Origin of the sequence: Collimonas sp. NPDC087041, assembly GCF_044745265.1 — a bacterium.
GTDB lineage: Bacteria > Pseudomonadota > Gammaproteobacteria > Burkholderiales > Burkholderiaceae_D > Collimonas.
This window is the reverse complement of the sequence record NZ_JBIUZX010000009.1, coordinates 1-115,343: the sequence shown is the minus strand read 5'-3', so window position 1 is coordinate 115,343 and position 115,343 is coordinate 1. Positions and strand designations below refer to the sequence as shown.

Here is a 115,343-nt window from a genome sequence, read left to right as displayed (position 1 = left end):
CCAGCCAGGCGCCCATGCCGCTACCGACTTCAGCGTCGATGCTGCAGACGCGGCGGATCGGGTCGCGCATGCGTGCCAGGTTGGTCACCGACCACGGCGTCTGCTGCTGGAACGCCTTGAAATATTCAGGTGTCTTGAATGCCGCCAGCGATGTTGTGCGGTACAAGCCCAGATACTGGCGCGGCCCTTTCATGCTTTGGTAGCGGGTGCCGGAAACGAAGCCCGGCAGGTTCACTCGCTCTTCGACATGTTCACGGTCGTACCAGCGGTTGAAGTCGTCGTCATGCGCTGGATCGACGTTGGTCCATACGAACAAGATGCCCGGTAATTCTTTTGCTTCTGGTGTTGTTGCTGGTGCTATTGCTGGTTTTGTTGCTGTTGCTATTGCTTGCGTACTCATCGTTTTCGCTTTTCAAGTTGGGCCGGAAGACTTGAGAATAGTTTTTCGGTCCATGCCTGGCAAACGGGTTATTTTTATGGTGACTGATAAGTTTTACTTGTGGCGTCGTTGGCCTGGTGAGGATCAAAGCCGTACTGCGGTTCCAGGTTGAGCGTGAAGCGCGCAGCCTCTTCGCATGCCAGCTTGGCAACCAGCTGGATCGCTTCCGTGGTCAGGTCGGCGCAATAGCTGACCACCAGCCTCTGCGGCGTCAGATTGGTGGTACAAGGAATGATGTTCAGCGTGCCGCTGCTGATCTGGTCGCGTGCAGGCGCCAGCGGCAGCACGGCGATGCCGAAACCGGATTGCACCAGCCGCACGATGGCGGAAATGGAACTGACGCAGTGGATGCGCGGCGCCGGCACCCCTTCGGCTTCGCACAATTCCATCAATGCGGAATGCGGTTGCGAACCGCGATTCATGGTCACGATCGGACGTTCCGCCAATTGCGCCAGGCTCACCGGCGCCATGCCGGCGGGCCAGTCGGCAGCGCGGCCGACCCAGCCCATCGCAATCGATCCGCTCGCGGTATTGCGAATTCCGTCGCCGATCACCGGATCGGTCTGCAGAGCCAGATCCAGTTCACCTTGCCGCAACTGCTCGTGCAAACGCCGTGTCGATTCCGACGTCAGTTGCAGTTCAATGCCGGGGTACATCTCCTGCACACGCCGCAGGAAATCGATCAGCCAGGTGTGGACGATGGTTTCGATCACGCCGATACGCACAATGCCGGCAATGCTGGAACCGGTGCGACCGATGGCGGACATTTCCCGGCTCAGTTCCAGCATCCGTTCGGCATAACCGAGCAAACGACGACCATCGAAGGTCAGGCGAATCTCGCGCGCATCGCGCTCAAACAGGCGTGTATCGAAATCCTGTTCGAGCGAGGCGATCCGGTTGGAAATCGCGGCCTGGGTGATATTCAATTTCTCCGCCGCGGCACGGAAACTGCCGAGCCGCGCCACCCATACAAACGCTTCCAGAAATCGCGTGTTCACAATGCCCTCCTTCGCACCCGGTGCGGCGTCAGATCAACCGTCCTGCAGTGCCGCTTCAACCGCACGGCCGATTTGCAGCACCCTCGCATCCTGCCCGCCCAAGCCGCAAATGCTGAAGCCGACCGGCAAACCGCTGCCGACCGGGCATGGCATGTTGAGCGCGCAACCGTCGAGGAAATTGATCACCGCAGGATTGCGCAACACCAGGCCATTGGTGGCAAAGAAGCTGTCGTCGCTTTGCTGTAACGGTTGCAATAACGGAGGCAACGTAGCGACCGTCGGCATCAACCAGGCGTCAAACTGCCGCAAGCGCTGTTGCGCGGCGGCGATCAGGTTGCGGCGCGCCGCCAGCAGGTCAATATAATCGGCGGCGCTTTGCTGGCCGCCGCGCCGGATGCGTGCCGCCACCCGTTGATCATAGCGCTCGGCCGCACTCTCAAACAACTCGCGGTGCCAGGCCCATGCTTCGGCCGCAGCAAAGCCGCCGCCGGCATTGATCGTGGGCAGCGTTTTCAGTTCAGGGAAGGCAAAACGTTCGATACGTGCGCCGGCACGCTCTAGCAGATTCAGTACGTTTTCGAAGGCATCACGCACTTCGGGTGCAATGCCTTCGCCGACAAAATCGTCGGTCACGCCAAAACGCAATCCTTGCAACGGCACTGCAGCACTATCCAGTGACTCGCCAGACAAGATGGCATCAACAATCGCGCAGCAATCGACGCTATGCGTCAACGGTCCGGCGGAATCGAGCGTGGTTGATAGCGGCACGGCGCCGCTCAAATCGACCCGGCGCGCGGTCGGCTTGAAGCCGGTCAGCCCGCAAAACGCCGACGGAATACGGATTGAACCGCCGGTATCAGTGCCAAGTGCCGCCACCGCCATACCGCCGGCAACCGACACCGCGCCGCCGGAGGTAGAGCCACCCGCTACGCGGGCGCTGTCAAACGGATTGGTCGGCGTGCCGTAATGCGGATTCAAACCCAGGCCGGAAAATGCGAATTCGCTCATGTTGGTGCGGCCGAGCAAAATCGCACCGGCATTGCGCAGACGAGCCACTGCAGCGGCGTCGGCGGCCGCCGGTTTGGCGTCCGACAGCGCGGTCGAGCCGGCGGCGGTTACCTGGCCCTTGACGTCGAACAAATCCTTGATCGATACCGGCAAACCAGCCAGCAGCGACGGTGCGTAACCGGCCGCACGAGCAGCATCGCTGGCGCGTGCCGCAGCCAGCGCCTGGGCGGCATCAACGTGGATGTATGCCGCGCCGCCGGCGCCACGATGGGCCTCGATCTGGGCCAGCGCCTGCTCCACCAATTTGACGCTGCTGTTTGTTCCGGCCTGCATTTCTGCGGCCAAGGTACGGATAGTTTTCATCGATTCAGCCTTCGATAGGTAAGGAGACAACGTTATAGCGATGCGTCAGGCTGCGCTGCAGGCGCGGATCAGAGAGTTCCATTTCGAAGCACTCGCCGAAGCCCATCTCGCCGATGATCGGCTGGGTTCCGCAAAACATGACTGTACCTACCGGCAGTTCCTTGCCGCCGGTATAGCGACCGATCAAGTCCTGCGGCGCCAGCATTTTCGTGACAGCGCCCTCTTGGTACAAGCGATGTTCGGCGCCGCGTCGACGCCAGGTGCGCATCTGCAATTCGTCCCAGTGCTCAACGAGTTCACTCATGCGCCACAAATCCGCACCGACCGGTTTCGCACACATCTGCTTGGAAACCGTGACGCCATAGCTTTCCACCTTGCGGTCGGTATGATCCGAGCCAATTCCGACCAGCAGCCCCTCGGTCGTTGAAAACAGCACGAACTCGGCCTCACCGGACGACTCATCGCCCGCTACCTGCAACGACGGCGAGATGGTCAGCAGATCGGCCGAGACACGGTAGAAACTCGGGATGCTGGCTGGCCGCTTGACGCCGATCGCTTCCAGCTCTTGAATATGATGCTCGACGCTGGCATGGTCGCGGCCGGTCCAGCCGGCGATCACCAGTTGCTGCACATCGATCGAAATCGGCCCGTGGCCGACCAGGTTGAATTGCAAATTCGCCATGAGACTACTCGCTTGGTTGTTGGGTTGATTAGATTGATTAAATGGAGCGGACAATATTGCTGCGGAATTCGTCGACGTGTTTCCGTATCGCCTCGCGCGCAGCGTCGGCATCGCGCCGTTCAAGCGCGTCGACGATCTGCAGATGCTCTTCATAGACATGTTGCAGATGCTGCGGATCGGAAAGCGACAGGAACCAGAAACGTGCCTGTTTTTCATGCAGGTTGCGCAACAGATCACCCAGCACCTTATTGCGCGAAGCCGCAGAAATCGCGATATGGAACTGCATGTCCAACCCCATCAGGGCCGGCACATCACGCCGTGCAATCAGCGCCGGTGAGCGATCGACAATATCGCGCATGCTCTTCAAGTCGGCCTCATCGGCACGCTCCGCCGCCAGCCCAACACAAAGGATTTCATTGGCCATGCGCACCTCGATCATGTCCATCACATCGTTGAGCGACAACGGCGTCACCATCACACCCTTGCGCGGCATGATCGACACCAGCCCTTCCACCTCCAGCCGATGCAAAGCTTGATGCACGGGCGTGCGGCCAATGCCCAGCAGGGTTTGCAAGTGGGCTTCGTTGATCGGTTCGCCCGGACGAAATTCCAGCGTCATGATGCGGCGCTTGATCTCTGCGTAAGCGAATTCGCGCAGCGCAGCCCCGGCTGGAATATTGGTCGGCTGAACCTGGCTTGCCTGCGCCGCCTTGGAAGGCGATGTTGCTCGCTGCGGGGTATTGGACATTGGGTTGTTGAAGCGCGTGAGCGCTCAATATCGAGTATCAATGGACACTGATATTAATGTGATATATCACAGAGGTCAACGAATGACGTGAAATTTCACAGTGAGATGTATTTTTGCCAATTTAGCGTTCCATACAATTAAAGTCGAAAGCAAACGAACAGCCAGAAACGTACGTTCTGCAGCCAGCTTGCGTTTGCAAAGGAGCTGAACTGTAAGTATTCTTTCCAGCATGATAAAAATTAGAAACTCACGCAGTACAGATGGTGAACGCGTGCTCGAGATTTGGCGTGATGCCGTGTTCACAACCCATGCATTCCTCAGCCACGAAGACCGCATTGCAATTGAAATGGAAGTACGCGATTTTCTTCCTGCTGCGCCATTGTGGTTGGCCGTGAATGAAGACGACCAGGCATTAGGGTTCATGTTATTGAACGGCGCCCATATGGAAGCCTTATTTATTGATCCCGTTTGCCATGGCAAAGGTATTGGACGTGCGTTGGTGAATCACGCTTTGACCTTACACGAATGTTTGACAACGGACGTCAATGAACAGAACGCTCAGGCCGCAGCTTTCTATTTCCGCATCGGCTTTAAGGCGACAGGTCATTCGGAACGCGACAGCCAAGGACGCGCTTATCCGTTGATACATTTAAAATTCCAACCGCAAAGCCAGAAAGACTGATTGCGGCCAGAAGCGGCCGGATGAGCACTTCCCACACAGCGTCCGTTGATTCATGATGGATATTTTCTGCATTGCTTTCATTGAGTACAGTAGTCAACCAGCGGCTGCAAAGAGGTTTCCAACCCCATGTAATTCAATCAGGAGGATGCGATGAGTCAATTGAATGACGTCAAAAAGGTGTTGTTCGTCGGTCAGCGGCCAGAAACTGTCGACTTCTCGGACCCAGCGTTACCACCAGGCTTCAATGCAGAGAAGATTCATGCCGGCATTGCCGTTGGCATGCAGCAGATGGCGGATCGTGGGTGGCATGCCGACCTCTGCTTGGTGCGCCCGGATGAATCCGCCACTGTGGAGCTCGAGCGTCAACTCGCCAGCGAGACCTATGACTGCGTTGTAATCGGCGGCGGAATCCGCATCCCTCCCAAGAGCCTGTTGCTCTTTGAAAGACTCTTGAACAGCGTCCACAAATCGGCTCCCAAGGCATCCATCGCTTTCAATACAGCACCGCAAGACACCGCGGACGCGGCCGGTCGATGGATCAAGAACTAAATAACGAATGCACGCCGCTTAGATATGTTCCTGGCTGCATGGGTCTTGGATGCGTTTCGCAACGACAGCGTTGAGACGAAATCAGCCAGTTGCAAGCGGCTCGAAACGGCCATTCGCTGGATGCAGCGTACAAACTGTCGCGCGAATTTGCCATAAGATTTTCTATGTAGCGACAAAAATTATTCTAGCTTGCCAGCACTCCGCCAAAAGTAGATATTGTCGTTTCACAAAATTGTTAGCTGAACTTCCGAGGTTGCGCTTCGTAATAACGCCTATTACAAAGATAGCCTCGGCTAACGACTCACTTCCTAAACAACGGTTTCTAGAATTCGGCGCTGTGGTTTGACTGAAAAGATCGTTGCCCTAGAAATATTAATTGCTCAAACATTCGTGAAATCATATTTTTCTATTCCTATCCTTGTCGCAATCATCGTCTCCACCCACTCCGTATTGGCCGCGGATAAGGCACCTGCGAGCAAGCCGACGCAGGTTTTCCAAAGAGTTGCGATTCAGGGGACAGATCGCGAAATGGGCCTGGGAATTTCCGAGTTCCCTCCCAATGCTGAAAAGCCACGACACATGGCAACGGGTCCCGAGGTCTGCTACGTGCTTGAGGGGGAAATAATTTTAAATGTGGATGGCAAGCCCACGCAACACATCCATGCAGGCGGGACCTTTCAAATAGCTGCGAACGCGGTCCACGTCACCAAAGCCGGACCGATGGGTGCGAAAGTCATTGCAACGTGGGCTTACGTACCTGGGAAACAATTTAACGTTCCCGTTCCAAATTGATCTTGCATCCCTTGACTTCACCCTGATGACCAGCATCGAGAAGCTTCTTGTGGCGTGAAATCAGCTCGGGTAACGGACAAGTTACCAAATCGTTATAAAAACTCTTCTTTCAAACCGGGCGTTATTGCTCAACGCCCCTCAAAACCATGAACACACTAAAACTACTTTCTTTTTCAGTATATTTACTTGCCGCAAGTAGCTTTGCAGCAGGCACCATCGATCAATCCAAGATCACGGATACGGTCGATGCGACTATCCATCCCCTGATGCAGAAATACAGCATTCCCGGCATGGCAATCGCAGTGACCATTAATGGCAAAAATTATTTCTACAATTATGGTGTGACGTCAAAAGAGACGCAGCAGCGCGTTACCAACAAGACGCTTTTTGAGATCGGGTCGTTCAGCAAAACATTTACGGCGACGCTGGCCTCTTATGCTCAAGTCGGTGGCAATCTTTCACTCTCCGACAGCCCAAGCAAATATTTCCCGTTCTTGCGCGGCAGTAGCTTTGACAATATCAGTCTGGTGAATCTAGGCACGCACACCGCGGGCGGCCTGCCTCTGCAGGTTCCGGACAATATAGATAATACCGATCAGTTAATGGATTATTTCAAACATTGGGAGCCTACTCATGCAGCTGGCACATTCAGGAAATACTCCAATCTAAGTATAGGGTTGCTAGGCATGATTGCGGCCAAATGCATGAACGTATCTTACGAGGACGCGCTTGAAAAGAAGATGTTCCCTGAACTTGGTATGACCCATAGTTACATCAATGTGCCAGCAGACCAGATGAAGGATTACGCGCAAGGTTACACAGCAAAGGATGTACCAGTCAGATTGAATCCAGGAATTCTGGCGACCGAAGCATATGGTGTGAAATCAGGCTCGGCAGACTTGATCCGATTTATTGACGATAACATCCAGGCCAGCAGGCTTAGTGAAAAACTTCAACGTGCGATCAAGGATACTCACACGGGATATTTCAAGTCAGGAGAATTTACGCAGGATTTGATATGGGAGCAATACCCTTACCCTGTAGAGTTGAAACAACTGCTGGCAGGTAACGATCCTGGCGTGATCTATCAAGGTTCGGTTGCAAGCAAGCTAAGTCCACCCTTGCCACCGCAAGCCGACGTGCTGATCAATAAAACTGGGTCAACGAACGGCTTTTCAACCTATGCCGCCTTTATCCCCTCTAAACAAATTGGCATTGTGATTCTTGCCAATAAATCCTATCCGATTGATCAAAGAGTCACTGCCGCGTATCAAATACTCACGCAACTGGATAGCCAGGGCGTATCAAAAAAATAGTCGCGGGACGCTACTGCGTTGATTGGGGTAGCTGCTCTAGCGATGCTGGTGTTCGCACTTTCCTGGGGTGCATGGATCGCGCACCAGCTTCGCCAAAGTTTGGGCGTGGCGCAGCACCTCACTAACGTCCAAAAGTCCAAAGGTCCACCGTGCCCCATATGGAAACGCTTGCCGCCGCTCTCCACCATCCGAATCAGTTCACGCGACACAGTGGCCGGATCATCTTCGAACGGCGGCCGAATTGCGCGCCCCTTGAGGATCACACCACCGATCAGGATGCCTGAGGCGATCAGATCTCCGACCATCATGTCCTGCGATGACAACTCCACCGCAATCGAGCCCGGCGTATGACCGCCCGTATGCCGCACGACACCATCGCCCCCGAAGTCGAGCAGGTTAACCGTGTGGCCGTTGGTCATCATGATGTCCGGGATAAAGCCATTGCATGGCTCATGCGGAAACGGCGTTTTGAGAAACAGCTTGCTGAGCCAACTCGTCGTGCAATAAGTCATCACGCTGCACATCGAGCCAGGCAGCCCGTGGAAGAACGGCTACCGCGAGTCCTTCAACGGAAAACTCCCTGATGAATTTCTGAACGGATAGGTCTTCTACAGCCTCAGGTATATTCCGGAATCTGCGAGGAAGTCGCGGCGGAGCTGTTGCGGTCGTTTTTCAAAGAGCGCCGCTAAGCGAGCTTACATCAGCTCAAGATCCAGCCCGATATCTGCCGCCGGGGCGCTTTGCATCAGCCGCCCGACCGAGACGTAATCCACGCCGCTCGCCGCGATCGCGGCGATCGTATCGAGCCGCACTCCCCCCGAAGCCTCCGTCGCCGCACGCCCGGCCACCAACGCCACCGCCTCGACCAGCATTGCCTGCGACATATTGTCGAGCAGGATTTGGGTGGCGCCGGCCACGATCGCCGGCTCGATCTGGTCGAGTCGATCGACTTCGCAGATGATCCGCTTCACGCCTGCCGCCTTCGCGCGCGCCACCGCCGGCCCGACGCCGCCCGCCACCGCGACATGGTTGTCCTTGATCAACACCGCATCCCACAATCCCATGCGGTAATTGGTCGCGCCGCCCATCCGCGCCGCGTATTTTTCAAGCACGCGCAGGCCGGGGATGGTCTTGCGCGTGTCGAGCAGGATGGCGTGGCCGTTCATGGCATCGACATAGGCGCGCGTCATTGTCGCGACGCCTGAGAGGTGCTGCACGGTGTTGAGCGCGCTGCGCTCGGCGGTGAGCAGAGCACGGGCGTTGCCGGCGATCCGCATCAACGCGGTGCCAGGCGCGATGCTCTGGCCATCCTGCACGAGCATTTCGATCGTACACGCCGGATCGAGATGACGGAAGAACGCGGCGGCCAGCGGCAGACCGGCGACGGTGATCGCCTCGCGGCTGTCCATCACCCCGGCAAAGCGCGCATCGGTAGGGATGACACTCTCGGCGGTGACGTCGTGGCCGCCGCCAGGGAAGCCTTCGCCGAGATCTTCAGCGAGCGTAGCGTGGACAAAGGCACTGAGGTTGAAGCCTTGGAGGGTGAATGCATTCATGCCGTGACCTTATAGAAAATGAAAAGATTATGTAGGGCCTTACAGGCCGCCAGCAACGCAAACCTACAGCCGAATGTCTAGAGTCGGTCAACAGGGCCTGGGTAGATGTTATTTATTTGCACTACGTAGCGCTGCGGCCCAACTCTCGACCCAGTCTCCCAAGGGATCGAACAGTTCCAATAGTTTTCTGCCGCGTTTAGTAAGTTGGTAACCAGTGTCGCAAGTTTCAACAATCAGAGCTTCACGCAATTCCGCTAGTCGGCCGTTGAGCACTGACGGCGACATATCGTCGCAGCGCGCCTGTAGCTCGCGAAACACCATTGGGCCCTCGCGCAATTCCCAGATCACGCGTAGCACCCAGCGGCGGCCGAGCAGGTCGAGCAAAGCCATGATTGGCTTGCCGGTTTTGGAACCACGAACGGGTTTGTCGATGAGCGCCATATTGTGCTACTAAATTAGAAGTATTATGCTTCGTTTATCGTAGCAACTGGAGTCCTGCATGTCAACACCCCGGATACAAGCCCTTAATCCGCCCTACGCTGATGGTGTGCAGCAGGATTTCGATCGCATCATGCCGCCCGGCATTCCGCCACTGAAGTTGTTCCGCACCGTGGCGCAAAATCCGCGTGTACTGTCGCGCATGATCGCAGGCAGCCTACTCGACAAGGGCAGCATTTCAGTACGCGCCAGAGAGATCATGATTCTACGAACCTGCGCGTTGTGTGGGGCTGAGTACGAATGGGGCGTACATGTTGCGGCCTTTAGCAGCAAGGCGGGATTCACTCCGACGCAGGTTGCTGCCACTGTGCATGAGGATAGCCAAGCGTGGCCGGCTCAAGATTCCGTGCTGATTCGGCTTGCGGATGCACTGCATGCGACCGGCAGCGTCGACGACACTCTGTGGTCCGAACTGCAAACGTTTTACACCGACGAGCAGCTTATCGAGCTAGTGATGCTTGCCGGTCTATATCACGCGGTGTCCTACATAGTGAACACGACAAAGCTGGAACTTGAGACCGCCGCGCCTCATTTTGATAGTTATGCCAACAACTAATCGCCGGACGCATGTTTATGCGTGCGTTGAGCGGCCGCCATGCGGAGCAGATTTCAATCTATCGACAGTCCGCATCGGGTCGAGAACCGCCTGTCACGCTTTGGAAAAGCGCCTTTTGCATAAATCTGACTGCCGCTCCATCAAGCCTACGGCGCAGCACCGGTATCTGGAGACGCGTTCCACCACCCTCCTCCCAATGCTTGCAACAGCGCCGCCGTATCGGCAAGGCGCGCCGACTGGGCGACGGTCCGGTCCAATCCGGTTTGCAGGCTTTGCCGCTGTGCATCCAGCAAGGCCAGATGACTGACGCCTCCGGCCTGATACTGCTGTCGCGTAATCGACAGACTGTCCTCTGCATTTTCCGCCGCCAACGTCCGCGCTTGCAAAGCCTGCGCGTCATTCTCCAGCGCGCGCAAACCGTCCGCCACTTGTTGCAGCGCCTGCAGCACAGTCTGCTGATACGCTGCTGCGGCCGCATCGTAGGCGGCAACTGCGGAACGCTTCTTGGCCCGCAATTCGCCGCCATGGAATAAAGGTTGCATCAAATTCAAACCGATACTCCATACATTGAGGCTGTTGGCGATATCCGAGATATGCGTCTGCTCGGCCCCTGCACTACCTGACAAGGTCAGTTGCGGATAGAGGCCGGCGGTTGCCACGCCGACCTGGGCGCTGGCCTGGTGCAAGGTCGCCTCGGCGGCGCGGATATCAGGACGTTGACGTGCCAGTGCTGATGGCAGGCTGAGCGGCAAGGTCTCGGGCAGTGTCAACTTGGCCAGGTCCAGCGGCTGGGAGTCAAGCTGTGCCGGAGCCTTGCCCAGATACACCGCCAACTGATGGCCGACCTGCTGCAATTGCTGTTGCAGCGATGGCAATGATGCCGCTGATTGCGCCACCAATGTGCGCTGGTTCTTGACATCGCGCTCGGCGATGCCGCCAGCGGCAAGGCGCTGTTCCATGATTGTCAGTTGCTGGCGCTGCAGATCGAGCATTTGCGCGGTCTGGGTGATCTGCGCCTGCAACGACGCTTGCCGGATCGCGGCGGTGACAACGTTGCCCGCCAGCGTCAGCTGCGCCGCCCGCAGTTCCTCGGCCTGCATATTCACTTGCGCCTGCAAACCTTCCAGCATGCGGCTGTTGGCGCCAAAGGCATCGACGGTGTAAGACACGTTCAGCGAAGCGTTAAAGAGTGAAAACGGCCCGACCTGCGGTACATTCGGGATGCCGATTGCGGCAGTGTCGATCTGCTGGCGGACCGCACCCAGCCGCAAATCGACCTGCGGATAACGCGTTGCGCCAGTCTGGCCGCTCAAGGTTTCGCTGGCTTGCAGCAACGTCGCCTTTGCCTGCGCGATCAGCGGGCTGTTAGCCAATGCCTGACGCACCAGCCCATCCAGTTGTGGCGAATGGAACAGCGTCCACCATTGGCCTGGAATATCCATGCCTGTATCGAAACGCTGGGCGGCGCCGGCCATCCCTGCACTCGACACGGTGGCTGCCGGTTGTACGCCAGCCGTATATTGCGCCACCGCAGGCGCCGTCGGCGCATGGAAATCCGGCCCGACTGCACAGCCACTCAGCAATCCACCGATACCAAGCCACAGCAGCGGCCGGGTCGTTTTTTGCACGCATTGACAAATCCATGTCGGTTTCATCGCCACTCCCTCAATCCAGCGTACGGCGATAGAACCGCACTGCAATGCCCATCACCACCAGGGTGAACACCATCAGCGGCCAGACGCTGGGCCACAGATCAACCCAGCCATTGCCCTTGAGCAGGATGCCGCGAATCAGCCGGTTGAAATACGTCAGCGGCAGCAGGTTGCCGATGAACTGCGCCCAGCGCGGCATGCCCTGGAACGGGAACATGAAACCCGACAACAGGATGTTCGGCAGGAAGTAGAACATCGTCAGTTGCATCGCCTGCAACTGGTTTTGTGCAATCGACGACAAGGTAATGCCGACCGTCAGGCTGGCAGCGATGAACAACAGCGCCGCCAGGTAAATCGCGACCACGCTGCCGGCAAACGGCACATGGAACATGAAGCGCGCGCCTAGCAGGATGATGCTGGCCTGGATCAGGCCGATGGCAATGTAAGGCATGATCTTGCCGGTCATGACTTCGATCGGCGACACCGGCGTCGCCAGCAGGTTTTCCATGGTGCCGCGCTCGCGTTCACGAGTCATCGACAAGCCGGTCATCATCACCATTGTCATCGACAGGATCACGCCCATCAATCCGGGCACGACGTTGTACTGGGTGACACCTTCCGGGTTGTACAGGCGCTGCACCTGGACGTTAAAGGCCGGCGTGCCGCCGCTGAACTTCGCCAGTGCGCCTTTCAAATCCTTGTCTGCCACCGATTGCACCAACTGCGGCAACGCCGCCAAGGCCATGCCGGTGGCGGTCGGATCGGTGGCATCGGCCTCCACCAGCAGCGCCGGCCGTTCGCCGCGCAGCAGGTTGCGGGTAAAATCCGCCGGGATATTCAGTACGAACAGCACCTTGCCCTGTGCCAGCGCAGTGCGCGCCGCCGCCTCGCTGGGCAGCTCAGCGACGATATCGAAATAGTCCGACGCCTTCATCGCGGCAATGAAGGTGCGTGTGAATTCGCTGTGGTCGGCAGTGATGACGGCAGTCGGCATGTGCTTGGGATCGCTGTTGATGGCAAAGCCGAACAGCACCATCTGCATTACCGGGATCACGGTGATCATGCGCACCGTGACACGGTCGCGCATCAGTTGCAGGAACTCCTTGAGCACGATGCTCCACCAGCGCTGGAAAGAAAATCCGCTGAGATATTTCATGCCTGGTCCTCGAAATTATCCGCCGAGCGGTTCATCATGTAGATGAACACATCTTCCAGGCTGGTGTCGATCGGCTCCATGCGCAGATTTTTCCCTTGCGTCATCTGACGCAGCGTCTGTTCCAGCAGCGCGGCATCCTTGCCGCATACGTGCAATGAGGTGCCAAATACCACCAGCTGATCGACGCCAGGCTGTCCGTGCAATTGCTGCGACAGGCCGACCAGCTGGTTGTCGTGGATATCGCTGTCGCGGCTGTTATAGATGGCCCAGGTCGTCAGGCCCTGCCCCGCTACCACCTCCGCCGCCGTGCCCTGCACCAGCAATTTTCCATAGGCCAGGTAAGCCAGCTTGTGGCAGCGTTCCGCTTCGTCCATGTAATGGGTGCTGACCAGCACGCTGATGCCCTCGGCAGCCAGTCGGTGCAGCTCTTCCCAAAAATCGCGGCGCGCAGCTGGGTCCACGCCGGCGGTCGGTTCATCCAGCAGCAACAGTTCAGGGTTGTGCAACATGCTGGCAGCCAGCGCCAGGCGCTGCTTCCAGCCGCCCGACAGCGATCCCGCCAATTGTTTCGCACGGGTCGCCAGGCCGAGCTTTTCCAGGCTCTGGTCGACTGCTTCCTTGCGATTCTTCATGCCATAGATGCGGGCGACGAAATCCAGGTTCTCGCGGATGCTGAGGTCATCCCAGTAGGAAAATTTCTGCGTCATGTAGCCGACCCGGCGCTTGATCTCCGCGCTTTGCTTGATGATGTCGAACCCCATGCAGGTGCCATGCCCGGAGTCTGGCGTCAGCAGGCCGCATATCATGCGGATCGACGTGGTCTTGCCGCTGCCGTTCGGCCCCAGGAAACCGAAAATCTCGCCGCGCCGCACCTGCAGCGACAAATCCTTCACCACATGCTTGCTGCCAAAGTGCTTGTTGATGCCGTCAACATCCACTACCAGCTCTCCGTTGCGGGCATCTTCGATGACGGCGCTCATGGCAGCTTCACTTCCACCGGTTGGCCGGGATGCAGCTTGAGCGCATCCGCCGGTGCCGGCCGCGCTTCGATCATGTAGACCAGTTTGGAACGCGATTGATTGCTGTAGATGATTGGCGGGTTGTATTCGGATTCGGTCGAGATGTAGGAAATGTGCGCCGCCACATTGGCCTGGCAACCGTCGCAACTGAGCGTCACAGCCTGGTTGACCTTGAGCCGACCGAGCACGGTTTCCGGCACGAAGAAACGCACTTTGACGTTCTCCGGCGGCAGCATGCGCAGCACCGGATTACCGGCCGCGACCCACTCGCCTTCTCGATACATGGTGTCGAACACCAGCCCGGCACGGGTAGCGGTGATGGTTTTTTGCCCGAGTTTCCAGTCCGCCTGGTCCAGCACCGCCTGGGCAGCGGCGACCTGGGCCTGTTGCGCCCGCACCTGGGCCGTGCGGTTAGGCAAGCGGTCAACCGCCAGTTGGCTTTGCCATTGCCGGACCTGGGCTGCGGCCGTCTCGGCGGCAGCGCGCGAATCGTCGAGTTGTTGTTTGGCGATGCCGCCGGCCTGGAACTGGATCTCATCGCGATGGAGTTGCACCGCAGCCTTGGACGCATTGGCCTGCGCCTGGACCAATTGAGCGCGCGTTACATCCTGCTCTTGCGGTCGCTTGCCGCTCTGGATATCAGCCAGTTGCGCCTCGGCGGCGTTCAGTTGGCGCAAAGCCTGGTTTCGGGCGGCGATTTCATCGCCCGCTTCCAGCATGAACAAGGGCGCGCCCAATGCTACCTGCTTGCCGCGCTCAACCGACAGCTTGTCCAGACGCCCGGGCTGGGACGACGCCACATACACATACTCGCCCTCGACATAACCTTGCCAGTCGTTGTCGCTGGCCGGTGAACACGCGGCCAGCCACAAGGAGGCCATCACCGCCACAACGATTACGGTTGATTGCCGGGAGCTGGTCGAAAGACGATATGGCATGGAAAATTCCTCGGTTATTCGTCAGAATGCGCGTCAGAGTGCGCGTTGGATTGCGCTGTCCCCGGTAACGCCAGGCCGGACAGCAGCAGCGCCTTGATATGGCGGGTCAGGACGGCTTTGTCGAGCAATGCGGCCTTGTGCACCACCGGTAGCAAAGGCCGATTTTTCAGGGTGCGTGCCATCGCCAGCGGCAGCATGGTCAGGCCCAGTACGGAGATGAAGATCAGGGTTGGCTCCAGTCCCGGGTTGATCGTGCCGGCCTGCTGGCTGCGCGCGACGTTTTCGGAAAACAGGGCAATCTTGGCCAATGGCACCCGCTGCACCATGCGTTCGCGCAGCTGGCCGCCATCGCTCAGCACCTCGCGTACCCACAAGGCCGGCATCCAGGGCATCTTTTCCGTGGTGGCGATCATGCGCTCGACGATGTCAAGAATCATGTCCTCGGGCGGCTCGTCGCCACGGATCGGGTCCCAGATACTGTTGACGAACAGGCATACCCGTTCATCGACCACAGCTTCGATCAACTGATCGCGATTCTTGAAGTAATAATGCACCATCGCCGGCGTCACGCCAGCCGAACGAGCCACCGCCGCCACCGTGGTAGCAGCAATACCCTGCGAGGAAAACAGCAAGGTAGCGGCATCGAGCAGCTTTTCACGCGAATCCTGGTCCGATGCCACGGGACGCCCGCGCAACGACGGTGGTTTGGTCATGCGATTGATATTAATCAACGCATTAATTAATTACAAGGTCGGAGATGTAACTCCGGGCTTGCGCGCCGCAATACGCATCGGCGCCGCGCACCGGCGTCCCTTATTGACGTCGATATTGGCGGCGATACGCGGTGGGGGAAATAGAAAAGGCTGAGGCAAAATGCTGACGCAGCGACACCGTCGAGCCGAATCCGACTGCTTCGGCGATCCGGTCAATCGGCTTATCGGTGGTTTCGAGCATGCGTTGTGCAGAAGCCAGGCGATGATTCAGCAGCCATTCCGATACCGTGGCGCCGGTTTTCAGCTTGAAGCGCCGCGTGAAGGTACGCCGGCCCATCGCTGCCTTGTCCGCCAGAATATCCAGCGACAAGGGCTGGTCCAGGTTTTCCATGGCCCAATCGAGGGTGGCAGTGAGGTGATCGCTGCCGTTATCCTTGGGCAGTACCTGTTCGATATATTGCGCCTGCCCGCCAGCCCGATGCGGCGCCACCACCATGCGGCGGGCAATCCGGTTCGCAATATCGGCGCCGTGATCGCGCCGCAACAGATGCAGGCAACAGTCGATTGCCGCCGCCGTGCCGGCGGAAGTGAGGATGTCGCCATCGTCGACATACAGCGATTTCTTGTCCAGCGTCACGTGCGGGTATTTCCGGCTGAAATCATCGCTCCACACCCAGTGCGTAGAAGCAACGCGCCCATCCAGCAGCCCCGCCTCGGCCAGCACAAAGGCCCCAAGGCATAAACCGACCATCCGCGAACCGCGCGCATGCGCCTGACGCAAGGCTTCCAGCAAAGCTTCCGGTGGCCGCTGGTCGGGATCGTGCCAGGCCGGAACAATCACCGTGTCGGCCTCAGCCAGGACCGACAGATCGTATGGCACATCAATGTTGAAGCCCGACATCGTTGGAATCAGGCCGGTATGCATCGCGCACACCAATAAGCGATAGCGCGGCACGCCCAGCCTGGCGAGATCGTCGCCAAACACCATGCACGGCACGGACAAGTGGAACGGGCTGATGCCGTCAAAGACGACAACTGCGACCGTATGCTCTTTCTCGTAGGAAATGGGTGAAATCGACATGGCCCAATTCTATCGCATATTGTCTTCCGGGACACTTTCGGGGCATTGCCACGAAACCTATACTTCACTCCGTTCCAACGTTAAAGCACTGCAAGCATCAGGAAAGCAGCGCTAACGCCCTTAACCGTGCTTCAATTTTAATCAGGAGTTTTACATGAACAACCCTACAATTCGCACCCTCGTCGGCGCGACTGCACCAACCACAGTAGAAGCTAAAAACACCGCCTTGCTGGTGATCGATTTCCAGAATGAATACTTCAACGGCAAGATGCCGATCCCTGACGGCCTGAAGGCCCTGAACAACGCCAAGCGCCTGGTCGCATTTGCCGACAAGGCAAACATGCAGGTCATCCACGTCCAGCACGTAACCCCTGCCGGCGCGCCGATTTTTGCCGAAGACGGCGACACCGTCAAATTCCATAGCGACTTGCAGCCTGCGGCCAACCATAAAGTGCAGCAAAAAGGCGACGTCAGCGTGTTCGTCAACACCGATATCGACGCCAAGCTGAAAGCTGACGGCATCAAGACACTGATCATCTCCGGCCTGATGACGCACGCTTGCGTAGCCGGTGCGGCACGCGATGGCGCAGCCAAAGGCTACGAAGTCATCGTCGCCGACGACGCTTGCGCCACCCGTGACCTGGATCTGGCCAGCGGCGGCGTAGTACCGCACGCAGCGCTGCATAGCGCCTCCCTGGCAGGCATCGCCGATACCTTTGGCGACATCATGAGCACTGAACAGGTTCTCAATTTGAAACTGGCATAAATAGCCCGCAATCTTTTTTTAACCCGATAACCATCGATAGGAAACCAATGAACATCAAATCCAAAGCCCTGCTGTTGCTGTCTACCGCTGTTTTCGCTGGTCATGCATTCGCCGCCAACGTCGCCGAAGGCGGCGTACAGGCAAAGAAAATCAACGAACTCATTTCGTTTCCGGCTGCGGACTTGAAATGGAACGAACTGCCAGGTTCCGGCGGCGTCAAGTATGCCAACGTACGCGGCAACCTGGCTGGCAAAGGCCCGTACGAAGCCTTCGTCATTTTCCCGGCAGGCAAAAACAATCCTTACCACCTGCACACGCAAAACCTGCCGACAGTGGTATTGAAAGGTACTTTCTACGCCATCATCGACGGCAAGCGTACTGAGTATCCGGCCGGCTCTTTCTATAACCTGCCAGCCAACCTGCATCATTTCAGTGGCTGCACACCGGCGGAAGACTGCCTGTTGTTCCAATACCAGGCTAACCATTTCGACCTGGTGCCGGTAGCAGAGAAGAAGTAAATATAGAAAATACGCATTGAGCTTCTGTTGAGCTTTAATTGAAACGGGGCGGCTGAATTAGCCGCCCCGTTTTTTTTGAATCACTAACTGGCAGTTTTATGCGTGCGGCGCCTCATCCCGCTTCAGCGATTGCGCCAGCTCACCCGCCTTCAGCGATCCCATCAGCGACAGCAAGGTATTGAACGCATTGGTATCACCGCCGCCACCCATCTGAATCTGCGGCACCAGCGGCACCCTTGATGTTTCGAAAGCTTCGGCCAGGCGCAGCATCACGGTCTGCATCAGTTGCTTGTCGGCGCCCTCGCCTTGCAAGGCTTCCGATTTGGCCTTGATGGCAGCCGCTTCCGCCTCACCCACCGACTTGATCGCCGAAGCACGGCCAGAACCTTCCAGCTCCTGCTTGAATTTCTCTGCGTGCGCCAGCGCTTCGATTTCCTGGCGTTTCTTTTCTGCCGCTTTCACATTGGCCGAACCCTGGTTTTCCTTGATCGAGATATCCACCAGCGAACCGGTCAACTCCTTCTGCTTGGAAGCGCGTTGTTCCGCTTCATTCAATTCGCGTTCCTTGTCCGCAGCAATCTGTTTCTGCGCAAAAGTCTCGACCTGTTCCCGCGCAATCTGGCGGTCACGCAACTGCGCCATGATGTTTTCGATCTTGGTGTCGCCCGGCTGCGGTTTCGGCGTACCGATCAGCACCTCCTGGAATTCCAGCGAATAGGCCTGGAAGCGTTCCTTCATGTCGGCTGAAGCATTGGTCTGCAACTCACTGCGCGACTGGATCAGCTCGATGAAGGTCTTAGTCTGCGAGACATTCTTGAAATACGACGACACCATCGGATCGAGCGTTTGCTCCACCAGTTGCGCCACATTACCGAAGCGCTGCACCACCATAGGCGCCTTGCGGTAATCGATGTGCACCACTACCGACAAAGGCAGTTGCGGCTCGAACGCATCCTTGGTGATCAGCGTGATTTCGCGCAAGTTGCTGTCAAAACTAGAACCGCTCTCGCCGGATTTCCACATCAGCACGAAATTGGTGGTCGGCACCAGCTCGATCTTGCCGGCGTAGGTGTTGAATGCATATTTGCCAGGCATCAGCGGATCGCGCCAGACACCGCGGCAACCGCTTTCAACCAGTTCGCCATGGCTGTATTCCTTGCCCGACAAATCCGAACCCTTGCGCCCGGTATAGGAAACCACCACGCCGACATAGCCGACCGGAATGATAGTCTTGCGGATCAGTTCGACTGTTGCAAACAGGCGGTTGATGTAATACGTACCCTCCACCAGCACCCGCTCCTGCCGGCCGCGCAAGCCGCCTGCCGCCAGGAATTTTTCCGGCTCCTGGAACGAGTTGTGGGTATCGCCGACGTCCGGCGCCAACAATTCGTCTTTCGACAATCCGGGACCATCCTGCACCGTGACAATGGCCAGCTGGTCCGAATCGTGGGCGCCGGCCACTTCCTTGAGCACCACCGGCGTAAAGCCGCTGCGTTCGTCCAGCACACCGCGCATCTGCTCGTAGTACGCCTTCTCTTGCGCATCCAGCGACAGCGAATACGTCGCTTCCTCAGTCATCACCACGAACAAGGCCGGGTTGATGATATGGGTGCCCTCACGCAGGATCTTGCGCTGCGGCCCTTTCTGGCCGCCACCTTCGAGGAAGGAGCGTACATCGCGGAAATCCTCCACCTTGGAATTGTCGGCCAGCGTTTGTCCGGCCGGCAGGTCGATACCGTCGCGCGCGAAGACATAGCCGATGCGGCCTTGGGTGACGGAAACCATCGGATGGATGTGGACGCGGAACTGGAATGGCGCAAAGAAATGGAAGCCGCCGCGCCGCAAATCAGGCTGCAACCCGGCCTCGCCATGCAAGGCCAGCAAGCCGGCCTTCACCGAACCACTTGAACTCCATAATTTTTCAACGACGCCGATGCGGTCGTTAGGAATGTAGCGGATGATCCCCGAAAGCGAGAAAAACACCGCAAGCACAATAATGACTGCAACCAGAATGATGATAACGGTTGGAAACCAACCCAAACTCGAAAATAGATTCAGCATATCTTTTCTTTCTTTTATTATGAAAGACAACTTTTCTTCCGAACGGATTTCTATAATTACGTTTGCTGCCGATGTCGCACCAGAAAGCCGGATCGTCCCTTGATGATCCGTTTGATCCATTTTCTGCGAGCGGCATGAATGCATCCATCAGCGATGGATCGATGTCTGCCCTACCTTTCTTTGTCAGTGAATTGATTGGACCAGGTCAACCGTTCCCATTGCGATCCAGGGAAAACCCGAAATCGCCATCGATCCAGGTGTCCTTGTCGCGAATGATTGCCTGCGCCGGCAGAGCGGGCGTCTTGACCGCAAAGCCCGGCATTTTCGTGACTGCAGTTCCGATTGCCATGAACTCGACCAGGCCATTGCCGATCTCGGCGATATACGTCTTCACGCCGACCACCTCTTCCGCATTGAGCGCATCCGCCTCGCTTTTCAAGCGCTCGATCGCAATCTCACGCGCATCATGAATGAGTGTGGTCAGGTCGCTGATTTCACCTTTGGTAAACGATTTGAACGCCGCCATGAAACCGCCCACCACACCCAGCGAATAAATGGAAGTCGACATCAGCAGCTTGACCGGCGCGTAGCCCAGGCTGGTCATCGCCCACAGCTCTTCACCGGTAAGATCGCTGGTGACCGGATTGCCGTCGGCGCCAGCCGGCAACGCAGCGTGCCGCGACGCAGTTCCCGTCATCAGCATTTCATGCGTGCCCATCCACGGCAAGATGGTGGTGCGAATTCCAACCACAGCATTTGCCTTGTCGGCCTTGGCCTGCGCCACCAGCCGGTCAAGCGCTTTGTGACGAGTCGTATTGAATATATTGCTGTATTCCGGAATCTCGCCCCGGACCAGGGTCTTGAGCGATCCCATCAGGCCACCGCCGACGCCCATCGAATAAGCGATATTGCCGAAGGCATGCTGGATCGGCTCATAGCCGGCATCCATGTGACAGTACAGTTCCTGCGCGTCGCCGGCGGTCGTGAAAAATCGCCCCGACATATCGCGCGCATGAACGCAGGAACCGACGAACAGAAATTCGGTGCTGCCGCTGAACGAACGCAACTCGCTGGTCACGCCCGCCACGCCCGAAGCGCCATGCTGCAAGGCTTCCTTGCTCATGCGCTCGAAGGCGTTGGCGCGCCCTTCGTGGATGGCGGCGGTGACCTGGGTTATTTCACCGCCCAACATGTTCTTCAAGCCGGCGCCGATGCCGCCGAGGAAACCCATGGAATTGACGCTATTGCCGACGACAATTTCGCCTGCCGAATAATTCTTTAGCGCCAAGCAGAAAATTTCATTTCCGGATAAACCCGTTACTTTTGCCATACGCTCTTCCTTTTTTTCGACGATAAATGTCCAGCGGACGATGCCGCATACCACGCGACAAATCCGCCGAAGACAAGATTATTCTGAACCTTAATTTGATTGCGCGCCACTTATTTTGCAGTGCAACATGACGCCTGAAAATTGGAGAATGGCTTGCCAGCAGGCGCGGCGAGGATCGACTATCGCGACACGTGAAAATAGAGCATTTCTTCCAAAGAAAAGCTGTGCGAGTTGGGCGAAAAACACCGCCGAATCTCCTTTTCCATTTGATGCTGCGCGCCGCATCATCTCCAATCGGATATAGAATCCATGTCACTCATATTGAACTCCTGTCGTGGCATCCCCGGCTACACCCCCGCACCATATGACCAACACTATTAACCTCGAATTAAGCGACAAATACAGCGATCTCGAAGGTATCGTTGCGTTACAACGCCTGAACCATTCCAACGCCGTCGCCAGCGAGCTATGGGAGACGGAAGGCTTTGTGACCATGGAATATACGGTCGAGGAATTGCAGCAGATGTGCCGCGGCTACCGGCACGTGATCGCCAAGTCCGATGGCGTCGTCGTCGGCTATGCGCTGGTCATGCTGAAGGAATCCCGCACTGCGTTTCCTTTTCTGGACGACATGTTCCAGCAAGCCGAGGCCGGCGCTCTTGACGGGAATTCAATCCGTGAAAAGCGCTATTTCGTCATGGGCCAAGTGTGCGTGGACCAGGCGTTTCGCGGCCAGGGAGTTTTCAGAAAGCTTTATCAAACTCTGCGGGAACAGATGCGCGCCGATTTTGATCTGGTGGTGACCGAAGTTTCGATAAAGAATACGCGCTCCATGCGTGCGCATCGGCAAGTCGGGTTCAGGGATATCAAGGAAGAACATGAGCAATCCTCGGAATGGCGGGTCATTGCCTGGGATTGGAATTGAGAAAATTGTCGCGCCCGCGGACGTCACGCATCGTCCGCGGCGGCAGCTACTCAATCATGCGGTCAAATTCACGCAGCGGTGTCGTTACAATAACGTCAGGGCGAGCACCGCAAGCGCATTATTCGCGCCATGCAGCAAAATCGGCGCGACAAGCCCGCGTGTACGTCTTGCCATCCAGCCTGCAGTAAGGCCCAGCACCAGGTAAAACACGAAACGCGGCGGGTCCGAGTGTATACACGCGAAAATAACCGCCTGGCATAAATTCGCCCAGCCAAAACTCAAGTGGCGTGACAAGCCGCCAAGTATGCATCCGCGAAACACGAACTCCTCATATATCGGCACCAGCACTGCAACCAGAAGCAAGGCGAACGGGATGCCGCCAATCGCTTGCGCTCCCGTGATGACGGCTGCAACGGCCTGTGTTTGTGCCGTTGGGTGCAGCGGCATCAGTTGCAGTGATCCTACCCAGAAGATCAAGCCCGCCACGGCACTCCAGCTCAGAATCCAGGGAGCGACCCGCCACAAACCGGTGCCGGTCCATTCCAGGCGCGTCAGGCGCGAAGCAGGATACAACAGGAACAGCGAGCCCAAAAGAAGCATCCATAATTCCGTAAGCGCAAGCTGGCGCTGCGCCGTCACGGTGGACGCCAGGTACTCGGTGAGCGAATCCACAGCCATACCGGATCGCACCACCGGCACAAGAAATCCCGCCAGCAGGAAAACGCCAAGTGCCAACCACATATGGCGCAAACCCAAGCCGGAAAATAGCGGCACGATTGCCTTGCCCAGCCGGGCCCGAACCGTGCCGCGGTAATGGGCTGGAAAGGCGAGCAAGCCCGGTAACAGGGCAAAGCCCAATGCTGCGCTCAGCAACCAGGTCGCCAACTGGCCCAAGCCGCCGTTCAGCGCGGCAGCCGGATGTCGGTTCAACAAATTCGCATATGCATACGCGAGCTGCGTCGTGACGCCGGTCTTGCGTACCCAATCGTGAAGCACTTTCGCTGCGCCGGCGCCATCATCGGTAAGCAGAGCCAGATCAAAGCGCAAGCGTCGCTGCTCCGGCGTTTCGTAGTCAGTCGCGGCTGGCCCTGAGCGCAATGCGGCGGCGGCCTGTACGTTATCGCCAGCGCGGCGATAAGCACGCGCACGAGTCCAGGCGTCGATTTTCAAACCGGCATGTTCGGCGCGCTGTAGTTCGGTCAGCGCCAGCGCACCAGGGAATAATTCGGCGGCGGCATTGATGCGCGCCGATTCCATCCACATCATTTTTTCCACCGGCGCGTTGACCAGTAATTGCTCAGCTTCCTGCGCTTTATTAATGCTGACCAGATAACGCAGCGCAGTTACCAGGCGTTCATGTCCCGGATCAAGCTGCACGGTTAGCCACGCTTGTTCGCCGGCCTGCGCAACCTGTTTATTGGCCGCGTAGGCGCGCGACAACGCAGCGTGCAGACGAATCCGCTGTGCAACCGGCCAACCTGCCGAGCGCACGAGCAGCGGCTCACCAAAGCTGATTGCCTCTTTGCCGTAGCGATGTTCGAGGATATAGAGCGTGCTCTGCGGCTGGAGCGGAAATTTGCGCTGCAATTCGCCCTGGCAAGCCTGTAAATCTTGCGCTGCGGCGTCGGCCCAGCTCAGCTCTTCGGAATAGGCAAAATTCCCGATGAAAACACATTTTGCGACGGCCAGTTCAACGTCGTCCGGTCGAGCCTGGCGAGCTTCGTCGAAAGCGCGAAGCATCTCTGCATAGGCGGATTGATGACGGGTCGAGACGTAATCAACGGAGTGCTCGGGCGTATCAATCGCATCGAGCGACGAGTTTCGGATATCGGCGGCACAAACTACACTAGCGACACCCGACATGAAGACGACTGACAGCAAGGCAACACGCAATCTCATTTTCATTACTACCGGCCCCTGTTATGTTTGGCGGGTTGTTCGTTCCCGGTACGCGTGAACGACGCCCATTCCTGTTGTACTTTTATGCAGGTAAACGACGCCCTCTCCGCAACGTATTACCTTTCCGATATGATTCGACTCGGAATACTACACGGCAACATGACAGTCCGATAATTAAACATGTCGGATTGGCAGGATTTTTCAGGAATAGATAATTGCGTTGCTCGATCGCAACAACTAATTATCCTAAAGACAATAATTCGTAATCATCAGTCGACCAAAAACAAGAACACAAAACAGGAGCAACCAAGCGTGACGAATACCCCATCTCCGACGCAAACCCAGCGTCGCGCAGCCGCCATGCCCTTCATCATGTTGACCGTACTGATCGACATGATTTCAATCGGCCTGATCATCCCGGTACTGCCGGTGCTGGTCGGAAAATTCACCGGCTCGCAAGCCGATCAAGCGTTCTGGTATGGCGCCGTCGCCTTTGCCTTCGGCCTGGCCAACTTCTTCGGCTCGCCGATCCTTGGTGCGTTATCCGATAAGTACGGCCGGCGGCCAGTCTTGCTGCTGGGATTTTGTGGGCTGGCGCTGAATTTCTTCGCCACCGCTTTTTCAACTGCGCTATGGATGCTGATCGTGGTGCGCCTGATCGGTGGCGCGATGCAGTCGAATGCGGCGGTGTGCAATGCCTATGTCGCCGACATCACCGCGCCTGAGCAGCGCGCCAAGCGCTTCGGCATGCTGGGTGCAATGTTCGGCGTCGGTTTTATCGTCGGACCGGTGATGGGTGGCTTGCTGGGCGCCATCAACCTGCGCTTGCCATTCATTGTTGCCGGCAGCCTGGCATTGATCAACCTGATGTACGGTTACTTCGTGTTGCCCGAATCGTTGCCGCTGGAACGGCGCCGCGCCTTCAGTTGGAAAGCCGCCAATCCGTTGGCATCGCTGCGCGCGTTGTCGCGTCTGAAATCAATCGGACCGTTGATCGCCGTGATTGCCTGCAGCGGCCTGGCGCAGTTCATGTTGTTTACCACCTGGGTGCTGTACACCACATTCAAATTTGGCTGGGGACCGCAACAGAACGGCCAGTCGCTGGCGGCGGTCGGCATCATGTCAGTGCTGGTGCAAGGAGTGTTGCTGGGGCCATTGCTGAAGCGCTTCAGCCCGCAACGACTGGCCGTAATCGGCCTGGTTTCTTCTACCGCTGCGTATCTTTTATGGGGAGTCGCCAATCAGGGTTGGATGATGTATGCGATCATTTTTGCGAACATTTTCGGCTCAACCGTCAATGCTTCGATCCAGAGCATCATTTCCGGCGCAGTCGACTCGCACAATCAGGGTCAGGCGCTGGGCGCTGTCAGCTCGCTCAACAGCCTGATGGCGGTAATCGCTCCAATCATTGGCGCGCCGCTGCTGGGCATGGTGTCGCATTTGCCAGCCGGCGACTGGCGTATCGGCGCACCGTTTTATTTCTGCGCGTTGCTGCAGTTTGCTGCGCTGATACTGGCCTTCCTGCATTTCCGCCGTCAGCGCCGGCAACCCGCAATGACAACACCGGCAGCCAAGGCCCTGGGAACGGAAAACGTATCCTGACCGTTCGCCGCTATCACGCAGCGGCAGGGACTTGTAACGCCAGCCCCTGCCCTGACGCGCGGGTCGAGAGGCGACTCAGCGGTATCTCTACAAAACGATAGAAGATTGCCCCGGCGAGCAGGCTTGCAGCCCACGCCAACACCATGCCGCCGGCTTGCAACAGTGGGCGAGCCGGTACAAAGCGGACGAAAGCGGCATTGACCACCAGGCAAACCGGAAAATGCACCAGGAATATCGAGTATGAGATGCGTCCGAAACTGCGGATCCACGCAAAACGCTGGCGCGACAGCAGCATGCCGTGTCGGCTCACCAACACCAACGCGCAAGCGACAACCAGGGCGACGGCGATCCGACTACGAAAATCGATCGTCAACGCATACACGGTCGGCACCAGTAGCGCCGCGATCAGCAACGCTACAACGCCCGGTCGGCGACTCAGGTCGCGTGCCCACCAGGCGATCACGCCGAGCCCGTAACTGCCGAAGAAATATGGCGCCCAGGCATCCCATGCGGCATTGCGATTGAAATACAGCAGCGATGCACTGACCCCAACCACTACCAGCAACGGCGCCAGCCAAGGCATGGCGCCACGACGGGCGATGCCGCCTGTCAGCCAGAGCAGCATAGTCAGCAATGCGTACAACTGGAAATCGATGGCGACGTACCAGGCGCCGGCCGAGATCGATTCATAACCCAATATCGAATGCAGCAACAGCGCGTGGGCAGCAAGTTGCAATGCGGTCGGCATCGCCGATATCGAATAATGCGTCATCCACAAGGAAGCCCAGGCGGAGGCGCCAACTGCCAGCACGGTCGCCACCAGGAACGGCGGCACCAATTTCATGTAGCGCCGCCACATGACCCGCAACGGATCGGCGACGGTCGATGTGCCCTGGGGCGACAAGGACTTCGCGGCCAGGAAGCCACCAATCACCAGGAACACCTGGACGGCGATGCGTGCATAGGAATCGAGCCAGTCGATCAGCGTCGGCGCGATCAGCCGCACGTGGTCGGACATCGGGCCATAGAAAGCCAGGTGATGCAGGACGATTAATTGTGCAGCGATCAGTTTGAGCAGATCGATGAAGCCGAATTGAAAATTGCGATGATGATCCGGGGAGTGAGATGAGCTATGCAGCGCTGGTGAACCGCTCATTGTTACATCCATGTTCGAAAAAGATGCCAATGATAATGATTCGAACGTTGTTGTCCAGCGGAATTTCTTTTTGTAACAACTCAGAAATAGAGTGGAGCTTCTTATAGTTATCCGAACGACACGAACGCAGCAGTTCGGCTTGTCGCATTACCAACGCAGCCATTCGGGCCGTCCACGCTATCACTCTATTATTGTTGCTCGTAGGCCTGTTGCAAAAGTTTGATGTCGATCTTGACCATTTGCAGCATGGCCTGCATCACACGCTGCGACCGGGCGGCATCCTTGTCTTGCAACAGGCGTCCCAAGATCGAGGGAATGATCTGCCACGACAAACCGTATTTATCTTTCATCCAGCCACAACCCTGTGCTTCACCGCCTTGGGAAAGCTTATCCCACAACTCATCGACTTCTTCCTGCGTTTCGCAATTTACAAAAAAAGAAATCGCCGGCGTAAAGCTGAATTGCGGTCCTCCGTTCAACGCAATGAATTCCTGGCCTTCGAGCTCGAAAGTTGCTGACATGACCGCTCCCTTCGGCCCAGGGCCGGCATCGCCATAGCGCATGACATTGCCAACCTTGGATTTCTTGAAAATGGCAGTATAAAAATTCATCGCCTCCTCTGCCTTGCCGTCGAACCACAGGAATGGTGTAATTTTTTGCATCTTGCTCTCCTCTCGACACTTAACTTCGTATACGAGCGGCGACGTTCACAATGAGCGGCCGTCGTAATGCGTGACAGGGACCGCAGCCAGGTCGACACCCTCCAGGCAGCGGATATTGATGGCGGCGACCCGGTTGCCTTTCGGGTCGACACCCTCGCCATACGGATGGATGCCGCAAGTACGGCAGAAACGATGTTTGATGACGTGCTTGTTGAAGGTGTATTCGGCGACATCGCCTGCTTCGGTCAACAGGTGCAGGTTGTCGCGCGGCACAAACCATAGCAACGAGCCCTTGCGCGAGCAAATCGAGCAATTGCACGCCAATGCGCTGTCCAGTTCGCCTTCCACTTCAAATGCAATCTTGCCGCAATGGCAGCTGCCTTTGTATTTCATTTCGATCTCCTTTTCAGGTCTCTTTGGCATTGGATGTCACATCGGCAATATCCAGCTGCCGCACCGGACGCACTTCTATGCTGCCAAAACGTGCCGGCGGAATCTTCGAAGCCCAGTGGATCGCTTCGTTCAAGTCCTTGGCTTCGATCATGTAAAAGCCCGCAAGTTGCTCCTTGGTCTCGGCAAACGGGCCGTCCGTCAGTGTCATTTGACCATTGCGAATCCGCACCGTCGTGGCGGTGTCGATCGGTTGTAATGCCTGGCTGGCGACATGATGGCCGCTTGCGCGCAATTCCTCGCCGTAGGCATGGCAGACGTTGTCGGGACAGGCATTGAGTTTGTCTTGCGCGAGATAGACTAGGCACAGATAGTTCATGGTGGTCTCCTGTTGGCAGTAAATACAAGCGATAAATTTCAGCGGCACGCGGGATGCCCGGGTCGGTTTGAATGCACTTTCATGAGCTAGTCGAACGGCGAATGCAGAGATCGACATGAATGCAGAATATTTTTTTGACTTGAGCTTCTAATTTGGCAATTCAGACAGGCGGCGCTGCAAAAAGCGACGTTCCGGCTCCTGCTGAGTCAGTTCCAGCGCTTTTGCATAGGCGACACGCGCTTCGGCAAAATGGCCGAGGCGGCGATGCAGGTCTGCCCGGGCGGCGTGGGCAAGATGATAATTCTGCATTTGACCATCGACGAGCAAGGCATCGACCAGAATCAATCCGGCTTGCGGACCTTGATGCATCGCGACGGCAACCGCACGGTTCAATTCGATCACCGATGACGGTTGCAAGCGCAATAGCGCGTCATATAGCCCGACGATTTGCCCCCAGTCGGTGGCATCAATATTTGGCGCAGCAGCATGTACAGCGGAAATCGCCGCTTGTAACGAGTACAGGCCGAAGCGGCCGGACGACAAGGCCTGCCCGATCAACTCCGAGCCTTCGGCAATCTGCTCATGCCCCCATAAGCTGCGGTCTTGCTCATCGAGCGGAATCAGGTCGCCGTTGACGGATGTGCGCGCCTGGCGCCGCGACTCGTGCAGCAGCATCAGCGCCAGCAAGCCCATTACTTCCGGTTCCGGCAGCAATTGCAGCAACAGGCGCGTAACGCGAATCGCTTCCTGCGACAAGTCGTGGCGCGTCAATGATGCCCCTGATGATGCGGAATAGCCCTCATTGAACACCAGATAGATGACGCGCAGTACGCTTTCCAGGCGTGCTGGCAATTCGTCGCGTCCGGGAACTTGATATGGAATACGCGCATCGCGAATCTTCGCCTTGGCGCGCACGATGCGTTGCGCCAGCGTTGGTGCGGGGGTGAGGAAAGCGTGTGCGATTTCTTCGGTGGTGAGGCCGCAGACCTCGCGTAGCGTCAGCGCCACTTGCGCATCGGGCGCCAGCGACGGATGGCAACAGGTGAAGATCAGGCGCAGTCGGTCATCTTCGACATGCTCGACCTCTTCATCCAGCGCGGCTGCCCCGTCCGGGATTGACTCGATCGCGTCGGCCACATCGTCATACGGGGTAAACCTGGCACGCCGGCGGATGCCGTCGATCGCCTTGAAACGCCCTGCCGACACCAGCCAGGCGACGGGATTGGCAGGAATGCCATCGCGCGGCCATTGTTCGACTGCCGCCTTGAAGGCATCCTGCAGCGCCTCTTCAGCGAGATCGAAGTCACCAAGCAGGCGAATCAAGGTCGCGAAGACGCGGCGCGATTCGCTACGGTAAATGCTTTCAATGCTGGCGGTCAATGACATCGTAGTGGGTGCGATCCGGTTTGATGGCAATCCTGGCGACAGATAAGCAAAGGACAAATGCGAAGGACAAATGCGAAGGACAAATATTATAGGCAGTCTTTACGCCTTGCCGACCGCCAGCTGGTATTTCTTGATCTTGTCATACAGGGTCTTCCTGGGCACGCCCAGAAGCTCAGCGGCGGCAGCGACATTACCGTGGCTGGCCGTGAGCGTTTCTGCAATCAGCATGCGTTCGTAGGCGTCGATTTGCTGCGGCAGCGACATCTCGCCCGCCAGCGCATTGACACCGCCCTTGCCCGGATCGCTCACACCTTCCGCGACGCCGAGCACCAGCCGGTCGGCAAAATTGCGCAGTTCGCGCACGTTGCCCGGCCAGTCGCGAGTTTGCCACTGCGCCATTTGCGCCATCGTCCATTGCGGCAGGGGCCGCTGGTAACGAATCGCCGCGCCCTGGATGAAGTGCGCCAGCAACAGCGGGATGTCTTCGCGCCGGTCAACCAGGCGCGGCAGGTCGATGCTGACCACGCCGATGCGGTAATACAAATCTTCGCGGAAACTGCCCTGCGCGCTCATTTGCAACAGATCGGCCTTGCTGGCGGCGATGATGCGGCAATCGATGGCGATCGGCTCATTGCCGCCGAGCCGTTCCAGCTTGCGTTCCTGCAGCACGCGCAGCAGCTTGACCTGCAGCGTCAGTGGCATGCTTTCGATTTCGTCGAGGAACACGGTGCCACCCTTGGCATACTCCAGCTTGCCGATGCGCCGCTTCTGGGCGCTGGTGAATGCGCCCGCTTCGTGTCCGAAAATCTCGCTCTCGAACACGGTCTCCGGCAACGCGCCGCAATTGATCGCCACAAACGGTCCCTTGCGGCCGCTGGCGACATGTAATTGACGTGCCACCACTTCCTTGCCGCTGCCGGTCTGGCCGTTGATCAGGATATCGACCATGGTTGGGCCGACGCTGCGGATCATGGTGCGCACGCGCTCAATGGCGGCCGACTGGCCAATCAGGCTCGGCATGTCAGGATGCGCGGCCCAGCTCGCCTTCAGGTTACGGTTCTCAAGAATCAGGCTGCGCTTTTCCTGGGCCCGGTTGGCGGTTTCCATCAAGCGTTCGGCGGCGAACGGTTTCTCGATGAAATCGTAAGCACCGGCGCGCATCGCATCCACCGCCATGCTAACGTCGCCATGTCCGGTCACCACGATCACCGGCAAATCCGGATCCAGCGCCACCACCTGGCCCAACAGATCCAGGCCGGAGCGGCCGGGCAAGCGCACATCGGTGACAATCACGCCGGCAAATCCCGCATGCAGCCACGGCTGTGCCTGCTCGACACTTTCGCAGGCGCGTACGGTGAAGCCGCCGAGCTCCAGGGTCTGGGTAACCGCTTCGCGCACCGCATGTTCATCTTCAATCAGCAAAGCTTCGAGCACTGCCACCCCGTTCTCCTTCAAGATTGCACCAGCAATGGCAGGCGCAACACGAATTCGGCGCCGCCATCGCTATGATTATTTGCCTGCAGCCGGCCGTTCATGGCTTGCACGATCGACGAAGAAATCGCCAATCCCAAGCCCAGTCCCTTGCCGGACGGCTTGGTGGTGAAGAACGGCTCGAACAGATGTAATGCCACCTGGGCCGGGATGCCAGCGCCGGAATCGTGTATCCGAATGACCGCCTCGCTGTCCTCTTTTTCCAGTGTCAGCCAGACATTTTTTTGCTGCGCATTATCCACCGCGTCCAGCGCATTGCGCAACAGGTTGATCAGCACCTGTTCGGTGCGCACCGCATCGCCAACCACATGTGCCGCCTGGCGGATGTCGATATGGAGGCTGGCGCCATGCGTCTGGAATTCGTTGCGCATCAACAGCGCTGCCGCTTCTATCGATTTTTGCAAATCGATCACGGCGACCGTATCGTAACTATTGCGGGAGAAGCTGTTGAGCTGACCGATGATCTTGCCCATGCGGGCGCTGGCGTTGCTGATGTGCGTCAGGTTTTCCGCAGTCTTGTCGGCCTGTTGACGGCCCAGGAAAGTAATCGCGTTATCGGCAAATGCCCGGATCGCCGCCAGCGGCTGGGCCAACTCATGCGCCACACCGGCCGCCATCTGTCCGAGCATGGTCAGCTTGCCGGCCTGGATCAATTCGTTCTGGGTTGAGCGCAGCAAGTGTTCGGTTTCTTTCAGTTTCGCGTACTTGGCTTCCAGTGTATGGTTCGCCACCATCAGTTCTTGCGTGCGCTGGGCAATGGTGCGGTCCAGGTATTCGGCGGAACTCAACCGTTCCTCCAGGCGCCGCCGGCGCTGGTACAGCGCCCACAGAGAAATTCCGGCGATTGCCAGCAGCAATGCGGCCGCCAGCGCCCACAGCGCGGCAACGCGGGCAATCCTGGCCTGCGACGGAAACAGCATCAATTGCCAGCCGAGCCGGCCGATGGTGCGTGTGACATGATCGCCAAATCCGGCGCGCAAATTTTTCGGCAGCGAAGTTACCGGCGTGATAGCCTGGTCGGCATACTGATGGGTGCCGGCCAGATCCAGTTGGGTCTCGCCCTTGATCGGATACAGGCTGTGATACTTCCACGCCGGACGATTGCTGAGGAAAACCACGCCGCTATGGTCGGACAACGTAATTGGATCTTCGCTGCTGCTCCAGGTGTGTTCGAATTCGGTCAGGTCGATCTTGACTACCATGACGCCCAGCGGCGTATCGTTGTCGCGCGCTGCGGCGCTTGCATAGATTGGTTGGGCAATGAAATACCCGGGGATGTTGGTAGCATTGCCGATGCCGTAGAAACGGCCGGCGTTGCCTTTGATCGCTTCGCTGAAATACGGCCGGAAACCAAAATCACGGCCGACGAAACTGGTTGGCGTATCCCAGTTGCTGGAGGCGAGCGTGGTGCCTTTGCGATCCAGCATATAGATCGCCACCACTTTCGACTGGCGCTGGATCAGTTGCAGGGTCTGGTTCAGGCGCTGGATGATGACCTGGTCGTCGGGCCGCGCCAGCGCTTGCACGACATCCGATTGGAAACCGAGCGCATACGGCAGCGTCTCGAATTTATCCAATACCGAACCCAGATCGAGCGCGATGATCTGCAATTGCCGATCGCTGGCTTCGCGAATGTCGTTGGTGGCCTTCTGCGCCGCAAAGATATAGGTCGCTACCACCACCGCGACAGAAAAGGCGATGGCAAGCGCAACTAATGCGAGGGTTTTTCTCACCTTCATGACATCTCCGCCACTCATCTGCCACTAACAAGGTTCGCCCGGAGGCGAAAAAGCATCGGTAACCTGGTTCCTGCGAGAGGCCGTCACTGACAAGTGACAGCCCGGGAGCGCCAGATCACCAAGCAGGATACTGCACTATCGTGACGTGACAGCAGAACCTTCAGCGGCGAACGGCTTGGTTTCAAGCGGCACATCCTTGAGGTAGCCTTCCTTGCTTGGATCGCGCATTCTGTAAGTCACGATGAGTGCAATCGCACACATGGCCGACACGTACCAGTAGAAACTGGATTCCATGCCGATCGATTTCAGCTTCAGCGCAACAAACTCGGCCGAACCGCCAAACACCGCATTACCGACCGCATACGACAATCCCACTCCCAGTGCCCGCACTTCCGGTGGGAACATTTCCGCCTTGATCAGGCCGCTGATCGATGTGTAGAAACTGACGATGGCCAGGGCCAGGATCACCAGGCCGAACGCTGCATACGGGCTGGTAACGTCTTTCAACGCGTGCAGGATAGGCACCGTCGCCAATGTTGCCAGCGCGCCGAAATACAGCATCGAGGTGCGGCGGCCGATCTTGTCGGACAGCGCGCCAAACAGCGGTTGCATCAGCATGTAGACCAGCAGCGCTACAGTCATGACATTGCTGGCGGTCTTGGCGTTCATGCCGGCGGTGTTCACCAGGTACTTCTGCATGTAGGTTGTGAAGGTATAGAAAATCAGCGAGCCGCCAGCGGTGAAGCCGACCACTGTGAGGAACGCGCCCTTGTGCTTCATCAAGCCGGCCAAGGTGCCTGCATCCTTGTTCTTGCGGGTTTCGGCAGTCGATGTTTCGCTCAGGGATTTACGCAAATACAGCGCAATGACGGCAGCGGCTGCGCCCAGTACGAACGGAATGCGCCAGCCCCAGGCATGCAACTGCTCGGTGGTCAGCAATTGCTGCAGGATCACCAACACCAGCACAGCCAGCAATTGGCCACCGATCAAGGTCACGTATTGGAACGAAGCGAAAAACCCGCGCCGTCCTTGCACCGCGACTTCACTCATGTAAGTGGCGCTGGTGCCGTATTCGCCGCCTACCGACAAGCCTTGGAACAGGCGTGCCACCAACAGCAATGCCGGCGCCAGGGCGCCAATCGTAGCGTAGGTCGGCAGGAAAGCGATCATCAGCGAACCGCCGCACATCATCAGCACCGAGATCATCATGGCGCGACGACGGCCATGCTTGTCGGCGATGCGGCCAAACAGCCAGCCGCCGATCGGGCGCATCAGGAAGCCGGCGGCGAACACGCCGGCGGTATTCAGCAATTGCGTGGTCGGATTGTCGCTGGGGAAAAATGCTGGTGCAAAATAAATCGCACAAAATGAATAGACGTAGAAATCGAACCATTCGACCAGATTGCCGGAGGAGGCGCCGACAATCGCGAAAATGCGTTTCCGATTTTCCGCCACAGTCGCGGCGTGGTCGGAAGGATGAAGCTGGGACATGTTTATCTCCTGTTATGGGTGTTTTGGTGCAGCATGATCGATAACTGGCAAGCGTGCGGGACAGCAGAAAGTCACTTTGGCGGTATTGCAGGACGGCACGGGAAAACCACCGCGACGCACCTGATCGCCCAGGCGACACTGTACGTTGCTGGTTGCCATTAAATCAAGATTGAAGCAACAATGAAGAAAAATGAGGATGGGTGCAAAGCTGTCTCCTGTGGATTAGATTTTTTTCTAAATCATCGCAGACTTCGTGCCAGCTCAATCGAAAAAGCTAAGTTTTTGATTTATTGGAAATAATTGCACCAGATTGGAAATCCGTCCATCGATTTTTGTGCGGAAATCCAGAATTACTGATTTTTACTGTGCGAATATCCGCCACGAAAACACGCTATTCCGGCCATTAAACTGGCGGCTATGCGCGCATATCCAGCCGTGACTGGCCCTATTGCGCTACCATCTCGCACCGCAAAGAATCAAGGAAGCACGAAAATGACCCCTGAAGACCGCATCGTCGATATCGAGATCAAGATATTGCGCCAGGAAGACATGCTGGACGATTTGAACAAGCTGGTCTATCGGCAGCAGTTGCAGATAGACCAGTTGGAGGCGCTATGCACGACACTGGCGCGCCGCCTCAAGGATGCCGAAGACAGCCGCAATGCCGGGCAAGGCGCGCATGAGCGGCCGCCGCATTACTGACCGGCAGCGTTTCTGGCAGTTATAGCGGTTGAGTCCGCAGCTCCAGCCATACCTTTGCATCGCCCCGTACATGCGGCGACAGGCGTTGCCGAACCTCCGCGTGGTAGGCATTGAGCCAATCGATTTCATCGCTACGCAATAAACTCGCATCCAGGCAACGGGTATCGATCGGGCACAAGGTCAGCGTTTCGAAGCGCAGATATTCGCCGAACTCGGTTGTCTCCGCTTCCCGGTTCAGCACCAGGTTTTCAATCCGCACACCCCAACGGCCAGGACGATAGGTGCCTGGCTCGATCGAGGTGATCATGCCCGGCTCCATCGCTGTATGGGCATCCGGTGCGGCGCTGCCGGAAATCACTTGCGGGCCTTCGTGCACGTTCAGGAAGTAGCCGACGCCATGACCGGTGCCATGGCCATAATCAACGCCGCCGGCCCAGATCGGCGCGCGGGCGATGGCGTCGAGCAACGGCGATTTGATGGAGCGTGGGAACTGCGCCGACGACAGCGCAATCACGCCTTTCAGCACCAGCGTGCAATCGCGCTTCTGCGCCGCAGACGGCTGGCCGATCGGCACCATGCGGGTGATATCGGTGGTGCCGCCGACATACTGGCCGCCCGAATCGATCAGCAGCAAACCGTCGCCGCTGATCGTGGCGTGCGACTCCGGAGTTGCCCGATAGTGCGGCATGGCGCCGTTGGCGTTGAAACCGGCAATGGTGCCAAAACTCGGGCTGACAAAGCCGGGGCGACGCGCCCGCGCGGCGGTGATCTGGGTATCGATCATCAGCTCACTGACGGTTTCCTTGGCTTCCTTGCTCAGAGCCTGATCCAGCCAGGAAAAGAATTCGCACAACGCCGCGCCGTCTTGTTCCATCGTCGCGCGCACATGAGCAATCTCGTCGGCAGTCTTGCGCGACTTGGCGAAAGTGGTCGGATTGATCGCTTCCAGCACCTTGACGCCCGCTGGCACAGCTTGTCGCAAGCCCAGCGTGACGCGGCGCGGATCGAGCAGCAGCACGGCATCTGCAGGCAAGCTGGCCAATGATTCGGCCGCCTGCGCATACGACGCCAGGTCGACGCCATCGGCAACCAACGCTTCGCGCACGGCTTCCGGCACCTTGCCGTCGGCGACGAACAATGTGGTCCGCTGCGGCCCGATCAGTGCATGGGCGACAAATACCGGGTTGTAATTAACATCGGTGCCGCGCAAATTGAACAGGTAGGCGATATCGTCCAGCGTGGAAATGAAATGCCATTGCGCGCCCTGCTCCTGCATGGCCTGACGCAAACTGGCCAGCTTGGCGCTGCGCGCCAAAGGCGCATGCGGCGCCTGGTGCTGATAAACATCGGCCATCGGCAGGCCTGGACGATCGCTCCAGATTTCTCCCAACAGATCGATATCGGTACGCAGCTTGCTGCCGCCTTTGGCCAACGCTTGCTCCAATGCGCGCGCTGTCGCCAGGCCGAGCACGGCGCCGTCGACTGCCAGCGTCTTGCCGGCCGGCAGATTGGCTGCCAGCCAGTCAAGATGCAGCAGGCTGTTGCCGGACGGAGTTTTCATCAGGACGATCTCGCTGCCAGCCAATTCCGCTTCCGCTTGCGACCAGTAGCGGCTATCGGCCCACAGGCCGGCAAAATCGGCAGTAATGATCAGGTTGGCGACTGAACCGGTAAAACCAGACATCCACTCCCGCCCTTTCCAGCGCCCCGGCAAGTATTCGGATAAATGCGGATCGGCCGAAGGGATCAGGCAAGCATCGATATGGTGGCGTTTCATTGCATCGCGCAATAGCTGGATGCGGGGACCGGCTGTAGTTTGGGAGAAGGTTCTGGAATTCATCGCGGTGTGGAAAATGGGTCGAAATATATGATTCGGCGGGATTCGGAGCAACTCAGACGCCAGCAAATCGACTTGCCAGCCAAATATCTAGGATACCACCGCGACGCCAAAAACGGGGTGCTGCGTCACGCACAACCCCGAACCGAAAAAACAGGTAAGCTCATACGTCAAATCGGCTGTCAATCAACCAAGATCATCATTATTTGCTCCAAGAGGAAATCGTCATGACTCGCAAGACTCCCATCGAGCGTTACCGGAACATCGGCATCAGCGCCCATATCGATGCCGGCAAGACCACCACTACCGAACGCATCCTGTTCTACTCCGGCGTCAGCCACAAGATCGGCGAAGTGCACGACGGCACCGCCACCATGGACTGGATGGAGCAGGAACAGGAGCGCGGCATCACGATCACGTCGGCCGCCACCACCTGTTTCTGGCAGGGCATGGCAGGTAACTATCCGATCCACCGCATCAATATCATCGACACCCCGGGGCACGTCGATTTCACCATCGAAGTCGAGCGTTCCATGCGGGTGCTGGATGGCGCCTGCATGGTCTACGATGCAGTCGGCGGCGTCCAGCCGCAATCCGAAACAGTTTGGCGCCAGGCCAACAAATACGGCGTGCCGCGGCTGGCGTTCGTCAACAAGATGGACCGGGTCGGCGCCGATTTCTTCCGCGTGCACCAGCAGATCCAGGATCGCCTCAAGGGCAATCCGGTGCTGGTGCAGATTCCGGTCGGCGCCGAGGAAAATTTCCACGGCGTGGTTGACCTGATCAAGATGAAGGCGATCATGTGGGATGACGCCACCCAGGGCGTCAAGTTTGAGTACATCGACATTCCAGCTGCCCTGCAGGCCAGCGCCCAGGAATGGCGCGGCCGCATGATCGAAGCGGCGGCCGACGCCAGCGACACCATGATGCAGAAATACCTGGATGGCGAAACCCTGAGCGAAGAAGAGATCAAGGCAGCGCTGCGCAAGCGCACGATTGCCGGCGAAATCGTACCGATGCTGTGTGGCAGCGCCTTCAAGAATCGCGGCGTACAAGCGCTGCTGGATGCCGTCATCGATTTCCTGCCGGCGCCGACCGATATCCCACCGGTCAAGGGACACGCGCAGGACGATTCGATCATCGAGCGGCGCGCCAGCGACGACGAGAAATTCTCCGCCCTCACCTTCAAGATCATGACCGATCCGTTTGTCGGCCACCTGAGCTACTTCCGTGTGTATTCCGGCGTGCTGGTGTCCGGCGATTCGGTATTCATTCCGAATAAAGGCAAGAAGGAAAGAATCGGCCGCGTGCTGCAGATGCACGCCAATCACCGCACTGAAATCAGCGAGGTGTACGCCGGCGATATCGCCGCCGCGGTCGGCCTAAAGGAAGCCAGCACCGGCGATACGCTGTGCGATCCGAGCAGCATCATCACGCTCGAAAAAATGATTTTCCCGGATACCGTAATCTCGCAGGCGGTTGAACCGAAGACCAAGGTCGACCAGGAAAAAATGGGGATTGCGCTCAGCCGACTGGCCGAGGAAGATCCATCGTTCCGCGTCAAGACCGACGAAGAATCGGGCCAGACCATCATCTCCGGCATGGGTGAGCTGCACCTGGAAGTGTTGGTGGAACGGATGCGGCGCGAGTTCGGCGTCGATGCATCAGTCGGCAAGCCGCAGGTAGCATTCCGCGAAACCATCCGCAAGACATGTGAATCGAGCGAAGGCAAGTTCATCAAGCAGTCCGGCGGTCGCGGTCAATATGGCCACGTGGTGCTGAAGATCGAACCGCAGCCGCCCGGCAAGGGCTTCGAATTCATCGACGCGATCAAGGGTGGCACCGTGCCGCGTGAATATATTCCAGCGGTCGAGAAAGGCGTGCGCGAAACCTTGCCGACCGGCGTGTTGGCTGGCTATCCAGTGGTCGACGTCAAGGTCACGCTGTTCTTCGGCTCCTCGCACGATGTCGATTCCAACGAAAACGCCTATCGCATGGCCGCTTCGATGGCATTCAAGGATGGTTGCCGCAAGGCCAGCCCGGCCTTGCTGGAACCGATGATGGCGGTCGAAGTGGAAACGCCAGAGGAAAAAATGGGCGACGTGATTGGCGACCTGTCGTCGCGGCGCGGCATGATACAAAGCATGGACGACATTCCAGGCGGCGTCGGCAAGATCATTCGCGCCGAAGTGCCGCTAGCCGAGATGTTCGGCTATTCGACCACGCTGCGTTCACTGACCCAGGGACGGGCCACTTATACGATGGAATTCAAGCACTATGCTGAAGCGCCGGCCAATGTGACCGACGCCGTGGTGAATGCCAAGCATGTCGGCGGCGGCAAACACTGAACGCAACCAGGGAAGCGGCCATGGCCGCTTCAATCCAACTGCTTCAATTCAATTACTAATTACCGTCGGCGTCGCGTTCCATGCCGTCCATCGGCAACAAATGACCCAGCTTGGAAGCTTTGGTATCGAGATAACGCGTGTTGAACGGATTCCTGTTCAAAATCAACGGGATACGCTCGACAACGGTGATGCCGATCTTTTGCAATGCGGCTACTTTGCGAGGATTATTGGTCATCAGGCGCAACGCTGTGATGTCCAGGTGCTCCAGCATTGATTCGCACAGGCTGTAATCGCGCAGGTCGGCGGCGAAGCCAAGTTGCTGGTTGGCCTCGACCGTATCGGCGCCGCCATCCTGGATCCGGTAAGCCCGAATCTTGTTGATCAGTCCAATTCCGCGCCCTTCCTGGCGCAAATACAGTACCGCGCCACGCCCCTCGGCCGCGATTTTTTGCAGTGCGCCTTCCAATTGGGCGCCGCAATCGCAGCGCTGGCTGAACAGGGCGTCGCCTGTCAGGCATTCAGAGTGCACGCGCGCCAGCACCGGCTCGCCATCATTGACGGCGCCCAGAGTGAGTGCAAGGTGCTCCTTGCCGGAAGCATGGTCGACGAAGGCGTGCAGTTGGAATGTTGCCCATGGCATGGGCAGTTCGCAGGAGGTGACGTACTCCAGCTTGTGATCGGTTGCGGCAGCAGCAGACGGTGCGCCTTGCATAATAGTGGTGCTCATTAGGTAACTTTATTATCAATAAACAGCATGGCGTTGCATCAATTTCCCTCACAAGCCACACTTTAACTCTGGCAACAATTAGTCCATCCAGCATTTTACGAGTATTCAGCAAAATGCGTACGGCCGTGGCCAGTTAACACGTTCAAGGACTGTTACGCCCCGTCTTTTGGCGTTTGCCATCTTAAATGTAATTTTTTGTTATTTTACGACGTCAAATGGCGTTAGTCTGTTTTACCGGATATACCATTGCCCTCGTTTGCAGTTCACTGTAGATGCCAATGTGCTTGCATCGTGATCTTTTTCTCAGTAATGGCGTATGTAAGATCAATGTTCAACAAATTTGTTGTTAGAATTCCATCCATCCAAATTCAAGACGAATAATGCGCGAAGTCCCCGACCTGATTGCTTGCGAAGGATGCGATGCCGTGTATCGCAAGGTGGCGCTGCGCCCGCAGGAAATCGCCCATTGTCCGCGCTGCGGCACCGAACTGGATCGCGATACCGGGCGTCAGCGCGAGCGCATCCTGCCGCTCACGGTAGCCAGCCTGATCATGTTCGTCATTGCCAACACCTTCCCCATCGTCGAAATTGAGCTGCAAGGCTTGAGCAGCCGCACCACGCTGTTCGGCGCGGTGCTGTCGCTGACCACCGAAGGCATGTCGCTGGTGGCGTTGCTGGTGCTGGCCACCACGATCCTGTTCCCGTTGCTGCAACTGCTGTTCCTGTTCTACCTGCTGGTATCGCTGGCTGGTCGGCGCCGCCCGCTTGGTTTCAGCTGGCTGGTGCGCGCCATGCAAAGCTTGCGACCATGGGGAATGATTGAGGTTTTCCTGCTTGGTGTGCTGGTGGCGGTGGTCAAGCTATCCAATATGGCCACCGTGATACCCGGCGTGGCCTTGTGGGCCTTCGGCGTGCTGACGGTCCTGCTGACGGCGGTGGTCTCTTTCAATCCGCGACATTTCTGGCAGATGGCATATGCAGAACAAGTCCAGGAAGGTTCCTGATGACGAGCGCCAATTCAGCCAATTCAAGCACAATCGTCGGTGATCGCAAGCACAGCGACGCCAGCGCAGCCGGCCTGGAAGAAAACGAAGATTTGCCGGTACACACCGCGGCCGGCCTGGGCATGATGTCCTGTCATCACTGCGGCACCGTGTGGCAGGAAGTACGTGAACATGAGCACTGCCAGCGCTGCGGCACCGCACTGCACTGGCGCAAACCGGATAGCATCCGGCGCAGCTGGGCCTTCCTGATTGCCGCCTGCATCATGTACATCCCGGCCAACCTGATGCCTGTAATGATTACCAAGACCTTGCTTGGCGTCCAGGAAGACACCATCATGAGCGGCGTGATCTATTTCTGGGTGTCCGGCGCCTGGGAACTGGCGGCGATCATTTTCATCGCCAGCTTCCTGGTGCCGCTATTCAAGCTGGCCTCGCTGATCCTGCTGACGCTGACCGCGCAGCGGCACAGCCGCTGGCGCCGCCTGGAGCGCGCCAAGCTGTATCGGCTGGTGGAAATCATCGGCCGCTGGTCGATGCTGGATGTATTCGTGGTGTCGCTGTTGGCCGGACTGGTGCAGATCGAAGGCTTTGCCAAGATCACTGCCGGCTTCGGCGTGCTGGCGTTTGCCTCGGTAGTGGTGCTGACAATGCTTGCCGCGCTCAGTTTCGATCCGCGCCTGACCTGGGACAGCAGCGATCAAGAGTTAGATGAAACGAAAGAAAGTACAAGATGAGTGATGAAAACACCGTGCCGCCGATTCCGTCCTTGCCGGAGCCGAAACTGAGCCGCAAACGCGACTGGCTGCCGTCTCTTATATGGTTGATCCCGATTGTTGCCGCGGTGGTTGGCCTGACGCTGGTGGTCAAGATCCTGGTCGAACGCGGCCCATCCATCACCATCACCTTCCGCACCGCCGAAGGCTTGGAGGCCGGCAAGACCAAGGTCAAATACCGTGATGTCGACATTGGCGTGGTGCAGACCATCACGCTGAGCAAGGACCGCAAGCACGTGCTGGCCAATGTCCAGCTGTCGAAAGAAGCCGAGAGTTTCACCGCCGCCGATACCCGTTTCTGGGTGGTGCGTCCGCGCGTGGCGGCATCCGGCATCTCAGGCCTGGGCACCTTGCTGTCGGGCGCTTACATCGGCGCCGACGCCGGTGTTTCCAAAGACACGAAAGACAATTTCACCGGACTGGAAGTGCAGCCGATCGTTTCGCTCGATTCCCCCGGCAAGCAATTCATGCTGCATGCAACCGATATCGGCTCGCTGGATATCGGCTCGCCTATCTACTTCCGCCGCATCAAGGTAGGCCAGTTAGCTGCCTACGATCTGGATGAAGACGGCAAAGGCGTCACGCTGCGCATTTTCGTCGACAAGCCTTATGAAAAATTCATCGGCGTCAATACCCGTTTCTGGCATGCCAGCGGCTTTGACATGCAGATCAATGCCAGCGGTTTCAAGCTGCGCACCCAATCGTTGGCCACCGTGGTACTGGGCGGCATTGCATTCCAGGCGCCGGAAGACAACCTCGGCCCGCTGGCCAAGGAGAACACCACCTTCACACTGGCGGATGACCAGGAAACCGCGATGAAGGAACCGGACGGTCCGTCGGAAACAGTCCTGCTTTACTTCAACCAATCGCTGCGCGGCCTGACTCCGGGCACTACTATCGATTTCCGTGGCGTGGTACTGGGTGAAGTCAAGTCGATCGGCCTCGAATACGATGCCAAGAAACGTGAATTCCAGATGCCGGTTGCGGTGCAGATATACCCGGAGCGACTCGGACGCAAATATGCCGAGGATGAACGTCACTCCGAGTACACCGCCAAGCAGCGCCTGGAATACATGGTCAGCCGCGGTCTGCGTGCGCAACTGCGCACCGGCAATCTGCTGACAGGTCAGTTGTACATCGCGCTCGACTTCTTCCCGAAAGCGCCGCCGGTCAAGATTGACACCTCTTCCTCCGTCATCGTATTGCCGACAATCCCGAACAGCCTGGATGAAATCCAGTCGCAGATCGCAGAAATCGCCAAGAACCTGAGCAAGGTGCCGTTCGACCAGATCGCCACCGATCTGCGGACGACGCTGGGCACAATGAACCGTACGCTGCTCAACGCCGAACAACTGACCAAGAGCCTGAACAATGACGTCGCGCCGGAAATCACTTCGGCCATGAAGGATGTGCGCAAGACGCTGGACAACGCCAACCGCACCCTGTCCGACAATTCGCCGTTGCAACAGGACATTCGTCAAACCCTGCAGGAATTGACGCGCTCGGCGGCATCGCTGCGGGTATTGACCGATTATCTGGAACGCCATCCCGAATCGCTGATTCGCGGCAAGCAGGAGGAAAACAAATAATGAGATTGACCATGCCAAGATCGACACTCCTGAGTGCACTGGCGACAGCCCTGCTGCTCGCTGGCTGCGCCTCGGCGCCTACCCATTTCTATACGCTGGCAACGCCCGCGAACACTGCGAGCGCAGCACCAACCGGCACGGCATCGAATGCGCGCACCTTCATCGAAATATCGCCGATCGCCTTGCCGGAACGGCTAGCCCGCCCGCAACTGGTGGTGCGCAGCGCCGGCGCGACATCCGCGACCCGGGTCGACATCCTGGAACAGGAGCGCTGGTCCTCGCCATTCAACAATGAATTGCGCGACGCCTTCGCCAGCGGCCTGGCCAATCGCCTCAACGCCACCGACGTCAGCCGCAACGGCCGACCAACCGACCAACCGGTATACCGCATCGCCATCGAACTGCGCGAATTCGACGCCATCCCCGGCCAGCAAGTACAAGCCACTTACGGCTGGACCATCACCCGCTCCGACAACAGCCGCACCACCGCCTGCCAACTCACGCTAACAGAACCGGTAGGCAGCGGCATCGACGCACTGGTGCTAGGCGTGCAACGCACGGTAACCGGCGCGGTAGATGGGATTGCGGCGAATGTTGAAGGTTTCAAGGCGAATGCAGTGACCGTTTGCAAAAGCTGATGTTTGATGAGTGAGGCTTGAGCTAACGCCACCGCATGCGCTCCGTGGTCCGTTAAATGGGGTCAGAGTAATTTTCGCAAAAGGCCGCGAAAAAAAACTCTGACCCCATTTAACTTCTCGGGGGCTGGTTTTGACGTTGCAGTTGAAGTTGTTTTTGACGTGGCCGTTGCTTTTGACTTTTCGCATGCTGACGTTGCCAAATGAGCCGGGTGACAGTCGGGAATTATGGGACACATGTTTGAGCGCAGCGAGTTTGTGTCCCATCCGACTGGCGCACGGCGCATTTGGGGACCCGCCGAAGGCGGGCAACGGCTGTGCGATCGCCTTTCTTTGCTTACTTTCTTTGGCGAAGCAAAGAAAGTGAGTAGCTGCCGGGCTACCCCCGGCTAGTCTCCACGGAGTAGCAACCGCTTTAAGTAACGTCAGACTGACCTGCTCCCCGAAATTAGCAACATAGCTCAGTAGAGTCGGTGGTTGCAAATTGATGTTTGGCCGCAAATTCGATTGGCGTGGCGTAACCAAGCGAACTATGCGGTCGGGTTGAATTGTAATCCTGACGCCACATTTCAATGAGAATGCGTGCCTCATATAGCGTCGAGAACCATTGATCATTGAGACATTCATCACGAAACCGTCCATTAAAACTTTCGATATACGCGTTCTGGGTTGGCTTGCCGGGTTGCGTGAATGCGAGCCTGACGCCGCGTGCGCTGGCCCAGGCATCCAACGCCAGACTGGTAAATTCAGGGCCATGATCGACGCGAATCATGTTTGGCAAAGGCCGATGTTCAGCGATGCGGTCCAACACCCGCGCCACTCGCAGCCCCGAGATCGAAGTGTCGACTTCGATGACAACGCTCTCCTTGGTGAAGTCGTCAACGACGTTCAAACAACGTATACGCCGGCCATCTGCCAAGGCGTCATGGATGAAGTCCATCGACCAAGCATGATTCGGTCGGTCGGGAAGTAGCAAAGGCACTCGTTCGGTCAGAGCGATCCGTTTGCGGCGACGTTTTCTCACCGCTAAGCCAGCTTTACAATAGAGCCTGTAGACGCGTTTGACATTGATGACCCAGCCTTCTCGTTGCAGCAAGATATGAATCCGTCGGTAACCGAAACGCCGTCTCTCCCGGGCAAGCGTGCTAATACGCACACTCAGGGCACCATTGGCGTCGGCTCTCGCTTGATAGCGCACCACCGAAGTCGATATATTCATCAGCCCGCAGGCACGGCGCTCAGAGAGCTGCCATTCCATTTTCAGAACGGCAACCGCTTCGCGACGTGCTTGCGGGCTTACCACTTTCGAGAAACGACATCCTTCAAGGCCGCATTGTCGAGCAGAGAATCAGCTAGCAAGCGCTTGAGCTTACTGTTCTCTTCTTCGAGCGCTTTGAGGCGTTTGGCATCGGAGACCTCCATGCCGCCAAATTTAGCCTTCCACTTGTAATACGATGCCTCCGAGAAGCCGTGCTTGCGGCACAGCTCCTTTACCGGCAGACCGGCATCGGCTTCCTTCAAAAATCCAATGATCTGTTCTTCAGTAAATCGCTTCTTCATCGTCCGTTCCTTTGAGAATCGGACTCTACTACGTTATGAAGCTAATGTTGGGGGCAGGTCAACACCACCACACTCACTCCGTGGCCCGTTAAAAGGGGTCAGAGTAATTTTCGCAAAGAACCGCGAAAAAAAACTCCGACCCCATTTAACTTCTCGGGGGCTGATTTTGACGTTGCAGTTGAAGTTGTTTTTGACGTGGCCGTTGCTTTTGACTTTTCGCATGCTGACGTTGCCAAATGGGACGGGCGACAGTCGGGAATTATGGGACACATGTTTGAGCGCAGCGAGTTTGTGTCCCATCCGACTGGCGCACGGCGCATTTGGGGACCCGCCGCAGGCGGGCAACGGCTGTGCGATCGCCTTCTTTTGGTTACTTTTCTTGGCGAAGCAAGAAAAGTGACTAGCTGCCGGGCTACCCCCGGCAAGCTTCCACGGAGCAGAAACCGTTTTAAGTAACGTCAGACGAAAAAGGCTGATGCATCACCACACTCACTCCGTAGCCCGTTAAAAGGGGTCAGAGTAATTTTCGCAAAGAACCGCGAAAAAAAACTCTGACCCCATTTAACTACTGATCCGAGCTACGCGCTGCCGTAGCTACCTGGCCGCAAAGCGTCCTCAGAGACGCTTCAAAACCGCTCGTAACCCAGCAAATAGCGCCACTCGCCAACAGCCAAGCCCGCCATCGGCACGCGCCCGATGCGAATCCGCTTGATTGCCACCACCTGCAAGCCAACCTGCTCACACATATGCACGATCAAGCCCCGCGGCGGTGCTTTCATCGCAAAGCGCAAACGCGTCTCGTTCTGCCAGCTCACCTTGATCGGCGGCAGCGGCTTACGATTGAAGCTCAAGCCGTGATTCAGCAATTTCAGGCCATCCTCAACGATGGCACCGGCAACTTCCACGATATATTCATGCTCGATCTTCGCCGCATCGTCCACCAGCTTGCGCGTGACACGCCAATCCTGGCTAAAGATCAGCAGGCCGCTGGCCAAGGTTTCAAGCGGCTCAATCAGCGTCAGATTCGACAAATGACGTTTCAGGAAGCGCAGTTCGGCGCGATCATCGGCAGCCCGCTTGTCGGCCAGGATCAAGCTCGAAGCGAGCTCAGCCACCGGCAATTGCGGATCTGCAAACAGATCGAGGCCGGCCGGTTTGTGAAACAGGATGGTGACCGGATCCTGGGATTCAAGCGTGGCCTCCGGCGCCAACTCGATTTTTTGCCGGGCGCTGATACGAAATCCCGGCTCCTCCACCACGACACCATCGACCTTGACCCAACCGCCCTCGATATATTGTTCGGCTTCACGGCGCGAACAGGTTTGCTGTTCGGCCAGGTATTTGGCAAGGCGGATGGATTCTGTCATAGGTAAGGTATCGGATAAGGTCGGTATAGCGGGCGGCTATTGTAACCGCCGCACGTTTATTTGCGATACAGCTCGGGACGCGACTTGTTGCGCTGCTCGTAGATGGTCTTGGCATCCACGCGGGCGTTCTCCAGCGTGCGCAAGGCTGGCTCATCATCGTGCAAGGTGAAGAAATCGGCCGCCTGCGCGCGCATCACATATTTGATGGCGGCAGCATCGGACAAATCATAAATTTCTACCATCAAGGTAGTGACTTCATCCAGGTATTCTTCGTAGGTCATGTTCAACTCCAGTTGTTTCCGGCGGGGCGTTTCGCACACGGAAACGCAACTCGCCGGCTCCGCTCACCTTCATCCACTGCGTTACAGGAAAAGCTCGGCGGGCGTATTTTGCATCAAATGCTACGCCAAACCAAATGAATGCGTTGCACGGCAGCGATACGCAACTCAAAAACGTTACCGTTTTTTCTTCATCGGCGCCTTCAATGCCTTGAACTTGCGCCACAAACGAACAATTTCCAATTGCCGATCCTTGTTCATCGTCGCCAGCGAAGCCACCGCCAGGTCGCATTGGGACCCCAGCTCGGGCTGATCCAATGCGATCTGCGCCAACAGCCTGCCTGCGACGCTGACGTCGTTGGCCCTGCCCATCGCGTCCTGCAGTCCGCCCAGCGCGCCGACGAAGGCGTGCTGTCGCTTGGCCGGCAGATAAGATTCAAAGAATTCCACCGCATAGCGCAGCTTCTTGGCTGCAATCCTCGCTCGATGACGACGCGCCGCGCTGCAATGCGCGAGATGCTTACCGCGTTTGAGTAACTTTTCCTGCAAGGCTGACAGTTTTTTCGCTGCGAACTTCTGCAATGGCGCCGCCAACGCGTCCTGCTGGGATGCGCCTAGCGCATCGCGCCAGCGCTGTGCACTAAGCCAGGCGCCGAGCTGTAACAGCAACCGAGAATAGGCCGGCGACTCAATCGCAGCCGCCGCAATATGACGTTGGCGGACGGCTTCCTTAAACGCCCGTTGACGCAGCTGATCGAGTTCGCTGCTGTCAGGGCATTCTGCGATCGCATCTGACAATGTCGCTGTCGCCAGAACTTCCCAGTCGCGTGCCGGACCCAGCGCGTCTCCCAGCCAATCGATCTGCTCCAATATCTCAGGCGGCACCGGCAAGCGTTTCTTGAACAATTCCAGGGTGGCGCGCAAACGCCGCAGGCCGACACGCATCTGATGCAGATGTTCAGGATCGACACCTTGCGCCACGCCTTCTTCATTGCCCTGCACCTGTGTCAGGCAGCTAGCAACCAGTTGCAGGAATCCCTGCTCCAGCGTCAATTCCGACGCCAACCAGAGCGTCGGCGCCCGCACCACCGCGGGCGGTTGCGGCGCATGCAACGCATAACCGCGCTCAGCCTTGCTGACATTGGCGACACGCAACGGCAAATCCCGCTGCAACTCCAGCGCAAATTCGAACAAGGCCGATGGCGCACCGGATTTCAACTCCAGTTCGATCTCACTGATCGGCTGGCTGTTTGCATCGCGCCGCACTTCACCCTGATCCAGCGCCAGTTCCACCTCGGCGCCACCGGCCAGCCGTAGCATCCAGATGGTGCGACGGAAGGTCGTAGTAAAAATCGGCTGCAAGCGTTGCGCCAGATTAGGCGGTGATAGCAAACCCGCGAGCGGCGAATCGCCGTCGATCAGCGTGCGCAAGGCATCCAGATCCGGCACCGCGGACGCCACTTGCGATTCCCACTCGGGCCTCTGATGCAAGCCGGCGTCAACCCGCCCTCCGCTCTTGCAAGTCTGGATCCAGCGCGTCCCGACCTTGCGCACTCGCAGCGCAGTACGGTTCTGCTTCAGATACAAGTCGGGGGTGTCAAAGTAAATGCTGGTCAACTGCTGCGGGCGCGGCTTGCCGCTCGCGTACTTCTTCAGCAAAGGATGGCGCCGGAAGCGCGCAACATCGGCCGGGCTCAGCAGCAACTTTAATTCGATTTCCATAATTTTCCATGCCATACAGACAACAACAGGAGGCAAGCGGCAATCCGCTTCCTGGCCTGAACGCCATTGCCACAGTATACGCAGCCAATTACACCACGTCCCGTTAATTTAGCGGCAAGTAAAACCTATGTTATCCAAGCAGGTGCCTGACGGGTGATCACCGGCGACAAATCAATCTGCGAATTGCCTCCAAGTCGGCGTAACATGAACCTGGCACAGACAACATGAAACCATAGATAATGCCCATTCCCTACCTGAGAAAACTGACGGGTAAAGACCGCAGCCAGGAAGCGAACCGCCATCTGGCCATGTTCCTGTGCTTTATCGCCGGCGCCATCAACGCTGGCGGCTTTCTCGCTGTCGGGCAATATACGTCGCACATGTCCGGCATCATTTCCGCGATGGCAGATAATTTGGCGCTGGGGTCGGTCGGCCTGATGCTGGCTGGCCTGGCCGCCCTGCTCTCATTCCTGCTGGGCGCGGTTTCGTCGGCCGTGCTCATCAACTGGGGTCGTCGCCAGGAACTGCATGCGGAATATGCGCTGCCATTGATGCTGGAAGCCGGGTTGCTATTGCTGTTTGGTCTGCTGGGAGGCAATCTGGAAGGGCACAAATGGCTGTTCGTGCCGCTGACGGTGCTGCTGCTGTGCTACATCATGGGGCTGCAAAACGCCATCATCACCAAAATTTCGAAAGCCGAAATCCGCACCACGCACATGACCGGCATGGTCACTGATATCGGCATTGAAATCGGCAAGCTGGTCTATTGGAACAAATTCAAGGCAAGCGACAACCGGCTGCATGTGGTCGCCGACCGCGGCAAATTGCGCTTGCTGAGCACGCTGGTAACGCTGTTTTTCTGTGGCGGCCTGGTCGGCGCGATTGGCTTCAAGCAGATCGGCTTCATCGCCACAGCCCCGCTAGCCGCGCTGCTGATGTGCCTGGCGATCGTGCCGATCTTCGACGATTTCCTGAGTTTCCGACGCCGGACGTGAAATACGCCACTCCAGCCCGACGAAAACCTATGGCAGACGCACTTCACTGACTTCGTGGATCGCCGGCAAGGCGCGCAGTTTACCGAGAAGCGCATCGAATTCGGCCGGCATCACGCGCAGTAGCGCTACCGTCACCTCCTCGATCGTCGCGTCGTTGGCATTTTGCTCAACCACGAATTGTTCGATTTGCGCGGTGCCCTTGTCCAGCAACTGGCCGAACATCTGGAACGTCATCGCCCCGCGCGTAATCACCAGGCGCAGCTCGCGGCGTTGGCGAGCGACGAAGAAGCGCTTTTCCAGCGGCTTCAAACCGGCCAGAATGATCAGGATAATGGCAGTCGCGGCCGCCGCTGCAATGTACAAGCCGCCGCCGACCGCCAGGCCCACCGCAGCCACCGACCACAAGCTGGCAGCTGTAGTCAGTCCACGGATAACTTCACCACGCAGCAGAATCGAACCGGCGCCGAGAAAACCGATGCCGGACACCACTTGCGCCGCCATCCGCGATGGATCGAGTTCATAGCCCGGGCGCCCTACAACATCAGCAAAGCCGTAGGCCGAGACGATCATCACCAATGCCGAGCCGACGCACACCAGCATATGGGTACGCAGACCGGCGGCCCAGGACAGGCGCTCGCGGTCGAAACCGATGACACTACCCAATGCAGCCGCGATCAGCAGCCGGATAATCATTTCAAATTGATCCAATCTTGTATTCCTCCTGAAAATCTTAAAAACTGCGCAATACGTCTTAGCCCAGGTTCAACGTATTCGTCAGGTCGCCCAAAGGCGCCAGTCCATTGGCACGGAAAGCCGCGTCACGCGCGACCAGCGCGTCGAGCTTACGCAAACCGTGCAGGCGGGTGATGAAACGCATGATCGAGGTCGTATCGTAGACCGTATGGTCGACGAAACCTCTTTTGGCGTAAGGCGAAATGATTGTTGCCGGAATCCGCGAACCCGGCCCCCAGCGGTCGCCCTTCGGCGGCGCCACATGGTCCCACCAGCCGCCGTTTTCATCGTGCGTGACGATCACCACCATGTTTTCCCACTGCGGCCCGCGCTGCAGATGGGCGATCACATTGGCGATGTGGCGGTCGCCCGATTCGACATCGGCATAACCAGCGTGCAAGTTGAGGTTGCCCTGAGGCTTGTAGAACGTGACTGGCGGCAGTCGGCCGGCATCGATGTCGGCCAGGAATTTGTTGGTCGCTGGCTCATCACCCAGGCCGGCGTCTTTCAGATGGGCCTCACGCATGGAAGTTCCCGGCGCAAAACTCTTGAAGTAATTGAACGGCTGGTGATGAAACTGAAAATTCGGTACTGCGTCGTCGTTGGCTTTGCCAGCCAGCGCCACTTGCCAGGCGCCAGCATACCAGGCCCAGTTGACGCCCTTTTCCGACAAGCGGTCACCAATGGTTGGATAGGTTTGCGGCGGCAGCACCATCGGATCGCTGGCGTCGGCATAAGCAGTATCGCCACCTGGCGCCGGCTTGACGAAGCTCGGCTGGTACGGCGGCGCCATGGTGTTGACCGCATAGCCGTCCGGCGTGATGGCCCGATCGCGCTCGAATTTGGGCGGGCCATCCAGCGCCGAAGCCGGGTTATGTTCAGCCAGCTGCAAACGGGCGCCGGTCGGATCGTCTCCTTCCACCTTCGACACGTTATGACGCGCCGGGCTGTTATGCACGTCGGGGTAGAACGGGGTCTGGCCGGACACCAGGAAAATGTGGTTGAGATAAGAGCCGCCAAACGCCGACATGAAAAAATTGTCGCACAGCGTGTACTGCTCGGCCAACTTCCACAAACGCAGTTTGCTGGCGGTCTCGCCGTAGTGGCCCATGGTCAGCGCGCCGGAATCGGCCCAGGCGACGAACTGATCGTTCTTGCCGCCGTTGATCTGCATCTGGTTCTGGTAAAACTTGTGCCACAGGTCGCGCGTGATCACGCCTTGCGGCAAAGGTTTGCCGTGCTGGTCGGAGAGTTTGAACGGCGCATTCGGCAAACCGGTGATCTGGTCTTCCGCAATCACATAGCGCTGACCGTCTACCTGCTGCGCCTGCGGCACCAGGCCGCCCCAGATTTTCGGGAACTGCGGCAAGGCTGTCTTGCCATCGCGATCCAGTTGCGTGAAGCGCGCCTGGGCCACTTGCGCCAGCGGCTTTTGCACACCGGGGAAATTGCCATACAAATTATTGAAGCTGCGGTTTTCGGCATAGATCACCACCACATGCTTGACGGCGGCTTGCAGCTTCTGGTCCAGTTGGCGGTCCTGCGAGGCGTCGGCAATCTGTTGGCTGGCGTCGCTTGCGCAATCGGACAAGGCCAGTGTGGCGCCCACTGCAACGACGCTGCCGAGGAAGCGGCGACGGGTGAAACCCGTGGCTTCATCTTCAATAGGTGATTCCGGTTTTTTATGATCAGTCATGGATGTTGTTCTTGACGTTTGATTTCTACGGAAAGCATTGTGGCCCAAGCAAAAGCCATTGTCGACATGCCGGACTCGTCGTCAGGCCGGCAGCGGCGTTCTCAGCGTGACGAATTCTTCAGCCGAAGTCGGGTGGATGCCGATGGTCTCGTCAAACACGCGCTTGGTGGCGCCGGCGCGCAGGGCGACGGCGATGCCCTGGATGATCTCACCGGCATCCGGCCCAACCATATGGCAACCCAGCACCTTGTCGCTGACAGCATCGACCACCAACTTCATGAAGGTCTTCTCGTGGAAATCGCCAAGGCTCAACTTCATCGGCCGGAAACGGGTTTCAAATATTTTCAGCTGATGGCCGGCGCTACGCGCCTGTTCTTCGCTCAGGCCCACCGTGCCGATGTTCGGCAAGCTGAATACTGCGGTCGGAATCAGTTGATAGTCGACAGGATGATATTCGTCAGGCCGGAACAGGCGGCGCGCCACCGCCATGCCCTCGGCCAGCGCCACTGGCGTCAGTTGCACGCGACCGATGACGTCGCCCAGCGCCAGGATCGATGGCTCTGAGCTGCGATATTCCTGGTCGACCTTGACGAAACCTTTGTCGGTAAGCGCAACGTTGACATTTTCCAGGCCGAGATCATCCAGCATCGGCCGCCGGCCGGTGGCATAGAACACGCAGTCGGTCTCGAGCACGCGGCCATCCCGCAAGGTTGCGGCCAGGCTGCCGTCGGCCTGTTTGTCGATGCGGGCGATGTCGGCCTTGAATTGCAGGTCGACGCCCTTCTTGGTGAATTCGTCTTTCAGGTGCTCGCGCACGCCCTGGTCGAAGCCGCGCAGGAACAGGTCGCCGCGATACAGCAAGCTGGTCTGGGCGCCAAGGCCATGGAAGATCGAAGCAAATTCAACGGCAATATAGCCACCGCCGATCACCAGCACACGGCGCGGCATTTCCTTCAGGAAGAAGGCCTCGTTGGACGTGGTCGCGTATTCGCGGCCCGGAATATCCGGCACCTGCGGCCAGCCGCCGGTGGCGATCAGGATGTTGGCTGCGCTGATGCGCTGTCCGTTGATCTCGACCGTGTGCGGATCTAGCAATCTGGCATGACCTTCGTGCAGCGCGACGCCGCTGTTTTCCAGCAGGCCGCGATAGACATTGTTAAGGCGATGGATTTCGCGATTCTTGTTGGCGATCAGCGTCGGCCAATCGAACTGCGGCTTGCTGCTGGTCCAGCCGAAGCTCGACGCGATGGCGTAATCCTCACTGTAGTGGGCGCCGTAGACCAGGAATTTCTTCGGCACGCAGCCGACATTGACGCAGGTGCCGCCCAGATAGCGGCTTTCCGCCACCGCAACACGGGCGCCGAACCCAGCCGAAAAGCGCGCGGCGCGCACACCGCCGGAGCCGGCTCCAATTACAAACAGATCGACATCGAAAGACATTGGCACACTCCACAGTACTGGTGAACAATGGCCAAATCTTACGCTATTTGCCTCGCACGCGATGGTCGGGGAAAGCCTTGCCTCGGTCGATAGACTGAGGCGATTGGAATCCTAGTGCGACTGTTCGTAAGTAAAACTCGAGGACTTCAGCGCCGTAATCACAATGTGTTTGGCGCCGTGCATTTCGATATCCTTGTTTTCGTTCAGGAAGATATCGCCCTTGAAGTTTTCAGCGGTGATCCATAACAGGCCGCTCAGGCATTTGATGCGTTCGCCTTCTTTCAGGGATCTCTGGATCGAAATGGTCTGATCCTCGGCAAGATAGATCGGATCTAGCGCGTGCTGCCTGGTCTGCAGGTGGTGAATGTTTTCGGATTTCATCGCAATCGCCTTGTCTGTTGGACGTCATCGGACGTGAAAGCGCATTGCACGGCGTTATTCTGCCGTGTTGCAATTCATTATTATTTATTCCGATAGCCCACACAATCCAGTGAATCAGAACAACACTTGTGCCATGGCGGCACAAATCAAAACCATTGGGCGATTTTGTCGATAGCGATTTCGTTTGGTACAAGCAGTGATTGGGCTTCAGGCCGAGCTTGCGTCGGCCTCCAGCGGTTGCCAGCAACGGCGCCTGCAAATCGGTCATGCAGACGCCGGCGACGTTACTTAATCAAGCAATTCCGCATTCCATGCATGCACCGTTTGCCGCTGTTCGCCCAAGCCATCGATGCCGAGCCGCACCACATCGCCGTTCTTGAGGAAGACCTGCGGGTTCTGCCCCATACCGACGCCAGGCGGCGTGCCGGTGGAGATGATATCGCCGGGATACAGCGTGGCGAACTGGCTGATGTAATGCACCAGGAACGCCACATTGAAAATCATGGTCTTGGTATTGCCGTTCTGGAAGCGCTTGCCGTTGACTTCCAGCCACAATGACAGGTTCTGCGGATCAGCGATTTCATCAGCGGTGACCAGCCACGGACCAACCGGACCGAAGGTATCGCAACCTTTGCCCTTGTCCCAGGTACCGCTGCGCTCGATTTGATACTCGCGCTCGGAAACGTCATTGATCACGCAATAGCCGGCGACATGCTGCAATGCCTGGTCAAGCTCGACGTAGCGCGCCTTGCTGCCGATGACCACGCCCAGTTCGACTTCCCAATCGGTCTTGACCGAGTTCTTCGGCATCACGATCGGATCGTTAGGACCGCTCAGGCAGCTATCCCACTTATTGAACAAAATCGGTTCTTGCGGCACCGCCAGGCCGGATTCGGCAGCATGGTCGCTATAGTTCAGACCGACGCACATGAACTTGCCCACGCCGCTGAACGGCGTGCCGATGCGGCCCGGGGCGACGATCTCCGGCAGATCGGCAACATTGACTGCACGCAGCGCGGCCAACCCGGCTGGCGTCAATTGCTGCGGAGTGATGTCCTTGATAACGCCAGACAAGTCACGGACCTTGCCATGGGCGTCAAGAATCGCCGGTTTTTCCTGACCCTTGGGGCCGACGCGTAACAGCTTCATCTATTGTTTCTCCTTCAAATATCCATCGATGGCCAGTTTTGGCTGCCTGTCTGACAACAGGATTTTAAAATTGATTCAAACATTCTGCATTCTGCGCCAGAAAATCACTGCGATATCTCAACAGAATATCCGTCATCGGCTACTTTGAAGAAAATCGACAAATAGTTATCTGCATCAATAGTTTTTCCCTCAAAATATCGCCATCGATCCAATTCAACCTACCTGTCGTTTACCTGGAGCCGTCTATGCCGAATATCAATTTACTACTGGGATTTGCGCTAGTCGCGCTGGGCATGGTGCTGACACCCGGCCCCAACATGATCTACCTGATTTCGCGTTCGATCTGCCAAGGCCCGAAAGCCGGGTTCGTCTCGCTGGCAGGCATCGCCACCGGATTTCTTTTCTATATGCTGTGCGCGGCGTTGGGTATCACCGCGCTGCTGTTTGCCGTGCCGTTCGCCTACGATCTGCTGCGTTTCGGCGGCGCTGCCTACCTGCTGTACCTGGCCTGGCAAGCAGTAAAACCAGGTGGCCGCTCGCCGTTTGCAGTGCGCGACCTGCCCGCCGACAGCAACCGCAAGCTGTTCCTGATGGGCTTGTTCACCAATCTGCTCAACCCAAAGGTGGCGTTACTGTATCTGGCGCTGCTGCCGCAATTCATCGATCCGAACGGCGCCAGCGTCCTGGTGCAATCGGTGGTGTTGGGGGCGATCCAGATCTTCATCAGTATTGCCGTCAATTCCGCAGTCACGCTGGCCGCTGGCTCGATTGCCGGAATGCTGGCAAGCCGGCCGAGCTGGTTGCTGGTGCAGCGCTGGCTGATGGGCACCGTGCTGGCCGGCCTGGCCGTGAAGATCGCGCTGCAGGCAAAGAAATAACTTCTCCCGGGCGTGCACGACAGGCGCCGGCGGCGGCAAAACAATCCAGCGTGATGCCGTCCGCCCACTCGGCAAATGGACAACACGTTCACCCGTGAGTCGATTTATTGGCTAACATGCAAGCTTCCACGCAACCCGGAGTCGCCTGAATGCCGCATTTGCCGTTTGCCCTGATTTCCACCGTTGTCCTGCTGCTGCACATCGCCGGCATCTTTGCTGCCGCGCATGCACTGATGCACACACGCACCCCGCAGGGTTCCGTGGCCTGGGTATTCGGGCTGGTGCTGCTGCCCTATTTCACGCTGCTGCCTTACCTGTTCCTCGGCAGCAAACGCTTTTCCGGTTATGTCGAGCTGCACCATTCGCGCCTGGCGCGCCTGCGCAAGCTGGATGATCCTGAGCAACTGGCGCTGGCGGCGCGCCATCCTGCCGATCCCGGCGCACAGCGTTTCAAAGCCATCAGCGCCATGCTGGGCGTTCCCTTTCTCAGCGGCCACCACCTGCGCCTATTGGTCAACGGCGCGGCCGCCTTCGACGCGATCTTCGCAGCCATCGCCAGCGCAGAACATTATGTGTTGGTGCAATTCTTCATCATTCACGATGACGAACTTGGTCGGCGTCTGCAATCGGCCTTACTGGAGCGCGCCGCCGCTGGCGTACGCGTCTACGTGCTGTACGACGGCGTCGGCAGCCATGATCTGCCGAACAGCTACAGCGATATCCTGCGCGCTGGTGGCGTGCAGGTGCATCCATTTGCGACACGGCGCTGGCGCAATCGCTTCCAGCTCAACTTCCGCAATCACCGCAAGATCGTCGTGGTGGACGGCTGGCGCGGCTTTGTCGGAGGCTTGAATGTCGGCGAAGAATATCTGGGCCGCAAACCGCCGCTGGCGCCTTGGCGCGATACCCATATGGAATTGCAAGGGCCGGCGGTGGCCGACCTGCAACTGGCTTTCGATGAAAACTGGCACTGGATCACCGGCGACCTGCTCAGTTTGCTGCCGCCGCGCGCCAGCGCCGAAGGCGCCAATGCCACCAGCCTGATCGCCGCCACCGGGCCGGCCGACGCCCAGGAGACCTGCTCGCTGTTCTTCGTCGAAGCGATTCACGCCGCCCAGCGACGCCTGTGGCTGACCTCGCCTTACCTGGTGCCCGATTCGGCAGTGATGGCGGCCTTGCAGCTGGCGGTATTCCGCGGCGTTGATGTGCGCATCCTGATCCCGTCACGCCCCGATCACCGCACGGTCTACATGGCTTCGACACTGTATGCCCACGAATCGGTGCGCGCCGGCATCCGCGTATTTCGCTACCTGCCCGGCTTCACCCATCAGAAAGTGATGCTGATCGACGACGACACCACGGCAGTCGGCAGCATGAACCTGGATAACCGTTCGCTGCGCCTCAACTTTGAAATCAGTTCTTTGAATATCGATCCGACCTTCGCCGCCGAAGTCGAGACGATGCTACTGGCCGATTTTGAGCAAGCCCATGAAATCGATAGCGGCGAATACGCCCAATTCCATTATTTGTACCGGGTGGCGATACATGTCGCCAGGCTGATGAGTCCGGTGCTATAAATAGCGGCACGGCAGCGACTAAAGATTTGCTTTATTGCCATGTAAAAATTCAATGGCAAGCGCATTTTTATTACTGTGTTTTTATACAGTGATGTTATGCTGTCGCCGTATCGAATCTCTTACATCATTGACTTCATGGTTTCGCACATCCGTCGTATCGCACATCTGGATATGGACGCTTTCTACGCCTCGGTCGAGCTGCTGCGCTACCCCGACTTGCGCGGCCAGGCCGTAGTCATAGGAGGCGGCTCCAGGCACACCCCGGAAGTCGGCGAAGATGGCCAGCGGCGCTACGCCAAGCTGCGCGATTATGTCGGCCGCGGCGTCGTCACCACCTCCACTTATGAAGCACGGGCATTGGGCGTGTTTTCCGCGATGGGCATGATGAAAGCTGCCAAGCTGGCGCCCGATGCGGTCCTGCTGCCGACCGATTTCGAATCCTACCGTCATTACTCGCGGCTGTTCAAGGCTGCCGTAGCCAGCATTGCGCCGTTGATCGAGGACCGCGGCATCGATGAAATCTATATCGACCTGACCGAATTCGACGAGGATGTACGGGTGCTGGCGCAGCGTATCAAGGACGCCGTGCGCGACGCCACCGGTTTGTCCTGCTCCATCGGCATCGCGCCCAACAAGTTGCTGGCCAAGATTTGTTCGGAACTGGAAAAGCCAAACGGCCTGACTGTGATCACCGAGGATGACGTGGCGCCGCGCATCTGGCCGCTACGCGCCAGCAAGGTCAACGGCATTGGTCCCAAGGCCGCGGAAAAACTGGCAGCGCTGGGCATCCAGACCATTGGCGATGTGGCGGCGGCCGATCCGGCGCTGTTGCAGGACAATTTCGGCCGCACCTACAGCGAGTGGCTGATGCGCGCTTCACGCGGCCTCGATGAAAGGCCGGTTGTCACCAGTTCGGAAACCAAATCGATCAGCCGCGAAACCACCTTTGAACGCGATCTGCACGCCAAGCTGGATCGTGGCGTCCTGACTCCGATTTTCACGGATCTGTGCGTACGACTGGCCGGCGACCTGCAGCGAAAAGGTTACGTTGCACGCACCATCGGCATCAAGCTGCGCTTTGCCGATTTTCGTATCGCCACGCGCGACCTGACCTTGCCCGAAGCCACCGACGACGCGGCCGCCATCCGCCAGGCGGCCGGCGAGTGCCTACGCCGCATCACGCTGGATCGGCGCTTGCGATTGCTGGGCGTACGCGCCAGTGCGCTGTCGCGGAAAGAGGATGTCGCCAACGGCCCATCCGTGATGCAAGGCGAATTATTCAGCGAACCATAAACCAGGTCGCGCGCCCACTCACTTCTTGGCAACTACCTCAATGCAATAAAGACCCCATGGACACAACGCAAAACGCTGGTTGAGCGGCTTTTGCGCCTGTTCGGCGATGCGGTCGGCATCGTAAATGGCGAAGATCGGGCCGAAACCGCCAATAGCCATTGGCTGGCCGTCGATATGCGTGGCCAGGATGTAGCCGTATTGTCGCAGTTGAGAAAAACTCAATTGCGGCATGTAGCCATCGACTGAATGGAACACGATCTGCGTTTCCGCACCCTTGTTTGCACCGAGCATATCGAGTACCGCAGCCAGGCGCGGCCCGCGCAACTGATGCGGCTTGCTGTCGTATTCCAGGGTTGGATTGATGGTGACCTGCGGCAGTTTTTCCAGCGCCGCCAGGTCAAAGGTAAACGCCCGCTCGAATTGCACGTTCTGCTTGTGCATCATCTGGTCGATCACGGCATCGGTCGGGCCGCGATTGCTACGTTCAATTGCACCTGCAATCGTCAGTACGACCGGTCCGCTTGAATGCGTCGTCGATTTGGTTGTCGCGGCATAGGCCGATGTGCCCAGGGCTGCCAAGATAGAGGTTGTTGCGGTCGACAAAAATTGGCGTTTTTTCAATCGTGACTCCTTGAAAAGGTTTTATGTCCGCTGGATGCGTGTTTAAGGCATGATTGCGTTGTCGCAATTGTATTTGTCAACGGAATATCTGTCGCGACGTTTATAGCTTAGGCCGCTGCAATTGCGGATAGTGAAACCCAATCACCGGAAGGAATGAATATGAAAAAGCTATTAGGTATCGCCGCTCTTCTCCTTGCATTCACACCATTCGTCCATGCCCAGAATATGGATAATCCGCTGGCAAATCATCCTGAAGCCCGTAACGACCGTACTCCGGAAAGCTACGACCGTCATCGCGCCCCCGAACATAAGCGCCATGTAAAAAAACATCGTCGCCACGTTGAAGAAAAAAAATAATCTGATGTAGCTGCGCCGACTCGTCACACTTTGCGCATAGGCGAGTCGGTCCCAATGCCTTATTGGGGCACTCCGGCCACGGGCCGAACCAGATATCCCATTCCCGCAGAAATCAATAGCAGTATGGTCGCCGTCAACATGGCAATCTTGACGCCGTCGATCATGTTGCCGCCAAAGCTGTCGCTGACCAGCGCACCGAATACCGCCACTCCCACCGCTCCGCCAACCTGCCGCGCCGTATTAAGCACTGCCGACGCCGTGCCCGCCCGGTTCTTTTCGACGCTGGACAATATCGACGTCGTCATCGCCGGCACCGCCAGGCCCATGCCCCCCGGAATCAGCACGAAACCCGGCAGCATCTGCAGGAAACTGGCGTGCTCGGCGACGCCGATGCTACCCAGCAAACCGTAGCCTAGGGCGCCGATTGCACCGCCCAGCATCATTGGCAGGCGAATACCGGCGTGGCCGATCAGCCAGCCGCTGACCAGATTGGAAAAAATGAAGGTCGCCGTCAGCGGCAGGAATGCCAGGCCGGCTTGCAACGAGCTGTAGCCCAACAACTTCTGCAGATAAAAGCTGATGACAAAGATCACGCCATAGTAGGAAAAATTGACCAGCACACCAAACAACACCGCTGCCGAAAAACTGGTCTGCCGAAAAAATTGCAGCGGCAACATCGGATGTGCGGCCTTTTTCTCAACCAGGATAAAAGCCGTACCCGCAACCAGCGCCACAGCGAAACCTGCGAGCACCAACGGATGCAACAAGCCGAGCGGATGCAGTTCGATGACAGCGCCGACCAGGCCCGTCAGCGCCAGGATTGCAAGTATCTGGCCTGGCCAATCGAACGCGTCCGTATGCCGTTTGGCGGCAATCGCCGGCACCACGCGCATGGTCAGGAAAAATCCAAGTACACAAATCGGAATATTGACCCAGAAGATGCTACGCCAGCCGCCTGCCGCCAACAGCAAGCCACCGAGCACCGGACCGGCGGCAATCGACACGCCACCGGCGGCCGTCCACAGGCCGATCGCCTTGGCCAACAATTTCTTGTCGTGCGCACAGGCGCGATTCAGAATCGCCAGAGAACTTGGCACCAGCAATGCCGCGCCAATACCCTGCAAGGCGCGGGCGGCATTCAGGAAACCAGCATTCGGCGCCAGTCCGCAAGCCATCGAGGTCAATGCAAACAGCAGGAAGCCGGCCAGGAACAGTTTCTTAGAACCGAACTTGTCGCCCAAAGCGCCGGCCGACAACAGGAATACGGCAAAACCCAGCGTGTAGGCATCGACCACCCATTGTAGCGCTGCTACCGGCGCATGCAAATCGCTGCCGATTTTTGGCAAGGCGACATTGACGATAGTGATGTCGAGCTGGACGATAATGAAGGCAAAGCTGCTGGCGGCAATCGTCCAGCCTGCTGCTGGAATTGCTGCTTTCGCAACTGCGTTGGCGTCGCCCATTGGACGCACCGTTTGAGGGGTTGTCATTGCTACTACTCCGAAGTAATCAAGCCTTGATTCTGTGCTAGTTGTACCCGCTTGTCACACAACAACAGTACGGTTACCATCAAACTATGAACGATGAACCAGACCTCAGCCGACTAGCACGCACCATTGGCGATCCTACCCGTATCCAGATGTTGGCGCTGCTGATGGAAGGACGCGCGCTGACCGCCAAGGAGCTGGCCTACGGCACCGATATCAAGCCAGCTACTGCAACCACCCACTTGCGCCAGCTGCTGGAAGACAAACTGCTCGACATGACCACGCAAGGCCGGCACAAATACTTCCGCCTGGCTTCACCGGAAGTGGCGCGGCTGATCGAATCGCTGATGGTGTTTGCGCCGAAGCGCAAGCATGTCGGACCGACCGTCGGCCACAACGCCATCTGCACCGCCCGTTTCTGCTACGACCATCTGGCCGGCAAGCTCGGCACGCAACTGACCGATGTGCTGGTCAAGCGCGGCTTGCTGGAAACCGAGGACGGCACCTTCTTGCTGACAGAGCAAGGCGAAACCTGGTTCGGCGAATTCGGCATCGATACCAAAGCCCTGCAGAAGAGCCGACGCCAGTTTGCCTATCCTTGCCTGGACTGGAGCGAACGCCGCGATCACCTGGCCGGCGCATTGGGTGCAACGCTGGCGAAACGCATGATCGAACTGGGCTGGCTGACCCGCAACAAGCATTCTCGCGCAGTCTCGATCACGGCGGACGGCCGCAGCGCACTGGCCGAACAGTTCGGGATCGCCTTGCACCACGAGTAGACGGACAAGCATCCGCCTCTGCTACTGAAGGAAAAACACATGCATCAAGGTGCACTCTACGCATTGCTGGCCGCGGCGTTGTTTGGCGCCAGCACACCGTTTTCCAAGATGCTGGTCGGCCATGTGTCGCCGGTGACGCTGGCGGGACTGCTGTATCTTGGCAGCGGCGTCGGCTTGTCGATCTGGTACCTTGTCCGGCGCGCCCTACGGCGCAATGAACAGGACGGCGACGGCTTGCGCCGCAAGGATTTGCGGTGGCTTGCGGCGGTCATTCTGAGCGGCGGCATTGGCGGCCCGATCCTGCTGATGCTGGGTCTGTCCTCGACTCCGGCTTCCAGCGCCTCCTTGTTGCTCAACATGGAAGGCGTCCTGACTGCCGCCCTTGCCTGGTTTGTGTTCAAGGAAAATTTCGATCGCCGCATCGTCCTCGGCATGCTGGTCATCGTGCTGGCAGGCGTGCTGTTGTCGTGGCAGCAAGTGCCGGAATTCGGCGTGCCATGGGGGCCGCTGGCGATCCTGGCGGCCTGTCTTTGCTGGGCCATCGACAATAATCTAACGCGCCGCATTTCCGCCAGCGACGCAGTGCAGATCGCCGCCATTAAAGGCTTGGCAGCGGCGGCGGTCAACCTGACGCTAGCGTTTTCGCTCGGAGCGCAATGGCCCGCCGCCGCCAGCATCGGCGCCGCAGCGTTGATCGGCTTTGCCGGCTATGGCGTCAGCCTGGTGCTGTTCGTGCTGGCGTTGCGCCACCTTGGCAGCTCCAGGACCGGCGCGTATTTCTCAGCAGCGCCATTCATCGGTGCGGCGATATCTTTGCTGGTACTGCATGAAACGGTCGGCGGCCTGTTCTGGCTGGCAGCCGGATTGATGGGTGTCGGCATCTGGCTGCATTTGACGGAAAGCCACCAGCATCCGCATACGCATGAAGAAGACGAACATGCGCACAGCCACCGCCACGATCTGCACCACCAGCATCAGCACGACTTCGCTTGGGATGGCCGCGAACCGCACAGCCATTCGCACCGGCACCTGCCGATCAGCCATAGCCATGCGCATTATCCCGACATCCATCATCGGCATCAGCACTGATGGATCGTCAACGTAATTTTACGACCCGCAAATAAAAATGGACCGGGTCATCGACCCGATCCATTTCTCTATTCAACTCGAACGATGCACCGCAAAATTGGGCGCACCCAGGTTTGTCAGCCGTTGCTTGCCTGCCGTGCAGTTAACACGCGACGTGCAAACACCCAAGCCACGGCCGCAAATACAATCAGGCCCAGCCACTGCGCAGTATTTTCAAAGGACGCACCAACCAGCGCCAGCGGCGAATCATTGCCGGTGAAGCCGATAATGGCGGCCAGCAGAACGCCTACCAGACTTTCGCCGACGATCAGGCCGGACGCCAGCAAGACGCCGCGGCGGTTCGACGATTCGGCGTATTGTTCATACGGCTGACCAGCTTTCTGCGCACGTTTTTTCAGGATGCGCTCTATGATCCAGGCCAGCAAAGTGCCCAGCACCAGTGTCGAGGCAACCGTTGGCGGCAGATAGATACCGATACCGACCGCCAACACCGGCAGGCGCGCAACGCCGCCGCGACGACGCAGGATTTCATCGACCACCACCAGTGCCACACCCAGGCCGAGGCCGATCAGGATCATGTCCCAATTCAGCTGGTGGGTGAAAATCCCGGTGGCAATTGCCGTCATCAGCGTCGCTTGCGGCGCCGACAATGCATGCGTCACGTCCATGTCGGCACGCGGCATGGCGCCGGCAAAACCGTAGGCGTTGTAGAGCAGTTCCAGTACCGGCGGGATGACAACCGCGCCGACCACGCAACCGATCAGCAGCGCTACCTGTTGCCGCCAAGGCGTGGCGCCGACCAGCCAGCCGGTTTTCAGATCCTGCAGGTTGTCGTTGGAGATGGTTGCGACCGCGATCACTGCCGAAGTCGTGAAGATCGCCAGGGCGATGCCCAACTTGTTGCCGCTCTCGGTTGCCAGCAAGCCGTCGCCGCTGCCTACCAGCAGGATCAGCAACGACACCAGCACCACAGCGACGATGCCGACGCCGGAAATCGGGCTGGCCGACGAACCGATCAGGCCAGCCATGTAACCGCAGGCGGCAGCAATCAGGAAACCGAAGATGACCGCAAACAGCACGCTGTAGGCAACCAGGCCCCAGACCATGCCGGCCGACAATGGCGCCGCGCTCAGGAAGCTGGCAAAGGTGCCAACCAGGATCGCTACCAGCACCAGCGTAATGGCGATGATCCAGCCTGGCGACATGTCGCGCTCAGTGCGCGGGATGTCGATGCGGCCTTTGCCGCCGCTCAGGGCGCGGAACGAAGTCTTGATGCCTTCCAGCATTGGCTTGATCAGCGTGATCAAGGTCCATACTGCAGCCACGCCGATGGTGCCGGCGCCGATGAAGCGCACGTCCTTGCTCCACAGGCCGGTTGCATACTTGGCCAAGGTCACGCCGTCCGGCATGCTGTGCATCGAAGTCAGCACCGGTACCGCCACACCCCAGGCGATCAGCAAGCCGATCAGCATGGCAATGCCGGCCACGATACCGATCAGGTAACCGGCGCCCAGCAAGGCCAGCGAAAAACCGGCCGATATGCGAACCACCGCCGAGCCGGCGGCAAACCACAGGTTGATACCTTCGCTCAGCACGCGGAAGCCGGATGCCGCCAGCGTCACCACGGCTGCGGTGATACCGCCGGCCATGATGTCGACGATGCCGGTTTCAGCTTTGCCCTGCTTGCCGGTGGCCGCATCGATTTCCGGTTCGGCGCTGCCGACCCGCAGGATTTCCGCCGCCGCCACGCCTTCCGGATACGGCAGGTCGCTCTGCACCACCATCGCATGACGCAACGGGATCGTAAACATCACGCCCAGCATGCCGCCGGCGGCGCAGATCGCCAATGTTTGCCAATACGGGAAGCCTTGCCAGTAGCCGATCATGACCAGGCCCGGCAGGATGAAGATAATTGAAGACAAGGTGCCGGCCGCGGAAGCCTGGGTCTGCACCATATTGTTTTCAAGGATATTGGCGCTCTTGAACATGCGCAGGACTGCCATCGAAATCACTGCGGCTGGAATCGCCGAAGAAAAAGTGAGGCCGACTTTCAAGCCAAGATAAACATTGGACGCTGTAAAAACGACTGTGATCAAGGCACCAAGAATGATGCCCCGTATCGTCAGCTCTGGCAGCGATACGGAATCGGGAATACGCCCGGTTGGCGACAACGAAACTGACATCGAAACTCCATCACGAAAATTACAATCGGCCAATTATCCCTGAAACAGTTGCCTCCCATCTAAAAATTTGACATGGGATTACAATTCCCGGACGCCGCCATTCTCATGTATCCCGGCACATCATTCATAAAGTTATCAAACCGGCTATACTGCATCAAAAAAATTCCTTCAATAGGCAATTCCCCAAGTTGGAAAGGTAAAAACCTCATGACAAGCCTCAACATCAATGGCAAGCAGCACGAAATCGATTTACCGGAAGACACCCCGCTGCTGTGGACGCTGCGCGATCACGTCGGCCTGACCGGCACCAAGTTCGGCTGCGGCATGGCCCTCTGCGGCGCCTGCACCGTGCATCTGGACGGCGAGGCAATCCGCTCCTGCATCACGCCAATCAGCGCCGCCGCCGGCAAGAAAGTCACCACCATCGAAGCCATGGCCGATGACAGCACCGGGCACGCCGTGCAACAAGCCTGGGTAGCGCTCGGTGTACCGCAATGCGGTTACTGCCAGGCCGGCCAGATCATGTCCGCCACCGCCCTGCTGAAAACCAACGCCAAGCCGACCGACAAGGAAATCGATGACGCCATGAGCGGCAATATCTGTCGCTGCGGCACCTACACCCGGATTCGCGCCGCCATCAAGCAGGTTGCTGCCGCCAAGGGAGTCGTCAAATGAGCGCCGCTTTCGACCTTGACAAAGATAGCGCTACCAGCGGCGCCGGCAATCCATCATCAATCAGCCGCCGCACCTGGCTCAAGGGCGTCGGCGCGTTTACCGGCCTGGCCCTGACGGTCGGCGTGAATGGCCTGGTGATGGCCGCCGATGCTGCTCCAGCGAAAAAATACGGTGGCGCCGGTATGCCGGGCAGCACGGTCAACGATCCGTTGATCTTCGTCTCGATCGGCACTGACGGCATCGTCACCATCATCGCCCATCGATCCGAAATGGGCCAAGGCATCCGCACCAGCCTGCCGCTGGTGGTAGCCGACGAACTCGACGCCGACTGGAATCGGGTCCGCGTGGTGCAAGCCAATGCCGACGAAAGCCGCTACGGCAACCAGAATACCGACGGTTCGCGCAGCATGCGCCACTTCTTCACGCCGATGCGCCAGGTAGGCGCCACTGCCCGCCTGATGCTGGAAACCGCCGCGGCGGCGCGCTGGAATGTACCGGTATCCGAAGTCAGCAGCAAGAACCACGAGGTATTGCATGCCAAGAGCGGCCGCAAGCTGGGCTACGGCGAACTGGCGGTGGAAGCCGCCAAGCTGCCGGTACCGCCGGCCGCGCAAGTGCAACTGAAAGATCCGGCGCAGTTCCGCTACATCGGCAAGGATGCTTTCGGCAGCGTCGATTTCCAGGATATCGTCACCGGCAATACCCATTACGGCATCGACACCCGCCTGGAAGGCATGCTGTACGCAGTAATCGCCCGGCCGCCGGTATTTGGCGGCAAGGTCGCCAGCTTCGACCCCGCCGACGCATTGAAGGTGCCGGGCGTGGTCAAGGTAATCGAACTCAAGGGCAGCCCGCCGCCTGCGTTGTTCAACCCGCTCGGCGGCATCGCCGTGATCGCCAGCAATACCTGGGCCGCAATCAAGGGCCGCGAAGCGCTGAAGATCACTTGGGACAACGGCCCGAATGCCGGCTACGACTCCACCGCATTCAAGACCACCCTGCAGGAAGCGGCCCGCAAGCCAGCCAAAGTCATGCGCAATGACGGCGATACGATGGCGACGCTGGCGCAAGCCGGCAAGCACATCGAAGCCGAGTACTACATCCCGCATCTGGCGCACGCCACGATGGAACCACCAGCCGCCACCGCGCGCACCGCCAACGGCAAATGCGAAGTCTGGGCCTGCGTCCAGGATCCGCAAGCCACACGCAACACGGTGGCGACCCGTCTCGGTTGGAAAACCGATGACGTCAAGGTCAACGTCACCTTGCTGGGCGGTGGTTTCGGCCGTAAATCCAAACCGGACTTCGCCGCAGAAGCGGCATTGCTGTCGCAAGCGATGGACGGCGCTCCGGTCAAGGTCACCTGGACCCGCGAAGACGATTTGCGCCATGACTACTTTCACACCGTGTCGCTGGAGCATCTCGAAAGCACGCTGGACGCCAAAGGCAAGCCGCTGGCCTGGCTGCACCGCAGCGCGGCGCCGACCATCGCTTCGACGTTTGTCGCCGGCGCCAAGGGCGAACAGCCCGGCGAGCTGGGCATGGGTGCGATCAATATTCCGTTCGTGATCCCGAACATCCGCATCGAAGCGCCGGAAGTCGAAGCGCACACGCGAATCGGCTGGTTCCGCTCGGTCTACAACATTCCACATGCATTTGCGGTGCAATCGTTTGTGGCCGAACTGGCCGCTGCCGCCAAGCGCGACCATCGTGAATTCCTGCTGGAACTGATCGGTCCGGCGCGCAAAGTCAATCCGCAGGACATGTCGGATACCACCAACTACGGCGAATCACCGGTCTTGTATCCGCTCGATACCGGGCGCATGCGCGGCGTGATCGAACTGGCCACCAAGGAAGCTGGCTGGGGTCGCAAGGTTCCCAAGGGTCATGGTTTGGGCCTCGCCGTCGCCTACAGCTTCATGTCTTATGTAGCGACGGTGATTGAAGTGGCGGTCAGCGATGATGGCGAAATCAGTATTCCGCGCGTCGACATGGCGATCGATTGCGGCCCGCAGATCACGCCGGACCGCATCCGTTCACAAGTCGAAGGCGCGTGCATCATGGGCCTGAGCCTGGCGACCACCGGTGAAATCACCTTCAAGAACGGTAGCGTGGAACAAGGCAACTTCCATGAATACGAAGTGTTGCGTGCTTTCAGTGCACCGCGCGACCTGCGTGTACACATGGTGCCGCACAAGTACGACATGCCGCTCGGCGGCGTTGGCGAACCAGGCACGCCACCTATCGCGCCGGCCTTGTGCAACGCCATATTCGCGGCAACCGGCAAGCGCATCCGCAACCTGCCGATCCGGGATCAGTTAAGCAAGAAGAGCTGACCTCGGCCACAACGGATAACGGCCATGCGACTTCCCGTGCATGGCCGTTATTGTTTAATCGTATCTGACCTTGTATCCGGCCTTATTGATATATCTTTGCCAGTCCCTCGTGCAATGCAGGGAACAGGCTGCGGTTGAAATTATTCCAGCGCAGTTCAAGAATCGTGTCTTCCTTGTCGATTTCAGTCTTCAGGACATCGTGGATCACTTCGCCGGAATCGATGCCATTGTCCACATAATGGAAAGACGCGCCGGTCATGTACAGCGGTTTCACAGGAACGGTTTCCATGGTTTGCCAGTTGACCACTTTCTGGCCGCGCGCGCCGTACAGCGCATCCAGCGTGGCATAGGCGCCGCGCCGTTCATAGGGTGACTCCAGGCGCGTGATGCCAGGATGGATGTTGACGATCTTGCGGTGGAACAGGCTGCCTGGCCGCACCAGTTCATCCAGGATAATCAGCAGACCATCCAGCACGACGATGTCGGCATCCAGTTCCAGCAAGGTGTTCAGCAAGTGCTTTTCAAACGCGCTTTTACCCGCAATGCGTTCCGGCGCCTGCATGCCATGCCGCCGGTAAGCCGACGGAATGGCGAGCAGCAATTCGTTCACTGGCCGACCCTGCACCTGCAGATCCGGCGGATAAAACCAGCGCTTGCCGGCTTCGTACGAGAAACCATAGTCCTTCAATTTCTCCCTGTCGATGGCCAGTTCGGCGTCATCGTCGTAGATCACTTTTTCGAGCGAGTACATTTGCCCCAGCTCGGTCTGGTTGAGTGCTGCAACCAGCGATTCCAGCACCGACTTCATGTAACGCGTACCGTCCTTGTAGGCGACATCCTGTCCGGCCTTGTCGGCGGCGGCATTCCTGAGGGACCAGATATAAACGAGTTTTTTCTTTTGCATGGTTACTTTCATTGATCAAAGAGGCAACGCTGTTCGGCGTTGCCTCATCAAGACACTTACCAGACGTACTTCGCAGACGCCACCACCGTGCGCTGATTACCGTAGAAGCAGGTATTCACCGATTGGCAGCCACTGACGAAACGACGATTGAACAGGTTCGTCGCATTCAGCGTGAAGCGCCAGTTCTGCATGTCGTAGTGCGCGCCGGCGTCGTACACCGTATTACTCGGCACCAGCAGCGAGTTGTCAGACGCCCCTGCCGCGCTGCTCTGGTAACGGATACCCGCACCCAGGCCGAAACCGGCCAGCGCGCCGGTGTGCCAGGTCCAGTCGCCCCACAGCGACGCCATCTGGCGCGGCCGCGGAATATCGACCGGCCATTTACCCAGCGAGGAATCGTTGGCTTCGGTATTCTTCACATCCTGATACACATAAGCGGAGATGATGGAGAATTCGCGCGTGATGTTGCCGACCGCGCTCAACTCAAGACCACGCGAACGTACCTGCCCGGTCTGCACCGAGAAGGTCCCGGTCGGATCGGTTGGATCAGGCGTCAGCACATTGTTCTGGTAGATCTGGTACAGCGCACCGTTCAGCGTCAGGTTCTTGCCTTCCGGCTGCCAGCGCACCCCGGCTTCCACCTGGCGTCCCTTGGTCGGCGCCGCCAGATTGCCGCTGGCCATCCTGACGCCGATCACCGGATTGAACGAGGTCGAGTAACTGATGTAAGGCGACAGGCCGTAATCGCCCAGGTAGACCAATCCGACGCGGCCCGAAAAGGCGCGATCGTTCTGCTGCAGCTGCGTGCCGCCTACCAGGTCGCTCTGTTTGGTGTCACTCCAGTCTTGACGGCCACCGACAGTCAAGGTCCAGCGCCGCCATTTGATCTGATCCTGAGCGTAGGCGCCGAGCATGCTCAGCGTGGTCCGGGTATCGGTCGGTGCATAGGCCGCCGGCGTGGAAAAGATTGCATTCGTGATCGGAACATAGACCGGGTTATACATGTTCAGGCTAGGTCCGAGCGCCATGAATTCCGTGTCGCTGGTGCGCTGGCGGTTGTATTCCAGGCCCAGTAACACAGTATGGTCGAATGGACCCTGCTTGAATTTGGCCTGCGCCTGGTTGTCGATATCGAAGCGGCTATAGTTGAACTGGTAGTCGCCGACGTAGCGCAATAGCGATTGCTGGGTCGGGTCAGTGTCATCCAGTCCACCGCCGAACACCTGTCCCTGGTCCAGTGACAGGTGCATCAGGCGCAGGTTCTGGCGGAACGTCCAGACCGGATCGAATTTGTGCTCGAACTGATAGCCGGCCGACCATTGCTTCTTGCGGTAATGCGAAAAATTCGGATCGCCGGTGTACAGGTTCTCTGAAATCGTGCCATTCGGATTCGGCAAGATGGTGCCCTGCGCCGGCAGGAAATTGTTGGAAGCGTCGCCGTGGTCTTGCAGGTAGGTCAAGGCGGCGGTCAGCGACGTGTTGGCGTCCGGCTGCCATTTGATGGATGGCGAAAAAGCAATCCGTCGCTCGCCGTTCGGTCCGGTCAAGGAATTGCCGTCGCGGCCGACGCCGAGCACGCGGTACGACAGCTTGCCGTCAGCATCGATCTTGTCGCCGATATCGAAAGCAATTTGCTTCCTGGCGTAATCGCCGAGCTGCATCTGTACTTCGCGGATCCGCTCGCCGTTGGCGAGTTTGGTCTGGACGTCGACGATAGCGCCTGGATCGCCCTGGCCGTAAAGCACCGAGCTTGGACCGCGCAGCACGGTAATGCTATCGATCATGAAGGGATCGACGCGCCAGCTGGCCAGATTGATGGTGGTCGGCACCGCCAGCCCGTCGGTGTAGACGGTTGGTGTGAAGCCGCGCAAGACCGAATACCAGTCCGAGCGAACTTCCGAACCGTAGGTCGAAAAACCTGGCACGTAGCGCAACGCATCGTTGACGCTGGCAGCGCCGGTCTGTTCGATCTGCGCCGCCGTCACCACGTTGATGGTCTGCGGAATCTCATTGAGCGGCGTGTCGGTCTTGGTGCCGGTGGCGCTGCGCTTGGCCACCAGGCCAACAGTGCCGTTATCGTCTGAGCCAGCATTGACATTGATTTCCGGCAGCGTACTGTCCGCTCCGGCTTTGCCGTTTTTCTGCACATCGTTTGCCGGTTGCGCCACCTGCTGAGCGTGCGCATAACCTACAGCCGTCGCGTCAAACAATACGCTTACTGCAACGACAATCGCACGCCGACGCGTGCCTGTTATCCATTCCATCTTCTACTGCTCCCAATTGCGATGCGGTTTTTAACCGCTTTCTTTGAAATCCCGAAGCGGTCATTGACCGCCTCAAGCTACCCATATGGCTTCTAATAAATATGTCTCGAAATTCAGAATGCCTACTTTCTACCCTGGTTACCCCCTTCCAACTGCAATTTTTCCAACCGGCGCGACCGGAGACATTTCCACGTTACAAAGTGGAAGCCAGGCGACCGCCTTCCACGGCGCGCTTCAACTGATCCGGCATCGGGCCGCCTCCTGCTTCTTGCTTGATCTCCTGTTTGACTTCCTGCATCAGCGACGACGTAATTTCGTCTGAGCGCAGCGCCAGTACCGACAGCAGCGTGTCGGACAGGCCATGGCTGTCTTCGCAGCAGCCTTGCAGATAAATGCGCGGTTTGAAATTCGCCGGGGTGGAGAGCCGATAATCGCGCCCGACATTGCCTTGCGCGAGTGCATCGCCGAGATATGGCGCCAGCCCGTCAAGCAGGCCAAGATGAGTGGCGCGGCCGTAACCGGTGGCCAGCACCAGCGCATCGAATCGTTCCGCGCAAGCGTGGCCATCGAGGCGGTTACGCAAAGTCAGCTCGATCTGGCCGTTGCTGCTGCGCACGGCAGTTTCGATCGCCGTGTTGGCCAGCAGGCGATGGCGCTGCTCAACGCCGACATTCTGCAGGTACAGCATTTCGTAGATCTGTTCGATCAGCACGCGATCGACTACCGCATAGTTGGTGTCGCGGAAGCCATCAATCAGCGAGCGTCGGACATCTTTCGCCTGGGCATAGACGATATCGGTATACGCCGGGCTGAAAATCTCGTTGACGAACGGGCTGTCGTCGGCCGGCTTGAGCGCTCCCGAGCGCATCACCAGGCTGACGTCGACTCCCGGATAGCGCCGCGTCAGGTCAATGAACACCTCGGCGGCGCTTTGCCCGGCGCCGATCACCGCGATCCGTTTGCGCGGGCCGCTTTGCGGTTGGCCGACCACCCGATCGATCGATGTCAGGTAATTCGAGGTGTGAATGATGTTGTGTGGACCCAATGCAGCGAATGCTTCCGGAATCCGCGCCGAACCGCCGATACCGACCGAAAGCGCGCGCGTGACGCGCTGCCATTCGCGCCCTGCCTCATCGCGCGAAAATACGCGCAAGGCATTAATCTGGCTGGAGCGATCCGCAGCGGCGACGGGTTCGATGCCGACGACCGTTTCGCCGTAATGCACCTTTTCATCGAACGCCTGCGCGACCCAGCTCAAGTAGTCGTGAAACTCCAACCGGGTCGGATAAAAGCTCTTCAAATTAACGAAATCAGGCAGCCGGCCACGCTCGAACAGATAATTGATGAACGTAAAACGGCTCTTTGGGTCGCGCAAGGTCACCAGATCCTTCAGGAAGGAAATCTGCATCCGGCAATCGTCGAGCAGCATGCCGCGATGCCAGCCGAACTCCGGCTGACGTTCGATGAAACACTGCCCGATACCTGATGCGCCCGGCTCTTCGGCAAGACGCACCGCAAGCGCAAGGTTCGACGGCCCAAAGCCGACACCAATCAGATCAAAAACGTTATCTCGTTGCATGTCTAATTTCCTTATTAGTGGCGGCCGGCAGCTCAGACGTGCCGACCGATAAAAATGTCTGGGAGTGAAATATTCGTGGAGTCATTCAACTTTCAACCGGCATCAGGCAACTCCATTACCGTAGTCCGCTGCGAAGCCAGGCACTGCCCCATTGCGTAGAAATATGGTTGGGCGAATACGCCAACAATCGTCAGTGAATAACCAGCCACCTGGGCCGCATCGACGAAACGAACAAGGTCGAACGAGGTGGCGCCGGTTTCAAACAGGTTGTCCTGAAACCCAGGGAGCTTGCCTTTGAAGAGGCCGCCCCACACGGTTTGCAGAGATTGTGCGAACTGTATTGCTTCAGCTTGAACTTCGCCTGCGTCCACCGTTTTGGCCGCTTCTGCCGTGCGTTGTACGGATTCAATCTTCGTGGGAGCAACAGGACCAAGCGCGACATGCGGCGCATCGACGAATTGCTGGATCACCTGCGTGTAATCGGCCGTCAGGGCTTCGACGAACGCGCTATCCACCAATTCGTTTGCATAAGAAAAAGCTCCAGTCACACGACCGTCAGGATGCTCGACGATGTCCAGTTCCAGTTCAAACACCACCCGATGTCGAACATCGTTGAAATCGCTGAATGCAAGGCCACCCCACTCACGACCGGTCGTGCCGCTTGGACGCATATAGTTGAACATCACCTGAAATAGCGGATTGCCGATCGCCTCACGTGGAGTGCGCATTGCGGCGACTACATCGGCAAACGGCGTATCTGCATGACCATAAGCAGCAAGCGCGGCGTCACGCACGGTGGCGAGAACCGCGGCCGGCGAATCGGCCCGATTGAGACGGGTACGCACCACCACAGCGTTGATGAACAGACCCAATGCACGACGGGCAGCATCGCCTGTCAACTCGCGGGTTGACGCCAACACCCCTACCGGCTGGTCCGTCGCTCCGGTCGCACGATAGAACGCAACATTGAGCGCCGCATGCAGCAGCATCGGCAAGGTCGCGTGCGCCTCGAACGCCATGCTGCGTGCACGTCGCAGCAATTCCTCGTCGAGTTCAAAGGCAATCCGCCCCGCCACCCAGCGTGGCTCCGTCGCTCGACCTGACGGTGGCGGCGGCAGCACATTGGTTGGCAAATCGGCAAGCGCATTGCGCCAAAACCCGAGACGTGAAGCCGGCGCAGCGGCGGGCAACAACGGCAGATCAGGTATGACGTTTGGCGGCACGCGCGCAACCGCAGAACCTGAAACCAGTGCGACGTAAGTCGTGCGGATGTCGTCCAGCCACAGGTCAATCGAATGGCCGTCCGACACGATGTGATGGATCACCAGCGACAGCACATGCTCCCGTTCGGCCAGCCGCAGCAGACGCACCCGCCAGAGCGGCGTTTCGCCCAGCAGGTTGAATGGAGTGAGCGCATCTTCGTCAGTCAGGGCAACCGCCCTCTCCTTAGCTGCAGCGTTGCCTTCGCCAGACAGGTCGACAAGTGGCAACGCTAACGGGCAGTGCGACGCGATGCGTTGCCCCGGCAGTTCACCGGTACGCTCGACCAGCCGCGTGCGCAAGGCAGGATGACGGGCCGCGGCCAGGGAAAATGCTTCACGCAACGCATCGAGGTCGAGCACGCCGCTCAGGCGCAATGCCAGCGGGATGTTGTAGGCAGCGCTTGCCGGTTGTGTGCGCCACAGGAACCACAAGGCCAATTGAGGCGGAGATAACGGTAATACGCCATCGGCGTCGGCGACAAAGGCGACAGCATCGGTGTCGGCAGCGCCGCTTTCACATAACGGCTCCATATGCATGGAAGCGACCACGCGTTGCGCGTACTGCGCCAGGGTTGGCGCCTCAAACAGTGCACGCACCGGCACATCGCGGGCCAGCCGTTCGGCCACCCTGGTTGCCACGCGCACCGCAGCCAGCGAATGACCACCCAGTTCAAAGAAATGGTCGACGCGACCTACCCGTTCAGTGCCCAGAACTTCGCGCCAGATTTGGGCGAGCGCAGTTTCGACACCGGCCATCGGCGATTCGTACACACGCTCCACCCGTTTGGGTTCCGGCAACGCGCCGCGATCGACTTTGCTATTCGTATTGCGCGGCAGTGCATCGAGTATGACGATGTGCGCCGGCACCATGTAATCGGGCAAGGTGTGACGCAGGTGCGCGTCCAGTTCAGCAGCATCCGCCGGCGCCTGGCGCTGCCGTGCCTCTGCGCTCAACTCGACATAGGCAACCAGCGCCGCCTGCGCTCCCTTGCCGTACACGATCGCCACTGCTTCGCGTACATCCTCGTGCGCCGCCAGCTGGGCCTCGATCTCACCCAGCTCAATGCGCAAGCCGCGCAACTTCACCTGATGGTCGACGCGACCGATGAAATCGAATACGCCATCGGCGCGCCGCTTGACCAGGTCGCCGGTGCAGTACAAGCGCGCTCCCGGCGCACCAAACGGATCGGGCACGAAGCGTTCGGCGGTAAGTGCCGGACGGTCAAGGTAACCACGCGCCACGCCGACGCCTTCGCCACCCAGGTACAGCTCGCCGATCACCCCAACCGGCAATGGATTGAGACGGGCGTCAAGCACATGCGCGGTGCGCGCGCCAACCAGCGTGCCGATCGGCAGATAGGCGCTGTCGGCCAGCTTGGCGCCATCGTCATCGGGATAGAACATCCACAGCATCGGCGTAATGACGGTTTCGGTCGGCCCGTAACCATTAACGATCCGCACATTCGGAAAAGCCCGTCGCATCAGGGAAAACGCCTCGCGTGATGTCGCCTCGCCGCCCACCGTCAGCGAGCGCAAGGTAGGCGGCGCGCCGTGCATCAATGCCCACTCGGCCAGCTGCGCCGCGCAACCCGGCGGCACATAAGTCATGGTGACGCCTTCGCGCACCATCATCTTGCAGGTCTGCGCCGGCGGCCAGAGCGTGTCGGCGGCCACCGCCACTGCTGCACCTGACATGTATTGGGAAAACCAGCCTTCGTGCGCGCCATCGAAATTCACCGACTGGAACAACAGGAAAACATCGTCTTCGCCGGCGCCGTAGCGTTCGGCGATGGCCGCGCAATGCCGGGAAAACGAAGCATGGTCGACGACCACGCCTTTCGGTTTTCCTGTCGATCCGGAGGTGTAGATCACATAAGCAGCCTGTGTCGGCGCCACAGCGGGCAACGTAATCGACGCGGTTGCGCGATCATCCCTGCCCGCGCCATCCTCATCCACCAGCCAGACGCGCAGGGCCGGCGATTGCGGCAACGCCGGCAGACTCTGCTGTTCGGTAATCACGTGGGTGATGCCGGCATCGCCGAGAATCTGCGCCAGGCGATCCCGAGGATGGGCCGGATCGAGCGGGACAAAGGCGCCGCCCGACTTCAGTACCGCGATCAGGCCAATCAACAGATCGACCGATCGGCCAAGTGCGACACCAACCCGCATCTCCGCGCTGACTCCCGCCGCAATCAGGCGCTGCGCCAGCCGGGTCGCGCGCTCGTCGACTTCGCCGCGAGTCAAGGCACGCTGCATGTCGGCGATGCCACGCGCATCCGGCCGCACGCGGGCATGCTCGGCAATATGCTCATGCACCGCTTTGAAAGCATCCTGTCGAAGCGGTTGATTGTGATTCCAGGCTTCCAGCTGCGCACGCTCGATCGCCGGCAGCCACTGCAGATCGCACACCGCCGTTTCAGGTACTGCCACGGCATTCGACAGCAAAGTGACAAAGCGCTCGGCAAGCCGTTCGATGGCATCGGCTTCAAACATGTCAGCCGCATAAGTCAGACCGGCATCAATCGCGCCATCGTCGTGTTCTTCAAAGTTGAGCGTCAGATCGAATTTGGCGAACGGCGTACCGGATGGCAGCATGGTGATCGACACGTCCGCCAACGACGGCAGATGGCGACGTGCGCCGTAGGCAGCCATCACCTGGAACAGCGGATTGTGGCTGGCGCTACGCACCACGCCAAGCGCTTCTACCACTTGCTCGAACGGCACATCCTGGTGCGTCTGCGCATCAATTAAATTGTTCTGAACCTGGTCCACCAGCGTGGCGAACGGTTGGGTGTAGCCAATTCGCGTGGCGAGCGTCAAGGTATTGACAAAGAAACCAATCAAGCCGACGGTTTCAGCACGCTCGCGGTTGGCCGACGGCACGCCGATCTGGATATGCGTTTCGCCGGAGGCACGTGCCAGCAATGCATTCAATGTTGCCAGCAACACGGCGAACGGCGTTGCCCGGCGCGTATTGGCCAGCGCACGGATACGCTGCGCCAGTTGGGCATCAATCCGGAACATGTGACGCGCGCCGCGCGCACTGCGCTGTGCCGGCCGCGGTGCGGCGCCAGGCAGCATCAACACATCGCGGTTGGCATCCAGCTGGCCGCGCCAGTATTCAAGCTGCGATTCGCGCTCACCGGCATCGAGCCAGCGGCGTTGCCACAAGGCGTAATCGGCATACTGGATTGGCAGCGGCGCCAGCGCGACCGTTTCTTTCATTGCGTACGAGCGATACAGCGAACTCAGTTCGGCCAGCATGACATCGACCGACCAGCCATCGGCGACGATGTGGTGCATGGTGATGGCCAGCCAATGTGTTGCCGCATCCAGGCGTATCAAATGCGCGCGCATCAATGGCCCCTGCGTCAGATCGAATGGCTGCGCTTCGTCGTTGTGTGCCAGCTGCTCGGCTTGCGCCGTGCGTACCGCTGCCGGCAAGTCGCTCAGATCCATCATGCGCCAAGGACAACGTGTCGGTGCATGTACGGTCTGCTGCACGCCGTCCGCACTTTCTGCAAAGGTTGTGCGCAAGGCTTCATGGCGCGCAATCAAGGCATCGCAGGACAAGCGCAAGGCATTGGCATCGAGCGCGCCATCAAGCTGCAAGCGCTCAGTGATGTGGTATGCAGCCGGCTCGTCGATCATGCGCGCGTGCAGCCACAGGCGTGTCTGAGCGAACGAAGCGGGCACACTTGCCGCACGTTCGGCACGCGGCGGAATCGGCAGCATGCGGAAATCGATGCCAGCAGTAGTCAGCTTTTGCAAAAACAGCTTGCGCTGGGCGTCGGGCAATTGCGCGAAACGGGCTGCCAGCGAAAGCAGATCTGGTTTTACAGTCGTCATCAGTGAATCCTCATTCCATCTCCAGTTCGCCCAGCAAGGCATCAATCGCGCTGGCGGCGTCTATTCCACCGTTCGCGCCGCGCTCTGCAAGCGTCTGGTCGATCAAGGCCGCACAGCGTTCCAGCGTGCGTTCGTCGAATAGCGTGCGCAGCGGCAGCATCAGGCCCCAGTGCAAATTGACCTGGGCGTTGGCCTGGATCGCCAGCAGCGAGTGGCCGCCGCGCATAAAGAAATCGTCGTCGCGATCAACGGCATCCAGGCGCAGCACGCGCTGCCAGATGGCGGCAAGCGAGCGCTCGGTATCGGTGCGCAAGGCAACCGCGATCTTTTTCTGGCGTACAGGAACAGGTAAGGCATTGCGATCGCACTTCCCGTTAGGTGTCACGGGCAGCGCGTCCAGTTCGATGATCTGCGCCGGCACCATATAAGCAGGCAACTGCGCGCGCAGCATCTCCAACAGCATTTCCTGATCAAGCGCCGTTTCCGGTGCGCGCGCCACGTAAGCCACCAATTGTTCTTCGCGTACGATCACGACAGCGTCGCGCACACCGGGCGCGATCCGCAGCAAGGCTTCGATTTCACCTAGTTCAATGCGCTGGCCGCGCAACTTCACCTGGGTGTCGATGCGGCCAAGGTAATCGAGCGCGCCATCGGTTCGGCGTCGCGCCAGGTCGCCGGTGCGGTACAGGCGGGCGCCCGGCACAAACGGATCTGGTACAAAGCGTTCTGCTGTCAATCCAGGCCGCCCCAGGTAGCCGCGGGCAAGGCCGACACCGCCCAGATACAGTTCGCCCACTCCGCCTTGCGGCGTCGGCTGCAGCGCGATATCCAGCACATGCAACTGGAGGTTGGCGATGGGATGGCCGATCGGTACCGAAACCGCGCGTCCATCGGCTGCCGTGCAGGTCCAATGCGAAACGTCGATGGCAGCCTCGGTCGGACCGTACAAATTGACCAATTGCGCATTCGGCAACAAGCGAGCAACCCGCGCCACCAGTTCCGGCGCCAATGCTTCGCCGCTGGCGACTATCCGTTCGATGCTGGCGCAACGTGCTGCAGCCTTGAAATCGTCCAGATAAGCCACAAAGGCTGCCAACATCGAAGGCACGAAATGCAAAGTCGTCACTTTATGTGTGTCGATCGCCAAGACCAGCCGGGCCGGATCGCGATGATCGCCCGGCGCTGCAATCGCCAGTTTGGCGCCGACTGCAAGCGGCCAGACGAATTCCCAGACCGATACGTCAAAGCCGAACGGCGTCTTGTGCAGCACCACGTCATCGCGTTGCAACTGGTAGGCGGACTGCATCCACGCAATCCGGTTGGCCAGCGCGCGGTGCGTATTGCCGGCGCCCTTCGGCTTGCCGGTAGAACCGGATGTATAGATCAGATACGCCAGCTGCTCTGCCGTGACATCAATTGGCTGTACCAGCTTTTTTCCGCCTTGCATCAACTCATCCACGGTCAGGATGCATGTCCCTGGGCGCTCCACCGCAGCGTGAACCCGCTGGCGCAGATGCGTTTGCGTAATCACCACTGCGGGTTGTGCATCGTTGAGCATGTAAGCGATGCGCTCGGCGGGATAATCCGGATCCACGGGCAGATAGGCTGCGCCGGACTTGAGCACGGCCATCAGCGCCACCACCATATCGAAAGAACGCTCAACGCACAGCGCAACGGCCGTGTCGGGCTGTACACCAGCTGCCACGAGTGCGGCAGCGACGCGATTTGCGCGTTCATCGAGCTCGCGGTAAGTCATCGTCTGCACGTGCAGACCGTCAACGAATTCCAGCGCTATCGACTCAGGCGTTTCGCGGACGGCGCATTCGAATTGCCGATGCAACGCCAACTGCTGCCGATCAGGCCACTCCTGCGCTGTGGCGTTATGTTGTTCCAGGGCGACAAGATCACCTGCAGCGATCACAGACAGCGCACCAAGCGCCGCCTCCGGCAGCGCGAGGAAACCGGCGACAGCAGCGGCAAATGCCTGATGCAACTCGACGACGCGAGCCTGGTCGATGCGCGCCGCATCGTAGCCGTAGTCAATCGTCAGGGTCGCTCCTGCCTCTATCACCAGCGTCAAGGCAAAATCGGTGGCTTCAATATTGCGCAGGTCGCGCATCCTGAGCGCGCGCTCGTCACGTCCTTGCCAGGCTTCATCGACCGGATAGTTCTCGAACACCAGCAACGTATCGAACAGTGCGCCACCGTGCCCCGCCCATTGCTGGATTTCAGACAGCGGCGTATGCGCGTGTTCGGCGGCAGCTGCGTTGTCGCTTTGCAGCTGATGCAGCCACGTCACGGCCGAAACTCCAGGCGCAGGAGTCGTTATGACCGGCAAGGTATTGATGAACAGCCCCAGCACAGTATCGGCATCCGGCAACGCATCGGGGCGGCCTGCTACCGTAGCGCCGAACGCTACCGTTGCCTGGTTCGTCATGCGCTGTAGCGCCAGCGCCCAGGCGCCTTGCACCAGCGTGTTGAGCGTCACTTTCAGACGACGCGCGGTGTCGTTCATGCGCTGCGTCACCTCGGCTGCAAATTGTGCGCGCCAAACACGATTTCCTGCTTGAGTGTCGCTTGCGAAATCTGGACCGGCTATCGCGGCAACGCATGTCGGTTGTTCAAGATGCGCAAGGCGCTGTAGCCAGAAAGCGCGCTCGGCGCCAATATCGCGCGCGCCGAGCCACGCGATGAAATCGCGGTAGCGTGTTTTCGGCGCAGCGGCAAACAGCTGGGGACGTTGTGGCTCGATATAGTCGCGCAGCACCTCGGCAAAGAATCGTGCCGTACTCCAACCATCGAGCAACAGATGATGCCGGGTCCAGACCAGACGCCATTCGTCTTCCTTGAAGCGAATCAGCGCCACGCGCATCAGCGGTGGTGCAGCTAGGTCGAAACTGCGTACCCGATCGGCGGTGAGCCATGCATTGAATGCGGTTTCAACTACCTCTTGCTGCCCGCGCCAATCGAGGATTTCAACCGGCATTTTTGCCTGACGATGGACAATCTGCACCGGTATCGCTTCGTCCGGCGTAAATCCGGTTCGCAATATGTCATGCCGCGCCACCGTTGCTTCGAAAGCGGCACGCAGGCGCGCCACATCCGGTGCAATCAACGTGGCGACCAATTGATTGACATAGGTGGCCTGCTCAGGCGCAAGCAATGACTGGAACAGGATGCCCTGTTGCATCGGCGACAAAGGATACGCATCTTCGATCGTACGCAGGTCCAACGGCAAACGTTCCAACGCAGCTTGTGTGAAGCCCGCAACGCGTGCCAGCGGATAGTCGGCGAGTGTGGCGCAAGCTCCGCTCCGCGCCAGGCGTGCGGCACAGGCTGTCGTCATGTCGGCAAGCGCTGCTTCAAAGCGCTGGGCCAAGGCTTCGATCGTCGCACGTTCGAATTGTGTCTTGCCGTAAACCCAGTGCACCTTCAAGGTGCGCGGACCGTCCGCATCGATATAGGCATGTATGGCCAGCGCATTGCCGAGCGGGCCGGCAGGATCGCGCTCTTGCCCGGCACCGCCGAAGCTGGGCACCAGTGCCGCATCGCGCGGCGCGTCGAACTGTCCCAAATAGTTAAATGTCACCCGCGGACGCGGTACTTCGGCAAGCGCAGCGCGCGTCGATGTATCGCCATAATGGCTCAATACGCCGAAACCGAGCCCCTTGTTCGGCACTACACGCAACGCATCTTTGGCAGCACAGAGTGTCGCGACGCCTGTATCTCCGACCGTGAAGGAAACCGGGTAGTGGCTGGTCAGCCAGCCAGGCGTACGGCTAACATCGAGATCGTCAAACAGCGCTTCGCGGCCGTGTCCTTCCAGTTCAAGGCGGCACGATGCGGTTCCGGCGTGTGCGCCGATGGCTTGCGCCAGCGCCGCAGCCAGCAGGTCGATCATTTGCGTACGATATGCCGCATTCGCCTCGGTCAACGCGGCGCGCGTCAGTTCTGCATCCAGTGCTTGCATCACCACTTCTGCATCGGCGTTGGTCGCCGACGCGTGCGGGTGATCCAGCGGCAAATCATCGTGCTGCGTTGCCAGCGATGCCCAATACGGCAACTCAGCCAGGAACGGTGAACCCGCATCGACAGCTGCGCCGGCAAGCCGCGCGGCCCATTCCTGCGCACTGCTTCCCGTCGTCTGAAAACGCATGCTGCGGCGTTCACGCGCAGCCCGATATGCCGCATCAAGATCTTCCAGCAGCACGCGCCAGGAAACGCCGTCGACGATTACGTGATGAATCGCCAGGTAGACCAGTGTCCGGCCGTCGGCCAAGGTTGCGGCAAAGGCGCAGGCCAGCGGGCCGTGCTCCAGGTCGAGCGTGCTCTGCAGCGCATTAAATTGTGCCAGTGCGTCGCCCTCATCAAGTACTGCGGCGACCGCCAATGGCAAAGTATCGAAGGCCTGCGCAGCCCTGCTGATAAGCCATGATCCTGTGTCATCTTTGGCAAAGCGTTGCTTGAATATCTCGTGATGCGAGAGCAATCCCTCAAATGCGCGGGCGAAAGCGTCAAGATCAAACGGCTCGTGCAGATCGAACCTGACCGATTGGTTCCAGTGGCCGCGCCGCGGAATGTCTAACGAGAAAAAGCGTAGCTGGGCTGGCGTCAATATCAATTTCTCAACACCCTCCGGTTTTCCGAACTCAGTTGGCTTCGCTTGCTGCGTCGGCGCAGCATTTTCAGTCACGGTGGCGACCTGCCCCAGTTGTCGAATTGTCGGGCCATCGAACAACTGCTTCGGCGTGAAACGGACACCGCGCTTGCGTGACCTGGCGATCACCTGCAGCACCAGGATCGAATCGCCACCCAGTTCGAAGAAATTGTCTTCACGCCCGATCGTTCCGGCTTTTAACACTTCTTTCCAGACCGCCGCCAGGGTTTCTTCGACGGCGCCGCTTGGCGCATCGCCTGCTGCTTCGGCAGGCGCGGGCGCGACCGCTAATGTCCTTAATGCCTGGCGATCAACCTTGCCATTAGGTGTCACCGGCAGGACATCCAGCAAGATCAACTGCGCCGGCACCATGTAGTCCGGCAAACGCGCCGCCAATGCTGCGCGCACCGACGCAACGTCAAGTTTTGCGCCGAGGCGTGGCGTCACAAATGCAGCCAGGCGCAAGCGTCCTTCTTGCTCGACCGCCACCGTTTCCGCCTGGGCCACGCTTTGCAGCCCGCGCAACACTGCACTGACCTCGCCAGGCTCGACCCGATAGCCGCGGATTTTTACCTGGTCGTCAATGCGCCCCAGGAAATCCAGGCGCTGATCGGCACGCAGCCGCACCCGATCGCCGGTGCGGTACAGACGTTCGCCCGGCGCGAAGGGATGCGGCACGAATCGTTCGGCGGTCATCGCCGCTTGCCCAAGATAGCCGCGCGCAACGCCAGGGCCGCCGAGATACAGTTCGCCGACCGCGCCGCTCGGTACGCTGGCGCCGTGTGCGTCAAACACATAAGCATGCGCATTCGGCAACGGACTGCCGAGCGGTACGCTCCGCGCCGATGACGACATTTCTGCACGCAGGCCGGCCTGTGCTGGTGCCGATGTATCGCATGCCAAGGCGCCAACCGTTGCTTCCGTTGGGCCATAATGATTGATCACGCGGCAGCCCGGCTTGAGCGCCTCAATGCGTGCAACCAGCGCCCAAGGCAATGCTTCGCCGCCCAGCACGATGGCATGCGCTGGCAACACGTTAGCCGGCTGTTGCGCATCGAGCAGTGCGTGCAGATGGCTTGGGACGATTTTCAGCACACCGACCTTGCGTGTGCGCATTTCATGGGCAAAACGGTCCGGATCGAATGCGCATTCGGCCGGCAACAAGTGCAGCGTGCGTCCGGAGCACAATGCGCCGAATAAAGTCGTATGACCCAGATCAGCGCCTACCGTGGAAACCATCGCCATCGACGCTTCGGCGGAGAAGGACAGTTCATCCAGCATCCCCTGCACATAATCTGCCAGCGCCCGATGGGAAACCGTCACGCCCTTGGGGCTGCCGCTGGAACCGGAGGTATAGACCAGATAAGCCGCCTGTTCCGGCATCGGCGGCAACCGTCTGGCGGCACCGCTCATCGCGCACGGCGTTTGCGCCAACTCATCCAGCCCAAGCGCTTGTGCGCCACCGATGTGAGAGACATCATCAGCTCGGCGGGCAACTAATACCCGCTGCGACTGACAGGCATTGATCGCGCTGGCCAGGCGCTCTGCCGGCAGCGCTGGATCGAGCGGCACAGCGTACGATCCGGATTTGAGCACGGCGAGCAACGCCACGACAAAATGCACGGAGCGCTCGATGCAGATGGCGATTGGCCGCTCTGCTGCTGCCCCATGTTGCTGTAACGCCAATGCGACGCGATCCGAAGCGTCGTCCAGTTCGGCGAACGTCAGTTGTGTATCGGCGTCCGCCAATGCAATCCGGTGCGGCGTTTCACCGACATGCTGCGCAAACTGCGCCAGCACGCTATTGAATGCCGGCGACAACGCGCGGCCATGCCGTGCGGCGTTGACATCAGCACTCTCTGCACAATCCAAATCGACAATTTTCCGAGTCGGATCGCTTACCGCATCGGTGACCAGCGCAGCGTAACTGTGCAGCCAAGCCTGCGCCGTGCCTGCATCAATGCCATCCAGCGCATAGGCAGCAATCAGTTCGATGCCGCGCGGATCGTCGGTAAAATCCAGGGCCAGATCGAAACGCGCCGCAAGGTCCAGGCCCGGCGACATGCGAACCGTAGCGCCTGGCAGATCGGCAGTTAATGCGAGATCGAATTGTTGTGCGAATTTGACCCTGAGCCATTCGTCGCCGCGCCGCACCGGCGGTTTCGCGGCATCGACGACCTGATCAAACGGCACATCCTGGCATGAAAACGCATCCAACGCGGTTGCCCGTACCGCATCCAACAGCGCCGAAAACGGCTGTTTCGGCGTCACGTGCGCGCGCAATGCCAAGGTATTCAGGAACAGGCCGAGCAACGGCATCGTTTCTGCATACTGTCGATGCGCTGTCGGCACGGCGACCACGATGTCGGCGGTTCCGGTCAAGCGATACAACCAGGCGTCAAATGCCGCCAGCAGCACCGCAAATGGCGACGTGCGCGCGCGCCGAGCGAGTTCGCGCACCGCACCTGAAATTTCCTCCGAAAGACGCAACACGACGCGGCCGCCGCGATAATCGCGTTCGGCGCTGCGCGGACGGTCAAGTGGCAGCGCCAGCGGCGGCGGCGCGTCGCGCAATGCGTTACGCCAATAGCCGAGCTGACGCTCGCCCTCGCCTGCTGCCAGCGTGTCGCGCTGCCATTGGGCGTAATCGGCATATTGAATCGGCAATGCGGGCAAGGCAACCTCATCGCCGCTGACAAACGCCGTATAGGCTGCAGTCAACTCCTGGAATGCGCAACGCGAACTCCAGCCGTCGCTGACGGCATGATGGGTGGTCAGCATCAGGCGCTGCGCGGCATCGCCAAGTGTCACCAGTGTTGCTCGCACCAGCGGACCATTGGACAAATCGAAGCCTGCCGTCACCTGGTTTTCCGCTAGATCGGCCAATTTTTGTGTGCGCTCAGCGACGTCGTTTGAACTTAAATCGATATGAACGATGGGCACAGGAAGACGCGCATGAATCCGCTGCATCACGATGCCATCATCATTTTCGACCAGCGTAGTGCGCCAGGCCTGATGCCTTTCCATCACGTGATCGAGCGCACGCTGCAGCACATCAAGTTGCAGAACGCCGCTCACATCCCAATCCACGGCGATATGATAGGCGGCTCCGGCGTCGCGGGTCTGCGCCAGCACCCAGAAACGCTGCTGCGCGTAGGAGACGGGATAGTCAACATAGGAAGCGCCGCCGTTGCTCAGCAAGCCGCGTTGCGCCGGAATGCGATACGCCTGCGTTTCGATATCGCTGCGCTCGATAAGCAACGCCAGCTCAGCAAGCGAAGGATTATCGAACAGCACATCCAGCCGCAGGTTGACGCGCCATTCGACCCGGATTGCTACCTGCATCTGCATCGCCGCGAGCGAATCGCCGCCACGTGCAAAGAAGCGGTCTTCGCGGCCGATAGGTGCTGGATCGTTCAGCAGCCGTTGCCACAATTCCGCCAGGTTGCGCTCGACGGCTGTTTCCGGCGCGATGTGGCCTTCACCAATCGCATGCGGTTGCGCGGCCACGGCAGCGCGCAGCGAGGCCTTGTCCAGTTTACCGTTGAGTGTGTAAGCCAGACGCTCAAGACGCACAAAACGGTGCGGCAGCCAGGCCGGCGGCAGGTGTTGCGCCAGGTATTCTTTCAGTTGCTGATCGTCCAGCGCCGCACTCAGTACCACGCACGCGATCAGTTGCGTGCGTCCGCTCACCGGCTCCGCCAGCACAGCCGCGTCGGCGATGTCCGGATGCGCCAGCAGGCAGGCGGCGATCTCGCCGGGCTCCACCCGCACGCCGCGGACCTGCACCTGGTCGTCGATACGACCTAGATAGTCAAAGGAGCCGTCCGGGCGCTCCCGCGCCAGGTCGCCGGTGCAATAGATACGGCTACCTGGCGCGCCACTCGGATCCGGCAGGAAACGTTCTGCGGTGAGCGCTGGCCGCCCGTGGTAACCGCGCGCCAGACATAGCCCGCCAAGCAACAGCTCGCCTTCTGCCCCAGCCGCAACCTCATCTATCCTGGCGATCCGCGGCCCGATCGGCCAGCCGATCGGTAACGATGTATACCCGTTGCCTTGTTCAAGGAGCGGCACGTCGGCAGGATCGACCGGCCACAGCATTGGCGAAATGATCGCTTCAGTAGGCCCGTAACCATTCACCAGGCGAATTGCCGGAAACACGCGTCGAATTTCTTCGAAAGTATCCTGCGACATCGCCTCGCCACCGAACAGCAGCACGCGCAACGCCGATGGCACGCCGGAGCGTTCACACGCCAGGGCAAATTCACGCAGATATGCCGGTGGCAGCGTCGTATTGGTGACACCCTCCCGTTCCATGACCTGGCGCGCAGTTTCGGGCGGGAACGGCGGCGGATCGCTGATCACGACGCTGGCGCCAATTGACAACGGCGCCAGCCACGCCTCTATCGACACATCGAAATTCACCGATGCGAAATGCAGCAATCGATCGCTGGGGTCGATAGGCAGCGAAGCATTCAACGCATCGCAGTGCACGGCAAGCGGTCCATGCTCAACCACTACCGCCTTCGGCGTGCCGGTAGAACCGGATGTATAAATCATGTAAGCAGCGCTGTGCGGATGTACCGGCGCATCCCCCTCGTCCAGGTACAAATCGCTACCGGCATCCATCTCTTCATTGCCAACCACAAAACAGTGCGAGAATCGCGCCCGCATGGCGGCATCGGCCGTCGCGTCAACGATGCCATGGGCAAGCCCGGCGTCCTGGACTATCCAGTCAAGGCGCGCGGCCGGATGGCGAGGATCCAGCGCGACGAACACGCCACCTGCCCTCAATACAGCTAGCAATGCCACAAATAAGTCGCAAGAACGCTCGACACACACACCAACCCGCACCTCGGTCGATACACCAGATGCCCGCAATCTAGCTGCAAGCCGCGCAGCGCGCCGATCCAAATCGCCGCGCGACATCCGCACGGCGTGCGGCGAGAAAGACGCCAACGCCGGCGCATCGGGGTCAAGACGTGCCTGCGCACGGATTTGGTGGTGCAATGCGATCGGAAAGCGCGTCATAGGCATAAAATCCTTTTGTGTAATGCTTTGTCAACGATGAAGCCGCAGCGGCGGTTTTTTGCCGGACCGCGCATCAAGCGCCTGCAGTGGCGAAGCGCCACGACAAGTCCGGCCGCAAGTAAGGCCTCTTTGCTGGATTGACGAACCAGGCGTCGGAATCTTTAGTCAATTCCGTCAGAAAGTTGTTTTTTCCTCTTTTTCTTCCCAATGGCGGCAACGAACTAAAAACGGCCTAAAGATTTGGGGCAGTCATTCGTCATCAGTGATAAGAGCCGAAGTCCGCTCAACCGCGTCCTTTTTTTACAACCCCAAACGATTGACTGCCGATGACCGCTGCCAACCAGCCTTACGCTTCCCCGCCCGCCCCCTCTAATTCCGCCCCGGCCAAGCCGGCCATGCGCCTTATCCTGGCGCTGCTGAAACGCTCGCGCGGCGCACTCGCCATTGCCTTGACTGCCTGTGTACTGAACGGTATTGCCAGCGTGCTGCTGGTGGCGACCCTGAATCGCGCACTCTCCGGGTCAGCGGCTGCTGACGGCGAGCTGGCCCTGCGTTTCGGCCTCTGCGCAGTGATAGCGCTGGTCACCCGCGTCATTACCGGCGTGCTGTTCGCGCGGCTTTCGCAAGACACCATGGCGCAACTGCGCGAGCATGTCGCCAAGCGCGTCGCCGCGGCCGAGTTGCGCGATGTCGAAAGAATTGGCGCCGCCCCCGTGCAATCGGTGCTGACCGACGACGCCACCAATGTCTCGATGCTGTTTTTTGCGTTGCCCAACATCGTGATGCACGGTTCTATCGTATTCGGCTGCCTGGGCTATCTGGCCTGGCTGTCATGGCCGGTCTGCCTGCTCGCGCTGACGGCCATCGTGGTTGGCTCGATCGGATATCACACCGGCGACAAGCGCGCGATTGCCTCGCTGGAAGCGGCCGGCCAGTCGCAAGACAAGCTGTTCGGCTATCTCGGTGCATTGTTCACCGGCGCCAAGGAACTCAAGCTGCACCAGGCGCGCGCGCGCCAGTTCCTGGACGGCCAGCTTGGCGCCGCCATCGGCGAGGTACGCGATCATCGCCGGCGCGCCTTCAGTGCCTATGCGGTCGGCGTCGGCTGGATCGTCTTCCTGTTTTATGTCTTCCTCGGCGCCGCAGCATTCTGGCCGACGCTAGGTGTACACGCCGATCCGGCGGCTGCCTCGGGCTATATTGTTGTCTTCTTGTTCATGTTGCTTCCGCTCGACGGCCTGCTCAATAACGTGCCAACCCTGAATGCGGCTCGGGTATCGCTGGACCGAATCGAAAAAGTGATGGAAGAGTTCGGCAACCTGCGTACCCTGGCTGTACCGAGCGAAAGTGCATCGCATGCACCGTTCAAGACACTGACCTTGCGCGATGTCACCCACTCGTATTTCCACGAACGCGACGAGCGGATGTTCAGCGTCGGACCGATCAACCTGACCTTCAAGCCGGGCGAACTGGTATTCCTGGTCGGCGGCAACGGTAGCGGCAAGACCACGTTGGCTAAAGTGCTTACCGGACTCTACGAGCCGGAAGACGGCGTGATCGAAGTGGATGGCCAGCCCATTGGCTCTGCCGAGCGCGCCGCTTACCGCGAGCGCTTCACCGCAGTGTTCAATGACTTTCATCTGTTCGATGCACTGCTTGGCATCATTGATCCTAACGATCCGTCACGCGCACAAGCCGACGCACGGGCCAATGCGCTGGTCGCCAAGCTGGCGCTGGATCACAAGGTGCAGGTGGTCAACGGTGCATTCTCTACCCGGGCTCTCTCCACCGGTCAACGCAAACGCCTGGCTTTAGTAGTGGCCTACCTGGAGGATCGGCCGTTCTATCTGTTCGACGAATGGGCAGCCGATCAGGATCCCGCATTCAAGGCGGTGTTCTATGAACAATTGCTGCCGGAATTGTGCGCGCGCGGCAAGACGGTCCTGGTGATCACCCACGACGACCGCTATTTCCCGCTCGCCGATCGCGTGCTGAAACTCGACAATGGCAGCATCATCAGCGAAACGCATGGCGCGCAGCTTGCACCGGCGCCATTATTCGCTGCTGCAGCCAACGGCACCGAAGGCTGAACATGAAACCGGCCAGGAACCGCACCCAGAAATGGGTTGCGGTTCCTGCTTCGGACAATGCAAGTGAAATATTGGGATGGCAGCTATTTAGAAAATAGCTGCGCCGCTATCAACGCTGCCATCAACGTTTAAGCGGCAGCGGCAATGCCAGCAATTTGTCGGTCATCGTATCGGCCAGGCGCAATGCCGACATCGGCCCGCCAAACACCCAGAGATTGCGCTCGACCAACGCCACCCGGTCAGCCCGTCGCGCAGGGACAAAAGGCCAGATTGGCGAATCGAGCTTGGTGGCGAGCGGTACCTCAGGTCCGGTGGCGCTGACAAACAACACGGCTAGATCGGGCTTCTTGAGCAGATCCTCCGATGTCACATATGTGGTTCCCTCGCGCGTCGGCTCGGCATAGCCAAGCCGCAAGCCCAACGCATTCGCCACGCCGCCCACCATACTGTTGCCGGTGAAAGCCCAGTAACGATCGGTCAACCCCAGTTCCTGCAGCCAGGCGACCTGCTCTCCGCTGCGGCCTGCCTGAGCAATCCGCTGCGCATTGCGCGCCAGTCCGGCGTCGACTCTGGCTTCGACCTGCCGCGCCAGTTCTTCACGCCCGGTAAGGCAAGCGATAGTCTGGAATATTTTGCGGGTCCAGTCGAACTGTGTCAGCGATACGCCGCTCTTTTCCAGATCGGGACTGTACTGGAACAGCACGGTTGGCGCGATTCGGTCCAGCGCCGCGAATATCGATGCATGCCGCAGTCCGACACCGAGAATCAGGTCCGGCTGCAGCGCCGCAATCGCTTCGAAGCTAGGCTCCTGGCGTGTACCGACATCCGGCACGCGCGCCAGGCGTTGTTTGTCATAGTCAAACCATCCGGCATAACTGGCGGCGTCGGCCATGCCGGCCGGCGTCATGCCCAGCGCAGCCAGGTCTTCGCCGAACATGAATTCGAGCACGACAATGCGCTGCGGCCGTTTCGGCATCGTTGGATGAAATTGCGACACGGTGGGGTTACTGGCCAGAGGGCCGCAAGAGGCAACGCCAACAGTGCGGCTGGAGGTATCCGCAGCGTGTGCGGCGTGTGCAACATAACAGGACAAGACGGCACATGCCATGATCGTCACCGCGCGAAACCGCCGCACGCCGGTCCTCATCGTAACGAGTCCTGCAGCGCCAACTCGTCGTCGGGCATCGTCAGCAGTAATGGACAGCTTCCACACAAATGTATCTCTCCTGGAATCTGATTGCGCATGCAGCATACGCGGCGCGCGCGAAACGGGTTGGGCAATAGCGTCGTACGAGGCTGGACATGACGCACCGGCATGCGTAAAGGATTGGATTCGCCATCGACGGTGGTCGACTGGAACAGGCGCGCCATATCGTCTGCGGCGCCCGGCAATGTCGCACATTGGCCGGCCAGATAATCTAGCAGGTTGCCGGCATTGCTCCAGAATACTCGTGGCGCAATCCGCGTCATGTCTGCCAGCATCTCGATCACTGCCTGCAGATGTCCCAGCAGCGGCGAGTAGCAACGTGAACAGTCCGCTTCGACTGGCTGCAGCGCGCCGGTGGCGAAGTGAAGCGCAACCGGCATTCCGCCGCGTAGCACTAGCCGGGTGCGCGCCGGCGCCATATCGAGTGGACGGCGCAACAATATCGCAGCGACGCCGGCTGGCGCCGCCAGCCAGAAATAGTATTTGCTCCATTGCGACAGGAGTGCGGGCGCATGGATATTGGCGTCGCCACCATACTGCAGCGCCATGGCGTCCAGCAGATCAGCCCGATGTGCACCAAGCTGCGTCAGCGGAATACAAAGTGTGTCTTCCGCATTGTCGCCGGCCACCGATGCACCCTGATTTTCGGCAGGGCCGCCAAGCCAGACATGTTCAAGATGAGGCGCCATCGATTCCGGCGCCACCGCCGCCATGCAATGCGCAGGTGCTTGCATATGCAATCCGGCCGGTAGCTGCATGTCCATTACCGCCCCCCTCTTTTCTCCCGCTGAACCTGCATGATCAGCAACGCCAGCAGATAAGGCGCGCCGATCATGGCGGTCAGCACGCCGGCCGGAATCTCGCGCGGCGCCAGCAGCGTGCGAGCGGCGATATCGGCTAACGCCAACAGCAAGGCGCCGCAGGCAGCCGCCAGCCACAAGCGTGTACGATGGCTGCGAGCGCCGAGCATTGCAGCCAGATGCGGCGCCATCAAGCCGATAAAGCTGACCGGCCCCACCGCCGCCACCGCCGCACACGCGGCAAGCGTGGCAACCGTCAACACCAGCGGCCTTAATACGGCGATCGGCAAGCCAAGACTTGCGGCTTGTTCGTCGCCGAGTGCAAGCAGATCGAGCGGTTTCGCCAGAAAGGCAAGCACGGGCAACGCCAGCAAACACCAAGGCAACAGCGTCATCACTTCACCCCAGCTTCGACCGTAGGTGCCGCCAACCAGCCAGACCACGAATCGCGCCGGCTGTACGCTCTGCTGCGTGATCAGCCACTGCGACAAGGTAGTCCACAGGGTGCCGAGAACCAGCCCGGTCAATGCCACGGCCAGCGGCGCGTAACGATGGCGGCGATTCAGCAGCAGGGTCAGCATCAGGGTAGCGCCGCCGCCGACCAACGCGGCGACAGCAAGTGTCGAATGGGCAGCGAAGGGCCAGAAAATGAGGGCGATGAATGTTGCCAATCCCGCGCCTTGCGTCACGCCCAGCACTTCTGGCCCGGCCAGCGGATTGCGCACGATGCTCTGCATCAGCACCCCACTGGCGGCCAGCAAGCCGCCAGCCAGCAGTGCACACAGCAAGCGCGGCACACGCAGGTCAAGCAGCATCCGCGTTACCTCGTCGCGACCATCCAAGGCCGCAAGCCAGCTAACCGGATCAATCATCCTCGCCCCCAGCGAAGCGCCGACAAACAACAGTGCGGCGCTGCCCAGCAGCAAAGCGCCAGCGATCACCGGCCATGGCAGCGCGGCCAGCGCCAACATCCTGCGCGTTCGCGCTGCCGACGCCGGCGGCTCCTGTTCCTTCCCCATGGCGCCAGCCCATGCTGCACCGCTGCGGATCATTGCCAGCATCAGCGGCGTGCCAACTAACGCAATCGCTACCCCGGTCGACAATGTGGCGTCCAAGTCCAGCGCCAGCACGGCGCTATCGGTCACCAGCACCAGCGCGCCGCCCACCAATGCCGACAACGGCACCAACGCCCCCAGCTTCGAGGATTTTGCGCCGCGTATCTGGCGCAGCAAATTCGGTGCGATCAAACCTACATACGACAATGGCCCTGCAATGCTCACCGCAACGCTCGCAAAGCCGACTGCGACCACCATCGCTACGCTGCGCGCGGCGTCGATTCGCACTCCGGCAGCGGTAGCGGCATCATCGCCGAGAACCAGCGGATTGAGCGGGCGGATCACGAATGGCAACGCCAGCAACGGCAGCAACAGCCAACCCATGGCGGTCTTCAGCCCGCTCGCCCCTGGTTGGTAGAGGCTACCGCTGGCCCAAAGCGCAGCGCCGGCTATGCTTTGCTCGAAAAACGCCAGCACCAGCGTACTAATCGCCGAAAACAGCAACATGCACACGCTGCCGGCCAGCACCAGACGTAACGGCGTCGCGCGCCAACCCGCCGCTGCCACCACGCATAGCGCAGCAGCCAGGCCGCAACCAAACAACAACGGCACCGACGCCACCCCGGCCAGTGCCGGCACAATCATGGCGGCAAGCAGGCCCAGTTGGGCGCCGCCGGTGATGCCGAGCAGATCGGGCGAGGCCAGCGGGTTGCGCGTGATAGCCTGGAACAGCGTCCCCGCTACCGCGAGACAAGCGCCGGCGACCAGCGCCGCCGCTACCCGCGGCATACTCAAGTCGAACAACAAGATACGGCTCAGCATGGCGGCGTCGCCGCCCTGCGCGGACGCCGCCAGCCAGAATTGCACGCCGGGAGCAAGACGAATTGCCGCTGTAACGATGATCAACACGATCAGCGCCGCCGCAATGACAGCCACCCTGCTCTTCATCGGCGCCTGCCGGCTGCTGAGCAGCGCCCCAGGACCAGGCGGGCGCGACGAGCGGAATACTGCCGATACACTCATGCCGCGAGGTCCTTGCCGGCCCGGGCCGGATCGATCGCTCCTTGATAGGCAGGCACGCACATCGGCGCGCCCGTCTGCGGGTGGGCGATCTTCAGCATCGGCACATCGAAGGTCTGGTTCAGATAGTGCGGCTCAAGCATCGCATCTGGCGAGCCATGTGCAACAATGCGGCCGGCGCGCATCAGCACCATCTCGTCGCTGAAGGCGGCAGCCTGGTTCAGGTCATGCAATACCCATACGATCGTCAGCCCGCGCTCCTGGTTCAGGCGACGCAGTTCGTACAGGATGTCGAGTTGATGATGGATATCGAGATAGGTGGTCGGCTCATCAAGCAGCACGATGGGCGCCTGCTGGGCCAGCGCCATGGCAATCCACACGCGCTGCCGTTCGCCGCCCGACAAGGCAGCCACGTCACGACCGGCATAATCGGCCAATCCGCTGGCGTCCAGTGCTTCGTCGATCGCCACCTGGTCGGTACGCGTCAATCCACGCAGCCATCCCCCATATGCGTAGCGTCCATAGGCGACCAGCTCGCGCACCGTCAATCCTGCAGGAATTTGATTGAATTGCGCCAGCATCGTCAGCGCCCGTGCAAGGTCGCGCCGCCGGTAAGAGCCCAGCGCGGCGCCATTCACCTCCACTTGACCACTACGAAACGGCTGTAACCCGGCAAGCGTGCGCAACAAGGTGCTTTTGCCGCAACCATTGGGACCGCACAAGGCAGTGATTCGTCCGGCCTTGATGCTCAGGTCCAGCTGGTCAAGCACCACTTGTTCACGATAAGCGACCGTCAACGAGCGCGCCAACAGCGCCGCTCCTACCGCTTTCATCATGGCGCCGTCAGCCGCTGACCGGCGTTCGGTTCGCTATAGCTTTGCGCCATCGCCACCACCACCTTGCGCGGCCCTTCGAACGGATCGCGGGCATGCGCCGTCAGCATGTTATCCAGCATCAGCACGTCGCCGTCGACCCATGGGAAAACGATGCGCTGGCGGTCGAGCACACCACGAATTTCAGCCAGCGCCGAGGCCTCGATTGGTTCGCCGTCGCCATAAAAGACATTGCGCGGCACATTCTCAAAACCGACTGTATCGACCAGCGTCTCCTGCATATCCTCGTCCAGCGCAGACAGATGAAACAGATTGAGCTGATTGAACCAGACCATGTCGCCGGTGCGCGGATGGCTTGCGACTGCCTGGCAGCGTTCGCGCGTACGCAACAACAACTCGCCGCCCTCGCCGTCGCGCCATAAGCAGTCAATGCCGCGCGCGGCGCAATAACGCTCAACCACAAGCGGGTCGCTTGAGCCGAAGGTCTGCTCCCACGGTAAATCAAGGCCCTGCCCAAAGTTGCGCACGTAGAGCAGTTCGCGTTTGGTAAAGCGCGCAATCAGCGCCGGATCAAGCGCCTGATAAATCGCGCGGCTGTTGGCGATCGGCGTGGCGCCGCCGGAACGTGCGGCAAGCACGCACTGGAACCAGATGCGCAACGGCCATTCTCGCGTATACGATTGTTCGTTATGCAGCGGAATCGAGCGATGCGGCGGATATTCGGTCGAGGTGTATACGGCGCCCTCCACCTGGCTACGCGGAGTCGATGCGAATTCGTAACCGATCAGCGGATGGCCGAAGGACGCGGCAAAGCGCTGGAACGCTTCCACCGGCGCCGCGCGAAAGCCGGTAAACAACATGCCACCGGCCTTTTCCAGGGTGTCGTCGGCAAGCGCCCGCAATAGCGGCGCCGCCTCTTCCAATGAAATATCCACTCCGGCTTTCGGCGCGACGATAGTCGGCAAGCCCGGCTCGATCCGCAGATCATCAAGCGTGAGCTGCGGCATGGAAAGTGTAGTCATACGAAATCCTCTTGCAGAAACAGTGCAACCGGGGCCGGGGCCGGACCTCGACCCCGGCCCCGGCAAATTACGATACTTGCGCCTTCGGCGCAGCAGCGCCATCCATATGGCGACGCAAGCTGGCCGGCCGCATGTCGGTCCAGACCGATTCGATGTGCGCCAGGCAGACTGCCTTCGGGCCGCTTACTCCTACCTCGCGCCAACCGGCCGGCACGGCGCGAAACGTCGGCCAGATCGAATACTGCTCTTCGTCGTTGATCACGACGGTGTAAACATCGCCGTCCGCTTCTTTGGCAATGGTGTCAGGAATATTCTGTGCTTGTGTCATGGTGGGAGCTCGCTCGAAATGCGTTCAAAAAAACGGTGACGGATAGGACTTGCTGCGTCCAGGCGCCGCCTCTACTTCAAGTAGACGATTGGCGCGCGCATTTTTTTAGCATCGCGCGAGTTATTGCTGTGAAATGCAGGAATGGCGGCGCCGCGGTCGCAGGCCTCCAGGCAGTTGCTGCAGTGCCGTTGCGCATCCCGCACCATGAAATGCACGAGCGTCTGCGAGACGTTGAGGGCACGTGCGGTGCTCTGCAGCGTTTCGTCGCGAAGCCGTACCATTTCGAATGCATTGCGGCTACGCGCCGGCAATTGAGCCAATGCAGCGAATACGTGGCGCAACGTATCGCGCACCTCCAGCGCGGCCTCCGGTGACGGTTCTTGCGAAGGCATATTCAGGCCGCTGTCTTCGTCGGCGCGGTAGATATTTTCAAGATTCTGGCGACGGCAGGCGTCGATGGACGCATTGCGCACCATCCGCATCACGTAGGCGGCCGGCTGGCGCACGACTTCCTGATCAGGAAGATCGGCAAGCTTGATGAACACATCGTGGACTACGTCTTCGGCACGGCTGGTGCAGCCGACGAAGCTGCGCGCCACATTGACGAACAGCGGGCGATTCGCGATAAGGGCATCAAGCAAAGGAGCGGCAGAAATCGATGCATCGGAACTCAAGTTCAACATTGGCATCGCTGCCGATGGTTTCGTCCGCTCATGCATTTGCGCCATATTCACTCCGCTTGGATAAGATGATGTCCTAGCGTAACACAAATACGAATCATTCTTAATACGATTTAGAATAACCTTATGAAATATAAGGACTCTGTCTACGATGAATTGGAATGCCGACTGATTCAGCGCATCGAACATGGACGCGCGCGAGCGCTGCATGCTCACCTGATGGCGGGCATGCAGCGTATCTCATGAAATGAAAAAGGATGGCGGGTCGCGCCGACGGAACAGTGCTGCCAAATCGACAGCATTGACGTGCGGGACCGAGGCGGTTATCCCGCCTTAGCAGGGGCGCCGCTTAATCCAGCTTCTGGCCGGCTACCAACACCCCATCGGCATCCGCATAAATCCAGTCGCCCGGCCGCACCGTGACGCCGGCTATTGACACGCTGACATCGCGCTCCCCTACCCCTTTACGGACGCTACGCTGCGGGTGCAAGGCCAGGGCTCGTACGCCGATATCGCAGGCATTCAATTCTGCCGAATCGCGCACGCAACCATTGACGACAATCCCGGCCCAGCCGTTCTTCTGCGCCAGCACACCGAGATTGCCGCCGACCAGCGCGCAGCGCAGGCTGCCGCCACCGTCGACCACCAGCACCTGGCCCTCACCGGCGGTTTCCAATGTGCTGCGCACCAGCACATTATCCTCGTGCACCTTGAGGGTACGCGCCGGACCGGCAAACGCCTGGCGCTTGCCCAGCGAAATAAATACCGGCGGCAGCACCGCCAGAGCCGCCGTGCCCAGCTTGTCTTCGTTGGCGTCACAAAGATCGGTGGTTGCAAAAGTCATGACATCTCCATCGTGTTAGAAATCCGGAATCGCATTACTCGGGATCCACTGAGAACGCCGGACCGCCGAATTTCTTGACACTATACATCCGCTTGTCAGCCACCTTCAACAAGGCTTCCAGATCGAGGCCGTCAGCCGGATACAGGGCGCCGCCGATCGATGCGCCAACCTGGAAATACTCGCCGTTAGACATCAGGATCGGCTTGTTCAACACCGCATAGATTTTTTCAGAAATCGCCAATGCCGATTCCTCGTCAGCCACGCCTGGCAAATAGACGATGAATTCGTCGCCGCCGAAACGCGCCACTTCATCCTCCTTGCGCAAGACATTCTGCAGGCGCAAGCCGACCTCGATCAAGACCCGGTCGCCTTCGTCATGGCCATATTCATCGTTGACCTGCTTGAATTTATCGAGATCGACGAACAACACGGCAAAGCGGAAAAGATGCGGCTCGACATCGGTACGGCGGCGGAATTCGATTTGCGCAATCAAGGAGTCGCGGTTGAGCAGGCTGGTCAGGCGATCGGTACGCAGATGACGCTCCATCTCCTGGAAGCTTTCCGCCAGCTCGCCAATCTCATCCTTGCGATCGATATTCAATTTTTCCAGCGGCCGGCCGCTGCCGATGCTGCGCACGGCCAGGGTCAGCTTGCGGATATCGCGCAAGGCCCAGCGCAAGATGGCATAGCCGAACAACAAGGCCAGCAGGATCACCAGCAAGCCCAGATACAGGCTTTTGTAGACACCGGAATTGATCGCTCCCCAGAAGTCGGAACGCGGCAAGGCGACCACGGCAACCCAGTCCAACCCGGCGGCATCCCGATAGATTTGGGCCACCACCTCGATCTGTCCGAACTCGCTCGAAAAAGATCCGCTGATAAGCGGCCGTGGCTGGTCCAGGCTGGCGCCAGGAGATCCCGCAGAATCGCCAACCGCTACCGTATCCGGATGCTGTTGCAGATACTTCTGCACCAATTTCCAGCTTTGCTGCATCAATGGCGAGCCGGCATCTTGTACATTGAAGCGAACCTTCTTGCCCGGCTCGCTAGGCGATGCGCCGAACACGCCGTCGCCGTTTGAGGAAACCACAAGGTTGCCGTTGCTTTCCGCCACGAACGCCAGGCCATGACGATCAATCGACAAAGCCTGCAAATATTCTCGCAGCGGTTTCAACGACAATTCCTTGGCCACCACACCAAGCACCGAGCGGTTGTCGCCGTATACCGGCCGCGCCAGCATCATCACTGGCTCATTGATCGATTCGTCAATAAATAACCCTGACCACGCATCGCGCATGCCGGTTGAGGCACTGACATACCAGTTCTGCTCGCGCGGCTCAAACTCTTCCGTTTCCAGCAAGATCATCTCGGTCGACGGACCACGGCTGCGATACAGATGACTAGGGCCGTCATCGTTGCCGCGCAACCTGACGCGGAATTCATTCGCGCCGATCCGGCGAATACCAACAAACTGCCCGTCAACACCGCCAAAGCACACAAAACCGCCCACCGCGGGAAACAATCCGGTGGCGATCCACATGCGCTCCTCCAGCCGTCCGACATTGTTCGGAAAGGGAATGCGTGTCGGCGTCTTGCCCGCGGCATCGGGCAATTGGTCCGGAGCCACCACGCGCAAGGCCGCACCGGCGTCGAACAGTTGCCGGTTGATCGCGCCATTGATCCCTCCCATCATGTCTGCCAGGACTTTTTGCGATAACGCGTCGGTTGCGTCCTGTCCGGCCTGGTACAGAAACCAGCCCACCGAAACCGCCAGGCACAACAGTAGGGTTGCAAATGGCAAAATGAATAAGCGCTGTAGTGAAGTTCGCTTCAAATTTGCCTCAAAAAACACGTTAAATTTGCGCTATTCGACTAGGGAAACATATATCTCGTTCCATCATCGAGCAGAATATAATTTTTACTGTGTGGGCCGCCAGCCCGCGTCATGCCTCGTTGTTGTCGCGTTCACCATACTTCACGGCACCGTGTTATCTGCTTCGCATCACCGCAAATGAACAATGGATAACACGCATCATCGATGGATGATGCAACAACGGTATTGACGGAAAAAACACAAAAAAAAGGTCACACGGCATCACCATGTGACCTTTAATCCTTAAAGCAACACGATCAAGCCTGTTGCGATTCTACTCTTTTGCTTATGTAAGATTCGAGCTTAAATTGCCGATTTGAACACTATCTCACCATTGTTAACATTTACGTGAATAATGTCCTTAGGCCCGAATTTTCCTTCCAGGATCAACTTGGACAGAGGATTCTCGATCTGCTGCTGGATCGCCCGTTTCAGCGGACGCGCCCCATACACCGGATCGAAACCAGCTTCTGCGATTTTTTGCAGGGCAGCTTCGGAAATTTCCAATCCCATATCCATCTTCGCCAACCGTTGCTCCAGAATTTTCAGCTGGATCTTGGCAATCGCGCCGATGTTCTTCTCATCGAGCGAATGGAACACCACGATTTCATCGATACGGTTGATGAACTCAGGGCGGAAATGATTGCGTACCTCGCCCATCACTTCCAACTTCACCAGCGCCGGATCGCTGCCTTCCATGGCCTGGATACGGTGCGAACCGAGGTTCGAGGTCATCACGATCACCGTATTCTTGAAATCGACAGTACGTCCCTGACCATCGGTCATGCGCCCATCGTCCAGCACCTGCAGCAGTACGTTGAAGACATCCGGATGCGCCTTCTCGATTTCGTCGAGCAGGATCACGCTGTACGGTTTACGACGCACCAGCTCGGTCAGGTAGCCGCCTTCTTCATAGCCGACATAACCCGGCGGCGCGCCGATCAGGCGGGCGACCGAATGCTTCTCCATGAACTCGCTCATGTCGATGCGGATCAAGGAATCGGTGCTGTCGAACAGGAAACCCGCCAGCGCCTTGCACAATTCGGTCTTGCCGACCCCCGTCGGTCCGAGGAACATGAATGAACCGTACGGCCGATCAGGATCGCTCAGGCCGGCACGCGAACGACGGATCGCATCGGAAACCGCAACGATGGCCTCATCCTGGCCAACCACGCGACGATGCAGTTCATCTTCCATGCTGATCAGCTTCTCGCGCTCGCCCTGCAGCATCTTCGATACAGGAATACCGGTAATGCGCGAAACGATTTCAGCAATTTCATCGGCGCCTACCTGGGTGCGAACCAGTTGCGGCTTGCCGTTCGGATCCGGATGTTCGGCTGCCAACGCATCCTGTTTGGATTGCGTTTCCAGCGCCTTTTCCAGTTCATTGAGCTTGCCGTACTTCAGCTCCGACACCTTTTGCCAATCGCTCTTGCGCGTCGCTTCGTCGATTTGCAGACGCAGCTTCTCGATCTCTTCTTTCAGATGCTTGCTGCCTTGCGCGCTGGCCTTCTCTGATTTCCAGATTTCTTCGAGGTCGGCATATTCGCGCGACAACTTCTCGATTTCCTCCTCAATCAAACCAAAGCGTTTCTGCGAAGCTTCGTCTTTCTCGCGCCGCACCGCTTCACGCTCGATCTTGAGCTGGATCAGGCGGCGGTCCAGTTTGTCCATCACCTCCGGCTTGGAGTCGATTTCAATCTTGATCTTGGCCGCGGCTTCATCGATCAGATCGATGGCCTTGTCGGGCAAGAAGCGATCGGTGATATAGCGGTGCGACAATTCCGCCGCGGCGACGATCGCCGGATCGGTAATTTCCACGCCGTGATGGACTTCGTATTTTTCCTGCAAGCCGCGCAAAATCGCAATGGTGGCTTCAACACTCGGTTCGTCGACCAGGATTTTCTGGAAACGGCGCTCCAGCGCGGCGTCTTTCTCGATGTACTTGCGATACTCATCCAGGGTCGTCGCGCCGACGCAATGCAACTCACCGCGCGCCAACGCCGGCTTGAGCATATTGCCCGCATCCATCGCGCCTTCGGCCTTGCCGGCGCCGACCATGGTGTGCAATTCATCGATGAAAACGATGGTTTGGCCTTCATCCAGAGCGATTTCCTTCAAGACCGCTTTCAGGCGTTCCTCGAATTCACCGCGGAATTTCGCGCCGGCCAATAAGGCCGCCATGTCGAGCGACAAGACGCGTTTCGATTTCAGGCTGTCTGGCACTTCGCCGTTGACGATACGCTGCGCCAGTCCTTCGACTATCGCCGTCTTGCCGACGCCAGGCTCACCAATCAACACCGGATTGTTCTTGCTGCGACGTTGCAAAATCTGGATCGCGCGACGGATTTCATCGTCACGGCCGATCACCGGATCAAGCTTGCCGATGCGTGCCCGTTCGGTCAGGTCCAGCGTGTATTTTTTCAGGGCCTCGCGTTGCCCTTCCTGGTCTTGCGAAGCAACATTGGCGCCGCCGCGCACCGCAGTGATCGCTGCTTCCAGCGCCTTGCGGGTCAGGCCGTTTTCGCGCGCCAGGCGGCCGGCGTCGGATTTGTCGTCGAGCAGCGCCAGCAGCAGCATCTCGCTAGCGATGAATTGGTCGCCGCGCTTTTGCGCTTCCTTGTCGGCCAGGTTGAGCAAGGCCAACAGCTCGCGGCCGATCTGCACCTCGCCACCGTTACCGGAGACCTTGGGCAGACGCTCCAGCGCTGCCTTCAGGCTGGCCTCAAGGGCGGCGACATTGACGCCCGCGCGCTGCAGCAGCGACGTGGCGCCGCCATCGTCCTGTTGCAACAGCGCCAGCAAGGCATGCACCGGCTCAATATACTGATTATCATTACCGACCGCCTGGCTTTGGGCGTCGGAAATGGCTTCCTGCAGTTTTGTGGTTAATTTATCGAAACGCATGGTTCCTCCAAAATATCTAATGCATAGAAAATTGGGACAGGCCAGCTAATTTCAAGCGTTTCCGACGCTACGGATGAGGAAAAATCAAAAAGAGATGGCGCGATACGTCGCAAAGCCAGCGATGCACAGGATGATCGAGCCAAACAGATGCAACAGCGCATGCCCCAGGAACCAGGCGTAGTCGCCTTGTTGCAGCAACACCATCGATTCCGCCGAAAAGGTAGAGAAGGTGGTCAGTCCCCCAAGAAATCCGGTAATCACCAACAGCCGCCATTCAATCGGCAGCAACGGATGGGCCTCGAAAAAACCTACTGCCAGGCCGGCCATGTAGCCGCCCGCCAGATTGACCACCAAGGTGCCCAACGGCAGCTGGTTCTGAAATGCACCCAGCCAGATGCTCGCCAGCCAGCGCAGCCAGGCGCCCAGCATTGCGCCTATACCAACCGCGAGCCAACTCATTTCTTGCTTTCGCGAATCGGCAGCGGCAATGCGTCCTGCTCCCATTTCGCCAATGCATCGTCGTCGCTGCTGCGCGCATCAACCCAACGTGCGCCTTGTGGAGTGTGTTCCTTTTTCCAGAACGGCGCTTCGGTTTTCAGGTAATCGATAATGAATTCGCAGGCAGCAAAAGCCTCGCCGCGATGTGCCGAGCTGACCGCCACCAGCACGATCTGGTCCTGCGGCAACAGCGGGCCGATGCGATGGATCACCAATGCGTCGACAATTTCCCAACGCTGCTTGGCCTGGTCGACTATCGCGGAGAGGGCTTTCTCGGTCATGCCGGGATAATGCTCCAGCTCCATCTGGGCGACGGAGCTGCCGTCGTTCAGGTCGCGCACTGTGCCGAGAAAACTGACCACGGCGCCAATTTTTGGATTGGCCTGGCGCAGCTGCGCCAGTTCGGCGGCGAGATCGAAATCCTCAGTCTGAACGCGGATTGGCATAATTAAGCTCGCTAGTAGCAGTCCTGGCCGTCTTGCGCCGCCAGGAACGGGATTAAAATCAGCCGCCGGTCACCGGCGGGAAAAACGCCACTTCGCCATTCTCGGCCAGCGCCGTATCAGCGTTCGCCAGTTCCTGGTTGAACGCCATACGCAACGCCCGCCCATCAGCCAGCACTTCTGCCCAGACCCCGCCGCGCGCGCGCAGATAAGTACGCACATCGCCAACGGTGGCGACCGTCGCCGGCAACTCCAGCGTTTCCTGCGACAGGTTGAGCGCCTCGCGGATGCTGGCAAAAAAACGTAGCTGGATTTTCATTACATTCTCATTTTCAATCAATTGCAAGAACCGGTACAGTTGCCGGCTCCCCTCGCATTGTCATGCCAGCGCGGCAAACGGCAAGAAGTGCAGCATGTCGCCATTGACAATAGTTTGCCCCGGCGGATTGTCGACCAGGCCGTCGCCCCACACCGTCGACGTCAACACACCTGAGCCTTGATGCGGAAACAGGTCCAAGCCGCCATCTGCGTTAATTTTGACGCGCAGAAACTCGCGCCGGCGATCGGCCTTGGGCCAATTGAAATCGGCGCGCATAGGAAGCGTCTGCGGCGCCAGTTCGCTGGCCGCCGCGCCTTGCTGGTGCAGGATGAACGGCCGCACGAAGATCAGGAACGTGACAAAGCTGGACACCGGATTGCCAGGCAAGCCGATGAAGAAAGCCGTGCCGCCTGCACTACGATTCACTTCGCCGAAAGCCAGCGGCTTACCCGGCTTCATGGCGATCTGCCACATGTTCAGGCGCCCTTCCGCTTCCACCGCCGGCTTGACGTGATCTTCTTCGCCGACAGATACGCCGCCCGAAGTCAGGATCAGGTCATGCTCCTGCGCGGCAAGACGCAAGGCCTCGCGCGTCGCTTGCAGGTTATCCGGCACGATGCCGTAGTCGGTGATGTCGCAGCCCAGGTTTTCCAGCAGGCCGCGCAACACAAAGCGGTTCGAATTGTAGATCGCGCCCGGTTTCAGTGGTTCTCCCGGCATCGCCAGCTCGTCGCCAGTGAAAAACATCGCGACCCGCAGCTTGCGCAGCACCGGCAGCTTTTCCAGTCCGACGGAAGCCGCCAGCCCCAGGTGCTGCGGTCGCAGGCGCGTTCCTGCGGCGAGGATCACGCTACCGCTGCGGATATCCTCGCCGGCGCGGCGCACCCATTCGCCGGCTGCCGGCGCGTGCTTGATCAATACGGCGTCGCCATCGGCTTCGCACATTTCCTGCATCACCACGGCGTCGGCGCCGGTCGGAATCATCGCGCCGGTAAAGATGCGGGCGGCGGTGCCTGGCTGCAAAGGCGCACCGACGTGTCCAGCCGGAATCCGCTGGGATACCGGCAGTCGCGCAGCGCCACTGGCGCAATCGACGGCGCGCACCGCGTAACCGTCCATTTGTGTATTGTCGGCCGGCGGTACATTCAGCTGCGAAGTCTGCGCCTCGGCCAGCATGCGGCCGTTGGCGGCCAGCGTCGACAGCAGTTCGATCGCGCCGCCTGCCAGCAAGGGGCGCTCGGTCGCCAGCAGCACCTGCAGGGCTGCGGCGACATCCAACATCGGTGGTTTTTGCATCATTCTTGGTTTGTTGATCTCTAGGTACTCAGCGATTACAAGCCGGTGTGCGTGGCGATGAATTGCTTGACCTGCACCACATCGGCGGCCATCACTTCAAAGCGCTGCGGCAGCGCCTCGATGTTTTCAAAGCCGGCCGGCCGCTCCGCATCGTGTCCCAGCGCTTCGCGGATGGTTTCGTTGAACTTGGCCGGCAATGCCGTTTCCAGCACGATCATCGGTACGCCCGGCGCCATGTACTCGCGCGCCACCTTGACGCCGTCGGCAGTATGAGTGTCGATGGTAATGCCATAGCGCGCCTGTACGTCGCGGATGGTATCGAGGCGATCCTGATGCGTCGATTTGCCGGACTGGAAGCCGAACCCGCCGATCTTGGCGAATTCGTCGCCATCGCTACCAGGGCCACCCGCCAGGCTGAAACCGCCTTCAGTCTCAACCTTGTGGAACAAGGCGCGCACGCGTTCGCTGTCGCCACCCAACAGGTCGTGGACAAAGCGTTCGAAATTGGACGCCTTGCTGATATCCATGCTTGGGCTGCTGGTGTGGTAAGTCTCGGCCGCCTTGCGCACCCGGTAGATGCCGGTGCGGAAGAATTCGTCGAGCACATCGTTCTCGTTGGTGGCTGCGACCAGTTTATCGATCGGCAAGCCCATCATGCGTGCGATATGGCCGGCGCAGATATTGCCGAAATTGCCCGAAGGGACGGTAAACGACACTTTCTGGTCGTTGCTGGTGGTCGCACTCAGATAGCCGCGGAAGTAATACACCACCTGCGCCACCACGCGCGCCCAGTTGATCGAATTGACAGTACCGATTTTCTGCGCGGCCTTGAATGCGTGGTCGTTGGAGACCGCCTTGACCATGTCCTGGCAATCGTCGAACACGCCTTCGACCGCGATATTGAAAATGTTCGGGTCTTGCAGGCTGAACATTTGCGCAGTCTGGAAGGCGCTCATTTTCTTGTGCGGCGACAGCATGAAGACGCGGATGCCTTTCTTGCCGCGCATTGCATACTCGGCAGCGCTGCCGGTATCGCCGGATGTCGCGCCGAAAATGTTCAGCTCGGCGTCGTGCTTGGCCAGCGTGTATTCAAACAGGTTGCCCAGCAACTGCATCGCCATGTCCTTGAAAGCCAGCGTCGGGCCGTTCGACAACGCCTGCAGCAGCAGCTTGCCGCCATCCTTTTCCTCCAGCACGCGCAATGGCGTGATCTGGCTGGCATCCTCGCCGGCACGCGCGTTGCGATATACCTCGGCGGTGTAAGTCTTGTGCGCCAGCGCTTTCAAGTCGGCCTCGGGCACGTCGGTCGCAAATTTTTTCAGGACTTCGAACGCCAGATCGGCGTACGACAGGCTGCGCCAAGCATCCAGCTCGGCGCCGCTCACCTGCGGATATTCGGCTGGCAGGTAGAGGCCGCCATCCGGAGCCAGGCCGCCAAGCAGGATTTCAGAAAAATTTTGTGCGGCTGCGTGGCCACGAGTCGAGACATATTGCATAGGATTGGATGAGGTTTTGTGGTTACGAATACCGATGGGGACCTGATAAAGAAGAAAATGCGCGAGGTAACTACGAATCTGCCGCGAATTACTGTCTTTCACATTATAGCCGCCGCAAGCGAGCTGCTGTCAGCTTTGCACTATTGCGCCAACCGCTCTATTTCTTTTTCCAGTAGTCGACGGCGTCTTCGTAGCACTCCACCGTCAGATCGGCAACCTTGGCTTCCATATGCGCCTGGGCATCGGCTACCGCCTGGTTGTAAATGCTGGGACCGATCACCTTGACGCAGAAATCAAGCAGCATGGCTGCCTTCAGGTCACCAATCGGCTCTTCCATGTTTTCCTTGAAGTAGCGCTGGATCGATCCGATCAGCTCCTTCTGCTCCTCTTGTCGCAACTTGATCGTCATGGCGCATCCCTTGTCTTTTATATATGATCACACGCTCAAAAAACGGCACTCCGCATGCCCGGCTTTTTGAAAGCCCATTAATGTACTACATGCCCCGCATGACCGTTATCACCCCGCCAATATATAAGTCGCCTTGGACGCGCATACAAATGATACAAATGCGCACAGCATCCTTATTGCCACACTGATACAATATCGGTCTTACGCCAAGGCGCAGGAAATGCCTGGCAGGCAGGTCGTCAATACGACGATAATTAGCCTTATTCCGCTTGCAACTCATTCAATTGTTATGACACCTCCACTTTCAACGACCCCGTCGACCGATCTGCAAAACAGTTCGGCGATGCCTGACGAGCATCCGATGTCCGGCAGCCTGTTCATGGTGGTAGCACCATCCGGCGCCGGCAAATCGACACTGGTCAACGCGCTGCTGGCGCAGGAACCCGCCATCAAGCTGTCGATCTCGTACACCACCCGGCCACCGCGCCCAAGTGAGCAGGATGGCCGCGAGTATCACTTCACAACGGTCGAAGATTTTCGCGCCCGTCACAAACAGGGCGAATTCCTGGAATGGGCCGAGGTCCACACCAATTATTACGGCACATCGCGCCTGGCAATCGCCGAGCAAATGCAGTCCGGCACCGATGTCTTGCTGGAAATCGACTGGCAAGGCGCGCAGCAGGTCAAGAAGCAGTTCCCCAACGCGGTCGGCATTTTCATCCTGCCGCCATCGATTGCCGCGCTGGAAGATCGCCTAAAAAAACGCGGGCAGGACGAGCCGCAGGTGATTACGCGCCGGATTCTTGCTGCCGGCGGCGAAATCGCGCACGCCCCCGAGTTTGAATATGTTATTATTAATCAAGAGTTTGCAACTGCTCTGTCGGAATTAACAGCGATCGTCAAAGCCACTCGCTGCCGCTTTTCGCAGCAGGCAGTGCGCAACGCCTCGTTATTTGCCCAACTGGGCATCCACGCCAACTTAAGTTAGTATTAAGTCAATGCCTGACAGGCACCGATTTCTGGAGAAATATATGGCCCGCATCACCATCGAAGATTGTTTGAAACAAATCCCTAACCGTTTTCAATTGACGCTGTCCGCGACCTATCGCGCACGCCAATTGTTGCAAGGCCACACCGCTAAAGTGGACGCCAAGGACAAGCCAACCGTTGTCGCCCTGCGCGAAATTGCTGCCGGCAAGATCGGTATCGAAATGCTGAAGAAAGTACCTGGTTAATTAGTTGGTTGAGGACGGAGCAATGCGTTGCGCCTCGGCGAATCCAGCACTCCGTCCGACAATCAGTTCAACATCATGTGGCTGACACCGACCCAGTATGAACCTGACATCTCCAGATTCAAGTATGTCATCAGCTGCGACCACAAAAAAACGGGCGGCCTCTCCCCGCTCAGCCAGAAAACCCGCTAGTACGCCTCCCTTGCCAGATCCTCAGCCCGCCTCCCAACTCGGCGTCGCCTCGATTACGCACCTGACCACCAAGCTTGCCGAATACCTGACTCCAGCCGAGCTGAAGAAAGTCAAGGAAGCCTATCGCTTTTCCGATGAAATGCATCTCGGTCAGATGCGCAAGTCCGGCGAACCCTATATTTCACACCCGATTGCCGTCGCCGAAATCTGCGCCGACTGGAAACTCGACGCGCAAGCCATCATGGCCGCCTTGTTGCACGATGTCATGGAAGACCAGGACGTCAAGAAGGACGAGCTGATCGAGCGTTTCGGCGCACCGGTGGCGACCCTGGTCGACGGCTTGTCGAAACTGGACAAGATCGAATTCCAGAGCCAGATCGAAGCGCAGGCGGAAAATTTCCGCAAGATGCTGCTGGCGATGGCGCGCGACGTGCGCGTGATCCTGGTCAAGCTGGCCGACCGCCTGCACAACATGCGCACGCTCGGCGTGATGGTGCCGGAAAAGAAACGCCGCATCGCCCGCGAGACGATGGAAGTCTACATCCCGATCGCGCACCGGCTCGGCCTCAACAACATCTACCGCGAACTGCAGGAACTGGCCTTCTCGCACCTGTACCCGCTGCGCCACCGCACATTGGCGAAGGCAGTCAAGGCAGCGCGCGGCAATCGCCGCGAAGTGGTCAGCAAGATCCTGGAATCGGTCAGCACCACGCTGGCAGCTACCGGCATCAATGCGCAGATCGATGGCCGCGAGAAAAGCCTGTTCGGCATCTATCGCAAAATGCATAACAAGCACCTGTCATTTTCGCAGGTGCTGGATGTCTACGGCTTCCGCATCGTGGTCGACACCTTCGCCAATTGCTACCTGGCGCTCGGCACGCTGCATGCGCTGTACAAGCCGATGCCAGGCAAGTTCAAGGACTACATCGCGATTCCCAAGCTGAATGGCTACCAGTCGCTGCATACCACGCTGATCGGCCCCTATGGCACGCCGGTAGAGTTCCAGATTCGTACCCAGGACATGCACCGCGTCGCCGAATCAGGCGTCGCCGCGCACTGGTTGTACAAGGACGAAGAAGGCAACCTGAGCGACCTGCAGCAGCGCACCCATGCGTGGCTGCAATCGCTACTCGATATTCAGAAGCAAACCGGTGATTCGGCCGAGTTCCTGGAGCACGTCAAGGTCGACCTGTTCCCGGATTCGGTCTATGTGTTTACGCCGAAATCGAAGATCATCGCGCTACCGCGCGGCGCCACTGCGCTCGATTTCGCCTACACCATCCACACCGATGTCGGCGACCAGACCATCGCCGCCAAGATCAATCACGAGCCAGCGCCGCTGCGCACCGAACTGCACAATGGCGACATCGTCGAAATCATCACCTCGCCGACCTCACGCCCCAGCCCCAACTGGCTCAGTTTCGTGCGCACCGGCAAGGCGCGCTCGGCGATCCGTCATTACCTGCGCACCATCAACCTCGGCGAATCGCTGGAACTCGGCAAGCACCTGCTGTCGCAGGCGTTGGCATCGCTCAACCTGAATCCGGCGCTGGCGCCGGTGGTGGTCGAGCGTTTGCTGAACGAATCCAGCGCCAAGTCGCTCGATGAGATCTATGCCGACATCGGCGTCGGCAAACGCATGGCGACGCTGGTGGCGCGCCACATCATGGGTCTGCTGGAAAACGAACCGCTGGCCTCGCCGTTGCTCGACCTGGAAAATGTCAGCGCTCCCGCCAAGATGGATCCGGTAGTGATCTACGGCAGCGAAGGCATCTCAGTGCAGCTGTCGCCATGCTGCCAGCCGATTCCGGGCGACCATATCGTCGGCCAGCTCAAGCGCGACCAGGGCCTGGTGGTGCATGCTGAAGACTGCAATATCGCCAAGCGCCAGCGCAACAAGGATCCGGACCGCTGGATCGAGGTGCTGTGGGGCGAGGACCTGAACCGTCGTTTCGACTGCCGCATCAAGGTGCTGGTACATAACGACAAGGGAATCCTGGCGCGGGTTGCTGCCGAAATCGGTGATTCCGATGCCAATATCATCTATGTCAACATGGATGACGACAAGGATCAGATGATGACGCAGCTGGTCTTCACCATCCAGGTGGAAGACCGCGTTCACCTGGCCCGGCTGATGCGCAATGTGCGCCGCATCCGCGGCGTGACGCGCATCCTGCGCGATCGCAGTTGAACGTCCACAATCGATTTGTTGGGATGAACAAGATAACGGCCGGTCAACACCGGCCGTTTTTTATTGCAGCGACTGCTTGCCCGGCAACGCTATCGGCAACTGGAACACGTCGATTCCCTCTTCCGCCAGCTCCTCGCGTTGCTCGGCGGACGCAGTGCCGCGAATCCCGTACGCGGGTACTTCATTGTAGTGAATACGCCGCGCTTCTTCTGTAAAACGCGCACCGACATCCTCGGTATTTTCCACTACCTGCCGCACCATTTCCGCCAGTTGCTGCTGAAATGGCGCCACCGAAGGCGGCTTCCCTGCGCGCGCGTGGGCAGCAGTATCAGGGACAGTTGCCCTGGAGGCCGATAAGTTCAAATGGGGCGCTGAAGGCAGCTTGCCGACCTTGACGCTGTCACACACCGGGCAGCTTATCTGCTGGCGTTCCGATTGCGACAGGAAATCCTCTTCCGAATTAAACCAGCCTTCGAAGCGATGTTGCTGCTCACAAGATAAATTGTAGACTTTCATGGATAGTTGCTTACCTAAAATCCAAGACCTGAAATGCCAAAAAGCACAGAATCAATCGCTCAGCCGTGTCGAAACATGCCAGGCGCCAATGTTCAATGTTAACGCATCGAAAGACAGCGATGCTACACCAATCAGCATAGAACTTATCGGCAGCTTCGATACAGGCAATTATCTCAATAATGTGCGATTTCAATCATATCAAGTCGCCTGCTGCTTGTTTGCCGCGCGAAACATCTCACCGATCTGGCGCGCGCTAACAGCATCGTCGGAATAGGTGAATGTACCGTGATCTCGCATCTCCCGCGCCGCTCGCAGAAACGCGCCGAGCGCCGCCCGTGACAACGAACCACCGACGCTGACGCGCTTGACGCCGATCTCCGCCAGATCCTTCAAACCCAGTTGCACTCCTTGCAACCCCATCACGACATTGACAGGCCGGTCAAGCGAACTGACCACGGCGGCAATCTCTTCCCTTGTTTTCAAGCCAGGCGCATACAACGCATCCGCTCCCGCATCCTGATAGGCTTGCAGCCGTTTGATGGTGTCGTTCAAATCAGGCCGGCCGACCAGATAGTTTTCAGCGCGGGCGGTCAACATGAACGGGAAACCGAGTCCGCGCGCCGCTTCTGCTGCGGCACGAACGCGCTCCACGGCCAATTCTAAGGAATAAATCGGATCGTCGCTGTGGCCGCTGGCGTCCTCGATCGAGCCGCCGACAATGCCGGTGGCCGCAGCTAGCCGGATCGTTTCGGCAACGGCTTCCGGAGCGTCGCCGAAACCGTTCTCCAGATCGGCGCTAAGCGGTAACTCTGTCGCCGCCGCCAGTTCGCTCAAGTGCAGCAGCATCTGGTCGCGCCCAACGCTGCCATCCGTTTGTCCGCGGGAAAATGCATAGCCCGCGCTGGTAGACGCAAGCGCTTCAAAGCCGAGCAAGGCCAGCAGGCTGGCGCTGCCGATATCCCACGGATTGGGAATAATGAATGCGCCATCTCGCACATGCAGTTGCTGGAAAACAAGCGCTTTTTCGATCTGAGATTTCATAAGACTCTTTCGATTTGACATAGCCTCGGATTGGCAATGCGAGATCCGTTGACACAACGGAACAACTGCACCCAATGGATTACCAAAAGCACCTGAAAAAATCATCGCCGTAGCGATTCTCTATTAGCGCCAGGCTGCTTTGTTTCCTAGAATGAAAGCCGAAGCGCCGTAAGCGCCTTACGCTTTTGTTGAAATAAATCGGGGGCAACATGAAAAGGATACTGCTGGTATTGCTGCTTGGCATTGTCGCCGCGGCCCTGCCAAGCTACGTCGTTGCCGGACAAGCGCAAACTTTCGCGCCGCCGCCATTGTTTGGCCCAGTGTTTCATCCTGCGCCATTGCTCCATCCGGCATCTTCCGTTGTAGCCCCACTTACCTTGCGCGAACGGAATGAGTGGGAAAAGCGACGCGTTGACCAATGGAGCGAGCTCGAATGGCAGCGCCAGCAATGGCGCGAAAACCGTGGCGAGGCAGTGTCGCCAATGGATAACGCCACGACACGCACGCCAATGCCAGCCACCAGCTTTTAACACATCTTGATTGCCGACTCGCTGGCCACAGGAAACTAGAAGCGCGGCAGGTCGGCCAGCGTCCGTTCCGATCCGGAATGGTCGACAATATCGATGCCTTCGATTCCATGTTCGTAAATCACCAGGCCGATGCTGGGGCCACGCACAATTTTGCCATCCACCGAAAATGCAGTAGCCACCTCGTCACCGAAATGCAGCGCATCAACCACCAGGCTGACATCCTGCTCCGAAGTCTTGTGCTCCCATCCAATAGAACCATCGTCTTTCGCTTTCGCCCGTCCCCAGCGCACTTCTTCAACCCGATCACCTGCAACATTAAAACGCACTGCTTCAATCATGTGAATTGACATGTATATCTCCGAGATGGGAAGTCGAATAATTTTTCACTTCATGGTACGCGCCATGTTAATCGGCAGCAAGATGCCAAGCAAAAATATGCTACGCAATCTTGCCGCGATACTTCGACATGCAACAAAAAAACGCTATCCAATGGATAGCGTTTTATCGCGTGCCTGGCTCGGCCGATGGCGATCAGTTTTTCCAGTTATGGCTCTTCCGGAACCACCCGCAGCCAGCCGCTGGGGCAACTTGGCACATCGGGGTAATAGCCGACGGGGTTATTGCAATAGAAGCTGTAATTGGCGCCAGGCTGCACATACAAGCTGCCGTCCGGATAAAAATAAGCCGGATCGTAATAGCCCGGATACCAGAACAAAGGACCGCCTATAACGAACACGCCAAATCCGCGAAAATCACGGAATCGGCGAAATCCGTGGCGTGCGTAGAAATGCGGGCCGCCACCGGCTTGCATGCCGGCTGCTCCACCGTGGAAGCCACCATGAAAACCGCCGTGGCCGCCGTGGAATCCTCCATGCTGGGCCAATGCCGTACCGCTGGCCGAGGCCAGTATCAACGCAACCGCTGCACACAACATCATCATCAACTTCTTCATGGCTGCACCTTTTACCTTCCGCATCGCCGGCAACATGGCAACGCCTTCGATATCCCTATATTCACTATAGGAAGTGTTGCCAAAATGGTCGATACAATTCAGTAATGTTTGCAACAGCGTGTATCAATAAGCTGGCAACGGCGCATTCCATGCGAATCCTTGCTTACGGTATACTTGCGCGTCCAACCCGCAGAGAGAAAGCAACAGAAATGACCACTTATAAAGAGCTGCAAGCACAAATCGAACAGTTGAGAAAGCAAGCGGAAGAATTGCGTCAGGCGGAAATTGCCGGCGTCATCGCCGAGATCAAGGCCAAGATGAACGAGTATGGGATTACTGGCGCCGATCTCGGCCTGATGGGCAAGAAACGCGTCATGAAACCGGCCCCGCCGATGGAAGCCGAAGCACCGGCGCAATTGTCCGGCCAGGACGATGCCGCAGTCGGCAGCTCAATGTAATTGCCAGACCTACCGTTCCAGACGACTGTCATCGACGAAGGCTTTGCCGCTTCGCCAGCCTGAAAAGACTTTCCGCCGATGACAGCCGTGATGCAGATCAATCCAGCTTGAAGCGCAAGCCCAGCGCCACCACATTGTTAGCCAAACCACCCCTGCCGAACTGCAGGTCGTAGTTCAGATACCAGCCCCAGCGCTTGTCGACATCGGTGCTCAAGCCCAATCCCGCCCAGCCGGAATTGCGCGCCAATCCTATCCCCTGCACCGTGAAACCAGCCGCCGGCGCGCCGACGAAGGCTGCGTTGAAATCCAGGCTGCCGTCGGTGAAGGCATGTTGCCAGGCTGCGTAGCCCTGCAACACGCTGCGTCCGCCCACCCATTGAAACGCTGCATCGCCGCGTAGCCCGAGCAGCGCCGCCGTCTGCCGATACGCCTGACTATCCGCCGTCAAGCCGAACACGCCGCCGTTCTCGGTAAAGCCGCCACGCTTGAGACGGTCATAGGACAGCCCCGCAAATGGCGTCAGCCGGGTGCTGTCGGATAGCGGCAGCACATAGCCGCTCTCGCCATAAACCGACCAGATCTGGTCTGTATGTCCAGCATTCAGGCCCTGGACCGTATTGCCGATCAGCGCATCGCGCGTCACCGTACTATCGACGCTGGCGACACCGGCCCGGCCGGACAAATACCAACCATTGGTGCCGAGTACTTGCCTGCCGTAGAGCGAGACGCCGGTATTGTGGCTCTTCGATTGCCCGCCCAGGCGATCGAAACTGGCGCGACTGTCCGAGTACGCCAACGCAGCGCCGACGATGGT

Annotated in this window: 94 protein-coding genes and 2 pseudogenes (1 of these 96 running past the window's edge); 31 read left to right on the top strand and 65 right to left on the bottom strand. The window is 58.8% G+C overall.

Going from position 1 to position 115,343, the window contains the following annotated elements; all coding sequences use genetic code 11:
• From ACIPF8_RS16960 to ACIPF8_RS16940, 5 genes are all read right to left on the bottom strand, one after another.
• Positions 1-400 carry the 5' portion of a hypothetical protein gene (locus ACIPF8_RS16960; RefSeq protein ID WP_400423256.1) on the bottom strand. 308 nt of this gene lie to the left of the window's left edge, so 400 of the gene's 708 nt are visible here — the first part of the coding sequence; its start codon is at positions 398-400; its stop codon lies off the left edge, out of view.
• A 74-nt stretch (positions 401-474) separates the two neighbouring features.
• Entirely contained in the window at positions 475-1,437 is a 963-nt protein-coding gene (locus tag ACIPF8_RS16955) for a LysR family transcriptional regulator (RefSeq protein WP_400423253.1), read from the bottom strand.
• A 33-nt stretch (positions 1,438-1,470) separates the two neighbouring features.
• The gene (locus ACIPF8_RS16950) at positions 1,471-2,808 is read right to left on the bottom strand and encodes an amidase (RefSeq protein WP_400423250.1); all 1,338 of its coding nucleotides are present in this window, start codon (positions 2,806-2,808) and stop codon (positions 1,471-1,473) included.
• A 4-nt stretch (positions 2,809-2,812) separates the two neighbouring features.
• A complete protein-coding gene (locus tag ACIPF8_RS16945; protein WP_400423247.1) occupies positions 2,813-3,490 on the bottom strand; it encodes a DUF2848 domain-containing protein in 678 nt (225 codons plus the stop codon).
• Positions 3,491-3,527: 37 nt separating this feature from the next.
• Complete coding sequence (locus ACIPF8_RS16940; protein ID WP_400423244.1) at positions 3,528-4,238, bottom strand: GntR family transcriptional regulator; 711 nt, start codon at positions 4,236-4,238, stop codon at positions 3,528-3,530.
• A 229-nt stretch (positions 4,239-4,467) separates the two neighbouring features.
• Here ACIPF8_RS16940 and ACIPF8_RS16935 point away from each other — a divergent pair, with 229 nt between their 5' ends.
• From ACIPF8_RS16935 to ampC, 4 genes are all read left to right on the top strand, one after another.
• Positions 4,468-4,920 carry an acetyltransferase gene (locus tag ACIPF8_RS16935; protein ID WP_400423242.1) on the top strand — a complete coding sequence of 151 codons (453 nt, stop codon included), beginning with the start codon at positions 4,468-4,470 and terminating at the stop codon, positions 4,918-4,920.
• 150 nt (positions 4,921-5,070) lie between these two features.
• Positions 5,071-5,469 carry a hypothetical protein gene (locus ACIPF8_RS16930; RefSeq protein ID WP_400423239.1) on the top strand — a complete coding sequence of 133 codons (399 nt, stop codon included), beginning with the start codon at positions 5,071-5,073 and terminating at the stop codon, positions 5,467-5,469.
• Between the two features lie 342 nt (positions 5,470-5,811).
• The gene (locus tag ACIPF8_RS16925) at positions 5,812-6,261 is read left to right on the top strand and encodes a cupin domain-containing protein (protein WP_400423236.1); all 450 of its coding nucleotides are present in this window, start codon (positions 5,812-5,814) and stop codon (positions 6,259-6,261) included.
• 146 nt (positions 6,262-6,407) lie between these two features.
• Positions 6,408-7,577 (top strand): class C beta-lactamase, encoded by a 1,170-nt coding sequence (ampC, locus tag ACIPF8_RS16920; protein ID WP_400423233.1) that lies wholly within the window; start codon positions 6,408-6,410, stop codon positions 7,575-7,577.
• Here the strand turns inward: ampC and ACIPF8_RS16915 are convergent.
• Positions 7,532-8,089 carry a hypothetical protein gene (locus ACIPF8_RS16915; RefSeq protein WP_400423230.1) on the bottom strand — a complete coding sequence of 186 codons (558 nt, stop codon included), beginning with the start codon at positions 8,087-8,089 and terminating at the stop codon, positions 7,532-7,534. The genes ampC and ACIPF8_RS16915 overlap by 46 nt on opposite strands.
• Before the next feature lies 1 nt (position 8,090).
• On the opposite strand from ACIPF8_RS16915, the pseudogene ACIPF8_RS16910 reads away from it, so the two are divergent.
• A pseudogene (locus ACIPF8_RS16910) lies at positions 8,091-8,177 on the top strand (integrase core domain-containing protein); the annotation flags it as partial.
• Between the two features lie 95 nt (positions 8,178-8,272).
• Here ACIPF8_RS16910 and nadC read toward each other — a convergent pair.
• Together nadC and ACIPF8_RS16900 are read right to left on the bottom strand one after the other, a co-directional pair.
• Entirely contained in the window at positions 8,273-9,133 is an 861-nt protein-coding gene (nadC, locus tag ACIPF8_RS16905; protein ID WP_400423227.1) for a carboxylating nicotinate-nucleotide diphosphorylase, read from the bottom strand.
• 108 nt (positions 9,134-9,241) lie between these two features.
• On the bottom strand, positions 9,242-9,574 hold the full coding sequence (locus tag ACIPF8_RS16900) for a winged helix-turn-helix transcriptional regulator (protein WP_400423225.1): 333 nt from the start codon (positions 9,572-9,574) through the stop codon (positions 9,242-9,244).
• 58 nt (positions 9,575-9,632) lie between these two features.
• Between ACIPF8_RS16900 and ACIPF8_RS16895 the strand changes: the two genes are divergently transcribed.
• Positions 9,633-10,187 (top strand): carboxymuconolactone decarboxylase family protein, encoded by a 555-nt coding sequence (locus tag ACIPF8_RS16895; protein WP_400423222.1) that lies wholly within the window; start codon positions 9,633-9,635, stop codon positions 10,185-10,187.
• Between the two features lie 146 nt (positions 10,188-10,333).
• On the opposite strand, the gene ACIPF8_RS16890 is transcribed toward ACIPF8_RS16895, so the two are convergent.
• The 6 genes from ACIPF8_RS16890 to ACIPF8_RS16865 all read right to left on the bottom strand — a co-directional run bounded on the left by ACIPF8_RS16890 (position 10,334) and on the right by ACIPF8_RS16865 (position 16,746).
• A complete protein-coding gene (locus tag ACIPF8_RS16890; protein ID WP_400423219.1) occupies positions 10,334-11,815 on the bottom strand; it encodes an efflux transporter outer membrane subunit in 1,482 nt (493 codons plus the stop codon).
• A gap of 37 nt (positions 11,816-11,852) precedes the next feature.
• On the bottom strand, positions 11,853-12,995 hold the full coding sequence (locus ACIPF8_RS16885; RefSeq protein WP_400423216.1) for an ABC transporter permease: 1,143 nt from the start codon (positions 12,993-12,995) through the stop codon (positions 11,853-11,855).
• On the bottom strand, positions 12,992-13,975 hold the full coding sequence (locus ACIPF8_RS16880) for an ABC transporter ATP-binding protein (RefSeq protein ID WP_400423214.1): 984 nt from the start codon (positions 13,973-13,975) through the stop codon (positions 12,992-12,994). Before ACIPF8_RS16880 ends, ACIPF8_RS16885 begins: the two co-directional genes overlap by 4 nt.
• Positions 13,972-14,952, bottom strand: a complete 981-nt coding sequence (locus ACIPF8_RS16875; RefSeq protein ID WP_400423211.1) for an HlyD family secretion protein — start codon at positions 14,950-14,952, stop codon at positions 13,972-13,974. Before ACIPF8_RS16875 ends, ACIPF8_RS16880 begins: the two co-directional genes overlap by 4 nt.
• A gap of 14 nt (positions 14,953-14,966) precedes the next feature.
• A complete protein-coding gene (locus ACIPF8_RS16870; RefSeq protein WP_400423208.1) occupies positions 14,967-15,665 on the bottom strand; it encodes a TetR/AcrR family transcriptional regulator in 699 nt (232 codons plus the stop codon).
• Positions 15,666-15,765: 100 nt separating this feature from the next.
• Positions 15,766-16,746 (bottom strand): GlxA family transcriptional regulator, encoded by a 981-nt coding sequence (locus ACIPF8_RS16865; RefSeq protein WP_400423205.1) that lies wholly within the window; start codon positions 16,744-16,746, stop codon positions 15,766-15,768.
• A 154-nt stretch (positions 16,747-16,900) separates the two neighbouring features.
• On the opposite strand from ACIPF8_RS16865, the gene ACIPF8_RS16860 reads away from it, so the two are divergent.
• Together ACIPF8_RS16860 and ACIPF8_RS16855 are read left to right on the top strand one after the other, a co-directional pair.
• The gene (locus ACIPF8_RS16860; protein ID WP_400423202.1) at positions 16,901-17,512 is read left to right on the top strand and encodes a cysteine hydrolase family protein; all 612 of its coding nucleotides are present in this window, start codon (positions 16,901-16,903) and stop codon (positions 17,510-17,512) included.
• A gap of 47 nt (positions 17,513-17,559) precedes the next feature.
• Positions 17,560-18,030, top strand: a complete 471-nt coding sequence (locus ACIPF8_RS16855; protein WP_400423199.1) for a cupin domain-containing protein — start codon at positions 17,560-17,562, stop codon at positions 18,028-18,030.
• 96 nt (positions 18,031-18,126) lie between these two features.
• Here ACIPF8_RS16855 and ACIPF8_RS16850 read toward each other — a convergent pair whose 3' ends face one another.
• Both ACIPF8_RS16850 and ACIPF8_RS16845 read right to left on the bottom strand, forming a co-directional pair.
• Entirely contained in the window at positions 18,127-20,091 is a 1,965-nt protein-coding gene (locus ACIPF8_RS16850; RefSeq protein WP_400423196.1) for an SPFH domain-containing protein, read from the bottom strand.
• Positions 20,092-20,296: 205 nt separating this feature from the next.
• On the bottom strand, positions 20,297-21,421 hold the full coding sequence (locus ACIPF8_RS16845; protein WP_400423193.1) for a heavy metal-binding domain-containing protein: 1,125 nt from the start codon (positions 21,419-21,421) through the stop codon (positions 20,297-20,299).
• Positions 21,422-21,785: 364 nt separating this feature from the next.
• Here ACIPF8_RS16845 and ACIPF8_RS16840 point away from each other — a divergent pair, with 364 nt between their 5' ends.
• Positions 21,786-22,346, top strand: a complete 561-nt coding sequence (locus ACIPF8_RS16840; protein WP_400423190.1) for a GNAT family N-acetyltransferase — start codon at positions 21,786-21,788, stop codon at positions 22,344-22,346.
• Positions 22,347-22,430: 84 nt separating this feature from the next.
• Here the strand turns inward: ACIPF8_RS16840 and ACIPF8_RS16835 are convergent, their stop codons facing one another.
• Positions 22,431-24,251, bottom strand: a complete 1,821-nt coding sequence (locus ACIPF8_RS16835; RefSeq protein WP_400423187.1) for a type II CAAX prenyl endopeptidase Rce1 family protein — start codon at positions 24,249-24,251, stop codon at positions 22,431-22,433.
• 306 nt (positions 24,252-24,557) lie between these two features.
• Here ACIPF8_RS16835 and ACIPF8_RS16830 point away from each other — a divergent pair, with 306 nt between their 5' ends.
• Positions 24,558-25,847 (top strand): TCR/Tet family MFS transporter, encoded by a 1,290-nt coding sequence (locus ACIPF8_RS16830; RefSeq protein ID WP_400423184.1) that lies wholly within the window; start codon positions 24,558-24,560, stop codon positions 25,845-25,847.
• A 13-nt stretch (positions 25,848-25,860) separates the two neighbouring features.
• On the opposite strand, the gene ACIPF8_RS16825 is transcribed toward ACIPF8_RS16830, so the two are convergent.
• The 8 genes from ACIPF8_RS16825 to ACIPF8_RS16790 all read right to left on the bottom strand — a co-directional run bounded on the left by ACIPF8_RS16825 (position 25,861) and on the right by ACIPF8_RS16790 (position 34,541).
• Positions 25,861-27,003: an acyltransferase family protein gene (locus tag ACIPF8_RS16825; RefSeq protein ID WP_400423181.1), complete on the bottom strand. Its 1,143-nt coding sequence runs from the start codon at positions 27,001-27,003 to the stop codon at positions 25,861-25,863.
• Between the two features lie 188 nt (positions 27,004-27,191).
• Positions 27,192-27,665, bottom strand: a complete 474-nt coding sequence (locus ACIPF8_RS16820) for a VOC family protein (RefSeq protein WP_400423178.1) — start codon at positions 27,663-27,665, stop codon at positions 27,192-27,194.
• A 45-nt stretch (positions 27,666-27,710) separates the two neighbouring features.
• Positions 27,711-28,058 carry a GFA family protein gene (locus ACIPF8_RS16815; protein WP_400423175.1) on the bottom strand — a complete coding sequence of 116 codons (348 nt, stop codon included), beginning with the start codon at positions 28,056-28,058 and terminating at the stop codon, positions 27,711-27,713.
• 13 nt (positions 28,059-28,071) lie between these two features.
• A complete protein-coding gene (locus ACIPF8_RS16810) occupies positions 28,072-28,434 on the bottom strand; it encodes a YciI family protein (RefSeq protein ID WP_400423172.1) in 363 nt (120 codons plus the stop codon).
• A 147-nt stretch (positions 28,435-28,581) separates the two neighbouring features.
• On the bottom strand, positions 28,582-29,820 hold the full coding sequence (locus ACIPF8_RS16805) for an RNA polymerase sigma factor (protein ID WP_400423169.1): 1,239 nt from the start codon (positions 29,818-29,820) through the stop codon (positions 28,582-28,584).
• Positions 29,821-29,919: 99 nt separating this feature from the next.
• The gene (locus ACIPF8_RS16800; protein ID WP_400423167.1) at positions 29,920-31,260 is read right to left on the bottom strand and encodes a sigma-54-dependent transcriptional regulator; all 1,341 of its coding nucleotides are present in this window, start codon (positions 31,258-31,260) and stop codon (positions 29,920-29,922) included.
• Between the two features lie 11 nt (positions 31,261-31,271).
• Positions 31,272-33,050 (bottom strand): ATP-binding protein, encoded by a 1,779-nt coding sequence (locus ACIPF8_RS16795; protein ID WP_400423165.1) that lies wholly within the window; start codon positions 33,048-33,050, stop codon positions 31,272-31,274.
• 135 nt (positions 33,051-33,185) lie between these two features.
• Positions 33,186-34,541 (bottom strand): MFS family transporter, encoded by a 1,356-nt coding sequence (locus tag ACIPF8_RS16790; protein WP_400423163.1) that lies wholly within the window; start codon positions 34,539-34,541, stop codon positions 33,186-33,188.
• 492 nt (positions 34,542-35,033) lie between these two features.
• Between ACIPF8_RS16790 and ACIPF8_RS16785 the strand changes: the two genes are divergently transcribed.
• Positions 35,034-35,243 carry a SlyX family protein gene (locus ACIPF8_RS16785; RefSeq protein WP_400423160.1) on the top strand — a complete coding sequence of 70 codons (210 nt, stop codon included), beginning with the start codon at positions 35,034-35,036 and terminating at the stop codon, positions 35,241-35,243.
• 19 nt (positions 35,244-35,262) lie between these two features.
• Here ACIPF8_RS16785 and ACIPF8_RS16780 read toward each other — a convergent pair whose 3' ends face one another.
• The gene (locus ACIPF8_RS16780; protein ID WP_400423158.1) at positions 35,263-37,083 is read right to left on the bottom strand and encodes an aminopeptidase P family protein; all 1,821 of its coding nucleotides are present in this window, start codon (positions 37,081-37,083) and stop codon (positions 35,263-35,265) included.
• Positions 37,084-37,307: 224 nt separating this feature from the next.
• Here ACIPF8_RS16780 and fusA point away from each other — a divergent pair, with 224 nt between their 5' ends.
• Positions 37,308-39,428, top strand: coding sequence for an elongation factor G (gene fusA, locus ACIPF8_RS16775; RefSeq protein WP_400423156.1), 2,121 nt, complete (start codon positions 37,308-37,310; stop codon positions 39,426-39,428).
• A 55-nt stretch (positions 39,429-39,483) separates the two neighbouring features.
• Here fusA and ribA read toward each other — a convergent pair whose 3' ends face one another.
• Positions 39,484-40,155: a GTP cyclohydrolase II gene (ribA, locus tag ACIPF8_RS16770; RefSeq protein ID WP_400423153.1), complete on the bottom strand. Its 672-nt coding sequence runs from the start codon at positions 40,153-40,155 to the stop codon at positions 39,484-39,486.
• Positions 40,156-40,535: 380 nt separating this feature from the next.
• Between ribA and ACIPF8_RS16765 the strand changes: the two genes are divergently transcribed.
• The 4 genes from ACIPF8_RS16765 to ACIPF8_RS16750 are packed head-to-tail and all read left to right on the top strand — an operon-like array spanning position 40,536 to position 44,159.
• Positions 40,536-41,159: a paraquat-inducible protein A gene (locus ACIPF8_RS16765; RefSeq protein WP_400423150.1), complete on the top strand. Its 624-nt coding sequence runs from the start codon at positions 40,536-40,538 to the stop codon at positions 41,157-41,159.
• The gene (locus tag ACIPF8_RS16760; protein ID WP_400423148.1) at positions 41,159-41,893 is read left to right on the top strand and encodes a paraquat-inducible protein A; all 735 of its coding nucleotides are present in this window, start codon (positions 41,159-41,161) and stop codon (positions 41,891-41,893) included. Before ACIPF8_RS16765 ends, ACIPF8_RS16760 begins: the two co-directional genes overlap by 1 nt.
• On the top strand, positions 41,890-43,521 hold the full coding sequence (locus ACIPF8_RS16755; protein WP_400423145.1) for an intermembrane transport protein PqiB: 1,632 nt from the start codon (positions 41,890-41,892) through the stop codon (positions 43,519-43,521). Before ACIPF8_RS16760 ends, ACIPF8_RS16755 begins: the two co-directional genes overlap by 4 nt.
• A gap of 11 nt (positions 43,522-43,532) precedes the next feature.
• Positions 43,533-44,159, top strand: coding sequence for a membrane integrity-associated transporter subunit PqiC (locus ACIPF8_RS16750; RefSeq protein WP_400423143.1), 627 nt, complete (start codon positions 43,533-43,535; stop codon positions 44,157-44,159).
• 445 nt (positions 44,160-44,604) lie between these two features.
• Here ACIPF8_RS16750 and ACIPF8_RS16745 read toward each other — a convergent pair.
• From ACIPF8_RS16745 to ACIPF8_RS16730, 4 genes are all read right to left on the bottom strand, one after another.
• Positions 44,605-45,716, bottom strand: a protein-coding gene (locus ACIPF8_RS16745; protein WP_400423141.1) for an IS3 family transposase whose coding sequence is annotated in 2 segments (ribosomal slippage) — positions 44,605-45,458 and positions 45,458-45,716 — 1,113 coding nt in all. Because the reading frame shifts where the segments join, the coding sequence is not laid out codon by codon here.
• A 626-nt stretch (positions 45,717-46,342) separates the two neighbouring features.
• Complete coding sequence (locus tag ACIPF8_RS16740; protein ID WP_400423138.1) at positions 46,343-47,083, bottom strand: rRNA pseudouridine synthase; 741 nt, start codon at positions 47,081-47,083, stop codon at positions 46,343-46,345.
• A gap of 56 nt (positions 47,084-47,139) precedes the next feature.
• Positions 47,140-47,364 carry a hypothetical protein gene (locus tag ACIPF8_RS16735; RefSeq protein ID WP_400423136.1) on the bottom strand — a complete coding sequence of 75 codons (225 nt, stop codon included), beginning with the start codon at positions 47,362-47,364 and terminating at the stop codon, positions 47,140-47,142.
• Between the two features lie 174 nt (positions 47,365-47,538).
• Positions 47,539-49,083, bottom strand: a complete 1,545-nt coding sequence (locus ACIPF8_RS16730) for a CHAD domain-containing protein (protein WP_400423134.1) — start codon at positions 49,081-49,083, stop codon at positions 47,539-47,541.
• A 239-nt stretch (positions 49,084-49,322) separates the two neighbouring features.
• Between ACIPF8_RS16730 and ACIPF8_RS16725 the strand changes: the two are divergent.
• Positions 49,323-50,051 (top strand): annotated as a pseudogene (locus ACIPF8_RS16725) (YoaK family protein); the annotation flags it as partial.
• Positions 50,052-50,105: 54 nt separating this feature from the next.
• On the opposite strand, the gene ACIPF8_RS16720 reads toward ACIPF8_RS16725, so the two are convergent.
• The 5 genes from ACIPF8_RS16720 to ACIPF8_RS16700 all read right to left on the bottom strand — a co-directional run bounded on the left by ACIPF8_RS16720 (position 50,106) and on the right by ACIPF8_RS16700 (position 55,476).
• Entirely contained in the window at positions 50,106-50,771 is a 666-nt protein-coding gene (locus ACIPF8_RS16720) for an MgtC/SapB family protein (protein WP_400423446.1), read from the bottom strand.
• A 58-nt stretch (positions 50,772-50,829) separates the two neighbouring features.
• Complete coding sequence (locus ACIPF8_RS16715; protein WP_400423131.1) at positions 50,830-52,506, bottom strand: acid phosphatase; 1,677 nt, start codon at positions 52,504-52,506, stop codon at positions 50,830-50,832.
• A gap of 81 nt (positions 52,507-52,587) precedes the next feature.
• Positions 52,588-53,946: a glutathione-disulfide reductase gene (gene gorA, locus ACIPF8_RS16710; protein WP_400423129.1), complete on the bottom strand. Its 1,359-nt coding sequence runs from the start codon at positions 53,944-53,946 to the stop codon at positions 52,588-52,590.
• A gap of 111 nt (positions 53,947-54,057) precedes the next feature.
• Positions 54,058-54,327, bottom strand: coding sequence for a DUF2917 domain-containing protein (locus ACIPF8_RS16705; RefSeq protein ID WP_400423127.1), 270 nt, complete (start codon positions 54,325-54,327; stop codon positions 54,058-54,060).
• Positions 54,328-54,615: 288 nt separating this feature from the next.
• Positions 54,616-55,476, bottom strand: a complete 861-nt coding sequence (locus tag ACIPF8_RS16700; protein WP_400423125.1) for a fumarylacetoacetate hydrolase family protein — start codon at positions 55,474-55,476, stop codon at positions 54,616-54,618.
• A gap of 245 nt (positions 55,477-55,721) precedes the next feature.
• On the opposite strand from ACIPF8_RS16700, the gene ACIPF8_RS16695 reads away from it, so the two are divergent.
• From ACIPF8_RS16695 to dinB, 3 genes are all read left to right on the top strand, one after another.
• The gene (locus tag ACIPF8_RS16695; RefSeq protein ID WP_400423122.1) at positions 55,722-56,354 is read left to right on the top strand and encodes a LysE family translocator; all 633 of its coding nucleotides are present in this window, start codon (positions 55,722-55,724) and stop codon (positions 56,352-56,354) included.
• 149 nt (positions 56,355-56,503) lie between these two features.
• Positions 56,504-57,931, top strand: coding sequence for a cardiolipin synthase (gene cls, locus ACIPF8_RS16690; protein ID WP_400423121.1), 1,428 nt, complete (start codon positions 56,504-56,506; stop codon positions 57,929-57,931).
• Positions 57,932-58,066: 135 nt separating this feature from the next.
• Positions 58,067-59,224 (top strand): DNA polymerase IV, encoded by a 1,158-nt coding sequence (gene dinB / locus ACIPF8_RS16685; RefSeq protein ID WP_400423119.1) that lies wholly within the window; start codon positions 58,067-58,069, stop codon positions 59,222-59,224.
• A gap of 18 nt (positions 59,225-59,242) precedes the next feature.
• Here dinB and ACIPF8_RS16680 read toward each other — a convergent pair whose 3' ends face one another.
• Entirely contained in the window at positions 59,243-59,845 is a 603-nt protein-coding gene (locus tag ACIPF8_RS16680; RefSeq protein WP_400423117.1) for a molybdopterin-dependent oxidoreductase, read from the bottom strand.
• 159 nt (positions 59,846-60,004) lie between these two features.
• Here ACIPF8_RS16680 and ACIPF8_RS16675 point away from each other — a divergent pair, with 159 nt between their 5' ends.
• Positions 60,005-60,202, top strand: coding sequence for a hypothetical protein (locus tag ACIPF8_RS16675; protein WP_400423114.1), 198 nt, complete (start codon positions 60,005-60,007; stop codon positions 60,200-60,202).
• Between the two features lie 59 nt (positions 60,203-60,261).
• Here ACIPF8_RS16675 and ACIPF8_RS16670 read toward each other — a convergent pair whose 3' ends face one another.
• On the bottom strand, positions 60,262-61,692 hold the full coding sequence (locus ACIPF8_RS16670) for an MFS transporter (protein WP_400423112.1): 1,431 nt from the start codon (positions 61,690-61,692) through the stop codon (positions 60,262-60,264).
• Between the two features lie 86 nt (positions 61,693-61,778).
• Here ACIPF8_RS16670 and ACIPF8_RS16665 point away from each other — a divergent pair, with 86 nt between their 5' ends.
• Together ACIPF8_RS16665 and ACIPF8_RS16660 are read left to right on the top strand one after the other, a co-directional pair.
• Positions 61,779-62,468 carry an ArsR/SmtB family transcription factor gene (locus ACIPF8_RS16665; RefSeq protein ID WP_400423110.1) on the top strand — a complete coding sequence of 230 codons (690 nt, stop codon included), beginning with the start codon at positions 61,779-61,781 and terminating at the stop codon, positions 62,466-62,468.
• Positions 62,469-62,507: 39 nt separating this feature from the next.
• Positions 62,508-63,557: a DMT family transporter gene (locus ACIPF8_RS16660; RefSeq protein WP_400423107.1), complete on the top strand. Its 1,050-nt coding sequence runs from the start codon at positions 62,508-62,510 to the stop codon at positions 63,555-63,557.
• Between the two features lie 116 nt (positions 63,558-63,673).
• Here the strand turns inward: ACIPF8_RS16660 and ACIPF8_RS16655 are convergent, their stop codons facing one another.
• The gene (locus ACIPF8_RS16655) at positions 63,674-65,740 is read right to left on the bottom strand and encodes an OPT family oligopeptide transporter (RefSeq protein ID WP_400423105.1); all 2,067 of its coding nucleotides are present in this window, start codon (positions 65,738-65,740) and stop codon (positions 63,674-63,676) included.
• A gap of 207 nt (positions 65,741-65,947) precedes the next feature.
• Here ACIPF8_RS16655 and ACIPF8_RS16650 point away from each other — a divergent pair, with 207 nt between their 5' ends.
• Both ACIPF8_RS16650 and ACIPF8_RS16645 read left to right on the top strand, forming a co-directional pair.
• Entirely contained in the window at positions 65,948-66,415 is a 468-nt protein-coding gene (locus ACIPF8_RS16650; RefSeq protein WP_400423103.1) for a (2Fe-2S)-binding protein, read from the top strand.
• Positions 66,412-68,751: a molybdopterin cofactor-binding domain-containing protein gene (locus tag ACIPF8_RS16645; RefSeq protein WP_400423100.1), complete on the top strand. Its 2,340-nt coding sequence runs from the start codon at positions 66,412-66,414 to the stop codon at positions 68,749-68,751. The genes ACIPF8_RS16650 and ACIPF8_RS16645 overlap by 4 nt, the downstream gene beginning before the upstream one ends.
• A gap of 82 nt (positions 68,752-68,833) precedes the next feature.
• Here the strand turns inward: ACIPF8_RS16645 and ACIPF8_RS16640 are convergent, their stop codons facing one another.
• The 5 genes from ACIPF8_RS16640 to ACIPF8_RS16620 all read right to left on the bottom strand — a co-directional run bounded on the left by ACIPF8_RS16640 (position 68,834) and on the right by ACIPF8_RS16620 (position 88,297).
• The gene (locus ACIPF8_RS16640; protein WP_400423099.1) at positions 68,834-69,655 is read right to left on the bottom strand and encodes a formyltransferase family protein; all 822 of its coding nucleotides are present in this window, start codon (positions 69,653-69,655) and stop codon (positions 68,834-68,836) included.
• A gap of 56 nt (positions 69,656-69,711) precedes the next feature.
• Positions 69,712-71,919: a TonB-dependent siderophore receptor gene (locus ACIPF8_RS16635; RefSeq protein WP_400423097.1), complete on the bottom strand. Its 2,208-nt coding sequence runs from the start codon at positions 71,917-71,919 to the stop codon at positions 69,712-69,714.
• A gap of 193 nt (positions 71,920-72,112) precedes the next feature.
• The gene (locus ACIPF8_RS16630; protein ID WP_400423094.1) at positions 72,113-73,498 is read right to left on the bottom strand and encodes a lysine N(6)-hydroxylase/L-ornithine N(5)-oxygenase family protein; all 1,386 of its coding nucleotides are present in this window, start codon (positions 73,496-73,498) and stop codon (positions 72,113-72,115) included.
• Between the two features lie 92 nt (positions 73,499-73,590).
• Complete coding sequence (locus tag ACIPF8_RS16625; RefSeq protein ID WP_400423091.1) at positions 73,591-78,609, bottom strand: amino acid adenylation domain-containing protein; 5,019 nt, start codon at positions 78,607-78,609, stop codon at positions 73,591-73,593.
• A gap of 10 nt (positions 78,610-78,619) precedes the next feature.
• Complete coding sequence (locus ACIPF8_RS16620; protein WP_400423089.1) at positions 78,620-88,297, bottom strand: amino acid adenylation domain-containing protein; 9,678 nt, start codon at positions 88,295-88,297, stop codon at positions 78,620-78,622.
• Between the two features lie 326 nt (positions 88,298-88,623).
• Between ACIPF8_RS16620 and ACIPF8_RS16615 the strand changes: the two genes are divergently transcribed.
• Complete coding sequence (locus tag ACIPF8_RS16615) at positions 88,624-90,387, top strand: cyclic peptide export ABC transporter (RefSeq protein ID WP_400423086.1); 1,764 nt, start codon at positions 88,624-88,626, stop codon at positions 90,385-90,387.
• Between the two features lie 121 nt (positions 90,388-90,508).
• Here ACIPF8_RS16615 and ACIPF8_RS16610 read toward each other — a convergent pair whose 3' ends face one another.
• The 16 genes from ACIPF8_RS16610 to ACIPF8_RS16535 form a co-directional block, all read right to left on the bottom strand.
• Positions 90,509-91,495: an ABC transporter substrate-binding protein gene (locus ACIPF8_RS16610; RefSeq protein WP_400423083.1), complete on the bottom strand. Its 987-nt coding sequence runs from the start codon at positions 91,493-91,495 to the stop codon at positions 90,509-90,511.
• 35 nt (positions 91,496-91,530) lie between these two features.
• Positions 91,531-92,352 (bottom strand): siderophore-iron reductase FhuF, encoded by an 822-nt coding sequence (gene fhuF, locus ACIPF8_RS16605; protein ID WP_400423444.1) that lies wholly within the window; start codon positions 92,350-92,352, stop codon positions 91,531-91,533.
• A gap of 5 nt (positions 92,353-92,357) precedes the next feature.
• On the bottom strand, positions 92,358-94,472 hold the full coding sequence (gene fhuB, locus ACIPF8_RS16600; RefSeq protein WP_400423080.1) for a Fe(3+)-hydroxamate ABC transporter permease FhuB: 2,115 nt from the start codon (positions 94,470-94,472) through the stop codon (positions 92,358-92,360).
• Positions 94,469-95,305, bottom strand: coding sequence for an ABC transporter ATP-binding protein (locus ACIPF8_RS16595; protein ID WP_400423078.1), 837 nt, complete (start codon positions 95,303-95,305; stop codon positions 94,469-94,471). The genes fhuB and ACIPF8_RS16595 overlap by 4 nt, the downstream gene beginning before the upstream one ends.
• Positions 95,302-96,324, bottom strand: a complete 1,023-nt coding sequence (locus ACIPF8_RS16590) for a TauD/TfdA family dioxygenase (protein WP_400423075.1) — start codon at positions 96,322-96,324, stop codon at positions 95,302-95,304. The genes ACIPF8_RS16595 and ACIPF8_RS16590 overlap by 4 nt, the downstream gene beginning before the upstream one ends.
• A 67-nt stretch (positions 96,325-96,391) precedes the next feature.
• Entirely contained in the window at positions 96,392-96,652 is a 261-nt protein-coding gene (locus ACIPF8_RS16585) for an MbtH family NRPS accessory protein (protein ID WP_061533281.1), read from the bottom strand.
• A 71-nt stretch (positions 96,653-96,723) separates the two neighbouring features.
• On the bottom strand, positions 96,724-97,380 hold the full coding sequence (locus ACIPF8_RS16580) for an RNA polymerase factor sigma-70 (RefSeq protein ID WP_400423443.1): 657 nt from the start codon (positions 97,378-97,380) through the stop codon (positions 96,724-96,726).
• Positions 97,381-97,681: 301 nt separating this feature from the next.
• Positions 97,682-98,176 carry a ribonuclease E activity regulator RraA gene (gene rraA, locus ACIPF8_RS16575; protein ID WP_400423072.1) on the bottom strand — a complete coding sequence of 165 codons (495 nt, stop codon included), beginning with the start codon at positions 98,174-98,176 and terminating at the stop codon, positions 97,682-97,684.
• A gap of 34 nt (positions 98,177-98,210) precedes the next feature.
• The gene (locus tag ACIPF8_RS16570) at positions 98,211-100,010 is read right to left on the bottom strand and encodes a diguanylate cyclase (RefSeq protein ID WP_400423069.1); all 1,800 of its coding nucleotides are present in this window, start codon (positions 100,008-100,010) and stop codon (positions 98,211-98,213) included.
• 342 nt (positions 100,011-100,352) lie between these two features.
• Positions 100,353-102,956 carry an ATP-dependent chaperone ClpB gene (gene clpB / locus ACIPF8_RS16565; protein WP_400423067.1) on the bottom strand — a complete coding sequence of 868 codons (2,604 nt, stop codon included), beginning with the start codon at positions 102,954-102,956 and terminating at the stop codon, positions 100,353-100,355.
• 84 nt (positions 102,957-103,040) lie between these two features.
• Complete coding sequence (gene crcB / locus ACIPF8_RS16560; protein WP_400423064.1) at positions 103,041-103,415, bottom strand: fluoride efflux transporter CrcB; 375 nt, start codon at positions 103,413-103,415, stop codon at positions 103,041-103,043.
• Positions 103,412-103,900: a molybdopterin synthase catalytic subunit MoaE gene (moaE, locus tag ACIPF8_RS16555; RefSeq protein ID WP_400423062.1), complete on the bottom strand. Its 489-nt coding sequence runs from the start codon at positions 103,898-103,900 to the stop codon at positions 103,412-103,414. Before moaE ends, crcB begins: the two co-directional genes overlap by 4 nt.
• Before the next feature lie 58 nt (positions 103,901-103,958).
• Positions 103,959-104,216 (bottom strand): molybdopterin converting factor subunit 1, encoded by a 258-nt coding sequence (gene moaD / locus ACIPF8_RS16550; RefSeq protein WP_400423059.1) that lies wholly within the window; start codon positions 104,214-104,216, stop codon positions 103,959-103,961.
• A gap of 60 nt (positions 104,217-104,276) precedes the next feature.
• On the bottom strand, positions 104,277-105,515 hold the full coding sequence (glp, locus tag ACIPF8_RS16545; RefSeq protein WP_400423056.1) for a gephyrin-like molybdotransferase Glp: 1,239 nt from the start codon (positions 105,513-105,515) through the stop codon (positions 104,277-104,279).
• A gap of 32 nt (positions 105,516-105,547) precedes the next feature.
• On the bottom strand, positions 105,548-107,008 hold the full coding sequence (gene thrC / locus ACIPF8_RS16540; protein WP_400423053.1) for a threonine synthase: 1,461 nt from the start codon (positions 107,006-107,008) through the stop codon (positions 105,548-105,550).
• 157 nt (positions 107,009-107,165) lie between these two features.
• Complete coding sequence (locus tag ACIPF8_RS16535) at positions 107,166-107,417, bottom strand: DUF2164 domain-containing protein (RefSeq protein WP_400423050.1); 252 nt, start codon at positions 107,415-107,417, stop codon at positions 107,166-107,168.
• A 343-nt stretch (positions 107,418-107,760) separates the two neighbouring features.
• Here ACIPF8_RS16535 and gmk point away from each other — a divergent pair, with 343 nt between their 5' ends.
• From gmk to ACIPF8_RS16520, 3 genes are all read left to right on the top strand, one after another.
• Positions 107,761-108,405: a guanylate kinase gene (gene gmk / locus ACIPF8_RS16530; RefSeq protein WP_400423441.1), complete on the top strand. Its 645-nt coding sequence runs from the start codon at positions 107,761-107,763 to the stop codon at positions 108,403-108,405.
• A gap of 43 nt (positions 108,406-108,448) precedes the next feature.
• Positions 108,449-108,652 carry a DNA-directed RNA polymerase subunit omega gene (rpoZ, locus tag ACIPF8_RS16525; RefSeq protein ID WP_061533270.1) on the top strand — a complete coding sequence of 68 codons (204 nt, stop codon included), beginning with the start codon at positions 108,449-108,451 and terminating at the stop codon, positions 108,650-108,652.
• A 97-nt stretch (positions 108,653-108,749) separates the two neighbouring features.
• Positions 108,750-111,032 (top strand): RelA/SpoT family protein, encoded by a 2,283-nt coding sequence (locus ACIPF8_RS16520; RefSeq protein ID WP_400423047.1) that lies wholly within the window; start codon positions 108,750-108,752, stop codon positions 111,030-111,032.
• Between the two features lie 60 nt (positions 111,033-111,092).
• Here ACIPF8_RS16520 and ACIPF8_RS16515 read toward each other — a convergent pair whose 3' ends face one another.
• Positions 111,093-111,548, bottom strand: coding sequence for a DUF1178 family protein (locus ACIPF8_RS16515; protein ID WP_400423044.1), 456 nt, complete (start codon positions 111,546-111,548; stop codon positions 111,093-111,095).
• A gap of 198 nt (positions 111,549-111,746) precedes the next feature.
• Complete coding sequence (locus ACIPF8_RS16510; protein WP_400423042.1) at positions 111,747-112,589, bottom strand: oxaloacetate decarboxylase; 843 nt, start codon at positions 112,587-112,589, stop codon at positions 111,747-111,749.
• Between the two features lie 209 nt (positions 112,590-112,798).
• Between ACIPF8_RS16510 and ACIPF8_RS16505 the strand changes: the two genes are divergently transcribed.
• Positions 112,799-113,119, top strand: coding sequence for a hypothetical protein (locus ACIPF8_RS16505; protein ID WP_400423040.1), 321 nt, complete (start codon positions 112,799-112,801; stop codon positions 113,117-113,119).
• A gap of 35 nt (positions 113,120-113,154) precedes the next feature.
• Here ACIPF8_RS16505 and ACIPF8_RS16500 read toward each other — a convergent pair whose 3' ends face one another.
• Together ACIPF8_RS16500 and ACIPF8_RS16495 are read right to left on the bottom strand one after the other, a co-directional pair.
• Entirely contained in the window at positions 113,155-113,469 is a 315-nt protein-coding gene (locus ACIPF8_RS16500) for a hypothetical protein (RefSeq protein ID WP_400423039.1), read from the bottom strand.
• Positions 113,470-113,663: 194 nt separating this feature from the next.
• The gene (locus ACIPF8_RS16495) at positions 113,664-114,071 is read right to left on the bottom strand and encodes a hypothetical protein (protein WP_400423037.1); all 408 of its coding nucleotides are present in this window, start codon (positions 114,069-114,071) and stop codon (positions 113,664-113,666) included.
• A 209-nt stretch (positions 114,072-114,280) separates the two neighbouring features.
• On the opposite strand from ACIPF8_RS16495, the gene ACIPF8_RS16490 reads away from it, so the two are divergent.
• Entirely contained in the window at positions 114,281-114,529 is a 249-nt protein-coding gene (locus ACIPF8_RS16490) for an H-NS histone family protein (protein WP_400423035.1), read from the top strand.
• Positions 114,530-114,626: 97 nt separating this feature from the next.
• Here ACIPF8_RS16490 and ACIPF8_RS16485 read toward each other — a convergent pair.
• The coding region (locus ACIPF8_RS16485; RefSeq protein WP_400423032.1) for an autotransporter outer membrane beta-barrel domain-containing protein at positions 114,627-115,343 on the bottom strand (717 nt) is incomplete at its 5' end.

Coding starts and splice junctions, on each gene's coding strand:
- ACIPF8_RS16950 (WP_400423250.1), bottom strand. CDS start 2,808: ATGAAAACTATCCGTACCTTGGCCGCAGAAATGCAGGCCGGAACAAAC.
- ACIPF8_RS16945 (WP_400423247.1), bottom strand. CDS start 3,490: ATGGCGAATTTGCAATTCAACCTGGTCGGCCACGGGCCGATTTCGATC.
- ACIPF8_RS16940 (WP_400423244.1), bottom strand. CDS start 4,238: ATGTCCAATACCCCGCAGCGAGCAACATCGCCTTCCAAGGCGGCGCAG.
- ACIPF8_RS16935 (WP_400423242.1), top strand. CDS start 4,468: ATGATAAAAATTAGAAACTCACGCAGTACAGATGGTGAACGCGTGCTC.
- ACIPF8_RS16930 (WP_400423239.1), top strand. CDS start 5,071: ATGAGTCAATTGAATGACGTCAAAAAGGTGTTGTTCGTCGGTCAGCGG.
- ampC (WP_400423233.1), top strand. CDS start 6,408: ATGAACACACTAAAACTACTTTCTTTTTCAGTATATTTACTTGCCGCA.
- ACIPF8_RS16915 (WP_400423230.1), bottom strand. CDS start 8,089: ATGACTTATTGCACGACGAGTTGGCTCAGCAAGCTGTTTCTCAAAACG.
- nadC (WP_400423227.1), bottom strand. CDS start 9,133: ATGAATGCATTCACCCTCCAAGGCTTCAACCTCAGTGCCTTTGTCCAC.
- ACIPF8_RS16900 (WP_400423225.1), bottom strand. CDS start 9,574: ATGGCGCTCATCGACAAACCCGTTCGTGGTTCCAAAACCGGCAAGCCA.
- ACIPF8_RS16895 (WP_400423222.1), top strand. CDS start 9,633: ATGTCAACACCCCGGATACAAGCCCTTAATCCGCCCTACGCTGATGGT.
- ACIPF8_RS16885 (WP_400423216.1), bottom strand. CDS start 12,995: ATGAAATATCTCAGCGGATTTTCTTTCCAGCGCTGGTGGAGCATCGTG.
- ACIPF8_RS16880 (WP_400423214.1), bottom strand. CDS start 13,975: ATGAGCGCCGTCATCGAAGATGCCCGCAACGGAGAGCTGGTAGTGGAT.
- ACIPF8_RS16875 (WP_400423211.1), bottom strand. CDS start 14,952: ATGCCATATCGTCTTTCGACCAGCTCCCGGCAATCAACCGTAATCGTT.
- ACIPF8_RS16870 (WP_400423208.1), bottom strand. CDS start 15,665: ATGACCAAACCACCGTCGTTGCGCGGGCGTCCCGTGGCATCGGACCAG.
- ACIPF8_RS16865 (WP_400423205.1), bottom strand. CDS start 16,746: ATGTCGATTTCACCCATTTCCTACGAGAAAGAGCATACGGTCGCAGTT.
- ACIPF8_RS16860 (WP_400423202.1), top strand. CDS start 16,901: ATGAACAACCCTACAATTCGCACCCTCGTCGGCGCGACTGCACCAACC.
- ACIPF8_RS16855 (WP_400423199.1), top strand. CDS start 17,560: ATGAACATCAAATCCAAAGCCCTGCTGTTGCTGTCTACCGCTGTTTTC.
- ACIPF8_RS16850 (WP_400423196.1), bottom strand. CDS start 20,091: ATGCTGAATCTATTTTCGAGTTTGGGTTGGTTTCCAACCGTTATCATC.
- ACIPF8_RS16845 (WP_400423193.1), bottom strand. CDS start 21,421: ATGGCAAAAGTAACGGGTTTATCCGGAAATGAAATTTTCTGCTTGGCG.
- ACIPF8_RS16840 (WP_400423190.1), top strand. CDS start 21,786: ATGACCAACACTATTAACCTCGAATTAAGCGACAAATACAGCGATCTC.
- ACIPF8_RS16835 (WP_400423187.1), bottom strand. CDS start 24,251: ATGAAAATGAGATTGCGTGTTGCCTTGCTGTCAGTCGTCTTCATGTCG.
- ACIPF8_RS16825 (WP_400423181.1), bottom strand. CDS start 27,003: ATGAGCGGTTCACCAGCGCTGCATAGCTCATCTCACTCCCCGGATCAT.
- ACIPF8_RS16820 (WP_400423178.1), bottom strand. CDS start 27,665: ATGCAAAAAATTACACCATTCCTGTGGTTCGACGGCAAGGCAGAGGAG.
- ACIPF8_RS16815 (WP_400423175.1), bottom strand. CDS start 28,058: ATGAAATACAAAGGCAGCTGCCATTGCGGCAAGATTGCATTTGAAGTG.
- ACIPF8_RS16810 (WP_400423172.1), bottom strand. CDS start 28,434: ATGAACTATCTGTGCCTAGTCTATCTCGCGCAAGACAAACTCAATGCC.
- ACIPF8_RS16805 (WP_400423169.1), bottom strand. CDS start 29,820: ATGTCATTGACCGCCAGCATTGAAAGCATTTACCGTAGCGAATCGCGC.
- ACIPF8_RS16795 (WP_400423165.1), bottom strand. CDS start 33,050: ATGAAGGTGAGAAAAACCCTCGCATTAGTTGCGCTTGCCATCGCCTTT.
- ACIPF8_RS16790 (WP_400423163.1), bottom strand. CDS start 34,541: ATGTCCCAGCTTCATCCTTCCGACCACGCCGCGACTGTGGCGGAAAAT.
- ACIPF8_RS16785 (WP_400423160.1), top strand. CDS start 35,034: ATGACCCCTGAAGACCGCATCGTCGATATCGAGATCAAGATATTGCGC.
- ACIPF8_RS16780 (WP_400423158.1), bottom strand. CDS start 37,083: ATGAATTCCAGAACCTTCTCCCAAACTACAGCCGGTCCCCGCATCCAG.
- fusA (WP_400423156.1), top strand. CDS start 37,308: ATGACTCGCAAGACTCCCATCGAGCGTTACCGGAACATCGGCATCAGC.
- ribA (WP_400423153.1), bottom strand. CDS start 40,155: ATGAGCACCACTATTATGCAAGGCGCACCGTCTGCTGCTGCCGCAACC.
- ACIPF8_RS16765 (WP_400423150.1), top strand. CDS start 40,536: ATGCGCGAAGTCCCCGACCTGATTGCTTGCGAAGGATGCGATGCCGTG.
- ACIPF8_RS16760 (WP_400423148.1), top strand. CDS start 41,159: ATGACGAGCGCCAATTCAGCCAATTCAAGCACAATCGTCGGTGATCGC.
- ACIPF8_RS16755 (WP_400423145.1), top strand. CDS start 41,890: ATGAGTGATGAAAACACCGTGCCGCCGATTCCGTCCTTGCCGGAGCCG.
- ACIPF8_RS16750 (WP_400423143.1), top strand. CDS start 43,533: ATGCCAAGATCGACACTCCTGAGTGCACTGGCGACAGCCCTGCTGCTC.
- ACIPF8_RS16740 (WP_400423138.1), bottom strand. CDS start 47,083: ATGACAGAATCCATCCGCCTTGCCAAATACCTGGCCGAACAGCAAACC.
- ACIPF8_RS16735 (WP_400423136.1), bottom strand. CDS start 47,364: ATGACCTACGAAGAATACCTGGATGAAGTCACTACCTTGATGGTAGAA.
- ACIPF8_RS16730 (WP_400423134.1), bottom strand. CDS start 49,083: ATGGAAATCGAATTAAAGTTGCTGCTGAGCCCGGCCGATGTTGCGCGC.
- ACIPF8_RS16720 (WP_400423446.1), bottom strand. CDS start 50,771: ATGATTATCCGGCTGCTGATCGCGGCTGCATTGGGTAGTGTCATCGGT.
- ACIPF8_RS16715 (WP_400423131.1), bottom strand. CDS start 52,506: ATGACTGATCATAAAAAACCGGAATCACCTATTGAAGATGAAGCCACG.
- gorA (WP_400423129.1), bottom strand. CDS start 53,946: ATGTCTTTCGATGTCGATCTGTTTGTAATTGGAGCCGGCTCCGGCGGT.
- ACIPF8_RS16705 (WP_400423127.1), bottom strand. CDS start 54,327: ATGAAATCCGAAAACATTCACCACCTGCAGACCAGGCAGCACGCGCTA.
- ACIPF8_RS16700 (WP_400423125.1), bottom strand. CDS start 55,476: ATGAAGCTGTTACGCGTCGGCCCCAAGGGTCAGGAAAAACCGGCGATT.
- ACIPF8_RS16695 (WP_400423122.1), top strand. CDS start 55,722: ATGCCGAATATCAATTTACTACTGGGATTTGCGCTAGTCGCGCTGGGC.
- cls (WP_400423121.1), top strand. CDS start 56,504: ATGCCGCATTTGCCGTTTGCCCTGATTTCCACCGTTGTCCTGCTGCTG.
- dinB (WP_400423119.1), top strand. CDS start 58,067: ATGGTTTCGCACATCCGTCGTATCGCACATCTGGATATGGACGCTTTC.
- ACIPF8_RS16675 (WP_400423114.1), top strand. CDS start 60,005: ATGAAAAAGCTATTAGGTATCGCCGCTCTTCTCCTTGCATTCACACCA.
- ACIPF8_RS16670 (WP_400423112.1), bottom strand. CDS start 61,692: ATGACAACCCCTCAAACGGTGCGTCCAATGGGCGACGCCAACGCAGTT.
- ACIPF8_RS16665 (WP_400423110.1), top strand. CDS start 61,779: ATGAACGATGAACCAGACCTCAGCCGACTAGCACGCACCATTGGCGAT.
- ACIPF8_RS16660 (WP_400423107.1), top strand. CDS start 62,508: ATGCATCAAGGTGCACTCTACGCATTGCTGGCCGCGGCGTTGTTTGGC.
- ACIPF8_RS16655 (WP_400423105.1), bottom strand. CDS start 65,740: ATGTCAGTTTCGTTGTCGCCAACCGGGCGTATTCCCGATTCCGTATCG.
- ACIPF8_RS16650 (WP_400423103.1), top strand. CDS start 65,948: ATGACAAGCCTCAACATCAATGGCAAGCAGCACGAAATCGATTTACCG.
- ACIPF8_RS16645 (WP_400423100.1), top strand. CDS start 66,412: ATGAGCGCCGCTTTCGACCTTGACAAAGATAGCGCTACCAGCGGCGCC.
- ACIPF8_RS16640 (WP_400423099.1), bottom strand. CDS start 69,655: ATGCAAAAGAAAAAACTCGTTTATATCTGGTCCCTCAGGAATGCCGCC.
- ACIPF8_RS16635 (WP_400423097.1), bottom strand. CDS start 71,919: ATGGAATGGATAACAGGCACGCGTCGGCGTGCGATTGTCGTTGCAGTA.
- ACIPF8_RS16630 (WP_400423094.1), bottom strand. CDS start 73,498: ATGCAACGAGATAACGTTTTTGATCTGATTGGTGTCGGCTTTGGGCCG.
- ACIPF8_RS16625 (WP_400423091.1), bottom strand. CDS start 78,609: ATGACGACTGTAAAACCAGATCTGCTTTCGCTGGCAGCCCGTTTCGCG.
- ACIPF8_RS16620 (WP_400423089.1), bottom strand. CDS start 88,297: ATGACGCGCTTTCCGATCGCATTGCACCACCAAATCCGTGCGCAGGCA.
- ACIPF8_RS16615 (WP_400423086.1), top strand. CDS start 88,624: ATGACCGCTGCCAACCAGCCTTACGCTTCCCCGCCCGCCCCCTCTAAT.
- ACIPF8_RS16610 (WP_400423083.1), bottom strand. CDS start 91,495: ATGGCATGTGCCGTCTTGTCCTGTTATGTTGCACACGCCGCACACGCT.
- fhuF (WP_400423444.1), bottom strand. CDS start 92,352: ATGCAGCTACCGGCCGGATTGCATATGCAAGCACCTGCGCATTGCATG.
- fhuB (WP_400423080.1), bottom strand. CDS start 94,472: ATGAGTGTATCGGCAGTATTCCGCTCGTCGCGCCCGCCTGGTCCTGGG.
- ACIPF8_RS16595 (WP_400423078.1), bottom strand. CDS start 95,305: ATGATGAAAGCGGTAGGAGCGGCGCTGTTGGCGCGCTCGTTGACGGTC.
- ACIPF8_RS16590 (WP_400423075.1), bottom strand. CDS start 96,324: ATGACTACACTTTCCATGCCGCAGCTCACGCTTGATGATCTGCGGATC.
- ACIPF8_RS16585 (WP_061533281.1), bottom strand. CDS start 96,652: ATGACACAAGCACAGAATATTCCTGACACCATTGCCAAAGAAGCGGAC.
- ACIPF8_RS16580 (WP_400423443.1), bottom strand. CDS start 97,380: ATGGCGCAAATGCATGAGCGGACGAAACCATCGGCAGCGATGCCAATG.
- rraA (WP_400423072.1), bottom strand. CDS start 98,176: ATGACTTTTGCAACCACCGATCTTTGTGACGCCAACGAAGACAAGCTG.
- clpB (WP_400423067.1), bottom strand. CDS start 102,956: ATGCGTTTCGATAAATTAACCACAAAACTGCAGGAAGCCATTTCCGAC.
- crcB (WP_400423064.1), bottom strand. CDS start 103,415: ATGAGTTGGCTCGCGGTTGGTATAGGCGCAATGCTGGGCGCCTGGCTG.
- moaE (WP_400423062.1), bottom strand. CDS start 103,900: ATGCCAATCCGCGTTCAGACTGAGGATTTCGATCTCGCCGCCGAACTG.
- moaD (WP_400423059.1), bottom strand. CDS start 104,216: ATGAAAATCCAGCTACGTTTTTTTGCCAGCATCCGCGAGGCGCTCAAC.
- glp (WP_400423056.1), bottom strand. CDS start 105,515: ATGATGCAAAAACCACCGATGTTGGATGTCGCCGCAGCCCTGCAGGTG.
- thrC (WP_400423053.1), bottom strand. CDS start 107,008: ATGCAATATGTCTCGACTCGTGGCCACGCAGCCGCACAAAATTTTTCT.
- ACIPF8_RS16535 (WP_400423050.1), bottom strand. CDS start 107,417: ATGACGATCAAGTTGCGACAAGAGGAGCAGAAGGAGCTGATCGGATCG.
- gmk (WP_400423441.1), top strand. CDS start 107,761: ATGCCTGACGAGCATCCGATGTCCGGCAGCCTGTTCATGGTGGTAGCA.
- rpoZ (WP_061533270.1), top strand. CDS start 108,449: ATGGCCCGCATCACCATCGAAGATTGTTTGAAACAAATCCCTAACCGT.
- ACIPF8_RS16520 (WP_400423047.1), top strand. CDS start 108,750: ATGAACCTGACATCTCCAGATTCAAGTATGTCATCAGCTGCGACCACA.
- ACIPF8_RS16515 (WP_400423044.1), bottom strand. CDS start 111,548: ATGAAAGTCTACAATTTATCTTGTGAGCAGCAACATCGCTTCGAAGGC.
- ACIPF8_RS16510 (WP_400423042.1), bottom strand. CDS start 112,589: ATGAAATCTCAGATCGAAAAAGCGCTTGTTTTCCAGCAACTGCATGTG.
- ACIPF8_RS16505 (WP_400423040.1), top strand. CDS start 112,799: ATGAAAAGGATACTGCTGGTATTGCTGCTTGGCATTGTCGCCGCGGCC.
- ACIPF8_RS16500 (WP_400423039.1), bottom strand. CDS start 113,469: ATGTCAATTCACATGATTGAAGCAGTGCGTTTTAATGTTGCAGGTGAT.
- ACIPF8_RS16495 (WP_400423037.1), bottom strand. CDS start 114,071: ATGAAGAAGTTGATGATGATGTTGTGTGCAGCGGTTGCGTTGATACTG.
- ACIPF8_RS16490 (WP_400423035.1), top strand. CDS start 114,281: ATGACCACTTATAAAGAGCTGCAAGCACAAATCGAACAGTTGAGAAAG.